Genomic DNA, 115,343 nt, shown 5'->3' on the forward strand with positions numbered 1-115,343 from the left:
TATCATTCAAAAAAATAATCAGAACGTATTGCTGAAAACCAAAACTTCCCGTTTTAGCGGCTGCAAATATAATCACCTTTTTATAACTTCCTAATACTTTTTTAAGCCTTTTTTTAATACTAATTCTAACAGCTTATTCACTAGGCATTTAGAAGGGAAAGTTTTTTTGATTTTTGCCGAAGTTCCAAACTTAAATTAACCATCCTTACAGAATTTATTGGCGCGCGAATTCAAGTTGATTGAAGCCCCAAACTTCAACTAGCAAATTGGAAACACAAGCAGTCCAAGTTATAAACTTGAACTGGTCATGTCGAAGTTGCAAACTTCGAATAGCAATTGAAAACTTCGAATAGCGTGGGTTTATGAGAAGAAATTCCAGACGAGTCCGAAACGGATGATGAAATCGCGATACGGTTGGTTTGGTGCTGAGAAGAATTCGTAGCCTGTAAACGATGAATTTAAATGCTCTAACTTGAAATAGATGCGTGTACGCCGTACTTTGGCATTGATGAAGACATCAAAACGTGGGAAGCCTCCAATTTTTTGCTGGTTTTGACTATAAAATTCCCCCAGTAATGGACTGTATGCATCTCCGAAGTATTCCGTGAAATAGTTGAATGTGATTCCCGTTTGAATGAATAATGCTTTTTTAAACCATTTGTCCGTGTAGTATATGGTGTTTCTAGTGACCAATTCTGGGACATTGAATACATCGCCTGTTTGCCCAACTTGCTGATACATTATGGTATTGTTGAGCGCAAATTTCCCATAACGGAATTCGCGTCCTACTTTTACTTTTAAGTATGTTATTGCATCTTGACTTTGTTGTGGTGATATTTGCGCTCCATCAGTGAGTCCTGAAAAGTATGTAAAGTTGTCTAGCGATGTAAAACTCACATCGGCATTCAACCACTTTTTGGATTTTAAACTGAAATTGATACTTTGCGTGCGTTCATTTTCAAAACTGTTTCGCCAATTGTAGGCAATGTAATCACTTTGATTTACCAAAAAGTTAAAGTTTGGTGCTTTGGAATTTATGACAATTGAAGCTCCAAGATCTATGTCTTCATTTAGTTTGTAGCGCGCACTTCCTGTGAAGTAGTTTCCACCAAGTTCTCCCGAGATATTTGCTAGTAAATCTGCTTTCAGTCGGATTCCTGCAATGGTGTGTTGCCATTGCCCTCCAATAGCGATGACATCGCCTTCTAGTTGGTTTGGAACTACATTACCATCTGCTGTGTACAAGATTTTATCAAAGAAGTAATTGTATTTTGTATGATTGGCTTTGAATTTTACGTCTCCAAATGTTTTTGTGGTGTAACTTAGACTTGCTTGATTGAATAGTTTTCGCAACTGCGTACGATCTCTTAATGATGATGACACAAAAGCATCTCCAAACAGTTCATTTTCTGAGTCTTGATTGAAAATGTAATATTTTGTTTCGTAATTGAATGTGTGCCCAATGCGCAAGTTATTGTCTCGTAAAGAATCTTTTTGTCGAACGATTTTGTAGTCATGCTCTAAATAATAGCGTTTTCCAACGAGAATGTTTTCTGCATTTTGAAATTGAACTGCCAAGCGCGAACGATCGGTGAATTCTTCTACGCCCGTTACAAAGTCCGTAACTGCTTCTGCCGTTAATCCTCCGTTTTCGTTGTTCAGCACATCTTGTGAATAGAAATGTGCCCGCAATCCGTAGCGATCATTTTTGGTTCGGTAGTTTGCAGTAAGTTTGAAGTTTCCTGTACTACTAAGTACGTTTTGATATTTCCCCAAAGAACGCATTCCTTTGTAAGCGATGGAAAAATTCATTCGTTTTGACGTATTCATGGTAATAAACGCTTCTAAGAGTTGCCCTTGCTCCATGGCGGTTTTAAAGAATAACTCCGTAGTAGGTGTTGGCACGTTGAAATATTTTACATCTTCTACTTCATCATAGTTGAAGTGTTTTGCGCGCATTCCAATATCCGGAAACGCTTGTGTTCTATCAAATGAATATGTCAAACTGTTGTAGGTTTGTCCTAAATTCGCAAAAGGAATCAGTCCAAAATCATCTTTTCGAAGGTAATTGTATTTGTAATCTTTTTCAATGGTGAGCGTGGTATCTACTGCAGTGGTATCGCGTTGGTGAGAAATGATTTTGTAGAGATTGATATCATATTCTTTTCGTTCGCCTGTTTTGTCTTTTTCAGAATCGCTGTTAGCGTTACCATCAGCACGTTGCTGATTGAGTTGCTGTTTGTCTTTTGGTATGGGTTGTAACTTTTTCTGCGCTTGTACGGCAGAAATTGTAATACATGTTATGATAACGAAAAGGATGTACTTCACTTTTTTGACTTTTTTAGCGTATTCTTCACAATTCATCAAGCATTTTACGCTAGCTATGCAACAAAAGTATACTTTTTGATCGAAATAAAAAGCTAAGTTTTGTTATTGAAATCATAAATTGTAGTTTTTGAGTCTTCTTATTTTATTTTTCAATTTTGATTTGACTTGCAGAACAGATAGATTTGTCTATTAAGATTTTAGACATGTTAGCATTACAATTATTGGATGTACTGGAAGCAGGAACGGATGAAGCTGGACGCGGATGTCTTGCAGGACCTGTAACCGCAGCGGCCGTGATTTTACCTAAAGATTTTTCAAATGAGGTGTTAAACGACTCAAAACAGTTGAGCGAACGCAAACGTGAACTATTGCGCCCTGTTATTGAATTGGAAGCCCTAACGTTTGGCGTAGCACATATTTTTCCTATTGAGATTGACCAAATTAATATTTTGAATGCTTCTATTTTAGGAATGCACAAAGCGATGGATCAACTTTCGGTAACTCCAAAACACATTATTGTAGATGGTAATAAATTTAAACCCTATAAAGATATTCCGCATCAAACTATTATTAAAGGCGATGGAAAGTATTTGAATATTGCTGCTGCTTCTGTATTAGCAAAAACCTATCGTGATGCGTATATGGAAAAGATTCACGAAGAGTTTCCGATGTATAATTGGAAAAAAAATAAAGGCTATCCTACCGTAGAACATCGTGAAGCAATTAAAAAATACGGAACTACCAAATATCACCGTATGTCGTTCCGATTGCTTCCTGAACAGTATACGTTGGATTTGTAATATATTACAAATCACTATTTTTATTTTTTAGTATGTGGGAAAAACAACTTGAAATTTTTGATGCTATTGTGGCAAAATGTCCTGACTTTGCCCTAAAAGGCAAGAGTATGATTTATACTTCGGCAAACGGACACATGTTTGGTTTACTGAACAAAGCTGGCGAAATTGGCTTTCGATATTCGAAAGAAGTACAGGAAAAATATATCCAAGAATTTAACTCCGATTATTACAAATCGTATGGTGCTACGATGAAAGGATATGTGTTAATTCCTGAAAACATGCTGACGGATTTGGACAGATTAGCAGATTTGCTAAACGAAAGTTATGCGTATGTGATGTCGCTGGAGCCAAAATAGCATTTTTGTTAATAACAACTGTAATTCTATTACCGCGAACCTAATTGGGAAATTGGTAAGTTTTATATTTTTGTAAAGATATAAAAGGGCAACGACACCAGATGGTGTTTTAAATAGAAATTACATGCAAAGAATTTTCATTCTTCTTCTCATTATACTAAGTATTGGTTGTGAAACCGAAATTCCTAAAAGGTCTTCACTTTTGGCATACGCGCCACTACATGCTTCGGCTATTATTCAGATTCAGAATTTTGAAAGTTTCCGCAGTGAATTAAAAAATAATCAGTTGCTAAAATCATTTCGAAAACCTGCGTTTAAAACAGATTTTAATGCCTTTGTGGAATATTTGCAATATGTAAAACCAATGTCAAAATCGTTGTTGTGTTTTAATGAATTGGGAAAGAATAGTTTTGAATATACGTTTATTACTAAAATGCATCCTGATTTGATTGCGCTCGATTCGTTGGCGAAAGTTTCTACCGAAAAAATTACCTATGAAGGCAACACAATCACGAAAACAACACTGAACAATCGTGTGAATTATACCTTTATTGCAGATAGTATTTTTGTAAATTCGTCTTCGGAATTGTTGATTGAAAATTGCATTCGTTCGTACAAAAAGGCAACAGTATCAGAAGCGATGAAAAAAGTGTACGCTACGATTGACGAAACGAAATCGGCGACTATTTTGGCGAATCCGAAGTATCTGCAGCCTTTGTTGAAGAAGTTATTCCCAAATGCAACTACAAATATCGTTTCAAATTTTGGTGCGCAAGCCGCATTGGATGTAAGTATTTTGCCTGATGAGTTGTCTTTTACCGGAATTATCACTGCGAACGATTCGCTTGATCATTCGCTGAGTTCTTTGAAAAATACAATTCCAAGAGCTTCGAAAATCGCAAAAGTGATTCCGCCATTTTTTGAACATTTTACGGCGGTTACGTTTGATGCCTACGAGAAGTTTCACCCAGCAACTAAAAATTCACTGTTAGATGCATTGGAAGAAGTTGCCACGTTTTCTTTTAACGGAACTACTTTTACAGGATTTCGATTTATTTCTTCCAGCAATGAAGCCTTCACACAGTTACAAACCAAACCTGAAATAAGCACCGTTCGAAACAGTAAGATTCACAAAAACGAAGATGATACACTTTTTAAGGATCATTTTACGCCGTTTATCAATCAGTTTGACAATCGTCATTTTGTGATTTTAGACGAATATATGGTGTTTTGTGAACCTGATGGTTTGCGCAGTTTGGCAATGTTGATTGGCATGTACAAAGACAAACAAACACTGTTTTACAAAGAGAATTATATAGAAACGATCAAAAATTTAAGCGATGAATCTTCGTTGCTGATGATGGTGAATACGGAAAAGTTTAAGAAAACATTCGCGGAAAGTGCTCCAAAGAAATATCAAAAAGAAATTGCTAGTATGAATCTGGAAGAATATCCGTTTGCCACCTTGCAATTTACCAACGAAAAAGGAAGTAATTATGCACATGTACACGGAATTTTGAAGCGAAATACTGTCAAACCTTCCGAGAATACCATTTCGCAATTGTTGAATGTTGTGTTGGATAATCCTGCCGTTTCCAATCCGCAGTTTGTAAAAAATCATGTGACAAAACGAAAGGAAATTATCGTTCAAGATGATCAAAACATGTTGTATTTGATTTCTACCGCAGGAAAAGTATTGTGGAAAAAGGAAGTTGACGGACGTATTTTAGGAAAGATTTCACAAGTAGATTTGTATAAAAATGGACGTTTGCAATTGGCATTTACGACACCGCAATCTTTTTATGTGTTGGATAGAAACGGAAATGACGTACAACCGTATCCGAGAAAAGCAAAGAAAAGCTACACGCAACCTGTTGCAATTTTTGATTATGACAAATCGAGAAATTACCGTTTTGTATTTACCGAAGGCAACAAAGTGGACATGCGCGACAAGAAACTAAACAAAGTCGCTGGATTTAAGTTTTCTGGCTCGGAGAACGATTTTATCAATCCGCCGCAGCATTTTAGAGTACAAACGAAAGATTATATTACGTTTCAGGAAAGCAACGGGAAATTGCACATTTTGTCGCGCACTGGAAAACCGAGAATTACGCCTAAGAAAAACATTCAGTTTTCGGACAATACGATGTACATTCACAACAATCTTTTTACGACGTCTGATCGCGATGGAAATTTGATTCAGATTGATAGCAAAGGACAGTTTCAAACGACAAAATTGCCTGTAGAAGCCAATCACGATGTCGTAATGACAACCAAAACTTTGGTGAGTTTCTTTGAGAATAAATTGCGCATCAAAGACAAAACCGTGGAACTCGATTTTGGTTCGTATAGCAAACCGAAGCTCTTTTTAATTCGCAATAAAATTTACGTAAGTATTACTGATAAAGACGCGCGAAAAGTGTACTTATTTGACAGCAACGCCAAACCGATTGCAGGTTTTCCAGTGTTTGGAAGTTCTGCAATAGATCTTGACAATTTTGACAAAGACACTCAATTGGAAGCTGTAACCAAAGGAGAAAACAATACGATTTTGGTGTATAAGTTGAATTAGGGTTTTGGGTGTTAGGTGTTAGGTGTTAGGTGTTAGGTGTTAGGTGTTAGAAAAATACTTTTTCATTTTTCATTTTTCATTTAGCGTTTTATATTTTTTTTGATTGTTGCGTGTTTAAACTAATAAACTTCTTTTTTAACCACGAATTCACAAATGATTTTAGACTAACTTTTATGATGATTTACTCGAATTTTTAAGCCTAACTTCAATTTAAAATTTAGCATTCAACATTTGAAACTTCTCACTACTCATAACTCACTACTTCTTGTCACGAATGCACAAATTGTCTTTTTTGGTTTGCAGTTAGATTTTCACGAATTATTTCCTTTGAAACTTCTCAATACTCAATACTCAATACTCACTACTCACTACTTCTTATCACGAATGCACAAAATTGTCTTTTTTGGTTTGCAGTTAGATTTTCACGAATTATTTCCTTTGAAACTTCTCAATACTCAATACTAACAACTCAATACTAATTCAAGATTCCGAAACTCCAATCGTATCAATTTCATCACGAAGAAAAACATCTTTTTCATATTGTCGGATGCGTTTTTTTAAAATACCTGTTTCAATGAGACTCCCAATTGCATATGCAAAAATGAAAAGTGTAATAAGGTAAAAAACAAATGCTTCGCTGTTTTTTATATCCATAAAACCAAAAATACCGCCTGCTAGAAATGTAGTACTGATCAGAAGAAAATATATGTGAGATAAGATGGCACACACCAAAAAATAGGCAGGTACTTTTTTCATTCTTCGCATACGGTTGGTTTTTCGGTAATAACGGAAACTGATGAAATGATACGAAAGTGCCATGATTCCCAAAAAAATACCAAGTCCAATAGACACTAACATAATGGCAAAGAACTTTTTAGTTTTTGGATCAGTAGCATCTTCCGTTGCACCAAAAAACATAAAGGTCATAAAGGTTACTAAAACCCCCAAAAAGACCATCAATATTATTTTTAAAACACGCATTAGTAGTCTACTTCTTTTCCAATATTGTCTATTTCATCCATGGTATTGTTTTCGCTACGCAAGCGTCGCATACGTTTTTTTAAGATCGAAGCTTCTAAAAAACCTAAACAACCTCCGATGATAAATAAAAAAATTACCAACAGTTGCTGCCCATTGTATCCATATTCGATAAGTAGTATTAAAGAATATAAGGTAACGCCTCCTACATATATTAAGAATGCAGCGAAGCAAATAGCGCCAACCCACAAGATTTTATGTATTTTTTTATGCAATCGTACGTTTTCTTTGCGTTTGTAATATTGAAAGCTTCTCACATGAAAAATAATATTGATTGCTGCTGAAATAAAGGCAAAACTCATATGGAAGTATAAAGACAGCGGAAGTTGACTTAAATTGTAACGTGAAAGTTCATACATCACAATGTATATCGCTACACCCATTACAATTAAGGAACTAATAATTAAAAGTATTTTAATAAAACGCATGTAGTGATCCTAGTTTACGGCTCCAATATCGTCAATTTCGCTTTTAATTTCACGGTTTTCCTTCAATTTTTTGATCCGTCTTTGCAACAAAGAAGTTTCTAAAAATTCTGTAATCCCAACAACAAGAAAGACAAGCATCACAACAATTTCTTCTGATTTGACATAACCATCTGCAAAACGACCTGCAGTATTATACAATGCCATGGATAGTAAAATAAACAGAAAACCTGGAAGTAGAAAACCTGCCATCCAGAATATTTTGTGTAGTTTTTTATCCAATCGTTGTTTCTGCTTGCGCCTGTAAAAACGGAAACTTTTGATGTGATATATAATATTGAAGAATGAAAATACGATCAAAAGACCAAAAACAATATATAACACATTGGGAACACCTTCTTCTCCCGCCAACATCGAAAATTGATACATGGTTAGAAGCGACATGCCAATGATTGCAAATGAAATGATGATGAATAGTATTTTTAAAACGCGCATGAATAAATGAGTATCAATGTGAATTACCTATGTCGTCAATTTCGGATGTAAACGAAGTTTTTACTAATAGGTTTATTTTTTTTCTAAGATATACAACTTCTACTATATTTAAAACTCCGTATATAAAAACACCAACCAGCACAAGAAGTATTTCCATTTGAATATCAGCCCTAAAAGCCTTTACAAATTCAACTACAGCTACATACATTGCAAATAATGAACAACCGATAGCAGCGATCCACAATAATTTTCCAATATCAGTACTTGGTTTATTTTTTCTGTAATATTTTAGACTTACAATATGATATCCTGCACACAAAAAGCTAAACAAAATGGTTAACGAAATCATTATCAAATCATACAATGGCATGTATTGTAGACCTGTTTTTAATCTCATAGGGAATTCAGTAGCAAACAACAATGCAATTCCAAAAGTAATGGTTAAGAGTATGATTTTAAGTATTTTCATAAACGTGGTAAAATATGAAATAAACCAGAACACACAAAAACTTTCACGATTTATGATTCGTCTGTAGTACCTTTGATGTTGTCTATTTCTTCACGACGTTCCAGACGTTGTTTGTGAGAAACTATAAATTTATTCAAAAAATATGTATCTAACAATGTCCAAATAGCCAAAAGCGTGACAAAGATAGGAATTGCAATTAGGTCAACTTCTTTTGGATTTTTCAACCAAGAAATAGTAGCATAAATTCCTAGAATCAACAGTGTACATCCAAAGGAAACATGCAACGCCCAGTATTTTTTGGATAATTCTTCTAATTTGCTATCAAATTCGGCAAAAGGATAAATTTCTTTCGTTTTAAAATGAAAATATACACTAAAAGCTCCTGTAACTCCTAAAAAGAAAATGGCAGTTGACGGCGTTTCTTTGTCTAAATTGCCGATATAATTAATAATTCCAACGAAGAGCAAAATAGCTGTGATTGCCGCTGTAATCATCAATAATAACAGTTTCTGAACTCTCATTCCACCATTTGATATACAAGTTCCGCCTCAAACAATGTTTCAAAATGACGCAATAGTTTTTCTTTCACTTCTGCTTCGTCAACGTGCATTTTCCCTAATTCTACATTTAAAGAAGTAACCGCTTTTCCACGAATTCCACACGGAATAATGTTGTCAAAATAGCCCAAATCCGCATTGACATTCAACGCAAAACCATGCATGGTTACCCAACGACTCGCCCGAACGCCCATAGCACAAATTTTTCGTGCAAATGGTGTACCAACATCGAGCCAAACGCCTGTTTCGCCTTCACTTCTTGTGGCTTTCAAACCGTATTCTGCTAGTGTCAGAATGATCATTTCTTCCAATAATCGCAAGTATTTGTGAATGTCGGTGAAGAAATTTTCCAAATCCAAAATTGGATATCCTACAATTTGTCCAGGTCCGTGATACGTAATATCGCCACCACGATTTATTTTGTAAAACGTAGCGCCTTTGGCCGCCAACTGCGTTTCATCTAACAATAAATTAGACATATCGCCACTTTTTCCTAAAGTATACACATGTGGATGTGCTACAAAAAGAAAATGATTTTTTGTGTCCAAACCTGCATTTTCACGACGATTTTTAATCTTCGTATCTACAATTTCCTTGAATAATTCCTCTTGAAAATCCCAGGTTTCTTTATAATCTTTTGTACCTAAATCTTGTACTTGTATGATCTTGTTCAATGTCTGCATGCTTTATAAAGCACAAAAATACGATAATTATATTCGTTTTACGTTACGATTCTTTTTCGGGCATTTCTTTTATAAAAATTTTAGGAAAATCATCTTTATAATTTCTCTGTAAAATATAAAAGAGGAACTGCGTAGTTGCAATTCCTCTTATATTATATTGTAAATATGATTTTTATTTCTCCAATTCCACTTCTAAATTGAGCATTTCTGGATTGTTTACAAATTCCAACGCATTCACTTTTACCGAAAAACTCTTTCCATCTTCTGCCATCACGGCATTTTCATCAGAAACTGATTTAATTTTTCTAGGGAAATGATAATTCAGCTTGTACGTTGAGGCAGCTAATAACATTTCGGCTTGCCCAAGATTTTCTTTAAGTTTATCCATCAACCCTTTATCCATGATGTTTAATGCGCGTTTGAACGTTTTCGTATCATACGAATAATTCATCTTGGTCAACTTGTCAATATTTGTATTAGTTAAAGGATTTCCGCTTCCCATTGCATTGCTGTTTTTTGCAATTTTAGCAAGTGAATTTACAGCACCAAACATTTCTTGGATGTCATTGACACTCTTAAAATCTGTAAAAAGATCCACATTAAATTTATTCTTTTTGGTGTCCAAAACCATGTGTGCATTCAAGTTTTCAAGACTTTTGATCATTTTTCGATCAGTATCAGATATTTCAGAAATAAACTTGCTATTTCCTTTAAACATATCTTTAAATGATATCATAGAGTCAATAGATTGTTCTTGTCCGCCTGTCATTTGTGTGCCCATCATTGGCATTAATTCAGATCCGTCTAAATACATAGATAATTTTCCACTTCCATCGTCGTTGATGTAAATAGTTTCAGAGAATTCGCAACTTGTGCAAAAAGTGAGCAATACCACAAGTACTGCGAAATACATTTTTTTCATATAAATTTTATTAAATTAATTTTATTGATTCGGATTATTTACAATGACCAATGCAGCTATCGTGCCAGGAACCCATCCGCAAAGCCACAAAATAAAGACAATTATTACAGAACCACAACCTTTATCGACAACAGATAAGGGCGGAAATATAATTGCCAGCAATACTCTCCATATACTCATGTTAATTTTTGTTTGATGATTGATGATACTTGTAAGACTTAAAAACACCCAAAAAGTTACAGCAACCGACCATTTCAGAAGTAAAACTACTTCAAATATTTCCAAATCAATACATTGGTATACTAATGAAATGTATTTATCTTTGCAAACTTAAATTTACACATAATACTATGCAATTATCAGAGCAAGAAATCGTTCGCAGGGAAAAACTTTCAAAGTTACGCGAACTCGGCATCAATCCGTATCCAGCAAATCTATATCCTGTAAATCACACTTCGAAACAGGTAAAAGACACATTTGCAGCAGGTAAACAGGTGATCATTGCAGGTAGATTAATGTCGCGTCGTATTCAAGGTTCTGCTTCTTTTGCCGAATTGCAAGATGCGGACGGACGAATTCAAGTGTATTTTAACAGAGACGAAATTTGTCCTGGAGAAGATAAATCACACTACAATGACGTCTATAAAAAATTATTAGATATTGGCGATTTTATTGGGATAGAAGGCGAGTTGTTTACAACGAAAGTTGGCGAGCAAACCGTCATGGTGAAAAACTTTACCGTGTTGAGCAAAGCGTTGCGTCCGTTGCCATTACCAAAAGAAAAAGACGGCGTTGTGTATGACAAGTTTGACGATCCTGAACAACGATATCGTCAGCGTTATGCAGATTTAGTCGTGAATCCGCACGTAAAAGAAGTGTTTGTAAAGCGTACAAAATTGTTCAACGCAATGCGTAACTTCTTTAATGAAGCAGGTTATTTTGAAGTAGAAACACCAATTTTACAACCAATTCCAGGTGGTGCAGCAGCACGTCCGTTTGTCACACATCACAACTCATTAAATATTCCGTTGTATATGCGAATTGCCAATGAATTGTATTTGAAGCGCTTGATTGTGGGCGGATTTGACGGTGTGTACGAATTCTCTAAAAACTTCCGAAACGAAGGAATGGATCGTACGCACAATCCAGAATTTACTGCGATGGAAATTTATGTCGCGTATAAAGACTACAATTGGATGATGGAATTCACAGAAAGTTTATTGGAACACTGTGCCATTGCCGTAAACGGAACGACAGAAGCTACTTTTGGCGAACACCAAATTGATTTTAAAGCGCCGTACAAACGTGTCACCATGACGCAATCAATCATAGATTTTACAGGATTTGACATTACTGGAAAATCGGAAGAGGAATTGCGCGAAGCTGCGAAAGACATGGGAATCGACGTGGATGAAACGATGGGAAAAGGAAAATTGATCGATGAAATTTTCGGTGAAAAGTGTGAAGGAAATTATATTGAACCTACTTTCATTACCGATTATCCAAAAGAAATGAGTCCGTTGTGTAAAGAACACCGCGAAAATCCAGAATTAACAGAACGCTTTGAATTGATGGTCTGTGGAAAAGAAATTGCGAACGCATATTCAGAGCTGAACGATCCTATTGATCAACGCGAACGCTTTGAAGCACAATTAAAACTTTCCGAAAAAGGAGATGACGAAGCCATGTTTATTGATGATGATTTTATTCGCGCACTCGAATATGGAATGCCACCAACTTCTGGTTTAGGTATTGGAATGGATCGTTTGATTATGTATTTGACAAACAATCCGTCGATTCAAGAAGTATTGTTCTTCCCGCAAATGCGTCCTGAGAAAAAGCAAATTCCACTAACTGACGAAGCAAAAGCAGTCTTAGAATTGTTGAAAAAAGCTGAAAAATTACCATTAGCGGATTTGAAAGCACAAGCAGGACTGTCTAACAAAAAGTGGGACAAATCTATCAAAGAACTCACCAAAAACAGTTTGGCAAAAGTGGAGAAAACAGACGATGGGCTTTTTGTTGAAATTGCCTAACTTCAATTCACTCAACTACAATTTACATTTGGTATAAAAAAACAAAATCCTGTCTTTCGGCAGGATTTTGAATATAATATATTTTGTGTTTTTCTAGTTAAAGAATCAACATGGCATCACCATACGAATAGAATTGGTATCCTTCTTTGATCGCTTCTTCATACGCTTTTAAGATAAAATCGTGACCTGCAAAGGCAGAAACCATCATTAAAAGTGTCGATTTTGGTGTGTGAAAGTTGGTAATCATACAGTTTGCAATGCTAAACTCGTACGGAGGAAAGATAAATTTGTTGGTCCAACCTTCATATTCATTCAACGTTAAATCTGATGACACTGAACTTTCCAATGCACGCATTACCGTTGTTCCAACCGCACAAACTTTGCGCTTGTTTTTCTTGGCACTGTTTACGGTTTCTACAGCATCTGGAAGAATTTTTAATTCCTCAGAGTCCATTTTATGCTTCGACAAATCTTCAACTTCTACAGGATTAAACGTTCCTAAACCTACGTGCAACGTGATTTCAGAAAAGTCTATTCCTTTAATTTCCAAACGCTTTAACAAGTGCTTTGAGAAGTGCAATCCAGCCGTTGGTGCCGCTACAGCTCCTTCTTCCTTAGCATAAATAGTTTGGTAACGTTCTTCATCTTCTGGCTCTACATCTCTTTTGATGTATTTTGGAAGTGGTGTTTGTCCAAGTTCCCCTAATTTTGTTCTGAATTCTTCATACGAACCGTCATATAAGAAACGCAACGTACGACCTCTCGAAGTCGTGTTGTCAATAACCTCTGCAACTAAACTTTCGTCTTCACCAAAATACAATTTGTTTCCGATTCTGATTTTTCGTGCCGGATCAACCAAAACGTCCCACAAACGCTGATCTTCGTTCAACTCTCTTAATAAAAAGACTTCAATACGCGCGCCTGTTTTTTCTTTGTTTCCAAACAATCTTGCTGGAAATACTTTCGTATTGTTCAACACCATTACATCTCCTTCATCAAAATAGTCCACTAAATCTTTGAATTGTTTGTGTTCTATGGTTTGTTTTTCGCGATTTAACACCATTAAACGTGCTTCATCTCTGTGTTCAGAAGGGTATTCAGCTAATAAATCTTCAGGAAGATCAAAATTAAAATGCGATAGCTTTTTTGCCATAAGTCTTTTAAGTTATTTTTTAAGAATGGCAAATATACAATCTCAACATAGGGGTTGTCAAGTATTTAGTGAGTTTTTTTAAATTTCTGTGAGTTCTATGCCTATATTTTGCAAATCTGTCCAAAAATCTGGGAAAGATTTCGACACTACATCCGCTTTTTCAATACAAATTGGTACGCGTAACGCCAACGGTGCAAATGCCATTGCCATTCGATGATCTTTGTACGTTTCTATGGAAATGTTTTCGTGAATTTTTGATGCTTTGTGCAAATGTAAAGAAGCGTCAGTAATATCGACAGAAGCGCCTAATTTTTCAAGTTCCACTTTGAGTGCTACCAACCGATCTGTTTCTTTTATTTTTAGAGTGTGCAATCCGACCATTTCACAAGACAATTGCAATCCGAACGCCGTTACAGCAATAGTTTGCGCAATATCTGGTGCATTTTTTAAGTCGAGCTTGATGGTTTCCTGAGTTGCTTCACGCGTTTTGGTCAATGTAATGGTATTCGTATCAAATTTCGTTTCAACCCCAAATTTTGTGTAAATTTCTGCCAAGCATGAATCTCCTTGCAAGCTGTTTTGCTTGTAAGCTGAAAGTGTAATGGTTGTGCCAATGTCGCTAAGCGCGATTAAACTGTAAAAATACGACGCCGAACTCCAGTCAGATTCTACTGTAAACACTTTTGCTTCTTGCGCAGCTTCAAATCGTGCTACAGTGATGGTGTTTCCTTTAAAATTGGTAGCAACTCCAAGTTCGTTCAACAACGAAAGCGTCATTTTTATGTACGGAACTGACGTAATGTTTCCATCCAGCGTAAGCGATACTCCATTTTCCAAGGTTGGCGCAATTAAGAGTAAGGCAGAAATGTACTGACTACTTACGTTGGCGGCTAATGTTACTTGATTTCCTTGTAATTTTTTTCCTTTGATATGTAATGGTGGATAGCCTTCGTTATTTGCATATTGAATATCTGCGCCCAATTGTTGCAAGGCTTCTACCAATATTTTAATAGGACGTTCTTGCATGCGTGACGAACCTGTTAAGGTAATTTCTTGTCCTTCTTTGGTGGCGTAATATGCTGTGAGAAATCGCATGGCGGTTCCTGCGTGATGAATGTCTTTTATGGTATTTGTAGACTGCAACGCTTTTTGCATCAACGCAGCATCGTCTGAATTGGAAATATTGTTGATGTCAATGTTTGGATATAAAGCTTGTAGTAATAACAATCGGTTGGATTCACTTTTGGAACCTGTTATCGCAATGTTTGATTGTTGTTGAAGCGTTGATTTTTGAAGCTTTACGTTCATGATATTGAATTGATAGGTTGTAAAAAAAATTGGTTACTTTACTTCGTTTTTTAATATTTGATTTTTTTCGAAAGCCTGTATGTTTTCTAGTGTTGTCAGTGTGATTTCGCGCATGGCTTCTTTGGTAAAATACGCTTGATGCGAAGTAATCAATACGTTTGGAAAGCTCATCAAACGCAAAATATATTCGTCTTGAATGATACTTTCGGACAAATCTTCAAAGAACAAATCTTCTTCTTGTTCGTACACGTCAATACCTAGATAGCCAATTTTTTCATTGATCAGTCCTTCTATGGCATCAGCAGTGTTGATTAATGCGCCACGACTTGTGTTGATAATCATGACACCTTTTTTCATCAATGCAATTGCATTTTTGTTGATGACGTGTTTGGTATATTGGTTCAACGGACAATGCAACGACAGAATGTCTGCTTGAGCAAATACTTCTTCTAGCGGAAGATATGTAACACCCAAATCGACCAATTCTTTGTTTTCTGCGATGTCGAATGCAATAATTTCACAACCAAATCCTATGATGGTTTTACAAAATGTAGCTCCGATTTGTCCCGTTCCGATCACACCAACTTTTTTACCGTGAATGTTGAAACCAATCAAGTTTTTTAAGGAAAAGTTTCCTTCACGAACCCGATTGTATGCTTTGTGTGTTTTTCGGTTGAGTGTCAAAATTAACGCAATCGCATGTTCCGCAACCGCTTCTGGCGAATATGCTGGCACACGTACAATTTTGATATTGTATTTTTTGGCAGCTTCTATGTTCACATTATTGTAACCTGCGCAACGCAGCGCGATTAATTGTACTCCTTTTTTTGAAAGTATTGCAATCGTTTCTTCGTCGACCGTATCATTTACAAATACACAAACAGCATCAAATCCTTTGGCGAGACTTGCCGTTGAAGAATCTAAAGAGGTTTCAAAAAAAGAGAACTCGTATTGATTATTATATTTTTCAAAGTATTCTTGATCGTACGATTTGGTACTAAATACGGCAATTTTCATAGTTTTTTATGTATGCTGATTGAGAGTTGAACAGTCGTTATTTCAATTTTTCATTGTTGTGATGACGATCGTGATCGCGTTTGGTTTTCTTGTCCATTTTTTGATCAAAAGCTGCTTGTAAGTCAATTCCGGTTTGATTTGCCAAACACAGTACTACAAAAACCACATCTGCCAATTCTTCACCAAGATCTTTGTCTTTGTCACTTTCTTTTTCACTTTGTTCGCCGTAGCGTCTGGCAATAATCCGCGCAACTTCGCCAACTTCTTCGGTAAGCTGCGCCATGTTGGTTAATTCATTGAAGTAACGAACGCCGTGTTCTTTGATCCAAGTATCTACGTCTAGTTGTGCTGCTTTCAAGTTCATAAGGCTAAGTTTGTTTTAATGTAAAAGTGACTTTATAAACGCGTTATAAAGTCACTTGTAAAAATATAGTTTTTCAATGAATTAGTTCATGCGTTTTTGCAGAAACATTTTCACTTTTAAGTGTGTTTTAAATCTTCTTCAATACTACTTTTTCTTTTTCCTTTTCTACCAACATTTTGTAAAATTCGCGCAAAGCGCCGTATTTGTCTGGCGTAATCACAGACGATTTGATTTCTTTTGACATTACCACACTGATTCCCGTCGGCGTTTTGGAAATATTGAACGAATATTCACCCAAACCTTCTGGCATTTTTACAGCGCTTGCATCTGGCAATGACTCAACTTCGTACCCTTCTGGCAACTTGATATTCAACATAATTTTTCGCTTCCAAGGATAGCCAAAGTCAACAGGATATACGCGCTCTTCTGCTTTGAACATGTTTTCATCGGTTGCTAAGAAAAACAGTGGCGAAAAATACATTTTATCTCCAATGATTTCTGCTTGCGACTCTTTTTCAAACGCATACGATTCCATTACTGGTTTTCCAACGCTGGTTACATTTTTTACAGCATGCTCTGAAATTTCAATGTCTTCAATGCTATTTTCCAGTTTTTCTAAATAATCTTCTTTGTCTGCTTGAATGTAATTTTCGCGAAATGTCAATGCATTGTGAGAGGTAAATTGTGTACGTTGTTTTCCTGTTAAGTCACCTTCTTCATCTAAGGTAACATTTATCATTGTAGCACGCAAGGCAGATTGTTTTGGCATCAAACTGATTTGACTCCAACTTCCGTCTCTACGTATCAGTCGTCCTGACCAGTTTAAAGCGCGCATTGGCAGTACATTTGGCTCTCCATAGTAATTGGTAGCATCTAACAGAATAACAGCATTTTCAACTTCAATAGCTGTAATGACATAGTTGAATCCTTCTAACGTTGGAAACAAGGTAATTCCGTGTGAACGTGTGCTTAAAATGACAGGATTGGCACTAATACCTGCATGACGCAGCATGGCTGTTAGCATCAAATTCATATCCGCAACATTTCCTGTTTTTTCTTTGTAGGCTTTCCGAACGCCTTTATCCGTGTATTTTCCATAGTTTCCATTCCATTTGATTCTGTCGCGCACATAGGTATAAATCTTCGCTGCTTTTCGCATATCATCAGATTCGCCTGCAATTAGGTTATCTATGTCACTTTTAAAATAGGATGCTTTTTCCAATTCGCCGCCAAAACTTTGACTTTTGTAAATCGTTTTTACGACATTATCCCACGATTTTGCGTAGTATTCTGGTATTTGATTTGGCATTTGCACTTGTGCCAATTCAAATTTTACAGCACTGCGATAGTTTTCAATATTGCTAACAAAATTTTCCGCTTTCAATGCTGGTACATTTTTGAGTTCGTATTTAGTAGTTTTAAAAGAAAAGTCAATTTCATCACGACTGAAATTAGTTTTTCCTCCAAAGTTACTTTTAGACTTTGAATTTATACTAATTTTCCCTGGACGACTGCCTTCTTTTGGATTTAATCTAAAATACCCTTTGTAATGTTTTTTATAAGTGAAATATTCGTGTGCTTCGAAAGAAACTTCAATGTGATTTACAGGAATTGAGTATTGAAAGTAGACTTCATTGATATTTCCATAATAGGGAGAAATCATTTTGTAACGATATTCAATGACAGAACCTTCTTTTACATTGGGCATCGTAATTTTTTGAATGTCTACATATTCATTTCGTTTTTCTTTAAAAATTCCATCTTTGCGCAGTTTTGTATCTTCAATTTTTCCACCGACTAAATTATAGGTGTACGCTTTCAAATTGGACACTTTTTCACGATTTCCTCCGCTGCTTTTGTATAACGGAACGGAGTGATTTGCCCAATCAAAACCGTCTTTGTTATATATTTTGATACGTTTGTGAATGTTGGTTTCTATTTGAAATCCTTCACCCTGAATGTAACGCATCGTGATATAGTTTCTTTCATAAAGAATTGCAGCACTTGCTTCGGGATCTGTTGGGTGTTTTGCTTCTTCTAATTCGGCTTTGGATACTTCTCCAAACTCGAAATCTTGAGCTTGCAATGTGACAAAACATAATAGCGCAAGCACGAATAGTGTGTGTTTTTTCATTTGTGAATTGTTATTATTATGGACGTAAGGGAAATAGGTTATTTTTTGATTAATACGATTTTTGAACCATCGTAACGAACGATTTTTTTAATAAATTTTCGATAGTTTTTATATTCTTCTTTTGGATACAAACCATCGTTTATTTTGAAGGTTCTTTTGTATTGTAATGTTTGATCGTCTTTTTGTGTGATGGAATACGAATAGGTTCCAAATTTGGTTTCGTACAACACATCTTCAGGAATGGCTTCAATCGTGTAATCGCTTGGCAAGGTGATTTCATACGCATCTTGATCGTAATAGCCTCTTTGAATTTCTAGTGGGAATTTACGATTTCGATAGCGATCAGGAATGCTTGTCAATCTGTTAAAAGCATTGGGCGCAAACAACATTCTATCGCCTGTAGCAACACCGTACGCATCTGCATTGAATGCTATTTTTTCTGTAAAAGCGATGTCCTTTTTGTCGTTTTTGAGTTCAATGTTGTCAATATTGACATTGTTAACGGTTTGAAAGTATCTTTTATAATATTTGTCTTTATCTACATCCGAACGATCTTCTAAATAATAACGATTGTCATACTGAATTCCCTGCGTTTTTATTGTCGCTTGCGCTTTTATATTTCCGTTTGCATCTAAGGTATACATACCCGTGGTTTCTTGAAGATTTTCTTCTGTTGTATACTTTTTGGTGTGTTTTAGTTTTCCGCCTTCTGGTGTAATCACCAACACATTTCGATCATCCGTAAATTTTCCAATATGACCAAAAGGTACTTTTTGACTCGTACATTCCAGCCAAATATCATCACCATTGTTAGGAATGTTTAAGATGACATGATTTCCTTGCGCTAACGAGGCAAAATCATCATAAAAACCTACAATTTCATCACCAGCTTCCACATGCGTGTAATACGATTCAATACCTGCAATTTTTAGCAAAGCCATCATATAATTAGACAATCCTTTGCAATCGCCATAGCCCACAGTATCAACTTCTTCGGCAGGAATTGGCTGAAAACCTCCAATACCCACTTGCACACTGATGTAGCGTGTTTTATTTTGCATGTATTCGTATATGATTTTGGCTTTTTCGCGATCGGTGGTTGCGTCTAAAATTAGGCTGCGTATTTTTGCTTTCGTAGCTTCATCAACCGTTGCACGTCCATTGAGTAAGTTTTGATACATCCATTTGCCAAATTCATCCCAATTGTTAATTTCGGCGGTAACGCCATCATAATTAAATTTATTGAGCGCGAGAAATACACTTGGTTTTAAGTCAGCTTCTGACGGACTGTACGCTTCTGGTTTGATTCCAGAAACATTTTCAATACTGTACACAAGTTTTCCTTCTTTTTCATCTTTGATGACACCAAATTCCTCCAAATTGAGTTCTTTTTTGTGTACCGTAAATGATAACGGATAGTAAATTTTGTAACTGCTTTTTTGCACACCAACATAATAGCCTAGCGGACGAAATCCACGAACGTTTGCCGTATTTTTTGTTTGAATTGCACTTGTAAATTCAGCTGTAAACGGATACGATATCGGTGTGTAATCTAAATATTTTACACGGGAATCTGTATACATCGTTGCGCCATCTACAGCACTGACATCTTGGAAGTCGCGCTCTCGAATTTTCTTTATTTGCCTTCCAGCTTGATCGTAAATTCGAACTTCTACATTTTTAACTTTTATATCGTTATCGTACCAAACTACGGCGCCAATTTGCTTCAGGCCATTTTCATTTAATACGGTTACAATTCGTTTTTGGGTAACTTCCATATCATTGATGGCTTTTACATCAACAACGGTTTCACTAAGCCGAATAACGGCATTGGCATTTTTTGCAAGTTCCTGTGGAAGTGTGAGATAACTTTTTAGATCGTCTTGCGCTTTTACGAAGTTTGAAATAACTAAAAGCACAGCAATCATTGATAATTTTATGCGCATACGTATTATAATATTTTCTATTCAGGAGAACAGTTCACAATATAAGAAAAGTATTTAATTTTTCATCGGAAAGTTTATAAGCGTCACAAAATGTTTATAAACGTGATATTATTCTTTATTTTTTGTGTCAATACTAATGGTAACAGGTCCATCATTGAGCAATGCTACTTTCATATCGGCACCAAAGATTCCTGTTTGTACTTTTTTGTTCAAATCTTTTTCCAATTGCGCCACAAATTCTTCGTACATCGGAATGGAAATATCAGGTTTTGCAGCTTTGATGTAACTCGGACGGTTGCCTTTTTTCGTACTTGCATGTAAGGTAAATTGACTAACGACAATTGCTTCGCCATCAACATCTAACAAGGAAGTATTCATCACACCATTTTCATCGTTGAAAATACGCAAGCGCGCTATTTTATTGGAAAGCCATGTGATATCTTCCTGTGTATCTTCGTTTTCAATCCCTAGTAAAATGAGCAATCCGCAACCAATATTGGCTACTTTTTTTTGATTAACGGTAACGCTGGCTTCTGTAACTCTTTGTATAACTGCTTTCATTTTTAATGCTTTTTTAGATCAACTTTCGAATGATAAAACTATCTATTATAATTGGCAAAGTTATAGATCCTACTATCATAATTAATGACGGAATGATGTCTATATTTTTTTTAGGTATTGCTGAAATTTCAGGCCTTCTTTTGAAAATCCAATCGTATGGAATTTGGATTATTTTGTACAACAATAAATAGGTAAATGTAATTTGAGAACCAAAATACACAAGTGACGTCTTAGATTTGCCGATGTAATTTTCATAAACAATTCCGAAAATCAAAATTATTATTGAAATCAACACAAATTTCAGAAACACCTTTTTTTTGTTCGAAATCTCTTCATCTAAGAACAAAAACCAAACTAAAGGAATAAACTGTAAAGAAAAAATTATTTCATCTATATACATTTTGAAAAGAAAGATTATTGCTCTTTAAATTCGTCTACGCGATAGTTATTTTCGTCGCCTTCTATCATTTGCATGTAGCTTTTGTAGCGCGACCAAGCGATGTAACCTTCTTCAACTGCTGCTTTTATGGCACATTTTGGTTCTTCAATGTGAATGCAGTTATTGAATTTACATTCGTTTTTAAGCGCGAAGAATTCTGGAAAGTAATCGCCAATTTCTTCTTTTTCCATGTCTACAATTCCAAACCCTTTGATGCCTGGTGTATCAATTATTTTGGCTCCAAATTCCAAATCGAACATCTCTGCAAAGGTTGTGGTGTGTTGACCTTGCTTATGTTGCTCGGAAATTTCTTTGGTTTTTAAGTTGAGTTCAGGAGAAATCGCATTCACCAAGGTAGATTTCCCAACACCTGAATGTCCCGCAAACATGCTTACAGTTCCTTTCATGCGTTCTTTAATGGCGTCTATATTTTTTTGCTCTTTGGCAGATATTTCCAAACATTCATAGCCAATGTTTTCATAAATATCTTTGAGATACATGACCTCAGCGCGGCGTTCAATTTCTGTGTAAGAATCTATTTTATTGAAAACCAATACGCACGGAATGGAATAGGCTTCTGCGGTGACCAAGAAACGATCTATAAAACTTGGAAATGTTGGCGGATTGTCTATGGTAATTAATAAAAATACCTGATCAATATTTGCAGCAATGATATGTGTTTGTTTGGAAAGGTTGACCGATTTTCGAATGATGTAGTTTTTACGATCAAAAATTTCGTCGATAATTCCTGTTTCGGTGTTGTTTTTTGTTTCAAGTGTAAAATTCACTTTGTCACCAACCGCAATAGGATTCGTGCTTTTAATGCCTTTAAGTCTAAATTTTCCTTTAATTCTACACTCGTACTCCGCACCACTTTCGGTTTTCACCAAATACCAACTTCCCGTAGATTTATAAACAGTTCCTATCATTACGGCAAAGATCAAGATTATTCTTAAAAATAACAAAGCTTTACTGCTTGCTTTTCAAAGAAATAGCTATTTTAAGATTTGCGCATATTTTTAGAGCTTTTATAATTGAATTATAATTTTCAATTATGTTAGAATCTTGTTAAGTAAGGCGTTACCGTAGCAAATAAAAAATAGTTTTTAGTACTATAAAAGATTGTTAACCTTAAAATATAAATCATGTTAAAAAACATTTTAAAATTAGAAGGTGTAAATACACTTACAAAGTCAACACAAAAAAGTATTATTGGAATGCGTGGCAGAATTTGCTGTGAGTGGTGTCCTGATGGCACTTGTCTCGATTGGACAACGCCTGGCGTTACGTGCCCTTTTTCGGCTGGATGCTAGCAATACCAATTATACTATAATCTGCAATGTATAGAATTGGTATAATACCAATTTACATTTAAAATGGTGTTTTGGATACGAAGTAACTTTGGCAGTATAGGATGCTGTGAATGATTTGCATAGCCGTAGCTACGAAAAGTATTCGCAAAGAACTAGACTACCAAATGAACGAGTTTATAAACATCATTTTATGTGTAAATTGGTATAATATACTAAAAGAGGCTGTCTTAATATTGAGACAGCCTCTTTAATTTCCTAATGTATTTTTAAGAAAATTACTGATTCATAATCTTCTCTTGATGATTGATTGATTCTTGGTGAATGGCTTTAAAAATACGCAATACAAATTCTTCACTCAATTTATTTTGCTCGCCTTCGAGAATCATTTTTCCTAAAATTTCATTCCAACGTCTGGTTTGTAAAATGGCAACATTTTTGTCTTTTTTGAGTTCTCCAATTTTGTCCGCCACTTTCATACGTTTCCCTAAGGTTTCAATCAACTGATGGTCAATGACATCAATTTGCGTACGCAATGTGTTTAATGCATTTCGGTAGTTTGCTTCCGTATCTGTTGCTTTTCTGATTTTTAAATCGTCCATCACTTCTACCAAACGGTTTGGTGTGATTTGCTGTTTGGCATCACTCCACGCATTATCTGGATCGAAATGTGTTTCTACCATCAATCCGTCATAATTTAAATCTAAAGCCGTTTGACACAAATCGAAAATAATATCTCTACGACCTGCAATGTGCGATGGATCTAGAATTAATGGTAAATCTGGGAAACGATTTTGCAATTCGATCGGAATTTGCCATTCCGGATTGTTTCGGTAACGTGTTTTTTCATAGGTTGAAAATCCTCTGTGAATCACACCCAATTTATCAATATTGGCCGAATGTAACCGTTCAATTGCACCTAACCACAAGGCTAAATCTGGATTTACAGGATTTTTTACCAAGACAATTTTGTCCGTTCCGTTTAACGCATCTGCAATTTCTTGTACAATAAACGGACTCACCGTTGAGCGTGCGCCAATCCACAATACATCAATATCGTGTTCTAATGCCAAACGTACGTGTGTTGCATTGGCAACTTCCGTAGCTGTTAACATTCCCGTTTCTTCTTTGGCTTTTTGCAACCATTTTAATCCTAATGCGCCTACACCTTCAAAGTTTCCAGGACGTGTACGTGGTTTCCAAATTCCTGCACGCAATACAGTTGCATCCGTATCTTTAAGTTGATGTGCAATGTTCAATACTTGATCTTCCGTTTCGGCGCTGCATGGTCCTGCAATTACAATCGGATGTTCCAATCCGAAGTTATTTAACCAGCTTCTGAGTTCTTTTTTATTTTCCATGATTATTTTTTTATTGTCTTTTGTCTATTTTTCTATTTGTTGATTTGTCTATTTGTTGATTCGTCAATTTTTTTTTGAGTTTCCCTTTGATTCATTATCGTTTCTTTGAGATTTCCACTTTCGTTGGAAGTTCCGCGTTAGGGATTGAGGCGGTATCCTTTTGCAAAAAGATATAGCCGAAAGCCCGTTAAAACGCCCAAATTGTCATTCCAATCCTTTTAGTATTTTTTTAATGTGATTTGTGTTTTCCATTTCTTTATAAATTCCTTCAAAATTGTCTTGCACCATCAGGCTTTTAAATTCCTGCAAGTTTTGTATATATTCGTCCAAGGTTTCAATGACATTGGCTTTGTTTTGTTCAAAAATCGGCGTCCACATGGCTGGTGAACTTTTTGCCAAACGCACGGTGGAAGCAAATCCACTACCTGCCAAATCGAAAATATCGCGTTCGTTTTTTTCTTTTTCAATGACCGTTTTTCCTAGCATGAACGAACTAATGTGCGATAAATGCGAAACGTACGCAATGTGCTTATCGTGCGATTTTGGATCCATATAGCGAATGCGCATGCCTAGATTTTTAAATAATTCCAGTGCTTTTTCTTGCAGACTGAACGCCGTTTTTTCCACTTCGCAAATGATGTTGGTTTTGCCATCAAACAACCGTTGAATTGCTGCTGACGGTCCTGAAAATTCCGTTCCCGCAATGGGATGCGCTGCCAAAAAGTTGCGCCGTTTTGGATGCTTTGCAATGCTTTGACAAATTTTTTCTTTGGTAGAACCTGCATCGATCACCAACGTGTTGTCGTTAATTTCATCTAACACTTCCGTGATAATTCCGATGGACGCATGTACAGGAATGGTGATGATGACAATATCTGCATTTTGCACATGTTGAAGCGTCGCTTTTTCATGAATTAGCTGTCTTTGCAGTGCTTCTTCTAAATGCGCGTCGTTTACATCAATTCCATAGATGCTTGCTTCGGGATATGCTGATTGAATATCCAGCGACATGCTTCCGCCAATGAGTCCGATTCCGATGATGTATACGTTCATATTAACTTTTGTCTACTATTTTATTTATTTTTTCATCAGAGAAGTAAAAAATACTTTTCCCTTCAAGTGTAATTTTAGTTCCTTTTTTTAGCGTTTCCGTCATGTTAACTGCAAAAATCCCCTGATATGTTATTGACACTTCAATAGTGTTTTCTGCTTCGTTTTTTAGTATTCCTTTTATTTGTTGGTTTCGCATTGAAAATAGCGTTGCTGCTTTTTTAGCTTGCGTTTCAAATTCTTCAATTCCTTTTGTAGAAAGCGTTAATTCTTCAGCATCATAGTTTTCAAAAATGATATCAGACTGCATGTTTTGTATCATTCCTGAGATATCATAGTTATTGTATGCATCAATGTATGCGTGTATGATTGCTAGTTGCTTTTCCATGTCAGATTCGTTGAATGACTTCTTTTATTTTTTCTTCTGTAACACAGAGTGAAAAACGCACATAGCCTTCACCTTGTGTTCCAAAGATGCTTCCTGGCGTAATGAATACGTCTTTTTCGTATAATAGCTTGTCTACAAACGCTTCTGACGACAACTGATTGTTTTCTGGTAATTTTGCCCACACAAACATTCCTGCGGTTTCTTTGTCAAACTCACATTGTAATTTGGTCGCTAATTCCCAAATGAGTTTACGGCGTTTTTCGTAAATTTTGTTCAATTCTATAAACCAATCTTTGGAACTTGCCAACGCTTGAATGGCACCTTTTTGAATTCCGTAAAACATGCCCGAATCCATGTTGCTTTTTACTTTTAATACATGTTGAATGTGTTCCGCTTTTCCCATGACCATGCCTGTGCGCCAACCAGCCATATTGAACGATTTGCTCAGTGAATTTAACTCTAACGCTACTTCTTTTGCGCCATTAATTGACAGAATGCTTAACGGCTCTTCATTGAGAATAAAGCTGTACGGATTGTCGTTGATGAGCAGAATTTGATGCTTTTTGGCAAATGCAATTAGTTTTTCAAAGAATGCTTTCGGTGCTTTGGCACCTGTGGGCATGTGTGGATAGTTGATCCACATGAGTTTTACTTTGCTCAAATCTTGTGCTTCTAGCGCTTCTAAATTTGGCAACCAATCATTGTCTGCACTGAGATTGTAATATTTTGGAATCGCGCCTAACAGTTTCGTCACGGAAGTGTACGTTGGATAACTTGGATTCGCGATTAATACTTCGTCGCCTTCATCCAAATACGCCATAGAAATGTGCATGATGCCTTCTTTACTTCCCATTAATGGCAATACTTCCGTATCTGCATTGAGCGAAACCTTGTAGTTTTTTTGATAGAAATCTGCAATCGCATTTCGCAACGCAGGAATTCCTTGATAGCTTTGATATTTGTGTGCTGTTTCGTCGTGCAGACTCGCTTCTAAAGCAGTTACTACAACTGTTGGTGGTTGCAAATCGGGACTTCCGATACCGAGATTGATGATCGATTTGCCAGCCGTTACCAAGCCGCGTACTTCTCGTAGTTTTCGAGAGAAATAGTATTCTTCAACCGTATGTATGCGTTTTGCAGGAATCATGCGTTTCGTTGGTTTTTGTAGGTTCCTAAGATTTTGAGACTTGTGGACATTATTTCTAAGATGGAAATTGCTTTTTTATAATCTTCGTACGCTTCAAACGTAACATCGACAAAAAAGGCGTATTTCCAAGGTGTTTCAATAATGGGTAAGGATTGTATTTTTGTGAGATTCAGTTTGCAATCGCTCATGACATTGAGAATGGTTGCCAAACTTCCTCTTTTGTGATCTAAGACGAATCGCAAGGAAGCTTTGTCTATTTGATCAATGCCGTTTGTTGGTGGTTGCTTTTGCAGAATCACAAAACGTGTCGCATTGGTTTTGATCGTTTGAATTTCCGCTGAAAGCACTTGCAGCTCAAATAATTCTGCTGCGGTTTTGGTAGCAATTGCGGCAATTCCTTTTTGTTGTTGTTCTTGAATTCTTCTGGCAACAGCCGCCGTATCTACATCTTCTACCAGTTTTATGTGTGGATATTGCTTGAAGAATTCTTTGCATTGCAACAACGCCATTGGATGCGAGCAAACTTCCGTAATGTCTTGAATGGTTTGATTTGGCAACGCCATTAAGTGATGATGAATGTTTAGGTAATATTCGCCGTTAATGTGAATGTTGTGTTCATCAATGAGTGCGTAATTTGGAATGATAGAACCTGCAATCGTGTTCTCTAATGCCATAATAGCGTAGTTACTTTTCTCATGAATCAAGCTATCTACGAGCGCATCAAAAGATAAGCATTCGTCCAACTGTATTTCGTTTCCAAAATATAGCTGTGCTACTTTGTGATGGTTAGATCCTAATATTCCTTGTATGGCGATGGTATGTGACATTCGTTTTTACTCAAAAAAAAAAGTTCCGAATATATTTCGGAACTTTTTTATATGTTATTTGTTTTACACTAAACTATACAACAATGAGCTCCGACTTCTTTCCATAAAAGAAGTAAAAATACCCTTGCCAAAAATAGTTTGTATGAAACATGTTGTTTTTCATTTTGTTACAGCTAAAGTATAGATTAATTTTTAGATTCAAAATCGTTTGCCAATATTTTTTGCAGAAAAACGTTTTTATCAACAAACCGCAGTTTTTTTTGTTTTTATTTAATTCAAACTAAAGAAATACTGATAAAAATTTATGTAATTTTGATTTTCAAATTGGTATAATATGTCTATTGTAGTAGAAAATGTCACGAAAGTGTATGGCGAGCAGAAAGCCTTGAATTCAGTTTCTTTCCAAGTAACGAAAGGAGAAATTGTTGGCTTTTTGGGACCAAACGGCGCAGGAAAGTCTACCATGATGAAGATTTTGACCACATATTTGAAAGCGACTTCCGGAACGGCTTCTGTGAATGCCTTTGACACAACAACCGAAGCTCGCAATGTACAGAAGAGTGTTGGCTATTTGCCAGAGCATAATCCGTTGTATTTAGATATGCATGTGCGCGAGTATTTAGCGTTTAACGCAAATGTGTATAAAACACCAAAATCGCGCATTAACGAGGTGATAGAAATGACAGGATTGACACCAGAAGCGAAAAAGAAGATTGGTGAATTGTCGAAAGGATATCGCCAGCGTGTAGGTTTGGCGAATGCGCTATTGCACGATCCAGAAGTATTGATTTTGGATGAACCGACGACTGGATTGGACCCGAATCAGTTGACGGAAATTCGGAATTTGATTACTTCGATTGGAAAGGAGAAAACCATTTTTCTTTCTACACATATTATGCAAGAGGTAGAAGCCATTTGCGATCGTGTGATTATTATTAATAAAGGCGAAATTGTGGCAGATACAACGTTGGCAAAACTTCAGAAGAATCAAGATCAAGTGATTGAGGTAGAGTTTGATTACCGCATTGAAGATGTGTTGATTGAACAGCTTCCACATGTCGTTCAAGTAGTCAACACACATGGTTTGGTATATGAAATTACCTTTAGCACCACCAAAGATATGCGTCCTGCTGTGTTTGATTTTGCACATGATCATAGCTTGAAAACCTTGCAGATTAATCAGAAGAATAAGAATTTGGAGAGTTTGTTTCGGGAGTTGACGGCTTCTTGAATGTTAGATTTTAAATTGTTTCGTTTTAAAATTGGTGCTTCTTATTGAGTATTATTTTCTTTGAAAAAACTCAATACTCAATTCTCAATACTCATTTCTCAATACTCAATACTTTCCTTAATTAAATACAAGCTGACCTGTGTAGTGCGCTATGAATTCCACAATTGGCGGACGATTGACGGCAATAACATCGCCTGTTCCGTAAATATCGCCTCGTAATTCTCGTTGCGGATTGATGATGATATCGTTACTTCCACGAGAAGATATAATTACTTTGCTTGCCATAAAATCAGCCGCTTCTATTCTTGAATTTCCACCAGGAAAACTGATGATAAAATCATCTGTACTTCCCAAAATAAATAGATTTGATAGGTTATTGAACACAATCTGCAATTCCTGATTTTGCACTTGCAATATAAAGTTTCCAGAAGCAGCGCTGTCGTTGGTAAAATTTTCGGAGATGAGTTTGAGTATTGGAAATGTGAGTATTCCGTCTGAACGTACTTCAAATTGTGTTTTGCTAACAATTTCTATAATGTTTGGTGCCGTTACATGAATGATTGTTACTCCGTAATCGCGGAAGTAGTTGCAATTGTTAGTATCTCTCAAAAACAAGGTCTCTCCTACTACATTGATATCCACATCATTTAAAAGATTGCTCCCTGTTTCTACCGTAACTTGATGTCTTTCGCCTTCTTTTATAACCAACGTAATGTTTTCTCCCACTTCAATTTTAGAAAAACTTGTCACGCTGATTTCTTCTGAAATTATGTTTCCAGAAGTTTGAAAACAATCGTTGGCATCTTCTGAATTACAAGAAATACATAGTATAAGTAGTATGAAATATAGTTTTTTCATTATTATTTTATGAGATTTAGTTGTTCACCTTCACAACCTTACCTTCTTTGCTTTTCTATTAAAGTTTATAAAGTAAATTCCAGACACCATGTGCTTACTTACATTTCGCATGTCTTTATTGGTTATTGCCATATTAAAAGCATAGGTCAATTTAAAATTTCCTGAACCTATTCCAATTTCTGGACGTATTCTGAAACTATTATTTTTTTCCATGTCAAAATACCATACTGTCGCTGCTCCCATATTTATGCCCCATATATTTGAAAACCCTGCTATTTTTGGAGCAATTATATAGTTATGGTTGATGTAATGTTCCGTGGATATGGAATATCCCATTCCTATATCTCCATAACCCACATAGTCCCATTTGTAATTAAAATACCCAAGTTCGAACATGGTTTCACGTGCGCCATGCACTCCAAAAAGTATTCCTCTTGATGCAGGATATTTTTCACTGTCCTCTTTAATTCCAAGCTTGTTTGGAACTTTGGTTTCTTCTGGTGCTAGTTGCGCCATTCCAAATTGACATATCATGAATAGTATGAACGTACAGTATGCGACTCTTTTTTTCATCTTTTTGTTTTTTTGATTGTTATGTAAAGAGTCCATTATTTTTAAATTGTTACAATCTAATTCCGACACCAAATTCTACCGCTTCCGCTTTGGCTGCATGTGATTTGAGTGTAATTGCTGCAAACCATTTTTTGCCAAAATAGCGTTTCATTCCAATACGAATATAGGTTCTTCCTTCAAAATCTACTGGATAATATGCGTAATACCCTAATTGGGTAACCACCGATAGTTTGTTGATGAATAATTCATGTCCCACAAAAACACCTACGCGTTTGTAATCTTCATCGCCTTGCACTTCTCCATCTGGGAAAGCGATGGAACGATAGCGAATCCATTCTTTTAAAAAGTTAGCAAAAAATACTTCGGTTCCGAGTTGCACAGCACTTTTTCGCCCCAAACGTTTGTCTGCATACGCAGAAAGGATTGTAAAACCGTATTGACCGCTACCAATCGCATCACTTTCGTTGACTCCAGCACGCAAGACAAAGTTAAACTTGATCGGTTCTTTATAATTTTGCGTGATTTCATTTTTTTGATAGTGCACCAAAGAAGTATCGTCTAAGTTATAGTTGACACCAACATTGAAAGCTAATGTGTTGATACTTGTATTTGGCGCTTTTACATTGGCGTTGGAATAGTGTATAAACGATAATCCTGCTTGGATTCCAAAACGCTTGAATAGGTTTTCTTTTTTGTAGTTGAGCATCAAATACGTGCTACTCATCAAGCGTGAACCGAATGCTATGTTTCGAAAGTTAGTTACTTTGTCGTACGGATTTGTGGTATATGCAATTCCTTGTCCAATGCGCAATACGATGTTTCGCTTTAAAAAGTAAAAATTATAGTGTGCATACAACGCTACGTTTTCTCCTAAGAATTCATTTTGTAAGTTTTGATAACTCAGCGAAAACCCATAATCTGGATAGTTGTAAAACTGCGACCAATCGTCATAGCCAAACGTTTTTTGATTATAGCTGACAATAAATCCTTCTGGATGCCCTGTAATCAAGTGTAAAATATCGTCGTTATGACGTGCAATGCTTCCGCTAAAATAATTCACATCAATCGTAGCCGCTTTGGGCGATTGTTGTTTTTTAGCGGTGTTTTCTTGAGCAATACAGAAACACGAATATAGAAATATGAGGAATACTACTTTTTTCATTGCGTTGACAAATGTAGTTTATATTTTAAAAATGGTTCTATTTCTGATACTTTTCTACGCAAAATCGTTTCTAATGTTAACTACAGCATCCACATACTTCTTGTATTGGAAAACCGCTACTAATAACTGTTTTGTTTCCATACATTTGTTAAAACCTAAAAACCCTCTATCATGAAAAAAAAATCCATCCAGAAATTAAGATTCAAAAAAGCGGCTGTTTCAAACTTGAGTGTCAATGCTACAAAAGGAGGTGATGCACAAACTAATTTCCCTTGTTTTTCCAGAAATTTCTGCGAAACCATCGACTACACAGCATGTAATGGAGAATTTATCTGTCAGATTTATACAGAGCCACAACGCTAATTTTTAATAAAAAAAATGTACTAAAAAGGCGACTTTATTGAGTCGTGACGTATGTTTATTTTTTGACTTACAGCAATCACGTAGTGAAAGTACTGTAAAACCTGCATGATAACATTCTGCTTTTTAGTAGATTTACACCAACCAAATAATACAAATATAAAACATACCTATTGCGAGTAAGAAAGTTTTCGATTGCTTTTTTATTGTTTATGATTCATTAAATTTTAGTTGCTTTACAGTTTCTAACTTTAATGCACCAATAGACTATTTGCGATGCTATGATATATTGCTTTTCGAAGCAATTGACAAAACTGATTTCTAAAATAATCGATTTTATGTTTAGTTAAAAAGAGGAATTTAAGGCATTCCTCTTTTTTTATGCGCAAATGTTAAATACAGCGAACACGTACTTCTGGTAATGTAAAACCAACACTGTTTTACTGACGATTTTTCTACCTTCGTCACGTTAAAGTAAAAGTCATGAAGAAAAAATCAATCAAACAATTAAAATTAAAAAAATCGTCAATTTCTACACTTAACGGAAATGCAATTAGTGGAGGAAACGACACTGGTACTCTTTTTTGTCCGTCAAACAACTTTTGTGAAACCATTGATTATTCGGCGTGTAGAGGCGAATATCAATGTCAAATTTACAAAATTCCAACAGATCAAAATTTTTAAAAAACACACCACTTTTTAGTGATGTAAAAAACCCTCAATTGTGAAAAAAAATCAATTCAAAAGCTATCCTTACACAAAGCTTCTGTATCTAAGTTAAATACAAGCGCTGTAAAAGGTGGAACAGATCCAACATCTCAATTTATTTGTCGATCGCAAGAAATTTGTGAAACTATTGACTTTACTAGATGTAGAGGAGAATTAAATTGTCAAATCTATCCTTTTCCAACAGATCAAGGAGGAAGTTTCTAAAAAAATAACACCATGAAGAAAAAATCAATCAAACAATTAAAATTAAAAAAATCGTCTGTTTCTACGCTGAATGCCTACAGCATGAAAGGTGGATTAGGCGATTCCATTTATATATGTGAGTCTGTAAATAATTTTTGCGAAACTATCAATGTAACCAGATGTAATGGCAACTTAAATTGCGGTTTGTTTGATCCGAGAACCAATTTATGTTAACAGTCATCTAAGAATTACAACCATGAAAAAAAGTCAATTCTTATGTTGAAATTAAAAAATTTCTGTGTCTGCTTTGAACGCGTTTCACATCAAGCAGATTTAGAGACTCAATTTACATAAGCGAATGCGTAAGTAGTTGGGAAACCAATTATTTGCAAAAGTTATGGAAGCAGAATTTTGGTTTGTTTGATCCGAGAACCGACTCATATGTAACCTAACTATTCAATTATGTAATAAAAGAGAGGAGCTAAAGTTCCTCTCTTTTCTTTTTATCCTTTTAAATACAGAGATCACATACTTTTAGTACTGTGAAAATATACTAAATTATTTTTGCGATTGCTTACCTTCCCAACAAACCAAAAACTATACTCATGAAAAAAAAATCTATCAAGAAATTAAGTTTAAAAAAAGCACCCGTTTCTAATTTAAGTGCAACTAATTTAAAAGGAGGAAACGATCCTTGGCAATCTGTGTATTTATGCGAATCTGACAACTGGTGTTTAACCGTGGATTATTCGATGTGCTACGGAAATAGAAACTGCGGAATTTTTGATCCGTCAGGAAATTTATAGAAAATAGCAAAAAAAAGCTGTCTGAAATGTTTGGAAACGTCAGACAGCTTTTTGTATACTTTAATTTTATTAAAATACCTCTTTCGCAATCGCGTTGATATTGCTCGATCTTCCCATAGAATAATAATGCAAAATCGGCACGCCAGCCGCTACCAATTCTTTACTTTGCTGAGTACACCATTCAATTCCTACCTTACGCACTGCTTTGTTATCTTTACAATGCACAACTTCCATAATCAAATCGTCTGGTAAATCTACGTGAAAACGATGTGGAATCATATTCAACTGTTTTCGGGTCGCAATTGGTTTTAATCCTGGAATAATTGGCACTGTAATTCCTGCGGTTCTGCATTTTTCTTCAAACTCAAAAAACTTCTGATTGTCAAAAAACATCTGTGTCACAATGTATTCGGCACCTGCTTTTATTTTTTTCTTCAAAAAGTGAATGTCCGAATCCAAACTCGGCGCTTCCATGTGCTTTTCAGGATATCCCGCAACACCAATACAAAAGTCTGTTTTGGACGAATTTTGCAATTCTTCATCCAAGTATTTTCCGTTGTTTAAGTCTTGTATCTGACTTACCAATTCAGACGCATAGCGATGTCCTTCCTTTTCCGCTTTAAAATAAATTTCGCTTTTTACAGCATCGCCACGAAGCGCGACCACATTGTCTATTCCTAAGAAATCCAAATCGATCAAAAAGTTTTCCGTGTCTTCTTTCGTAAATCCACCACACAAAATATGCGGAATGGCATCAACCTGATATTTATTCTGAATCGCGGCGCAAATTCCAACCGTTCCAGGGCGTTTTTTTACCACTTGCTTCTTCAATAAGCCGTTTTCCAACTCTTTAAACGTGTATTCTTCTCGATGATACGTGACGTCAATAAACGGCGGCTTGTATTCCATCAACGGATCAATATTGTCAAAAATTGATTGAATATCTTGTCCTTTCAACGGTGGCAAAATTTCAAAGGTAAACAAGGTTTTCCCTTCCGATTGCGCTATATGTTCTGTTACTTTCATGTTTTGTTAGATGTTAGTACTGAGACTTGGGTACTCGGTTCTTATGTTTTTTTTATTTGTTGATTTGTCAGTTTGTATGTTTGTCAATTTGGTTCTTGATTCGATATTTAACATTTAGCATTTAAAATTCATCGAGGGCGTTCCCGTCGGTCGTGCTATCCGCTATATCTTTTTAAAACAGTTTGTATGTACTAGCAACTTTCAAAAAATTTGTTCAACCAGTTTTTCAACACACAGATTGCTTCGTCGTTCCTCCTCGCAATAACGATTCATAGCTTTAAAAAGGATGCCACTCCTATCACTAACGCCAAGTTCACACGAAAGTGAGAAACTCAAACTCACATCACAAAATCAACATCATTTATGAAACGGCTCGCATCAAGCACAATCGAAATAAAATCAATCCGCCAATACCGGATGCAACCATTTTTGTGCTTTTTCTACCGTAATTCCTTTTCTATTCGCAAAATCTTCCACTTGATCGTTCTTTATCTTTCCGAGTCCAAAGTATTTAGCTTCTTCATTCCCAAAATAATACCCCGAAACTGCTGCGGCTGGCCACATCGCTAAACTTTCCGTTAAGGTAACTCCAATGACGTTTTCTACCTCCAACAATTCCCAAATGGTTTCCTTTTCCAAATGATCGGGACAGGCTGGATATCCTGGCGCAGGACGAATTCCTTTATACGTTTCTTTGATCAATTCTTCATTTGATAAATCTTCCGCGGCAGCGTATCCCCAATGTTTCGTTCGGACTTGTTTGTGCAAATATTCTGCAAACGCTTCTGCAAAACGATCGGCAATGGCTTGCGCCATAATTGCATTGTAATCGTCGTGCTGTTTTTTGTAACTGTTTGCCAATTCGTCTGCACCAAAAATCGCCGTACAAAACGCGCCCATATAATCTTGCTTGCCCGTTTCTTTCGGTGCAATAAAATCTGCCAATGCGATATTTGGAACTTCCGCGCGCTTGTCTTGTTGCTGACGAAGCGTTCTAAACACCGCAATTTCTTTTCCTTTTTTCTGAATAGAAATATCATCATCATTTACCGAATTCGCTTCAAACAGTCCAAAAATGGCTTTGGCTTTTAGCGATTGTTTCGCAATGATTTCTTCAATCATTTTTGTGGCATCTTCATATAATTGTGTCGCTTGTTCGCCCACAACTTCATCCGTTAGAATGTTAGGAAAACGCCCGTGCAAATCCCACGAACGGAAAAACGGACTCCAATCTATATACGGAACGAGTTCTTTTAAACTTAACTGTGTTAACTTCTGAATACCCAATTCTCTTGGTTTTACAATATTGCTCGTTTCCCAGTCAATCGGATATTTTTTTGCTCTCGCCGCTTCCAACGAGATGTATGATTTTTTCTCTTTTCGTTTTAAAAACTTTTCACGGAATTCGTCGTAATCTTGCTTTAACTTATCGCGATAGTCTTTCGATTTTTTCTTGTTTAGCAAATCGCCCACAACCGTCACCGCTCTTGATGCATCGTTGACGTGTACGACTGCGTTTTTGTATTCTGGATCAATCTTTACTGCTGTGTGTGCTTTGGACGTTGTTGCGCCACCAATTAATAACGGAATGTTCAGATTTTGACGTTCCATTTCTTTTGCCAAATACACCATTTCATCTAGCGAAGGCGTAATCAATCCTGACAAACCAATGATATCTACATTTTCCACTTTGGCAGTTTCTATGATTTTTTCTGGTGGCACCATTACACCTAAATCGACAATTTCGTAGTTATTACAACCGAGAACGACACTTACAATGTTTTTTCCAATGTCATGTACATCTCCTTTTACGGTTGCCATCAATACTTTTCCAATGGCTTGCTGTTGCTCTCCTTTTTCGGCTTCTATAAAAGGATTTAGATAGGCAACGGCTTTTTTCATGACACGTGCCGATTTTACGACTTGCGGCAAGAACATTTTCCCAGAGCCAAATAAATCTCCTACGACATTCATTCCGATCATGAGGTTTCCTTCAATCACTTCAATCGGTTTTTCGGCTTGTTGGCGTGCTTCCTCTACATCTTCAACAATGTATTTGTCAATTCCTTTAACGAGCGAATGTGTGATACGCTCTTGCAATTCGTAACTACGCCATTCTTGAACCGCTGCGGTATCTGCTTTTTTAACTCCTTTGAAGGTTTCTGCCAAGTCTAACAAACGTTCCGTAGCATCATCGCGACGATCGAGAATGACATCTTCTACATGTTCTAGTAAATCTTTTGGAATGTCGTCATAGACTTCCAACATGGTAGGATTTACGATTCCCATGTTCATTCCAGCTTGAATGGCATGATATAAAAATACCGAATGCATGGCTTCACGTACGGCATTGTTTCCACGAAATGAGAATGACACGTTACTCACACCGCCACTCACACTTACGTTTGGATAGGTTTCGCGCGTCCAACGTGTCGCTTCTATAAAGTCGATGGCGTTTTTGCGGTGTTCTTCCATTCCAGTAGCAACTGGAAATATATTTAAATCGAAAATGATGTCTTCTTCTGGAAATCCTACTTTGTTCACCAATACATCATACGAGCGTTTTACAATTTCCAATCGGCGTTCGTAGTTATCTGCTTGTCCAACCTCATCGAAAGCCATCACAATGACCGCTGCTCCATACCGTTTGATTTGCGTCGCTTCTCTAATAAAATTTTCTTCTCCTTCTTTGAGCGAAATGGAATTCACCACACTTTTTCCTTGTACGACTTGCAATCCAGCTTCAATGATGTCCCATTTGGAACTGTCAATCATAATCGGCACACGACAAATATCAGGTTCGGCAGCGATGAGATTTAGAAACTTTACCATTGCTTCTTTTCCATCAATTAAACCATCGTCCATATTGATGTCGATGATTTGTGCGCCACCATCTACTTGATGACGTGCAATTGCCAAGGCTTCGTCAAATTTCTCCTCTTTGATGAGTCGCAAAAACTTCCGCGAACCTGCCACATTGGTACGTTCTCCAACATTGACAAAGTTGCTATTTTCATTTAGGACTAAAGGTTCTAAACCTGAAAGGCGCATGAATTTGGTTTGGTTGCGCTTCGCTTGGTTGTTGGGTGTTGGTTGTTCGTTGTTGGTCGTTTGCTCAAAATCTCGCATTATCTTTTCTCTTTTTATTTAGTTGTTAGTTGCTGGTTGCTCATTGTTAGAGCTTTTATCTTTTTTTATAATAATTGATAAATCCATTTAACAACTTTTTACAAGCTATTACTTGCTGTTGAATTTTTTCTAATTCTTCTTGTGTTATATATTTTTGATCGTTTGATAGATATAATTGCGTCTCTAATTCATACAGAGAACCTCTAGCTATGAACAAAAAATGTATCGTTTCTTTTGTACTACTCCTTCCGCAACCTTCTGCAATATCAGAAGGTATTGAAATTGCACTTCTTCTTATTTGACTTGTGATTCCAAAAACTTCCTCTTTAGGAAACTTTTTTGTGAGTTCATATACAGCATTCACTAGAACTCTCGCTTGCATCCACACCTCTAATTCTGTATATGATTTCATCTGATTCTTATTTTATCCCTAACAACAAATAACTAACAACTAGCAACCATTTCACGTGGTTTGTACTTCGCAGCGACTTCCGCGATGGCGTTTATATGACTTGGTGTGGTACCGCAACAACCACCAATGATGTTGATAAGGTTCTTTTTTAGGTATTCTTCAATTTGAAGTGCCATTTCAGCTGGTGATTCGTCATATTCTCCGAAAGCGTTTGGCAATCCTGCATTTGGATGCGCAGATACTGCAAAGTCCGTTTTGTTGGCAATGGCTTCTAAGTGTGGTTGTAATAGGTTGGCTCCTAAGGCACAGTTGAATCCTACTGAGAGTAACGGAATGTGTGAAACGGAGATCAAAAACGCTTCTGCGGTTTGTCCCGAAAGTGTTCGCCCACTCGCATCTGTAATGGTGCCGCTAAGCATTATTGGAATTTTGATGTTTCTTTCTGCTTTTACTTCTTCGATAGCGAATAAAGCAGCTTTTGCGTTGAGTGTATCAAAAACTGTTTCTACGAGTAATATATCTACGCCACCATCTATTAATGCTTCTACTTGTTGTTTGTAGGCGATGCGTAATTCGTCGAAAGTAACCGCACGATATCCTGGATCGTTTACATCGGGGGACATGCTTGCCGTTTTGTTGGTGGGGCCGATAGAACCTGCAACAAATCGTGGTTTGTGAGGTTCTTTTTCGGTGAATTCGTCCGCAACTTCTTTGGCAATTTTTGCCGATTCGTAGTTGAGTTCGTATACGATGTCTTCCATTTCATAGTCTGCCATGGCAATGGTAGTCCCAGAGAATGTATTGGTTTCTACGATGTCGGCACCTGCCGCAAAGTATTTTGCATGTACTTCTTTGATGGCATGTGGTTGCGTGATGGAGAGCAAATCGTTGTTTCCTTGTAGCGGCACTTTGAAGTCTTTGAAGCGTTCGCCACGAAAGTCTTTTTCTGTGAATTTGTAGGCTTGCAACATGGTTCCCATGGCACCGTCAAGGACAAGGATGCGTTTTTCTATTTCGTTCCAGATATTTTTCATTTTTGTTTTTGCTTCGGCTTTGCTCAGCGGGCTTTGTTTGTTGTTTTTTTATAGATTCCTAATTTTCGTTAGATCTCCGTTTTGTTAGATTCCCATTGTCATGGGACTTTGGCGTTAAGGATAGCAGCGACATCCTTTTTAAAGCTTTGAATCGTCATTACGAGGAGGAATCGACGAAGTAATCTGTTTTTTTAATACACAGATTTCCACGAATTTTTAAAAAAATTCTCGCAATGACGTTTCTCTTTAAAAAGATATAGCGGATAGCCTGACCCTTTAGGGTAACGCCCTAGTTAGTGTTATCAAAAAAGATTGAGAAATTGATGCGAATTTCGCAGGGTTATCTATCTGCTTTTGCAGTAGAACGTAGCACCTTCTTTAAGTGTAAAGGGTTGCTAAGGCTTCAACGGGTCTATTCCCTCAGCCTTTCTTGATAACGTCAATACATATATGAACTATTTGTTACAAAGAAACGGCATCCAAGGAGAAGATGCAAGTATTTTTTAGTGATTTTTGAACGATAACGTTTTCGAGTTGCATTTCGACTGCGCTCAATGTGGCAGTGTTGGGTTTTGGATGTTGGGTAAATTAAGAAACCCAAGACCGAACACCTAATACCCGAATTAGGTTTAGTTTTGCAGTTTTAATTCTACAGATGGTTTGAGTTGATAGTATAATGTTACTTTTGGTGCTTCTAGTGGATATTGAATTTCCATTTCGAGCGGAATGCTGAGTGACGATTCGTTTCTGTACAACCAAATGTCTTTGTAGATGTGTACTTTGGTGTCGATAATCATGGTGTAATATTGCTGATCATCTGCCAAATTGATGGTTGTGGGTGCAAATGTTTGTGGAAGTTCTTGGTTTCCGCCATTTGCTTTTACGGCTTCACGTACGTCAATGATTGTGGCTGCTTCTTTTTCTTTGCGTGTGTCTTCATTTTCTTTTTGAGGAAAGGTGAGACTTGCTTGCACGATGACATTGTTGGGAATGACCGAACAGTTTTCTGAGAGTTGTGGCAACATGTTCCAAAGTATTGGCACATAGGATTCTCTGTACAGCAACGCATCGAGTGTTTCGCTGAAGAGAATGTGGTATTTTTTGGCATTTGGAATTTGAAAGGTAACGGCATCTGACGTATGGAATTCTGTTATATAGTCTGTCAGTTCCAATGCTTTCACCAATTTTTCTGCTGCGTTTATGGAAGCCGCGTTGATTTCGAGCAAGGTAAATTGCACTTCCGAAGCATCAAATAAAGGTGCAACTAAAGTTACAAAAGGCGCGTATGGTCCGCAACCTGCATAGAATATATTAATAGTTTCGTTAGGAAATTGTTGTTGTTTTTCGCGAATGAGCGCTACCATTCCATCTAAGAATTTTGCGGTTCTGCGATAATCGAGTAAGCAGGCTGCGGCGTGATTGAGCGATAGTGCCATTCCACTTGCTGTTGGAACCGCTGCCATGTGTTGCATTCCTTCTCCTAAATCGCCAATATTGGTTGTTTCTAGATAGTGTTTATGAATTTCGTCAATCGAATTTTTGATGGTGTCAAAGTTAGATTGATTGTTGAGAATGGTCGTGGAAAGTGTTTTGATGGTGCTGCGTAACATGCTTGTTTTTATTTTGCATAAAAGTAAGCCATGCTTTTGTATTTAGCAACCCGTATTTTCATGTGTTTTGGATTTTGGATATTTTCTGACACTTTTTGATACGTTGAATGTTGGTATTAAAACCGAAGCATTGCAGTGTGTTTATTTTGAACGATTTACGGTGTTCCCTTACTAAAATACGCTTCTACATTTGTAATTTACTACATTATTAATCTTTAAAAATTTTATTATGAAAAAAAGAAGTTTAAAATCGTTACGACTGAACAAGAAGATCATTTCAGATTTACGCGAAGATGTGATTAAAGGTGGAATTTCGTCTCCACAAGGATGCAGCGGCTCACAGAACGATTCGCAATGTGGATTGTCGTGTACTATTTGTCCTAAAAAGGATCAAGAAAGCTAGCATTGTTTTAGTTTCGTTTTTAGCATATAAAAATCCTCTTCATGAAATGTTATGAAGAGGATTTTTTTGGAGCGTTCATACTTTTAATAGATGACTTTTTGAATTTTTTGTTTCCCATTTTCTAATACAACTTTTACAATGAGTGTACTGTTTGTTGGTTTTAGATTGGTAATGTCATATACTTCGGTTCTGATATTGCTTCGATGTATTAAACGCTTTCCAAGAATGTTATGTATCGTTATTTCTTCTATTTGACTATTGTATGCATGTACTTTTATTTGATTTTCGCCTGTTGTGATGACAATTCCAGTATTTGTATTGAATTCGTCAACACCTAAAGTAGTATTGCTTACAGCTACATATTTTAGGATGAAACGATCCTCAAATTCGCCATTTTCTGAATAGAAAGTGTACGGCGTAAGTCGCAAATTGTGTTCCGTATTTGTATAGGTATCTTCTAGGTAGATTTCTTGATTTGTATTTTCAAAAAGTCCGTCTACCGCATTGATAGCAATGGTGTAATTTCCACTTTGCGCAATTTTTACACCGAGCGGCACTTGATCAGTATCATTGAAAGGTACCGATCTTCCTTGAATGGACATTTGTTCGTTACCAATGAGCGAGTAAATGTTTGTTGCTGCAGCACTGAAATTGTTTCCGTCAAATAAACGATCATGTGCGTCAGAAGCTCCTGTAATGTATCCAATTAAGGTAGACGAAGCTGTGTTGTTTGGCGAAATGATGTCTAACCAAATTCTGTTTTTTTCAATCGTATTTGTCGTTGAAGTTGAAGTTTCGCTGCTATTTTCAAATTGCACTGCTACTTCATCATCTGATCTGTAAAATTGATCATTGGTGTATGCCACGCCACGCATAGAGTTGTTGAACTGAATCGTAGATGTTGTTGGTGCAGCATCATCCATTAAGACAAAAAAGGCTTGTCCGGATGCAATATTTCCATTAAATCCTGCTGGGTTTGATCCTGTACTGTTGTACTGAATGTAATCGTCTTCATTATAGTTATACGCATATCCTGAATAGAAAGGATCATCATAGGCATCACTTGGCGAACTTAGATGCCTCCATAAGTATACGGTTCCTGTAATGGTTGAAGGATTGGTATCATCGGTAATGACAGAAGCATTTGCCGCAATGAAAGCATCTGCTGATATGGCGGAAGGATATGGGTTTCCGACTAGATTCCAATTGTCGTCTAATGCAGTTGCAATTGTGCTTCCACCACCTGGATAATCGGCTCCTGTGTAGGTTCCTCTGGTTACTGTGGTATTGATGATTCCATTGTTTGGTCGTCCCACAAATTCTGCTGTGTTGGCAACACTTGTTCCCGAAATACCTTGTATGATGTATCCATTTCCGATGCCCATGTTTCCTGAAGCACTTTGCCATTCTCCATAACCTCCAACGCCATTTCCACTTACAGTGGGTTGCCATTGGTAGATATAAAATGGTTGCGTTCCTGGAGAAACATCTGCTACATCAAAACCTTCTACTGCGGAAGACCAATATATATAGTCAAACGGATTGACGCTTGAAGGCGTACGATCCATGTTTATTTCTCCTGTATTGTTGTTGGAGGTTACATCTGTAACTTGTATTAAATTTGCTCCATTTCTTACATGAAACGTTCCTCCAGCTTCAACATTGATCCAGTCTGTAACTGTGATTGAAGAACCTGTTGCCATTTCCAAATAAGCTCCATTTTTTACAGTGATATTTTTGGCGAGTCCAATTCCTGAAGCTCTCGTATCTACAGTAAGACCATTATCTTTGATGATCACACAATCGTCAGATGTTGGCACTACATTTTGCGCCCAGTTGGCAGCATTTCCCCATGCATCAACTGTACTATCAAATATTCGGGTTTTATTCGTCACATTAAAGTTTGAACTTACAGCACCACAACCATTCGCTAGATTCGCGTCAATGGTGAATGAGTAATCTGCTTCTTCAAGCTGTGCTAAGGTTGGCATTGCATACACAGTTTCATAACTTCCAGAAACATAAGGTGTATCTCCGATGTTATCATTGTCTGTATCAATGTATAGATCAATGATGCCAGAAGGAGTAGTTGTCCAATCTACCGCAGTGACATCTTTATCGCCAAATAGTTGTATGTTGTCTACAGCCATTCCATCAACCCAAATACCAAAAAATCGAATACGAATACTTACCGTTGGTTCATTGATATATGCTGATAAATCATACGATAGATTGTCAAATCTGGTTCCTATTCCTACATCGGCAACAATATCGGCAGTTACTGCTGTCCAATTGGTTCCGTCGGTAGATACTTCTACGGTAAAGTAATCGTTTGTTGCTCCGTTTCCATCTTCTAGATAATGTGAGTAGTAACAATCGAAACTTAACGAAAGATTGACAAAATTGGTGGTATCATACGAAGTAGTAGATTGCAGTGCATTGTGTGTTGTATAGGAAGTACCCGAGCCGTCAGCTCCTACATCGGAATTACAAATTACGAATTGGTCACTTCCAAATCCTGAAGAAATTGCTGGAAACCACACTTGTTCCGCTGGAACAAACGTACTGGTTTGGGCTTGCCAAGCTGTTTTAGCATTTATGGTGGCGCCATTGTCCACAATAAAAACATTTGTAAAATCTCCCAAAGTACCAGATTCAAAGTCTTCATCAATTAAGAACACATCTTCCACGTCACCAGAAACCGAAATTTCGAGCATGTCATTTTCACCACAAACTACCCTGTTATTGATATCCGGTGTAATATTTACGGTTGGTACTGGATTGAATTTAGCAACAATTGGCTCGCGCACCCACGATTCACAAGTTCCGTTGTATGCGGTTACATAATACGTTGTGGTCGTTGAAATAGAAGGTGTTGTCCAGTTTCCGTTGTTTGTTTCTGCTAACATCGTTCCACCAGTTTCTGCATCGTACCATCTAAATCGTTTAAAACCACTAAAAGATGCGGTTACTGATAAATCTACCGTTCCTGTTCCACAAGTTTCCCCTTCTGTAATCGTATCAATGAGCGCATCACAGAACGGCTCAACCGTAAAGAGATAATCTTCTGCTTCTCCAAACTGATCAATTGTAAATCCTGTATTGACAAAGTTTTCACATGGGTTAAAATCATACGAATTGTTATAATTTCCTATTGAGTAATCATATCCTGTATAGTTTCGTATCCGTATTTTGTAATCGCCAGCAGCAGTTCCTAACGGAATTACAAAACCAAACGTAGTTGTGGTTGTTGAAATGAAGTTGGAATTGTATACTTCTTCCGTGGCTTCATCAAATATATCGTCTTGATTCCAATCGACCCAAGCTTTCCATGTACATCTAAATGGTGCTTCTACAAATACATTAATTCCTTCACCTTCTACTTGTCTTGCTAATGTTGACAAGCCTGTATGATCTTGGTATCCTGTACTGAAACCTGAAGCAGTATTGGTAACATCTTCAAGTGTTCCTAAAAAAGATACTTCTTCAATGTACATGCGACTTGGCGTATCTGTCGTTGGTTGACAGTTGATTAGTGAAGGTGTCGTTATACAAATATCAAATGTTCCATCACCAAATCCGCCATAGCTGTATACGCGGACATAATACGTATTTCCAATGGTTAATCCAGTTGCACTTATTCTCTCCGTGCTACTACCAGTTGAAGCATCTGCACAATCAATATTGGTACCATTACACGCACCTGATCGTAAATCAATAACTGCATCTGAAAGTGTCCCTGGAGTTACCGTAATATCGAGATCTGTGGCAGTTGCCACAAAACTAAACCATACATCATCATCTGCATTTCCTGAAAAGCCATTACAGCTAATTGCTCCAATACTTTGTGTTGCATATAAAGTCGTAGCTGTGGTACTTGTAGTACATGTAGGTCCATTTACGGTAAGTGGTATAGCATTTGCGCAATTATCATTTGTTGGTGCAGAAGCTCCGTTGGAAAGTAAAGTGACTACGATATCTCCATTTAACGCATTGGTAGTTGCAAAGTTGTATCTATTTAAGTGGATTCTGTAATCCCCTGTAGTTGCTGGCACAAAATCTATAGAAGCTGCTGTTCCATTACAAGCGGGACCGTTATCGTCATTGAATGCTACGAAATTCCCCGCAGCATCTCTGATGGTCATTTGCGTATCAAAACCAGAACCACAGTTAGAAATTCTGTAAGTTGCTCCAGCAATCATATTGGTGACTCTGAAGTTTCGTCTTCCTCCTTGGGTTGATGGTGGCGTACATGTAATACTACTTCCAATTACTGTTGGCGCAGCTGTGGTACATGCATTTGAACTTATTCCAGGACACTGTGCTTGTAAATTCACAGAAATTAAGCAAAATAGAATAAGAGTCAATGGTAGTTTTCCTCTCATAGACTTTAGATTTAGGGGTTTGTTAATCTGGGCTATTAATCTTTGTGAAGTTATAAAATATATCTTTTCATTGATCTACCCTTTAGTACATTTCAACGGGTTTTTATGACGTTTCGCCGAAACCAAAGTCGTATCAAGTCCAAAAACACGCTTTCGCTATGTCCTTATTTTTAAGGTGTTTACGGTTTTTCCCACACTAAAAACACAGTCTTGAGAAGATTTTGTTAAAAGCGGATAAAAAAAGTATTCATTTTTATATAATTCACTGAAAATAAAATTATTACCAACTATTTACAGGTATATTTTAACGTTTGTTTTTGACAAAAAAATAAGCGAACCGAAGTTCGCTTATTTTTCATATATGTGATAGCTATATATTATACCAATTCTACTGTAAAATTAGCATTATGCACAATCTCTACAGGTTGGAGTTTCTGTTTGTGTGATACAATCAATAAATATACTATTACATTCTTCTTTGGTCACGGGTATACAATTATCCGTTTGATAACATTCTACAGTTACCAAACAAGTAGTAGGAGCAAAAAGTGATAGTGGACATTGCACTGAAATAGGTGCGTTTCCTCCAAAACTTTGAGATGTTTTTAGGTTAGAAATCGTTTTTCTGTTTAATGCTAAATTTTTAAGATTCTTTTTTTTCATGAGTTTTCTCTTTAATAAATTAATACTATCCTCAAATTAGTAATATTTTATGATCATGAATTACGGGAATACCGTACTTAACATTTTGAGTGCTTTGCTCTTGCTCTTTTGTGAATTTGTTTTTTGTTTGTTTGCCTGCGCTAAGCTTGTCGAAGTGTTGATTATTCAAAATATAATTCAGCAACAAAACATCAATTTAAGTGTTTTGTAATCTATGATGCGTCGTTAAGGTTTTAGGAAAAATTCGTGGCAATCTGCTTGTTTCAAATACAGATTTTAGTCCACTACTAACAGATTGTTCCTCAAAGACGTATCACAGAATCTAAAAACTACGCAAAACGCTTCAACGTCTCCTTCGTAAAGTCAGAAAGTACTAAACGCCCAGAGATTGCCGCGCGTTCTGCTAGTAAGGTATCCCAGTCTTCAGTGCCTTTCCAAAATGCTTTTTTCATTTCCGCCATCGCTTCTGGATTGTAGGTACATAAATGATTGGCAAAAGCGGTTACAGCCTCATCGAGTTCTTCGTTAGAGTTGTAGACATTCATGTACAATCCTTTGCTTCTTGCCCATTCTGCATCGTAAAAACTGTTGGCATCAATGGCTATTTGCGACATGCCACTCAACCCTAATTTACGTTCTACGGCTGGCCCAACCACAAACGGTCCGATTCCGACATTGAGTTCACTTAATTTGATCGATGCAAATTTTGAAGCCATGCAATAATCTACCGCAGAAGCCAATCCTACTCCGCCGCCAACGGTTTTTCCTTGTACACGACCAATGATGAATTTTGGACATTTGCGCATCGCATTGATAACGTTTGCAAATCCTGAAAAGAAGATTCTTCCTGTTTCTGCATCGTTGATATTGATCAGTTCTTTAAAGCTTGCACCTGCACAGAACGTTCTATCACGTCCACTTTTGAGCACAATAACTTTGATATCATCATTCGTTCCTGCATCTGTAATCGTTTGTGCTAATTTGGCTAAAATATCACCTGGCAACGAGTTGTGTGCTGGATGAAAAAATTCGATGGTAGCGACACCGTTTTCTATGTTTTGTTTTACATATGGATCTGTCATATTCTTAGGTATTAGTAGTGAGCCGTTGGTATTGAGACTCGCTACTTTTGTTGATTTTTTTACTTTTTTATGATACGTCTTTGCGAGAATTTTAAAAATTCGTGGCAATCTGTTTATTTCATAGGCTATTCGTTCTATGATTTTGGCAGATTACTTCGTCATACTTTCTCGTAATGATGTTTCAAAATTTCTCACTACTCAATTCTCAAAGCTCAGTACTAGTTACTATAAAAGTCCAAATTGTTCAAAATGGTGACAGAAGTGCTTCGTATTCATCAAACTCCATTCAAATTTATCCAAATGCCCGAAGACTGCATTTTTCGTTGTTGCTTCTGGATTTTCTTTGAAATAAGCTTCAAATTCGTCGTAGGCTTCTAGTAATTTTGTTTTGGCTTCCGCCAGATGTTCGTAACGTGCTTGCGACATCACTTTTTCTAGCAACTTTGGTGCATCGTAGTTTTTTGGCATTGGAGTGTGATTGTACAAGGTTTCCTGTACTTTCTCCAAAATCTTTTCAGGTGTTTCGATGTCAAAATCTTGGATTTCCCCAGAAGCAACTCGTAACGAATATTCTAAATGTTCTACCATTTGCTGCGGCGACATAGTTCCCCAAGCGGGTTTTGTGTCTTCTGTAAGTTTGCTTAGATAGTTTTGAACCGTCTTTTTGTTGATCGTTTTGAATGGATTTTTCTTTTGAACCATTGTCAAAATCGTCGCAATCGCAACCAATTCATCTTCTTGATCAAACACCTCAACAAACCATTTTACGATGCCGCTTGGCAATTCTTTTCCGCGTGAATCACGATCTATTTTTTCTTTACAGGTCAATCGTACATATACCGTATCATTGTGGTAAATTGGACGTAAGAAACGACATTCTTCCAATCCGTAATTTGCCGCTACTGGACCTTTGTTTGGATAGACAAATAATCCTGCTGCTGCAGAAATGATAAAGTATCCGTGCGCCGTTCGCTTTTCAAAAATACTTCCATCTAACGAAGTAATGTCTGTATGTGCGTAAAAATGATCCCAAGTCAAATTCCCAAAGTTGATAATATCGGTATCTGTAATGGTGCGTTTGTGTGTTTTGAGCGACATTCCTGCTTCGATATCTTCCCAGTGGTATGCGAATGGATGTTTGTCAGTTTCTTTATAGTTGGCATTTGCCTGATAGATTCCTGTGACTTCCGTAAGTGTAGTTGGTGAACCTTGAATGGCACAACGTTGCATGTAATGTTTAATGCCTCGTATTCCTCCCATTTCTTCGCCGCCGCCAGCACGTCCTGGACCTCCATGCACCAATAAAGGTAAGGGTGAACCGTGACCTGTACTTTGTTTTGCCATATCGCGATTTCCTACTAAGATTCTTCCGTGATGCGACGCTGCTCCCACTACATATTCTTTGGCTTTTTTATCGTCATTTGTGAAGATGGAAGATACTAGTGAGCCTTTCCCCATTTGAGCCAATTCGATAGCTTCGTCCATGTTTTTGTAGGGCATGATCGTACTTACAGGTCCGAAAGCTTCAATTTCATGGACTGCTGTGTTTTTGAATGGATTGTTTTCTCTGAGTAAGATGGGACTGAGGAATGCACCTTTTTCGCCATCAGCACCCACAGCATCAATCGTATCTAAAGTTCCGTAGACGATATCGGCAGTTTGGGCTAGTTTAGACACTTGATCTTTTACCGTTTGTACTTGCGTTTTGTTGATCAATGCGCCCATGCGAACCTCTTTCAGTCTTGGATCGCCAATGGTTACTTTACTCAATTGTTTTCCAAGCGCGATTTGTACATCTTCCACTAGATTTCCTGGAACGATGATTCTTCGAATTGCGGTACATTTTTGACCTGTTTTTACGGTCATTTCTTTTCGAACTTCTTTGATGAATAGCTCAAATTCTGGTGTTCCTGGCACGGCATCTTCTCCTAAGACAGAACAGTTTAAGGAATCGGCTTCCATGGTGAATGGAACTGCTTCTTGTGTGAGTCGCGGATGTGCTTTTAAGATGCGACCTGTATGCGCAGAACCTGTAAAGGTTACCACATCTTGCGATTCAACCGTGTCTAAGATAGATTTTGTCATTCCGCTCAATAACTGCAATGCACCTTCTGGCAAGATTCCGGAATCTACAATGATTCTTACTACGGCTTCAGTAAGGTATGCTGTTTGTGGTGCTGGTAATACGACTGCAGCCATTCCTGCCATCCAATTGACGGCACATTTTTCTAGCATTCCCCAAACTGGGAAGTTGAAGGCGTTGATATGCACGGCTACTCCGCGTTTTGGCACGAGAATGTGATGTGCCATGAATCGTCCACCACGAGAAAGATCGATTGGGTCGCCTTCTACGTGAAAGGGTTGATTTGGAAAGAGTTTTCGTAACGAAGCATTCGCAAACAGGTTTCCGAATCCGCCTTCGATATCGATCCAACTGTCTACACGTGTGGCACCTGTTTTGTAACTGATTTCGTAGAATTGTTCTTTTCGTTTGTTGAGATATAACGCTAGTTTTTTGAGCATGTTTCCACGCTCTTGAAAGGTCATTTTACGAAGTTTTTCACCGCCTTTGGTTCTTCCGTATTGCAAGGCTGACGGAATATCGAGTCCTTCCGTAGTTGCAAACCCAATGGTTTCTCCTGTGACGGCATCAAACATTGGAGAACCTTCTCCTGTTCCTTGCGTCCATTGTCCGTTGATATAGCTTTGTAGAATCATTTTGTTGTTTTTTGTTGTTGGTTGTCGGTTTTTGGTTGTGTGTTGGTCGCTACGCTCTTGTTTTTTTTTGTTGATTCGTTTATTTTAAATTGACTCGAATTGCACTTTGAAACTTCTCAATACGCAATACTAAACTCTCAATTCTAGTTTCCAATTTTCGTTGGAAGTTCCGCGTTAGCGATTGAGGCGGCATCCTTTTTTGCTTTGAGCAGATTGCCAAAACAATTTACAAATTTGTCTCACAATGACCGAATTTTAAAAAAGATATAGCCGAAAGCGCGACCGCAAAAGTTCACTTCGAGTGCCTCAGTGAACTTTTGGGGGAACGCCCAAATTATTTTACCTATTTACATTTTCAATGATGGCTGCATAGCCTTGTCCGACACCGATACACATGGTGATGAGCGCATAACGCTTGCCCGTTTCCTGCAATTGCAATGCCGCAGAATACGCAATACGCGTTCCTGTAACGCCGAGTGGATGTCCGATCGCAATAGCGCCACCATTTGGATTGATTCGCGCGTCGTCGTCTGCCAATCCCCATGCGCGAATGCAAGCTAAACTTTGTGCTGCAAAGGCTTCATTGAGTTCTATAATGTCCATATCGTTCATGGTTAATCCCGCTTTTTCAAGTGCTTTGTTGGACGCATTTACAGGGCCAATTCCCATGATACGCGGTTCCACACCTACAACCGCCGAACTCACGATGCGCGCCATCGGTTTGAGATTGTATCTTTTGACAGCCGCTTCGGAAGCAATGATCGTTGCAGCCGCGCCGTCGTTGAGTCCAGAAGCATTTCCTGCGGTAACGCTTCCACCTTCTTTTTTGAATGCAGCTCTTAGTTTGGCTAAGATTTCTGGTGTTGTGGTTGGTTTTATGAATTCATCTTGATTGAAAATGATCGGATCTTTTTTACGTTGTGGGATTTCCACAGCGACAATTTCTTTGGCTAAGCGTCCAGATGTTTGCGCTTTGGTTGCTTTCATTTGACTTCTGTACGCAAATGCATCTTGATCTTCGCGTGAGATGTTGTATTTTTCTACGAGATTTTCTGCTGTGACGCCCATTCCGTCCGTACCATACGCAGCGTGCATTTTTGGATTGATGAATCGCCATCCAAAACTTGTGTCGTACATTTTAGCATCGGTTCCGAAAGCGCTAGATGGTTTTGCAATTGCGTACGGTCCGCGTGTCATGTTTTCCACGCCGCCTGCAATGAATAGATCGCCGTCACCAGCTTTGATCGCGCGATTTGCGTGAATGATGGCAGAGAGTCCAGAACTACACAATCTGTTGACTGTTTCGCCAGGAACTGTGTGTGGCAATCCTGCTAATAGTGACGACATGCGTGCTACATTCCGATTGTCTTCACCTGCTTGATTGGCACAACCGATGATGACATCGTCATACGCGTCTTTTGGAATGTTTGGATTGCGATCCGTCACTTCTTTGATGACCAATGCGCCTAAATCGTCTACACGTGTGGTTGCCAATGATCCTTTGAATTTTCCTATGGGAGTTCTGACTCCGTCTATGATGTATGATTCCATGCTTGAAATGCTAAATTTTAAATGCTAAATTTTAAATATAAAAGTGGTTGGTATTGCTTCTATTTAAAATTTTTGCTCTTTGTTTCTTGTTTAATGTAAAATGTAAAACTCTAAATATAAAATGTTAAAGTGTCGTTTGGATTATTAAATCCTATTTAGTGTTTTCTTATTTATATATTAGTTTTTGTTTGATGTTTTTATACTTGTTGTAAAGATAGCTACTAATTCGCTGCACTCTTTTTGATTTTTTTCAAACTCAATCTTGTTATTTACTAAGTTTGCTTCTACCATAATTTCCATATTCACTTGAGATTCTCGTAATTCTTTTAGACATATTTTCATTTTATGAATGAAATCTCTCTTTGACTCAGCCGATTGAGCTTCTCCATAGTTTAACGCTGCTGAAGTTGACGAACGAATCAATTGTTTTATTAAATGCTCAGATGCATATTCTTTTTTTAAAGCAGAAGAATTGACGATAACATTTGCTGAAAATTTCACCAAACGTTTTTGTAAGTCATATTGTTTCTTTTTTTCCACTTTTACATTTTTTATTTTAAATTTTACATTTAGAGTTTATGTCCAATCTTTTTGAGTTCGATACACAACGCCTTTGAATAATGCAATGAGTTCGTCGCCACGTTTGACTTCGATGATGTTGAAACCGAGTTTGTTTTTTACTTTTTCTATGACTGATTCTGCTACTATATAATCTCCTTCTTCTAGCGCTTCTATATGATTGATCGACGTTTCAATAGAAACCGCATATTTTCCATGTGTGTTTGCAGCAAAACCAAATGCTGTGTCTGCCAACGAATAACTGATGCCGCCATGTGCTTTACCCATACTGTTGAGCATGTCTTTTTTGACCGTTAACCCAACTTTACATCTTCCTATTTCACATTCTAAAATTTCAATTCCGAGCCATGTACTGAATGGATCGAGACTGAGCATTTTGTGGGGTATTTTTTCTCCTTGCATGTTTTGAATTATAAATGTTGAATGCTAAATTTTAAATTATAGTCATCTTACATTTTATTTTTTATTGTTATAAATTGTTGTTGTCTGTCTTATTGATTTTGTCTCTAATATTTTATTTAATTCATCTTCATTATCACATTCAATTAGCAATCCTACATTTCTAGTTTTTATTTCAATATAACCAGTAGACATTGGAAGAGTAAAGTAATCAACAGCAATAACTTTTCTGATCAACGTTTCACCTTCAATTTCAAATTCTATATAATTTCCAGTTTCTAATTCTCCATAATATTTTACATCAATAATTCCTGTTAATACAAGTCCTTTTGCTACTTTAAACTTATCTTCTATTTGTACATTTAAAAGCTTTTCCATTAAAAAAAAGTCTTCCCATTTCTTAGCATTTTCCTAAGCAATGAAGAACAACGATAACGATCTTCATGGTATTCGTCGTATAAAGCATCTAAAGTTTGCACACACCAATCGATTCCTTTTTCATCTGCCCAAGCTAATAGTCCTTTTGGATAGTTTACTCCTTTAGTCATGGCGTTGTCTATGTCTTCTGCGGAAGCGATATTTAAGAATAAAGCGTCTGCTGCTTCGTTGATGAGCATGACTAAAACGCGGTTGAATATTTGTTGTGATAATTCACTATTATGAGATTCTGCATTTCGACTCCGCTCAATGTCAGCGCTCAACGTGATACGTTTTCCGTTTTCATCGTAGTCGTAATAGCCTTTTCCTGTTTTTCTTCCGAGATATCCTGCTTCTGATAAGCGTTTTTGAGTGAATGATGGTTTGTATCTTGAGTCAAAATAGAATGCTGTAAATACGGTTTCGGTTACGGTGTAGTTTACGTCGTTTCCTATGAAATCCATGAGTTCAAAAGGTCCCATACGGAATTTACCGAGTGTTTTTAAAGCATTGTCAATGGTTTCAAAGTCTGCAATTCCTTCTTCATAGATTCGTAAAGATTCTCCGTAAAAAGGTCGTGCCACTCTGTTTACAATGAATCCTGGGGTGTCTTTTGCTACAGCAACTACTTTTTTCCAATCGGCAATGGTTTTAGTTGCTTTGTCTACTACTTCTTTTGAGGTTTGAATGGCAGGAATCACCTCAACTAGTTTCATTAATGGTGCTGGATTGAAGAAGTGAATTCCGATGCAGCGTTCAGGCTTTTGCAATGCTGAAGCGATAGAGGCAATAGACAATGACGACGTATTGGAAGCAATGATTGCTTCTTCAGAAAGATAGGTTTCTAGTTCTGAAAATACTTTTTGTTTGATGTCTAGATTTTCAACAATGGCTTCAATGGTTATATCAGAATCTCCCAACTCTTTGAGTGTATTGACATAGGAAATGTTTTCTTGAATACGTTCTTTTTCAGCTTCGTCAATACGTCCTTTTTGAATGAGACGATTTAGTATTTTTTCTAAAGCGGCTTTACTTTTGTCTAAAGCGGTTTGTTTGGTGTCGTATAGTTTGACCATGCATCCTGCGGTTGATGCGACTTGTGCAATTCCACTTCCCATGGTTCCTGAGCCTATTATTCCTACGTTTTTAATCATAAATTATAAATGTTAAATTATAAATGTTAAATGTCTATATATTCACCTTTTACATTTACTATTTAAACTTTTAGATTTTGCGGTTTGATATTTTATTTCCCTTTAAAATTAGGTAGACGTTTTTCAACAAATGAAGCAACACCTTCGCGGTAGTCTTCTGATTCGCTCGCTTCTATTTGATGTTTTGATTCTAACGCAAGTTGTGATTCTAAATCGTTACTTAATGATTGATTCAGTACTTTTTTAGTTAACCCAAGAGCTTTTGTGGGCATTTTTGCGAGTTTTTCCGCCAAAGCGGTTACATCGTCTTTGAACGTTTCTAGCGGCAATATTTTGTATAACATTCCTAAGCGTTCTGCTTCTACTGCGCCAATTTTGTCACCTAACATCATTAAGGCGGATGCTTTTTGGAATCCGATGAGTCGTGGTAAGAAGAATGTTCCTGCGCTGTCTGGAATGAGTCCGATTTTACTAAATGCTTGAATGAAACTCACTTTTTCATGTGCTACTACAATGTCACATGCCAGCGCAATGTTTGCTCCAGCTCCAGCTGCCACACCGTTTATTGCTCCAATAATTGGTTTTTCAATGTTTCGAATTCGCTGAATGATAGGATTGTAGTGTTCTTCTAGTATTTTTTTGAATCCCGGGTTGAGTTCTGGATGTGTAACTTCTTTTAAGTCTTGTCCTGCGCAAAATGCTTTTCCTTCTCCCGTTAATACGATTGCGCGCACTTCGTCATTTTGTTCGCATTGATCTAGTGTATCTTGTAAACGCAATGCCATTTCACGATTGAAACTATTGAATACTTCAGGACGATTGAGCGTAATGTACGCTACGTTATTTTGAATGGTTATTTTGATTGATTGGTCACTCATAAGTAATGTAAAATATAAAATAATAAAGTCTAAATGTAAAAGTCTAGTTCATAATAAAGTATCAGATTTACATTTACTATTTAAAATTTTGCGGTTTATTGTTTATTTAAGGCATTTAAAATAGTCAAAAGGTTCTAAGCAGTCTTCACATTTGAATAATGCTTTGCAAGCTGTAGAACCAAATTGACTGACTAGTTTTGTATTGGTTGAATTACAGTTGGTACATTTTACAATGCGTTTATCACCTAACAATGCTTCTTTGTCTGCATCAGGATTTAATGGTGGCGCAATTCCATATTCACGTAATGCTTTGCGTCCGCGTTCGGTAATCCAATCGGTTGTCCATGCTGGCACTAAAATTAGTTTTACGTTGGATTCATATCCGTTTTCTTTTAGTGCTTTGGCAATATCATCACCGATCACATCCATTGCGGGACAGCCAGAATACGTTGGTGTGATACTAACTTCTACAATTCCATTGATCAATGTAGCCGAACGTACCACGCCCATATCCATGATAGAAAGTACAGGAATTTCAGGATCCGATACTTTCTCTAAGATGGGAATGAGTTCCTCGTCTATATGTTGATTGGTTGCGAGCATCTATTGATTTTTCGGTTTTGGGTTTTAAGTGTTTGGTTTTTATTCTTGCTTTTTAGTTTATTTGGATTCCTGCCTTCACTTCCATAAACTCAGCAACCACGCAGGAATGACAGACGAAAGCTTCTCTACCATTTCATGTTTGGATACGCTCTTTGCATATATTGCATGTCTGCGAGTAAGTATCCCATATGTTCTGTATGAATTCCTGCTTTTCCGCCTTTTTGAAAATAGTTACTTTCCGGAACAGTAAGTGTTGCTTCTTCTAGTAATGATGTTACTTTTTCGTAATACGCATCTTTAAGTGTAGATACGTCTATAGCAATTCCTTCTTCTGCTAATACTTTTGCATCTTCAGTAACTTCAAATAATTCGTTGGTGTACGTCCAAAGTCCGTCAATAGCGGCTTGCATTTTCGCATAACTTTCTTCAGTTCCATCACCTAAACGTTTGATCCAATCGCCAGTGAAACGTACGTGATACGATACTTCTTTGATTGATTTTTTTGCAATGGCACTTAACGTCATGTCTTGACTGAATTGTAATTTCTCTAACAATAGCAAGTGAAAGACATCAAATAAATATTGTCTTGCTACTGTATATGCAAAATCACGATTTGGCTGTTCTACTAATAATACGTTTTTGTATTCACGTTCGTAACGTAGGAATGCAATGCTGTCTTCTGTAGCGCCTTCACCTTTGATATCTGCTGCGTATTGGAAATAACTACGTGTTTGTCCAAATAAATCCAAAGAGATGTTAGTACACGCAATATCGGTTTCCAAACTTGGTCCGTGACCACATAATTCTCCCAAACGCTGCCCTGCGATTAAGCAATTATCTGCTAGTTCGAGAATGTAATTGTATAGGGTTGTTTTCATATTTATTTCCCGTGAAAACGAGAATCTTTTTATTATTAAACTTCATAGTACACTTCGACTCCGCTCAGTGTACGAATTACAGATTCCCGCCTTCGCGGGAATGGCACTTTGTGTCACATATGCTTAATCTCATCCGGCAACGTATAAAACGTTGGATGACGATAGACTTTGTCTTGTGCAGGTTCAAATAATTCTCCGTTGTTTTCGGGATTGGATGCTGTGATATTTTTGGATTCCACTACCCAAATGCTTACACCTTCGCTTCTACGCGTGTATACATCTCTTGCATTTTCTAATGCCATTTCTGCATCAGCGGCGTGAAGACTTCCAAAGTGTCTGTGTTCCAATCCGTTTTTACTTCTGACGAATATTTCCCAAAGAGGCCAATTTTTTTCCATTTTTATAGTATTGAGTATTGAGATTGTAGAATTGAGATTACTATCTATACTACCTTTTCAATAGTTTTTTATACAGCTTTCGCTGAATTTTCTTTTTTAATTTGTTGCTTTTCTGCATACGCCATTGCTGCATCGCGAACCCACGTTCCTTCTTCCCATGCACCTACTCTCGCATTCATACGTTCTTTGTTGCACGGTCCGTGTCCTTTGACTACTTGCCAAAATTCATCCCAGTCAATTTCTCCAAAATCGTAATGACCTGTTTCTTCATTCCATTTTAAGTCTGGATCAGGAACTGTTAATCCTAAGATGTCTGCTTGTGGAACCGTTTGGTCGATGAATTGTTGACGTAATTCGTCATTCGTTTTACGCTTGAGTTTCCATTTCATGGATTGTGCCGTGTGAACCGATTCAGCATCTGTTGGACCTAACATCATTAATGATGGCCACCACCAACGGTTTAGTGCGTCTTGTGCCATTTGCTTTTGCACTTCTGTTCCATTGCAAAGTGTCATCATGATTTCGAACCCTTGACGTTGGTGAAAACTTTCTTCTTTACATACACGAATCATCGCTCTTGCATACGGTCCGTATGAAGTGTTACATAATGGTACTTGATTGATGATGGCGGCTCCATCTACCAACCAACCAATAGCTCCCATGTCTGCCCAAGTTACCGTTGGATAGTTGAAGATACTTGAGTATTTTGCTTTTCCAGAATGTAATTGCTCGTAGAGTTCGTTACGAGAGATGCCTAAGGTTTCGCATGCGCTGTATAAATATAATCCGTGACCAGCTTCGTCTTGCACTTTGGCTAGTAAAGCTACTTTTCTTCGCAATGAAGGCGCTCTGGTAATCCAGTTACCTTCTGGCAACATTCCAACGATTTCAGAGTGTGCATGTTGCGATATTTGTCTGATATGTGTTTTCCTATATTTTTCAGGCATCCAGTCTTTTGGTTCTATTTTTTGGTCATTTGCAATGCGCTGCTCAAAGATTTCCTCTAAGCTTCGACTACGCTCTGCTCCTAAGTTTTTTAATTGTGCTTCACTCATAGTTCTGAATTTTAATGTTGTTTTTGTAATCGTTCTGTATATACCATTGGATTACTATTCTTTTTCTTTTTTGTTACTCGCTCGCTTCGAGTGTCTCAACGAGCTTTGTTTTCGCGTTAGGGATTGAGGCGGCATCCTTTTTTCTTTGTTACGTCATTACGAGGAGTAAGCGACGAAGTAATCTGCTTCTTTTTGGCAGATTGCCACAACAAATTAAAACTTTGTCTCGCAATAACGATATCTAAAAAAGATATAGCCGAAAGCCCGACCACAAAAGTTCACTGAGGCACTCGAAGTGAACTTTTGTGGGAACGCTCAAATTATTTATCTACACGTCAAAATCGACTACGACTTTTTCTGTGGTTGGAACAGCTTGACACGAAAGTACCAATCCGCTCGCAAGTTCTTCTTCTATTAATGCATAGTTGACTTTCATTTCAACCGAACCTTCCACGACTCTACATTTACAAGTACTACAAACGCCGCCTTTACAAGCAAATGGCAAATCGGCTCCAGCGGCTAATGCGCCATCAAGAATGTTATCGTATTCGTTTTCCATGATGAAATGGAGCTCTTTTCCGCCATCAATGATCGTGACATCCGTTCCATCAACTTTTTGTTCTAATATTTCTGCAATGTGTGCGTTTGATTCTTTTTTATCTCCTGAAAAGAACAGTTCGTAATGAATGTTTTCTTTTGGCAATCCCGCAGCTTCCAATTCGTCTCTGATGAGAAAGATCATTTCTTCTGGACCACAAATAAAACAATCGGCTGTGTCCTTAATATCAATGAACATGTTGGTGAGCAGTTGAATTTTTTCTGGTGTGAAACGTCCGTTTAAAAATTCAATATCTCGTTGCTCTTTTGTTAAGAAATAGAAGACGTTGAAACGCTCTAAGTATTTGTTTTTCAGCTGTTCTATCTCTTCTTTAAAGATAATAGATTTTACCGTGCGATTCAAGTAAAAAAGCTTGAATGTACTTTCTGGCTCTAATTCTAAATGTGTTTTGATGATGGAGAGCATCGGTGTAATTCCGCTTCCTGCGGCAAAAGCAATGTAATTTTTCTTCCCTTTTGGATCAACTTCTACGAAAAACCGACCTGCTGGCGCCATTAATTCGAGTGTGTCGCCTGCTTTTAATTCTGTGTTGGCATAGGTAGAAAATTTTCCGCCTGGAATTTGCTTTACCGCTACTTTCCATTCGCTATCCACAGGACTTGAACATAAGGAATACGATCTGCGCACATCTTCATCATTGATCATTTTTCGGAGTGTTAGGTATTGTCCTTGCGTATAATGGAATTCTTCCTGAAGATTCTCAGGAATGTCGAATGTGATTACGGTACAGTCTGAAGTTTCTTTGTATACTTCCGCGACTTTAATTTCATGAAACTTTGCCATGCAATAGTTAGTTGTTTTTTACAAAACTAACAATTGTTAGTTTGACTTACAACTAATTTTTTGTTAAATAGTATCAATCAAGAGTTTATACCCGTTTCACCTTATAATTATTTAATAAAAAGAGCGCAAATTGCGCTCTTTTCTGTATTTATACCAATTATACATCATTTTATGTGTAAATTGGTATTAGTCTAGTACTCTACGTACATGTCCGGTCACATGTTTGTTGATTACAGGAATGCCCTTCGCAGGTTAAACAGGTTTGTTCTTGTATACATGAGTTACTTCCTGGCGGTGGTGGCGGTCCGCCAGCAACAATAGCATTCAGATTTGAGATACTGTATTTTTTAAATCTCAAATCACTGGTAGGTTTTTTTTTCATTACGGTAGATTTAAAAAATTTGCATTGCAAATATAAGTAAGTAAAAACTTATTAAATTATGGGTTTTCGCTATTTCTTTTAGTGTTAAAGTGTAGTTTCTTTTTACTTTGCTATTCCAGTAAGCAATACTTTACCGAGTGCATGAAGTAAATCCTCTTGGCGAATTTCTTCTTTTTTTGGAATCCACAAGTAGAGTGAGCGCAGTGTGGAAAGTATAGAAAATAAGATGATTTCTGGGTTTACTGCTTTTAGTTCTTGTTTTTCGATGCCTTGTTTTAAGATTTGTCGGAAGCTTTCTTCATAGTTTCTTCGCAGTTGTAAGTAGTAGTCAATTTTTTCTTCTAAATGCATCCAATCATTGTTCATTGTTGCCATTCTGGAAGGATTTTTCATGGTAATTTTAACATGCAACCCGATGATTTTTTCGAGTTTTTCAATGCTGCTGAGTTCTGCATTCACAATTTCTGCCATTCCTTCTGTAAAATCTTCTCCGATTTTGATAATAATTTCGGAAAGAATTTGTTGTTTGGATTGAATATGATTGTACAAACTTGCTGCTTTGATGCCCATTGCTTGGGCAATATCACGCATGGTCACTGCACTATAGCCTTTCTTTTTGAATAAGATTTCGGCTGTTTGTACGATTTCTTCTTTTCGCGTTATTGGTTTCTTCGTCATGAACTCTTTTTTTGTGTATCAAGATACATATTTTATAAATTACGTTGAATTTTTATATTTTATTGCTTTGCTATTTTATGATTTAATAGCTTTGTGAAAACTTGCCTCATGAACGAGAATATTGAAACCAACCCGCTTTTAGAGAGACTTCCTCCGCATTTACAACAGTATATGAAACCGCAAAATTATGAGGAGTATACACCTATTAATCAAGCTGTTTGGCGCTATGTGATGCGAAAGAGTGTTTCGTATTTGAGTTCAGTAGCACACGAATCCTATTTGGATGGTTTGCAGAAAACGGGAATTTCCATTGATGAAATTCCAAGCATGTATGGCATGAACCGTATTTTGAAAGAGATTGGTTGGGCAGCTGTTGCTGTTGATGGTTTTATTCCGCCAAACGCATTTATGGAGTTTCAAGCATATAAAGTGTTGGTCATTGCCAGTGATATTCGTCAGTTGGAACATATTTCATATACACCTGCTCCCGATATTATTCACGAAGCGGCTGGGCACGCACCTATTATTGCCAATCCAGATTATGCAGAATATTTACGTCGTTTTGGTGAAATTGGTGCGAAAGCTATTTTGTCTGCACATGATAATGACATGTATGAAGCGGTTCGAAAATTATCTATTTTGAAAGAAGCACCAGATACGTCAGAAACAATACTTGAAGCTGCCGAAGAACGCGTGAACGAATTGCAAGCCAAGAAAGTAGAATTGTCGGAAATGGCAATGATTCGAAATTTACATTGGTGGACGGTTGAATATGGTTTGATTGGCGATGTAGAAAATCCGAAAATCTATGGCGCAGGTTTGTTATCGTCTATCGGGGAAAGCAAATGGTGCATGTCTGATGAAGTGAAAAAGATTCCGTATTCGGTTGATGCTGCATATCAAGAGTTTGACATTACCAAACCACAACCGCAATTGTATGTAACACCCGATTTTTCATACTTGATGCAAGTGTTGGAAGAGTTTGCGGAAACCATGGCATTGCGAAAAGGTGGTTTTCGTGGGTTGCGAAAATTAATAGCCTCAAAGAAGATTGGAACAATTGAGTTGAGCACAGGTTTGCAAGTTTCTGGTGTTTTCACGGAAATGATCAAGAATGAAGATAATGAAGTCGTCTTTTTTAGAACGGAAGGTCCAACGGCATTGTCCAATCGTGAGAAAGAGTTGATTGGTCATGGTGTGACGATGCATGCGCATGGTTTTAGTTCGCCTTTAGGCAAATTGAAAGGCATTAATTTAGCGATTGAAGATATGAGTCCACGCGATTTGAAAGCGTATAATTTTTACGATGGCGAACGTATTTCTTTTGAATATGAAAGCGGCATTAAAGTCGATGGCTTAAACGTTACAGGAATTCGAAATATCTATGGAAAGTTGATTTTGATTCAGTTTACCGATTGCACGGTTACCTACGGAGATCGCATATTGTTTCAACCTGAATATGGTACGTTTGATTTGGCGTTGGGGAAAAACATTGTGTCCGCCTTTGCGGGTGCTGCCGATTACCGTTCGTTTGATATGTTGCATTTTAAATCGGAAACCTTAACGGTGAAAGTTCCGAAATCGAAAGATGATGAAGCTTTGGAGCAATTGTACGCACAAGTTCGAGATGTGAGAACTGGAAAAGACATGACAACTTCATTGAAAAGTATTTTCAAAAAACTCACTAAAAAGCATCCCAAAGATTGGCTGTTGTTGATTGAATTGTATGAATTGACCATTGATCAACCGGAGTTACAACGCGCTATTTTACTCCGTTTACAAACCATTCAAACAGAACGCCCAGAAACGACACAATTGATTCGTGATGGTGTGGATTTGGTGAATTCAAATGCCTAGATTGTTAGCTACGCTTAGGTCAGAATTATACCAAACAGCAAAGGTCAGAATGACTTCCGACCTTTTTAATTTAGCACTACAGCAGTTGTAAATATGCAAAGTGTTTTTTGAAATTTAGCGAACTACAGTATGTGTATTGTCAATCAATTTAACATAAACAATCTGTAAATTTAGTATTACAAGTGTTTCCAGCAGTTTGACAATCTGAACCTTCTGTGTCTGGTCCTGGACAAATAAGTCTACTGTCGTATGGATTTCCACCTTTTACAGAGAAATTGCGCAAGTTAGAAATTGATTTTTTTCTTAGTTGCAAATTTTTTAAATTCTGTTTTTTCATAACTTTAATTTTTTAGTTTCTTTTTCATCATAAAAATAATTTAACTAAAAAATAGTCATTTACGGTATTCCCTTACTTAACTATAAATTAAGAAGTTACAATAAAATTGTTAAAATTTCATAAAAGGAAACTGTTGTTGCAGTTTTTCAATTTTAGCGTGAAGATGTGCTAAAAATTGTTGGTGTTGTGTCGATTCAGGGTTGAACGGTTTGTGCGCCAATCCTTTTTGAATAGTATCCACTGTTTTCATCGTTTGTTCACTTTCGTGCGAAATCCAAGCGTGCTGAAATTTCTCCCAAATGTAATCAATAGCAATTTTGTTAGGATGAATCATGTCGTCCGCGTAAAAACGATAATCGCGCAATTCGTCCATCATCAATTCATAGGAAGGAAAGTAATGCACCAAATGTCGTTTGGATATATGTTGATGAATTCCCGTTAGTAAATGTGCTTTGCTCCGTTGATTTTCCACAAAACCATCTTTTATGTGTCGCACAGGCGAAACTGTAAAAAGTACAGTTATTTTCGGATTGATGCTTTTGAGCAATACCACACAATTTTCAACACTTTCTGAAACCTCATCTACCGTTAAAAGTTCTTTTAAAAATTGTTTTTGCGGGACTTTGTGGCAATTCGCGACACGCATATCCGTTTCAATATGACGATACGTCCACGCAGTTCCTAAAGTAATAATGATGTGTGAAGCAGTGAGGATATATTTGTACGTTTCCGCTACAACGGTATTTAAATTGTGCAACAATATATTTTTGTCTGCGTGACTCAATTCAGAATGTGCTTCAAAACAATGCCAACGTTCGTTTACATAGAAAATATCAGCTTTTGTAAACACTTCATGGTTGATTGCTTTCAGAATGACATTTTCGATCGCTTTAGGGTGAAATAAGATTCCCAACGGATTTTGAAACGTTTTAAATTTAAAGTACGACAACTTCTCACCTATATGTTCCGAAAAACAAGAACCCAATAAACATATATTGGATTCGTAGTTTATTGGGTTGTGTGGTTCTTTTACAAACGGAATGTTGGTTTGCAACAACATATATTATTGCTTTTCTTTTGCTTCCGCAGCGCGCTTTGCAGTGTGATACATTAAATTGAGTCTGTTTTTCATTCCTTGTGTAAAACCGACCAATTCCTGACTGTCATAGGTAACACCTTTTATTTTTTCCATTTTCAAAATGGCATCGCTCGTAGCACGATCTAGCTTTCCTTTTTCTACAATATCGTACGGATTTAAAATTTCGAGATAGATTAATTTCTCTTGAAAATCCGTCACAACTTTAGGTGTTGGTTTCTCCAATTTATACCATTTCCCTTTTTGTCTTGGCATCTCACACCAAACATACACGTCTTCTTTTTTGTTTTTTTCTTCTTTTTGAGAGGTTTCTTGCGCACACAATGGAAGGGCAAACAGTACTGCAAAAAGTGCGATATACATTTTTTTCATAAGGCTATTATATAATGTTACTATTTAATTGTTTATAATTATAATTCAATTTTTTATGAATTGATTTTATTTTACATATTCACGAACGCGTTCGATGGCCTTTGGAATTCCGCCAGGATTTTTCCCTCCAGCAGTTGCAAAAAAGGCTTGTCCGCCGCCGCCGCCGTGAATGAGCTTTCCAAGTTCACGCACTACTTTTCCTGCATCATAACCGCGAGCTGCGACCAATTCTTTCGAAATATAACACGTCAACATTACTTTGTTTTCTGTTGCGGTTGCGAAGAATAAAAATAGGTTTTTTAGTTCACCGCCCAACTCAAATGCTAGATTTTTGATTCCGTTTTGATCTAAATCTACTTTTTTCGCTAAAAACTGCACGCCGTTGATGTCTTCCAATTCATTTTTCAGATCGGTTTTTAAGTTTTTCGCTTTGTCTTTGAGTAAACTTTCAATCTGTTTTTTCAGTTTTGCATTTTCATCTTTCAAGTCAGCAACTGCTTTTACCGCATCTTTCGGGTTGTTTAACGCATCTTTGATTTCGTAATACGCTCTGTTATTTTCAAAATAAAATTCTTTCGTCGCATCATACGTAATTCCTTCAATTCTTCGAATTCCTGCAGCAACAGCACCTTCCGATTTGATTTTAAAATGCCAAATATCAGCCGTGTTTTCTACATGTGTTCCGCCGCACAATTCTATAGATTGTCCAAAACGTATGGAACGAACGGTGTCGCCATATTTTTCACCAAACAAACCAATGGCACCTTCTGCTTTTGCAGCTGCCAACGGTTGATTTCGTTTTTCAATTAACGGCAATTTCCCTTCAATTCGTGCATTTACGAAGCTTTCAACATCTCGCAATTCTTCTTTGGTCATTTTGGAAAAATGTGAGAAATCGAAACGCAAGTATTTTGAATGTACTGCCGAGCCTTTTTGTTCTACATGCGTTCCCAATACTTCGCGCAATGCTTGATGTAATAAGTGTGTCGCCGTGTGATTTGCCGCCGTACGATTGCGTTGTTTCTCGTCTACCACAGCTTTAAATGTCGCTTCGAGTTTTTTAGGCAATGTTTTGGCAATATGAACAATTAGGTTGTTTTCTTTTTTGGTATCGATGATGTATACAATATCATTATCCTGTGTTTGCAAATAGCCTTTATCGCCTACTTGTCCTCCGCCTTCTGGATAAAAAGGAGTCAAATTGAATACCAATTGATACTGAATACCTTCTTTTTTGGTCTCTATTTTACGATACTTTACTAGTTTTACATCCACTTCTAGCGTGTCGTAGCCTACAAATTCTTCGTCTTCATCTTCAATAATCGTAACCCAGTCGTCCGTTTGAATTGCAGTTGCTTCACGTCCTTTTCCTTTTTGTTCTTCAAGAAGTTTGTTGAATTCATCATGATTGTAAGTCAAGTCATTTTCTTTCAGAATCAACTTGGTTAAATCTTCTGGAAAACCATACGTATCTTTTAATTCGAATACTTTCTTCCCTGAAACTTCTGTGCCTTTAACATTTTTCATGACACGATCCAACAACACCAAACCTTGATCTAGTGTACGCAAAAACGAAGCTTCTTCTTCTTTGATTACATTTTGAATGAGTTGTTTTTGCTCTTTCAATTCAGGAAACGCGTTCCCCATTTTTTTGTCTAAAACTTCTACAAGGCGATAGATGAATGGTTCTTTTTTGTGTAAGAATGTAAATCCGTAACGCACGGCTCTACGCAGAATTCTACGAATTACATATCCTGCCGTATTGTTACTTGGCAATTGTCCATCTGCAATAGAGAAAGACACTGCACGCACATGATCGGCAATGACGCGAATCGCGACATCCACTTTTTCATCGTTTCCGTATTCCGTATGTGTGATGGTTTCAATTTCTCGAATAATTGGTGTAAAAACATCTGTATCATAGTTCGATGTTACATTTTGTAACACCATACACAAACGCTCAAAACCCATTCCAGTGTCTACGTGTTGCGCAGGCAATTTTTCTAACGATTTATCTGCTTTACGATTGTATTGCATGAACACCAAGTTCCATATTTCTACTACTTGCGGATGGTCCATATTGACCAATTGCGCACCTGGAACTTTCGCTTTTTCTTCTGCGGAACGAATATCGACGTGAATTTCAGAACAAGGTCCACACGGTCCTTGACTTCCCATTTCCCAGAAGTTATCTGCTTTATTTCCCATCAAAATACGTTCTTCGGGAATAATTTCTTTCCACAAATCGTATGCTTCTTGATCGAGTTTCAAACTATCTTCATCGCTTCCTTCAAATACGGTTACATATAAAATATCTTTGTCTATACCGTACACTTCGGTCAACAATTCCCACGCCCAAGCGATAGCTTCTTTCTTAAAATAATCGCCAAAACTCCAATTTCCTAACATTTCAAACATGGTGTGATGATAGGTATCGTATCCTACTTCTTCCAAATCATTGTGCTTTCCGCTGACGCGCAAACATTTTTGAGTATCAGCAATACGATTGTTTTTTGGCGTTCCATTTCCTAAGAAATATTCTTTAAAAGGTGCCATTCCAGAGTTAATAAACATCAACGTTGGATCATTTTTCATAACCATTGGTGCAGACGGCACAATTTGATGTGTTTTAGACCTAAAAAACTCTAAAAACTTCGCTCTTATATCTTGAGATTTCATGCGTTGGATTTGTAAATTATCTATGTTTAAAATTGTCCATTTAGACTATTAAAATTATCATAAGCTTTTGTAATCTTTCTAAAAACTGTAAAACTATGACTATATTTGTTCGTTTTATGAGCTTCTCTTGTTATATTTTTCACGAAAAGCTGTACAAAAATAGAATAATTTAAGAAATGAGTAAGGTAAAATACTATTACGATTCAGAAACATTGTCATATCGGAAGATTGAATCCAAGCGCGGGCGCAAAATTGGTTTCATTCTTTTGTTCTTTGCTGCGGTGCTTTTGTGTTCTTTTTTATTCGTCACATTGATCTTTAATACGGCACTAGAAACACCGAAAGAAAAGGTCTTGAAACGTGAAATAGCACAATTGCAATTGCAATATAAATTGTTGAATAAAAAAATGACCCAAGCGCAAGCTGTGTTAGAAAATTTAGAGGAACGCGACAATAATATTTATCGCTTGTATTTTGAAGCCAATCCAATTCCGGAAGAGCAACGCAAAGCTGGTTTTGGTGGTGTCAATCGGTATGAAGCGTTATACAATTATGAAAATGCAGATTTGTTAGTGACTACCACACGAGAATTTGAAAAGCTACAAAAACGCATGATTGTACATTCCAAGTCATTGGATGAAATTGCAAAACTCGCCGAAGATAAAGAGAAATTTTTAGCCTCTATTCCTGCAATACAACCAGTTAATAATGAAGATTTAACGCGTATGGCTTCTGGATATGGTTTTCGAAGCGATCCGTTTACCAAAGTACGTAAAATGCACTGGGGAATGGATTTTACTGCGCCAAGAGGAACTCCTGTATATGCTTCTGGTGATGGTGTTGTAGTACGTGCCGATAATTCGGCTTCTGGTTTTGGAAAGCACATTCGTATTGATCACGGTTATGGATATGTTTCGTTGTACGCGCATTTGAGTAAATACAATGTTCGCAAAGGAAAAAAAGTAAAACGTGGCGACTTGATTGGTTTTGTGGGAAGCACAGGACGATCGCAAGCACCGCATTTGCACTATGAAATTCGAAAAAATGGCGATAAAATAAATCCGATTAATTTCTACTACGGAAATTTAACTGCCAAAGAATTTGAAGAATTACTGAAAAACGCTGCAAAGCAGAATCAATCGCTTGACTAATGCATATTGATTTACCCGATAAATTATATTACAGCATTGGCGAAGTAGCCAACGCTTTTGGTGTCAACGCTTCTTTGATTCGTTTTTGGGAGAAAGAATTTGATGAAATTCAACCGAAAAAAAACGCCAAAGGAAATCGCAAGTTTACACCAGAAGACATCAAACACATTGAACTTATCTATCATTTGGTCAAAGAGCGTGGCTTTACGCTAGAAGGTGCCAAAGTTCATTTGAAAGAAGAAAAGAAAAAAACACTTTCCAATTTTGAGATTATTCGTAAATTACAACATATACGAGCAGAGCTTGTAAAAATTAAAGACAATCTGTAACACATACACCTAACTCAATACAAACAATTAGATAAACCCGAATAATTATGAATAAAAAATCGATTATCATTACAGTCGTTCTTGTAGTGATTATTATTTTCTCGTACACCAAATACAACGGAATGGTCGTTAAAAGCGAAGATGCAAAAACCGCTTGGTCCAATGTTGAAAGTGAATATCAACGAAGAAGTGATCTCATAAAAAATTTAGTAAACACTGTAAAAGGTGCTGCCGATTTTGAAAAATCCACGTTAGAAGCTGTGATTAACGCACGAGCCAAAGCGACTTCAACACAAATTAATGTAGATGATTTAACGCCTGAAAACATGGCGAAGTTTCAACAAGCACAAGATGGTTTATCAGGTGCTTTATCGCGACTTTTAGTAACGGTAGAACGCTATCCTGATTTAAAAGCCAATCAAAATTTCTTAAAGTTACAAGACGAACTGGCAAGCACGGAAAACTCAGTTCGTACGTCAAGAAACCGTTTTAATACCGCAGTAAACAATTTCAACAAAACCATTAAACTGTTTCCAAACAATGTTTTCGCAGGTCTTTTTGGATTTGATGACATGGCACGATTTAAATCAGCACCAGGTTCTGAAGATGCGCCAGATGTTGAATTTGATTTTAATAAATAACGAAACTAATTTGAAAACATATTATGTCTAAAGTAGAAGATTTCCTTTCCGCTGAGGAAGAACAAGAAATCATTGCTGCCATCCGAACGGCAGAACGAAATACTTCTGGAGAAATCAGAATCCACATCGAAGATCATGCAGATATTGATCCTTTTGATCGTGCACTGGAAGTATTTCATCTACTGAAAATGGACAATACCAAACTTCGAAATGGCGTGCTGATTTATGTCGCCGTTCGCGATCGAAAATTTGTAATCTATGGCGATGAAGGCATTAACAATGTAGTTCCAAAAGATTTTTGGGACAGTACACGCGATGCCATGCGCGAACAATTTCAACATGGAAATTTTGCGCAAGGAATGATTCAAGGAATATTGGAAGCTGGGAAAGAATTGCAAGCACATTTTCCTTGGGATGTGGATACTGAAAATGAACTCTCCAACGAAATTTCTAAAGGCTGATGCAACCAACACTACATAGCAACTATTTACGCTACTTTTTCTGTTTGATGGGACTGCTATTTTTGAACCTTTCGTATGGTCAATATGACATTCCGCCCAAACCCACAAAAGCCAATCCTGATGCTGTATACGACTATGCTAATTTGCTTGCAAGCCAAGAAAAAGCAGCACTTGAAAATAAACTCATAAAGTATTCGGATACGACTTCTACACAAATTATCATAGTAGTTATTGAAAGCTTGAAAGGAGAAAGTATTGGCATGCTTACGCCAGAATGGGGACAAAAATGGGGCGTTGGACAAGATGGAAAAGATAACGGAGTGGTGATCCTTTTGGCTAAGAAAGAACATAAAATTTGGATTTCTCCTGGCTACGGTGCAGAAAATGAATTAACCGCAGGAATTGTGGGACAAATAACCCGAAATCGGATCATACCATACTTTAAACGCGGTGATTATTACGGCGGATTAAACGCTGGTGTTGATAGTATTTTTGAAGTCCTAGCCGGTGAATTTACAGGCGAGCGGCGAAGATCTTCAGAAGGAACGCATTTTAGTGTTATTTTCTTTTTAATTGTATTTTTTATAGTCCTAGTTTCTATTTTAGGAAATAATAAACGTAACGGTGGCGGTAATAATCGCGGTGGCAGAAGACGAACTACTGGAAATGACTTACTCGATATTATTATTTTGAGTAACCTTGGAAAAGGCTCCTTTGGCAGCGGAAGCGGCGGTGGCGGTGGATTTGGTGGCGGCTTCGGCGGCGGCGGATTTAGCGGTGGTGGTGCTGGTGGAAGTTGGTAGCTTCGACAAGCTCAGCTACCATATAGGCTCAGCTACCATGCAGATTCAGCTATCGCAGGCTCTGCCACCATGATAAACTTCGCTACCTTTGTTTAGATATTTGATTTAGACTTCTTAGACTAGTTATCACTTTTAGACTAGCTTAGATTTGCTGCGCAAATTAGATCGTTTTTTTTAATGTTACATGCTGAATTTTGAATTAGTTCTAACACTAAACCGTTAAACTTATAAACGCATAAACTTTAAGCCTAAAACGTCACTTCGAATGAAATTTCGAAGAAATTTAGTATCGAGAAGTACTTGGAAACTAAAAATATTATAGGTAATCAAACGACTGAAATACATACGAGAAACAGATTGCCACAAGTTTTTGCAAAACTTTCGCAATGACGTATCAGAGTAAGCTTTGAAACTTCTCAATTCTCAATTCTAAAAACTAAAGAAAAGCGATCTAACATCTGAAAACGCATAGCGCGCATCCAACAGATTCTGCCTTCGCAGGAATGACAAAATAACGAGTTAAAAACTTACCGTTTCAACGTAAAATGCCCTGTAAAGCTGCGACCGTCTTGTAGTTGTACGGAAAACCAATAATCGCTTGAAGGCATTCTGGTGCCGTTGATGGTTCCGTTCCAAGCGTCTTCGGAATTGATTAAAACTCGTAAAAATTTTCCGTAACGATCATAAATGTAAACTTTTGTATTGGCTTGAAATATGCTTGAAATTCCTTTGAGTTGCCATGTATCATTCACTCCATCGTTGTTTGGTGTAAAGAATCGTGGATAGCCAATCACAGCAATTTCTTCTGAGACTGTTCCACAATTATTTTTGATGTCTTTTATGTATACTGTATGAAATCCAGCAGGAACATTTTGAAAGACATTTGATTCTTGATAGACACCATTCGGATTGTTTAATGCATACGTGTATTCGCCTTCTCCTGAAACTAAAACTGTAACAACATTAGTATCTGAAATATCATCAATTTGAATGTTTGCAATAGTTGCAATATCTGATGGTTGTACCAAAATAGTTTTTGTTTTGGTGCAACCACCAATTTGTGTCACTTCCACAGTATACGTTCCGAGTTCGTTCACTTGAATTTCTGGTGTGGTTTCTCCCGTGGACCAAAGAAATGTATAATTGCTAAAATTGCCATTTATTCCGCTGTAGAGTGTAATTAATTGCGGTGAAAAGTTTAAACAGTAATACGCTATTTCTTCTGTTGCTACTTGAGGTAGATTTATAACATTCAGTACTACTTCTCCAATTCCATAACAAGCTCCATTTTGTTCCAAACGCGCGTAAATCGTCTGTGAATTTGGTGTGGTATTTGTAAATTGATTTCCTAACGGATTGGATAATAATAATGCATCCTCCAGCGTTTCATAATAAGCAATCGTAATATCTGTAGGCAATCCGTTGAGAAGTTGTGTTTCAGCTTGAGATAGGTCAAATTGTGTGAGTCCAAGTTCTTCATTCGTATCACATTCACTTATCATAGCATTATTGACTGCATTTGAACTTACTTCTAAGGTAACTTCCGCAGTATTTTGGCATCCAGAAATTAAATCTATGACTCTCGCATACACAATTTGTGGATTGGAAGTATTGGTATATGCGCTTGTCGCGATTTCATCTGTGAAACCTGCATCTGTATAATATCGCACTTGCCGATTTGCCAAGACACCCGCAGCCACTTCTTGATTGTATTCAAATAGATTAAAAATAGTTTCGCCACTTGTAGAGCCGCATTGTACAATGGAGATATCTTCCGTGTCTGGCAAGCCAAAAATAGTTCCTGTAATAGGGATTCTAGCACCAGCTGTACAACCTGTAAATGCAGGAAGTATCCAAAATGTAGTGGTTTCTGTGAGGGTAACTGTATAACTTGTTCCTGTATGAATTGGGGTTATTGCGGTTTGAGATTCGTACCAAAGTACCGTGTCTGTATTGGTTTCTACAGTTAAAGTTAACTCGGCTGCTCCACAACTTCCGCTTCCGGTAAGTGTTGATTTTGGCGTTTCAATGCGCGTACTTGCCGATAAATTGACATCTGGATCTCCAGGCATTCCGCCAAATTCAACAATATAGCCTTGCGGATGATATGGACTCGTTATATCGGTTGAACCTGTATTTGGCAAATCGTTCCAGGAACCTAATATTCCAATACTTGGATCGGTAATGTGTGCATAGTGTTCGCCTCCAAAATTATTGGGTTCACCTGTATTCCAAAAAGTATATAATCCATTTTGAGGAAATCCGCCCACTTCTCCAATCCAAAAAACAGTGCCTGCTTCAGGTCCTGTTACCCATTGCCAAGTTCCTTCTTGATCAATATCTGTGGCGCCAATCCAGCCAGTTCCTAAACTCTGCGATCCTGCTAAATCTGCTTCTTCTTCCGTGGTTAAGGTTGCCAAATATCCTTGCAGTCCAAAGTAGGTTTGTGTTGCCGCAATATTGCGTGCTTGCGTCCATGTAACTCCTGTGTTTTGCACATAAAAGTAATAGTGTCCTGTGGAAGGCAAATAGTTTGCATCGCCTAAGTTAATTGAGAAAAATTTATCTTCTGTGAAGTTGACTTGTGTGGTTTCAAATACAACCGCTTCAATTGCAGCTTCATATTCGGCAAAAGTTGCAGGTCCAACGAGTGCTAAACGTCCCAATGCAGGCGTCCAAAAAGCAGTGATATTTGGATGTATTCCTGTTAAACTCAGTTGATCTTCTCCCTCGCTATATCCTTCAGCAATTTGAATATACACGACTGGCAAGCTTGTATCTGCAGGATCAGGATCGGTGATGGATACGTTGAATGCAATTGGCATTGGTGCGTCTCCACAATATTTTTGATCGCCATCTGCTGTAATGGTTGGTGGCGTTTGCGCATACAGTATTGCTGTTGTTGTAAACAACAATAAACAAAGGATATTTTTTGAAAAAGCACGCATCATACCAAAATATATATTCTTTTAAAAATACGTATTTTTTTAGTGAATTTTATCTCGATATGACATATTTAACAACTACAACGTTGTAGTTGTAACACTAACATTTTTTATAATTGTTTTTGAATGAAATCCAACCACTTTTTTTGGTATTCGCTTCCACCTTTTTCTCCTACGTTGAAGTGTCCTGCACCTTGAACCAAGACAAATTTCTTTTCCGCAGAAGCAGTATTTTTGAAGAGTTTTTCTCCATACGTATAGTGAATATTTTCATCTTGATCGCCGTGCGCAAATAATATTGGTTGTTGGATGTTTTGCACAGAACGAATCGGTTTTACAGCATCTGGATTGAAATTCGCAAGGTTTCCAGCTTCTTGCAACGCTGCGTCCGAGATGAAGCGCAATCCGAAGCCGCCTAACATCTTTTTTTTGTAATCGTATACAATTTGATCTAATTCTGCGAACGTGCTTTCTATGATGCCAAATTCGATACGTTTGTCAAATTCTAAGGCTTGAATGGCAATGGCACCACCGAGCGAGTTTCCCCAAATTCCAACTTTTAGTAAAGGATTTCGCTTTTTGATTTCATCTACAATGGCTGCTATATCTTTTTTTTCATGGAAACCATAGCTGCAATATTTTCCGCCACTTTCGCCATGCGCTCTTCCGTCAAAAACGACCGAAGCAATTCCGTGATTTGCTAAGTTTCCCGCAAGGTTTAAAAAGTGTTCTTTACAACCGCCAATGCCGTGAATAAGAATCATGATTCCATTGGTATTTTCCGTTTCAGACTGAATCCAATAGCCTTTTAAGGAAATGCTATCTTTTGTTGTAATGGTTAATTTTTCACTTTGTAAACCAAGTAGTTTTGGTGTAATGGCTAGATTTATTTTTTGTGGTTGAATGATGGCGTACGGCGCTACATGAATGGTAAGAATGTAGCCTGCAATTCCGATGAGAATTAGCAATATAATGCTGATTTTGAGTAGTTTTTTCTTCATCCTTATTGCGCGCGCTTACACGATGATTTGTTGAATTTTGTAATTACTTTTGATTCGCTGCGTTGTACTTATCTATCAATGAAAATGTTAGGTATTTGTAAAAATCATGATTGAAATCTTCTGCAGTAAAGATTTCTAGCATTTTACCTGTGATTTCGGTAATTTTTGGATTGTTCCCAGAAGTGGACATCGCAACAATTTTGCTAAGTTTTGAGTCTTTAAAATTTTCGCTCGTCATCATGGTCTTCATACACGCGGAATATTTTTTAGCGTTTTTACTTTCCAAAAGTGACTTGATCACATAATCACTGATTCCGAAGCTGGCAACTCTGCCGTCAATTGCTGTGCGGATGTTTTTGTATAATACTAGGTAACTTTCACCTCTAGTACCTGACAATACTTCCGCAGCTAATAAGCTTTGTTCTGCTTTTTTGATGAGTGATTTTAATTCGTCGCCATTGTCGTCAAATAAACTGTACATACAGTTCATATACGCAGTTTCTTGTTCAAATTTGTTTTGTGCGACTGCTTGAAATGATATGAATACCACAAAAGCACAGAGTATTGATTTCGTTATTTTATTCATGTGTAACTATGTCTTTTACGTTTAACGGATACATGTTTATAAATTCTTCTTGTTGTTTTTCTGATAATTCGTTGAATGGACGTTTATATTTTTTCTTTGCCATGTGATTTCGTACCATATTGGCTCCTGCTGTTATTTGATTGTGAACCTCTGTGAAGAGCGTATCATTCACCAAGTGTTCTGTTTGGACTAAAAATATACTTTTTGATGTATTATTTTTTAGATGATTGACAACTTTCATTCGCAATTCATTGAATGCTATTTTTTCGTCATTCACAACTACATAGTCTTTTGAAAGTACTACTATTTTTAAGGCATATTTTTGCTCTTCTTCCGATAACGGATTTTCAGTTTTGTGCGCTGAGGATTCAAGACTGTCATCATGATGTGGTATGTTCATGGATTCAATCATGGTAAATGTGGTCATTTTGTAATAATCATGTGTAAAATCTGCGGGATCTAAAATTTCCAATAGCTTTTCAGTGGGATTTTGCTGTTCGCCTTCTTCTTGCTCTAATGCTATCATTATTGCCATCATTTTTGAAAGCTTTGACGTTTTGTAAATGTCCGATGCAAATACAGCTTTCATACAATTTTCACTCTGCAAAACCTTGATTTTATTAGATACTTTCATCATATATTGGACAACACCCAAGTCTTGAAGATCGGTATTGAACATGTTTTTTATATTCTGATAGAGCGCCACATAACTTTCGCCACTTCCGTCTTTTAGATAGTTTAAATCAATGAGTTTTTGCTCAGCTTTGTTAAGAATATTTTTAAATTCTTCACCTTGATCTGGCAGTGCTTGATAAAAGCATTGCATGAAGTCTGTTTCCGTTTTTAGCTGTTCTTTTTGACCAAAAACTGTTATCGAACTTGACCAAACGATAAGGCAACTAAGTAATTTTAAGATGTTTTTCATACACAATTTTTCTGTTTGACGGTGTTTTACAAGCATTCGTTACAATAGTATGCTCAAAATACAAAATTACGCGTATAAAAAAAGCTTCTACAAATTTTGAGAAGCTTTTTTGTATGTTTTTGTGCAGATTAAAATACTTCAAAGTTATTTTTCTTTCCACCTACTTTACTGAGTTTGTATGTAAATCCTAGCATGAAATAGCGTTGTAGCACGGTACTTTGTGAATCTTGAATGAAATCGGCAGTTACGGTTCTTCGTGTGTTTATGTTTTGATCCAAAATGTCATACGCTGTCAACTTGATCGTGCCTTTATCGTTTAATATTTTGAGTCCTAAACTCATGTTCCAAAATAAGGAACTTCGCTCAAATCCTGGGGCTACATTGGTTTGATAGGTATAGCGTAAATCGTTCCCAAAGACTACTTTTTTAGGCCAAAACGTGGTAGTTTTTAATCCTACTGTATGCGCTTGAAACGTTTCGTTTTCTAAGTTATCCAAGCTGTAACGTGTCGTGTTAAATCTTACGCTGTATTGCGGCTCTATTTCTAGTAGCTCTTTGTAGTTGTAATTTAATCGTATGTTCGGTGTAAATCCACTTCGCGTTGTAGAGAACTTGACGCCGTTGCTAAAATTGAAATTTTTATTATAGTTTCCGTACATTCCAATGCTATAACGCAGCGATGTACTGTCTTTTTTTACCGTTTTACTGAATGATCCGCCACCATTGGTTCTCACAATTCCGTCTACGTTTGTATACGTTGTTGTTCGAATTCTATTTTCATCCGTAACCGATACTGGAACTACTTGATCGTTGGTAAAACCTGCCGAAAGATAAAAGAAGAAACCTGATCGCGTTTTAAAATCGTAGTTGTTAAAGTTTGCATACATGTTGTGACTAAATTCTCGGTTCAAGTTTGGATTCCCCACCGTAATGTTTAGCGGATTACTCACATTTGCCACAGGTTGTAATTGCTGCGCACTTGGCGCTTGCGTTCGCGTGTTGTAGTTAAAGTAAATACTCATTCCCTGCTTGATGCGATAGTTCATATAACTATTGATGTTGATATCTGAAAATGTAGAACGAAACGATGTATTTTGAATGAATTCTTCGTTTTCTAGTTCTGAAAAGAACAATCCTGTGTTGAAACTTAGGTATAGTTTTTCGGTTTCATAATTGATGCCGATTCTTGGCAAATGCGTTTGGAAGTTTACTTCTAAGTCAGAGCTTAAACTTTCGTTGAAATCGTCATATTCGTTGGTCGTATTGTCAAAATCAAAGACGCGTCTATCATTGCGTTCGCGTCTGTTGGAATAGCGATATTCAATATCTAAAAACAGCTTTTCTTTGAGTGGAATTCGATATTCAATATCTGCGGAAATGTTGTTTTGTTTGGATTCGGTATCCGTCAATTGGTCTCTGGTTTCCACGAAAGGTGTGGTGCCAAATATTTCGTTGGTTGTGTTTAGGAAATTTTCAGAAGTATTGTTGATAAAGTTTCCATTGGTTCCTACACGTAAAAATGCACCTTTGCTTCCAAATTTCTTAATGATGTCAATATCGCCCCTAAAGTTTCTACGTTCCGATTCCGTCAAATCTTGTGAAACTCCTGTGTTTATTAAGTTGCCATCTTCATCAAGTGATTCTTCCGTTCGTGAAGAAAAGTTTTCTCCTTCTGTAAATTGATAGTTTGGTCGCACAATAATCTTAAAGGTAGAATCAATTTCAAATTGCAATTCTGCATTGGCTCTGTGATTGTCATTTCTATTTAAAAATGTACTTGACGAATTGGTGAAGAAACGTCCGTCTGGCAGAATGTTTTCACGGTTAACTCTACTTTCATTTTCCGAATCGGCTCGCGAATAGAAATAATCAGCTACGACTTCCGTTTTGTCTTTGTATTCGTCTACAAAACTCATTCCGCCGTTGGTTGTGGTGGTAATTCCTTCTCCGCCGCCAAAACTTTGACCGTTTATGGAAAATTGACCATTACTATTTCTAGAAATACTGTTCGCAGTGCTTCCCATCATATCATAGATTTCGTCAAAACTAAATCCAGAACTGTTGATATTGTTTTTACTGGCAAGCACACTGACGCGTTGTTTGTCGTTAAAATAGTTACCAATTCCACTAATGGCGTACCGTTCGTCCGTTCCGCCACTCACGGTGGCTCGCCCAAAGAATCCTTTGTTTTGATCTTCTTTGAGTTCTATATTGATGGTTTGTTCTTCTCCAGTTCCTTTTTTTCCTGTAAATTCTTCCGCTTCACTTTTAGTAGTTGTTACTTGAATTTTATCAACAATTTCTTTCGTTAAGTTTTTCGTAGCGATGTTAGGATCGTCTCCGAAAAATGGTTTTCCATTGACTAAGATTTTGTTGACTTCTTTTCCATTGACTCTTATTTTTCCGTCACTATCCACCTCAACGCCTGGCAATTGTTTGATGAGATCTTCCACCGTAGCATCTGGTCGTGTTTTGAAGGAATCTGCATTAAATTCTAAGGTATCTTTTTTGACTGTAATCGGCGCTCTCACCGCGACTAATTGCACTGCATCTAATTCGTCTGAAGCTAATTCCATTCCGATTTGCGGCAACATGATCACGGATTTGTCTAAGGTAATTTTTTGTTGATACAGTTTAAATCCTGTATAGGTGATAAAGAGATTGGCTTCTTTTTGTTTCGTGCGTCCTGCCAATTCAAATTTTCCATTTCTGTCACTAATGGTGTACGTAATTAATGTAGAATCTTTGAGTGTTTGTAAATAGACGGTTGCAGATTCTAAAGGAGTTTTATCAGTCTTATCTACAACGCTTCCTTTGATTTCAAATTCTTGTGCAAATAGATTTGTTGATAGTAAACTGCACAGCACTATCAACGCGGTAATAAATGGTTTATTCATGGTTTGTTTTGATTGATGATCGGTTTTAATAACAAACAAACAGAAAAATTCTTCATTTATTATTAAAATAATCTTAAAACAGAGGAGAGATTTCTTAAAATTAAAAGCGTTTACAAACTTATAAAATTACTTCACGATTTCAAACTCATTTAAAACGTGCCACTTACCGCCATTTTTTTGTGCAATGAGACTGATTTTGGTAAATGTGAGTAATCTTGGCAATTGCCTATTTTGTATTGCTGCAAATGTGGCATCTGTACAGGTAGCATTTCGCGGATGCATCAACGTAATGTGTGGAATTTGCGCTTTTTTTAGTTCCGATTGCCCTAAAACAGCTTTTCGCAATGCTATAAATTCAGAATAGTTTTCTGAACAGGGCATGAATACACCTTTTCCATTGGCAAATCGTTGTACTTTTTCAAATTCTATTCGAAGTGGTTTTTCTATGAAAACAGTTTGCAAACGCTTGATTGTTGTTGCAATTGGTTCAATTTCGTCTTCGCGGCAAAGCGTTACATGTGCAGGAATTAATCCGTATTGTTTCGGGTTGAATTCTGCACGAATGTTTTCTATTGGTATCGCTTCAAACGTATTGACGAATAGTGTGAGTTGTTTTCGGAATGAAGTTTTGTGAGCCATTTTTTTATGTTTAAAAATTACTCATTTCTTAACACAGCCATTAGTACCTCTTTTTGTTTTGTTTTTATAGCGTCTTCAAGTAGTTTTAATTTTGCATACGAAGCAATCGCAGGAAAATCTTTAAAATTATAATCCAGCCAGTTTTGCCCGCCTGTATAGGCTTCCCGAACTTCCGCTTGTACGTTTTGAAGTTGTGAATACTTTTGTTTTAGCATACGAATGGCATTTTCAAAAGCATCTAATTTTGCTAAGAATTGTGTTGCTGTTTCTGTATAGTTATTTTTTTGTGTAAAGAAAACCGCGTTGTTTTCCTGTATTTCAGGAGATTCTCCGATATCATGTTTGTCAAGTCCGCCAGGAAATAGTGTTTGTTGTATGTCTTGTATTTGTGTGATGAGTTTTTCAGAAAGTTCACTGAATTTCTTTAGTTCCGTAAATTCTTTTGATTGTATGACTGATTTGAGCGAGTCTAAACGTTGTTTCACATTGTAATCTTCGTTTAGATTGATCGTTCTCATAGTACCAAAAGCATCTAATTTTGAATCCTCCTTTGGTTTTGTAGCTTCTTGAGAATTTTCACGTTCAAGCGTTTCGATTGCTTCTTTTGGTGTGGAAGTTTTCGTGATCGGACTTTTTTCTAAAACCGTGTTGTTTCTTCCATCTACTACCAAAAACATTATTCCAATCAATAATAGACTTACTACTAAAAACGCAATGAGAATTCCTTTGGGTGACATGTTATTTTTTTCTAAAGTAGATCTGAACTGGAACGCCTGTAAAGTCAAATTGTTCTCTGAGTTTGTTTTCTACAAAACGTCGGTATGGATCGCGAATGTATTGTGGTAAATTAGCAAAAAATGCAAATTGAGGATACTGTGTTGGCAATTGTGTACAGAATTTAATTTTGATGTATTTTCCTTTGTACGCTGGCGGCGGTGTATGTTCTATAATCGGCAACATGACATCGTTGAGCTTGCTTGTAGCAATTCTTTTAGCGCGATTTTTATAAACTTGTACCGCAGTTTCAATCGCTTTGAAAATACGTTGTTTTGTCAATACAGAAATAAATACGATCGGTACGTCTGTAAACGGTTCAATTTGTTGGCGAATGTGTTTTTCAAATTCTTTTACGGTTGAGGTGTTTTTTTCGACCAAATCCCACTTGTTCACCAAAATGACAATTCCTTTGTGGTTTTTTTCCGCTAACCAGAAAATATTTTGCACTTGTGAGTCAAATCCTCTTGTCGCATCTACAACAAGTAAACATACATCACTGTGTTCAATAGCGCGAATAGAACGCATGACAGAGTAAAATTCTAAGTCTTCTTTTACTTTTGCTTTTCGGCGAATTCCGGCAGTATCTACCAAGTTGAATTCAAACCCAAAACGATTGTATTTGGTATCAATAGCATCACGCGTAGTTCCTGCGATGTCAGTAACAATGTACCGATCTTCTCCAATTAAGGCATTGATTAAAGATGATTTTCCAGCATTTGGTCTTCCGACCACGGCAAAACGCGGCAAGTTTTCTTCTTCTACTTCTGCTACATCTGGCAAAGCTTCTACGAGTGCGTCTAACAGTTCGCCTGTTCCACTTCCGTTGATGCTGGCAATTGGATAGTATTCACCCAAACCTAACGAATAGAATTCTGTAGCATCGTGCAACCGATTTGCGGCATCTACTTTATTTACCACAAGTAATACAGGTTTGTTGACTCTGCGAAGCAAGTTTGCTACTTCTTCGTCCATTCCTGTGACGCCCGTTTCTACATCTACTACAAAAAGAATCGCGTCTGCTTCATCAATTGCCAATTCTACTTGCTTGTCAATTTCTTGTTCAAAAATATCGTCGCTTCCTACTACATATCCGCCCGTGTCAATGAGCGAAAATTCTTTTCCGTTCCAATCTGATTTCCCGTAATGGCGATCTCGGGTGACACCACTTACGGAATCAACAATCGCTTCTCTACGTTTAATCATACGATTAAACAACGTTGATTTCCCTACATTTGGACGTCCTACGATGGCTACTATATTACTCATACCAATTTTACTTTAAAATACAACATATAAACTCGTTCATTTGGCATCTTAATGCCTTGCGAATAATTTCCATAGCTACGGCTATGCAAATTATTCACAGCGTTTTATGACACCAAAGCAACTTCGCTTCTAAAGTCGCATTTTAAAGCAGAATTGGTATCATTTCGTTCTTTTTGTGCCTGCAAAGGTATATTTTATGTTGGTGATTAAAAAGTAAAATGAAGTAAGTCTTTGGAGTTTATGTTTTTTAGTCTAATTATGGACTGTATGACATTTATCAGATTTTATTTTGATGGAATGCAGTATTTTTAAAATCATCAAAACGTCTGTCATGAGTTTAGGAGAAGAAATTGTATTGCGGCCGCGGTTTCAACTAGAGCTTTCAGAAGCATCTGAAACTGTATTAGATCGTTTGGAAGCTACGAAAAATAGTCAAAAAGCGTTTGTCGTTTCTCGGGTTGATCAGCATGTGTTTATCCGCATTCCAAAAGCAAAGCAACATTTTTGGTCGCCACAATTGCATGTAGAAGTAGATGAGATTGATGCACATTCCTGTTTACTTCACGGATTGTTTGGACCGAGTCCGACCGTTTGGACGTTTTTTATGTTTCTGCACTTTTTGGTCGCGTGTTTGTTTATCGGATTTGGTGTGTGGGCGTACACAAATGCCACTTTAGGGAATTCGTATGCGATACAAGTCGCGCTGATGTTTTTCATGGTCATGATATGGTTTGTGTTGTATTTTGGTGGGCGCTGGGGAAAAGCTACGGGAAAACCAGAAATGTTGGCGTTGTATGGTTTTTTGAAGGAAACCCTTTTATTGAAATAGTATTGAGTATTGAGTATTGAGTATTGAGTATTGAGTATTGAGTATTGAGTATTGAGTATTGAGTATTGAGAAGTTGCAAAGAACAATTCAATATTTAAAATAAAAGCCAAGAAAATATTCAAAAACTGCAACTAAGAACTAGCAACACACAACAATCGAAGCAGAAATGTAAAATGAAAAACTCAAAATATAAAAATACTTTATCCAGCAACCAACAACTACTTATTATTATACCCAAAACGCTTTAACTGCTTTGCATTGCTTCGCCAGTTTTTGTTGACTTTTACGTAGAGTTCGATGTGAATTTGCTTCCCGAAGAATTTTTCCAAGTCCTTTCGCGCTTGAATTCCCACGGTTTTGATGGCGCTTCCTTTGTGCCCGATGATGATTCCTTTTTGCGTTTCGCGTTCAACCATGATGACTGAACGAATGCGAATGATGTCTTCTTCTTCAAAGAATTCTTCGGTTTCTACTTCAACCGCGTATGGAATTTCTTTTTTGTAGTTGACTAAGATTTTCTCGCGAATGGTTTCGTTGACAAAGAAACGCTCTGGTTTGTCAGTCAATTGATCTTTTGGATAAAACGCTGGCGACATCGGAAGCAATTCAATAATTCTTGAGAATACTTGTGGTACATTGAAGTTTTCTAAAGCGGAAATCGGATAAATTTCTGCGGTTGGCACTTTTTCGCGCCATACTTCCATTTGTTCTTCTAATTCTTCTTGCGAAGACTTGTCAATTTTATTCAACAATAATAATACAGGAATTTCACTATTGACAATTTTTTTAAAAAACGCTTCATCTTTTAAGCTTTTTTCACCAATTTCTACCATATAAATTAGCACATCAGCATCTTCAAAGGCAGATTTTACAAAATCCATCATGGACGATTGCAATTCGTATGCAGGTTTTATAATGCCTGGAGTATCTGATAAAATCACTTGGAAATCTTCCCCGTTTACAATTCCTAAGATTCGGTGACGTGTCGTTTGTGCTTTTGAGGTGATGATGGATAGTTTTTCACCAACAAATGCGTTCATTAAGGTTGATTTTCCAACATTCGGGTTTCCAATGATATTGACAAATCCTGCTTTGTGTGCCATAGACATTTATAGATTTCTGCTGTAAATTTAGGCTACAAAAGTACGTATATTTCTCAAGAAATAATGACTTTACTGTGTTTTTCATAAAACTGATTTTCAATTTATTACCACTTATTTTAAAGATTTGATTTAGTAACAATTTTCCTTTTTTCAAAAAAAACAGTTAAACTTTTAGTTTTTAATAGTAATACTATTATATTTGTGAAACTAGTATGGAAAATTTACAAGTACATATCGTTATCAGCCAAGAATTATACACAAAAAATCCTGAGTCTTCTGCGTTGGGAAAAAAGATTGTGTCGCGAAGTATTGAAATGATTGATGAACTCGGTTTTGAAGCGTTTACGTTTAAAAAGCTTGGACAATCAATTGGTTCTAACGAAAGTTCCATTTACCGTTATTTTGAAAGCAAACACATGCTTTTGGTCTATTTGATTTGCTGGTATTGGAGTTGGGTTGAGTACAAATTAGTGTTTGCTACCAACAATATTCCTTCTGGAAAAGACAAATTGAATGCTGCTGTAGAAATTTTAACACGTAAAGTTGATGTTGATAATTCATTTTCTTATATTGACGAAATAATTTTGAATAGGATTATCATTGCTGAGTCCTCAAAAGCGTATCATACCAAAGATATTGATACCGAGAACGAGAAAGGATATTACAAAGTGTACAAACGTGTGGTACAACGCGTAAGTAATATGGTGACAGACATCAATCCAACTTTTGAATATCCAAATATGCTCATTTCAACAGTAATTGAAGGTGCACATCAGCAACGGTATTTTTCCAAACATTTGCCATCGCTAACCGATGTAAAGCAAGGAAAAGATTCCATTGTAAAATTTTATACAGATTTAGTTTTTAAAGTTATTAATTGACATGCACAACACGCGCAAATACATAGTTAGTTTCATCAGGCAATTTTCCTTTTTGCTTGTGCTTTGCGCTTTGTTTTTACAGCCAATTATTAAAACATATACGCTTTTTGCGGATGCATCGTATGAGCTAGTTGATTACGATTTTGACGACGATTCTGAAAAGGAATTCGAAGACACTTCTGAAAAAGACGAAAAAGTAACCCACAATTCTATCCATTTCATGCTTGCAAGTATGGACCTGTCGTTGTACAATTCTCACTTTTATGTACATCCGTCAGACATGTCATACAGCATTGAAATATTGATTCCGCCTCCAGAAATGGCATAGTACACTTCTATGTACACGCATGTGCAATTTTGAGCTTTCTCTGCATTCTCACACACCTTATAGAGCATTGTTCAATCCCAAATTTAAAATATTAAGCTAACTACGAATTGAGCGCAAGTCCAACATGTACTGCGTATTCAATTCAAAAAAAAACATCATTTACTATCATGCATAGTTCAAATCCATTTAAAAATTTAAAAGCGGATTTCCCCGCTAGTATTGTCGTTTTCTTCGTGGCACTTCCGCTCTGTTTAGGAATTGCATTAGCCAGTGGAGCTCCTTTATTTTCAGGTATTATTGCGGGTATTGTTGGTGGTATCGTTGTTGGTATCATTAGCGGTTCTCAAATTGGAGTCAGTGGTCCTGCGGCTGGTTTGGCTGCCATCGTTTTTATTGCTATTGGTTCACTCGGTTTTAAAGATTTTCTAGTTGCCGTTGTCATTGCAGGTGTCATTCAAATTCTATTTGGAGTACTTAAAGCCGGAATTATTGGATACTTTTTTCCTTCTTCTGTCATTAAAGGAATGCTAACGGGAATCGGTATTATTATCATTTTAAAAGAAATTCCATACTTTTTCGGGTACATTCCTGTAAAAGGAGAAGGCACATTTGCTGCCATCGCTTCTACATTTCCCAAAATTAGTTTAGGAAATACGATGATTGCAGTTATAGGATTGGGAATTCTTTTGTTATGGCAAAACTTCTTGATGAAGAAAGCTAAAATATTTCAATTGATACAAGGACCTTTAGTAGCGGTAGTTGTTGGGATTATATTTTATGTAATTCTTGGCGATTCTGAAGCTTTTGCAATTGCCGATAAAAACTTAGTAAATGTTCCTGTACCAGAAACAATGAGTTCCTTTTTTGGTCAGTTTCAATTTCCAAACTGGGGTGCAATTACCAATCCTGAAGTATTGATTACAGGGTTTACCATTGCATTGGTGGCAAGTTTAGAAACTTTATTATGTGTGGAAGCAACGGATAAGTTAGATCCGCTAAAGCGTGTGACTCCAACAAATAGAGAGTTGATAGCACAAGGTGTTGGAAACATGTTTTCTGGATTGATTGGTGGATTGCCAATTACACAAGTAATTGTGAGAAGTTCTGCCAACATTCAATCAGGTGGACGTACAAAAATGTCTGCGATTATTCACGGTTTCTTTTTAATTGTTTCTGTGATTTTAATTCCAACAATATTAAATAAAATTCCACTTTCTGTATTGGCAGCCATCTTATTATTAGTTGGATATAAGTTAGCAAAACCATCTACCTTTAAAAGCATGTGGAATGCTGGATGGATGCAGTTTGTGCCGTTTATCGTCACCATTGCTGGAATTGTGTTTATCGACTTGTTATGGGGAATTGGACTCGGACTTGCGGTAGGTATCGTCGTTATTTTATACAAGAGTTTTCAAAATTCTCACTTTTTACATATTGAAGATAAGAGTAATGGAAAACACAAAATTAAGATGACCTTGGCGGAAGAAGTAACCTTCTTTAACAAAGGTGCTATTTTAAAAGAACTAGACAGTTTGCCAAGAGATACGTTTTTAGAGATTGACGTTCGTAAAACACATTTCTTAGATAATGATATTATTGAAATTTTAGAAGATTTTTCAGAAAAAGCACGCAACAGAAATATTGATATTAAGTTGATTTCACAGCGTGGCGTTGTGGAAAATCCACCAAGTTTTATAGAATTCTTCCAACTTGAAAAAAGCGCCTAAGCCAAATTTTCATCTAAAAAAAGATATCGTATGAATACGTCAAAATATAAATTATTAGTATTGACCGATCTTTCTAAAGCTAGTAATATTGCTTTGGAAAACGCCGTAAATCTCTCTAAGATTATTGGTGGAAGTATTGATGTTTTTCATGTATTGAAACCATCTAATGTTGCTGAATATGAAAATCAACATGCAACCATACGTTCTATTGATGAAGCGCGAATTCGCTCAAAATCAAAGTTAAAAAGTATCGCAAAGTCAATTGCTAAGAAATACAATGTTTCTATCCGCACACGCTGTGTTTTAGGAAATTTGAAAGACGAAACTCAAACACATATTACACAAACGCAACCGGATATTATTGTATTAGGAAAGCGCAAACCTAAATTTGTCGATTTTTTTGGCGATAGTTTTACAAAGTTCATTATCAACTCGTTTGAAGGTTCGGTATTAATTTCTGGAAAAGATAAAGCGTTGAGTTCTGCTGAAATTTCATCGCTAGGAATGCTCAATACAACGGCGGACGAATTACCACTTGAAATGGCTAATGATTTGCGCAAACATCTTAAAAACCCAATCAAACGGTTTTATGTATACACAGATGGTGTCGCTGCAAAATCATCAGAAAAAACAGCCGAAAACGTCGTTACATTTGAGTTTCAAAACGGAAGCAATACCATGAATCATATTGCAAAATACGTGGCTAAAAATAATATTGAACTGCTTTGTATCAATCCGCATAATACCAACAAAAATAGCAGACGTTTGCGCAGTTTAACCTCTAACATTAAAGAAGCGATTCATAAAATCAATGTGCCAATTTTAATCGTAAACCACAAATCAACTATTCAATTACAATAACACTAATTAATTATATATGAAAGCACAAACAAAAGAAACACAAGCTGTCATGACTCCAGATTCGTCAATCCAAGCTTTGAAAGATGGAAACAAACGTTTTATGGACAATACGCAGGTTTCTCGCGACTTACTCGATCAAGTTTCTGATACAAGTACAGGGCAATATCCATTTGCAACGGTTTTAAGTTGTATTGATTCGCGTGTTTCCTCTGAACTGATTTTTGATCAAGGAATTGGAGATATTTTTAGTGTCCGAATTGCAGGAAACTTTGTCAACCAAGATATTTTGGGAAGTATGGAATTTGCGTGTAAACTTGCAGGCACCAAAGTCATTGTAGTATTAGGTCATACTGCTTGTGGTGCGGTAAAAGGCGCTTGTGATCATGCCAGACTTGGAAACTTAACGGCTTTGATCAACAAAATTGAGCCTGCGGTAGATGCTGTCAAAGAACCAACAGATGAAAGTTTGCGAAATTCTAAGAACATAGAATTTGTCAATAATGTTGCGGTTAAAAATGTAGAAATGACCATTGAAAATATTCGCAAACAAAGCCCTGTATTAGCAGATATGGAACGTGATGAAGACATCAAAATTGTAGGCGGAATGTATGATATTAGCAATGGAAAAGTTACTTTTTTCTAGTCATTAAGCTCATACATCAATTCCTAAAACATACATACAATAAAAAAGCCAAAGTATTCTTAAAGAAACTTTGGCTTTTCTATATTAGCTATATAAGTCGTATCTTTACAGTGCTAAAAAAAGAAAATTATGTTCGGATTATTCAAAAAGAAATCAGAAAAAGACAAACTCTACGAAAAGTACAACAAACTTACACAAGAAGCTTTTAACTTATCGACTAGCAATAGAAAATTGAGCGATCAGAAAACTGCGGAAGCAGAAGAAATCATGAAGCAAATAGAAGCTTTATAGGATTTTTAAAAACATCTTTTCATACAAATATCACATATTCGTTTTTTCCAATAAAGCTGGAAAAGAAACGATTGGTTTCCCGCGTTTTGGTTTTACAGAAGAAGCTGCCTCGGAATCAATCACGCATGCAAATAACATTCAGAAATTGACAAAAGTAGTGTTTGAAATTGCTGATACAACTTCAAAAAGTGCATTCGTGAAAACAATAAAACGCATATTCAACTGTATTTCAAGGCTTCTCACAAAAATTATCTTTTCCCAAAATTCGATCAAAATAAACAAGAAAAACTACAAGAATTTCCTGAATTGCAATAAACCATCTTATATTGACAAATTTTCATATATTTATGTAAGAAAAGATAATCCCAAAAATTATGGCACATTTATATTTTGATGATGAAGATGATTTCCCCGGTTTTACAAAGACTCCACCCACAGAAACTTTACGGGAAGTAGAACATCCGTTACCACCAAGTCCGAAAACATCTGAAGATTTAGACGATCGCATATAATATAAGCTTATTGGCATTGCCTGCTTAGATGGTAAAAAATGCAATAATCAAGTAAATTGGCATCAAGACAATAATGGTGTACATTGTCATTTTGAGCTTGCTTCTTCTGAGTGCGTTTTTTCGTAGATTAAAATCTATTTTGTGTTGTGAATTTTCAATTTCTTGGATAATAAATGCTAAATAATTTTGTTTATCTGTCAATTTTGGAGTGATCAAAACGTTTTTTAATGCTAATTCTTTGGGCATTCTTCCTTTTACAATCATCTTTTTTGGAAAAATAATGATCGACAAATAGATGACAAGCATCACGATCGTGAAAATAAAAAAGAAGTTAATATAGATAATATTGCTTAATTCACCTTCTACAACTTTACTATAGGTATATCCTATGATTGCTGACAACAAAGTAACTAACACAAGTACTAGCGAATATGATCGACTGGTTATACTTTCAGATTCTTTTAACGTGTAATCAATATAATCTTTACTTTCATTCAAGATAAATAAAGCGGAATCAATGGAAATTGACTTCCAATTTTCCTTAGGAATTTTGAACTCACTCATGATATAATTTAGATGGTTCCCATAAAAATAGAGAATTTTGTTTTAAATGGTATTTCTTACAAAATAATAATGTAACCTTTGTTACAGCACAAAAACTTAAAAAAACTAATTTTGATACTCAAATACTTTTAGTACTTTTAAAAGAAAACTAAAACACCAAATCGCACTCATGATTCAAGAACTTAAAGACAATTACGGACAGCTGTTTGAAGAAGAACTTCTGAATGAAATTGCACAAGTTGGCACGTTTAAAGAAGTTCCTGCAGGTTTTACGATGTTAGCGATTGGCGATTATATTCGCGGTGTTCCTTTGTTAATTTCGGGAGCTATGAAAGTCATGCGAGAAGACAAAGAAGGCGACGAACTTCTACTCTACTATTTAGAAAGTGGCGAAACCTGTTCTATGACGATGAATTGCTGTATGGGACACACGAAAAGCGAAATTAAAGCTGTAGCAGAACAAGACACAAAATTGATCATGGTTCCTGTGCAAAAAATGGAAGAATGGACTGCCAAATACAAATCGTGGCGCGATTTTGTGTTTCAAAGCTATCACACGCGACTCAACGAAGTATTGCACATTTTGGACAGCGTTGCATTTGAAAAAATGGACCAACGCTTACTCAATTATCTTAAAGAAAAAGTCCGCATCAACAAAACCAATACCATTCACAACACACATCAAGAAATTGCCTACGATTTGCACAGTTCCAGAGTTGTAATATCACGACTTTTAAAGAAATTAGAACAAATGGGACGCATTGAATTGCATAGAAATCATATTAAAATCATAAATTTAGACTAATTATGTAACTTTTGTTACTGCAAAATGCGCATACGATTCTGTTCTTTGCACTGACAAACACCCAACAATTATGGAAATACTTGGCTATGTTAGTGCCTTGATTATTGGAATTTCTCTAGGTCTTATTGGCGGTGGCGGCTCTATATTAGCAGTTCCCGTGCTTGCGTATCTATTTGCTGTGAACGAAAAAGTAGCCACTGCATATTCACTATTTATTGTAGGAACCAGCGCACTTGTTGGTGGACTGAAACAGCATATGAAAGGCTTTGTTGACTGGCGAACCGCAATCGTTTTTGGTATTCCTTCCATTATTGGAGTCACAATCGTACGCTATTATGTAATTCCTGCATTGCCAGATATTTTATGTACCATTGGAAATTTTGAATTTACGCGCAGAATGGGCATGTTCGGTTTGTTTGCCGCACTCATGTTTCCCGCAGCTATTTCCATGCTGAAAGAACGCAAAGAAAAAGAAAATGCAGGCACCATTTCATACAATTATCCATTAATCATCCTAGAAGGTTTAGTTGTAGGCTCCATTACAGGAATGATTGGTGCTGGCGGTGGTTTTTTAATCATCCCTGCGTTGGTTTTATTGGCAAATGTTGAAATGAAAGTCGCTGTTGGAACTTCTTTAGTAATTATTGCGTTTAAATCCTTACTAGGCTTCTTTTTGGGAGATGCATTAACGATGGAAATTGATTGGCAATTCTTAGCTATTTTCACAACCATTTCACTCATCGGAATCTTTATTGGGAGTTATCTAGGGAATTTCGTCGATGGAAAAAAACTCAAAAAAGGATTTGGCTATTTCATTTTTGTCATGGCTATTTTCATCTTCTACATGGAGTTTTTCGTGAAGCAATAAAAATTCACAAAAGGCAATTCTGTAACATAAGTTACTGTGTATAAATGTTTCGCGATGTACTTTTATCTCAAAAATTAGACCTCATGAACATAGAACAAATATACACAGGGTGCTTGGCACAAGGCGCATATTACATAGAAAGTAATGGCGAAGTGGCAATTATTGATCCATTACGTGAAGTACAACCCTATATTGACAAAGCAGCACAACAAAACGCGACTGTAAAATACATTTTTGAAACACATTTTCATGCCGATTTTGTTAGCGGACATGTAACACTTGCCGAAAAAACAGGTGCGCCAATTATCTACGGTCCTAATGCAAATCCTACGTTTAAAGCACTTATTGCCGAAGATCAGCAGGAATTTACACTTGGAAACATCACTATTATTGCATTACACACACCAGGACATACCATGGAAAGTACGTCCTATCTTTTGCGTGATGAAAACGGAAAAGATCATGCATTGTTTAGTGGCGACACATTATTTTTAGGCGATGTTGGAAGACCCGATTTAGCACAAAAAACAGGTGCGATTACGGTAGAAGATTTAGCAAGTCATTTATACGATAGCTTGCGCGAAAAAATCATGCCGTTAGCTGACGAAGTAATAGTGTATCCTGCGCATGGAGCTGGTTCTGCCTGCGGAAAAAACATGATGAAAGAAACCATGGATACGCTAGGCAATCAGAAGAAAGTGAATTATGCCTTACGTGCAGATATGACCAAAGCAGAATTTATTAAAGAAGTGACAGATGGTTTGTTGCCGCCACCAAGTTATTTCCCCGAAAATGTAAAACTTAACAAAGAAGGCTACGACGACATTTCAGAAGTACTAAAACGTGGAACCACGGCATTATCACCCACAGAATTTGAAGTGATTGCCAATGAAACCAACGCGATTGTTTTAGACGTGCGTCCTCAACATGAATTTGTCAAAGGACACATTCCGCGATCTATCTTTATTGGCTTGGACGGAAGTTTTGCACCTTGGGTTGGCGCGTTGATTGCGGATACAAAACAACCAATTCTTTTGGTAACTCCCGAAAATCGTGAAGAAGAAGCCGTGACACGTTTGTCGAGAGTTGGTTTTGATCATACATTAGGATATTTGCAAGGCGGATTTAACGCTTGGAAAAAAGCCGCTAAAGAATATGATACAATCAGCTCAATTTCAACGGAAACCTTTCAAGAAGCTTTTCAAAATGAACTCGCTGTTTTTGATGTTCGTCGCGAAAGTGAGTTTGCTTCAGAACACGTAATCGAAGCCAAAAACACACCATTACATTATATCAATTCGCACTTAGCGGAATTTCCACAAGAAGAAACTTTCTTTGTCCATTGCGCTGGCGGATACCGAAGTGTCATTGCAGCTTCTATCTTAAAAAGTAGAGGCATTCACAACCTGGTTAATATAGAAGGTGGATTTAAAGCGATTAAAGAAACAGACATTCCTGTGTCGGAATATGTATGTCCGTCAAGTTTATAAAATCACTATCGAGTGCAATTGAAAATACAACTGTTTATGAAATTTGGTATGATAAAAAACCGATCAACTGTGCTCGATATGCTACAAAAAATCATCTTTTATTTCTTAAAAATTAGTTAAAAATAGATTGCAACACGAACTTTGTAACTTTGGTTACTGTCCTAGAAACAGAATTGTGCTAATATTGCATCTAAGAAATCCCCCTAAACCCCAATCTAATGTCTTTTATTAACTCCTTATTTGGCGACAAAACATCTTCGGCAGATGCTATAAAAATTTTGGATGCAACAACATTCAAAGACGCTATTGCTGCTGGAGATGTTCAATTAGTTGACGTACGCACCAAGCTAGAATTCAACGCTGGACATATTGAAAATGCTGTGAATATTGACTTTTTCGATCGTGCTAACTTTAATGAAAATTTTGCTGGTTTTAATCGTGAAAAACCTGTGTATCTCTATTGTCGATCTGGGCTTAGAAGTCAACGCGCTGCCAAAAAACTTCTGAAAATAGGTTTCAAAAAAATATACGATTTGAAAGGTGGCTACAAAGCTTGGAAGTAACTATTTTGACAATACCAATGTCGTCATACTTCGCAAGTCGTGCACGTTGGTGCTTTTTACAGGTTCTAATAGCGAAAGTTGATGTGTTTTTAAGATTTCATTCAATACTGTACGCGTCAGCAGAAAACGCTCAGATGCATCTGGTAAAAAATACACGCCATTTTGCAAATGCGTAGGTTTGCCTTCAATACCAATATCTGAAGTCATTCGTATAAATAAACTTCCTTCTTTTTTCAACACACGTACCAATTCAAAAAACATTTCTTTAAAATGTGCTTCACTTTTGGCAAAATGCAACACCGCATTGCACAACACATGATCAAAAGTTTGATCAGGAAAAGGCAACTCTTCTACAGTGGCGACTTTACAATTGGCAGCAGATTTTGGATAGCGTTGTTGTAAATTTTCAACGTGTTCTGCATTGGAATCTATCGCAAAAAAATCAAAACCACTTTCGTGAAAATACTGCAAATTTCGTCCGCTTCCACAACCTGCATCTAAGAGTACATCATGCGGTTTGTAACGTCCTTTTAGAATTTGATCGAGCAGATAAATATCTGTATTTCCTACAATTTCAGCTAAAATTTGTTGTTTCATACCGATAAAAATAGTGAATTCGGTCAATTTTCGCGATTTTGTAACCTAAGTTACTTTTTACATCGTATAATTTTATTTCTTTTGTTAAAAATTTTGGTATGAATTGGATATACGAACCTTGGCCTTGGTACGTTTCAGGTTTTATGATTGCTTTGATTATGTTTTTGCTGATCCTCGTTGGAAAAAACTTTGGAATGTCGAGCAACTTGCGTACGATGTGTAGTATGTGCGGCGCTGGAAATAAGGCTGATTTTTTTCGTTTTGATTGGAAAGCACAGCGTTGGAATTTAACAGTAGTTGTAGGAGCGATTATTGGTGGATTTATTGCTCATGAATTCCTAACAGTAAGTGATGCGGTGGCGATCAATCCAAAAACGGTTGCAGATTTACAAGCGTTGGGATTTGAAAGTGCAGGAACAGCTTATTTACCCGAAACGTTATTTTCTTTGGATGTTTTTGCTGATGTAAAAAACCTTTCATTATTGATTATTGGCGGATTTTTAGTCGGTTTTGGCGCACGGTATGCGGGCGGATGCACTTCTGGACATGCCATTTCAGGATTGAGTAATTTACAATTGCCTTCACTCCTTGCTGTCATTGGCTTCTTTATTGGCGGTTTACTTATGATTCACTTTATTTTCCCTTTACTTTTTTAATTATGAGAACACTTACATATTTATTAATCGGAATTGTATTCGGAATTACCATGTTTAAGTCGGAAGCTGCTTCGTGGTTTCGCATTTATGAAATGTTCAAGTTTGAATCGTTTCACATGTACGGAATTATTGGTGTTGCTGTCGTTTTGGGCGTTATAGGTACATTTGTAATTAAACGCTTTGATATCAAATCATTTTACGGAGAGAGAATTCACTTCTTCCCGAAACAAAGAAAGTTTAAGCGCTATATCTTTGGTGGAATTTTATTCGGATTCGGTTGGGCATTGGCTGGTGCATGTCCTGGACCAATGTTTACCTTGTTAGGCGCAGGATTTTTGCCAATTTTAGTGGTGATTGTTGCAGCATTGTTGGGAACGTTTGTGTATGGTTTGTTGAAAGATAAGTTGCCGCATTAGTTTGGTGTTTTAAAAATACTTTTTCATTTTATATTTAGCGGTTCACATTTTTTTATTATTGTGAGTTGGTCGCTTTGCTCCTGTTATGAGTTATTTTCAATTTAAAATTTAAAATTCTAAACTTCTTCTGCTTTTTCGCGACAAGTTACACTTATAAATAATATATTTTAAAAGCTTTCGTTTCGTATGTTAGACACTTACAAACTAATTATGAAACAAACTTTACTACTACTCTTTTTCATTACAAGCTCCATTGGGTATACACAAAATGAAACTACTTTTGAGGTAAAGATTGATGCCAATATGGAGAATGCAAACGATCCTGAAGAGAAAGAAATTATAGCACTTTGGACAAACTATTTACAATCTGGAGAGTATCAAAATGTAGCAACTACTTTTTGGGACACAAGTCAATACCGAATTCCTGATTATTTTTTATGGATGGTGGATCTTAGATCGCTTCGTACAAGAACGCCAAAAGTACAATGCACGATACTAGGCATCTTTGCCGTTGAAAATGGTCATTACGCCGTTAAAACCTCTTTAGCGCATCTTACCGAAGATAATACCGTTGTTTTAGAAGCTATCCTTTCGGTGTATGCTAAAAAAGTGAATGGACAATATTTGCTTGTCAACAGCTCGCAATATCACAAAGATATTTGGCAAAAAAAGCAGGTTGGCAACATTACATATTACATTCATCCCATGCATCAATTTGAGGAGAAAGATGCTGTACGCATGAACGTCTTTAATGAGGAAATTGCAAAAAAACTTAGGACTTCTCCTATTTCGTTTGATTATTTTGTGAGCAGTTATTCTAGAGAAATTGTGCGTTTGTTAGGCTATGAGTATATGTCTAAAATTTACATTCCTGGACAAACTGGCGGTGTTGCTGATGTTCAAAATCGAATTGTGTATGCTGGAAATAATTCTACTTATTATGCGCACGAATTGGTTCATAATTATACGTATGAGCTTTATCCTAACGCTAATCATTTTTGGTTGAACGAAGGTTTTGCAACATATATGGGCGGAAGTAGCGGCTATGATTTGGAATGGCATATACAAAAATTAAAAGCGTATGTTTTAGAAAATCCAGATTTTGAAATTTCTTTATCCGAATTGCGTGGTTATATTCCCAATGGACAACACAATACAGAATTTCGTTATGTGATTGGTGGAATTATTTGTAAGAAGGTATTTGAAGAACACGGAATGGACGGCGTTATTGAAGGATTGCGAACTGTAGATACCGATGAAGATTTCTTTAAGTTTATCAAAGAGAAATTAAACATAAAAGAAGAAGATTTTTCCTCATATATTAAAGAAATTGTTGTAAAATAACTATTTTGAGTATCCAAATGAAGTAGCTGTGAAATCACAAATTAAGTATATCGAATTGAAAAGTAGTTACAACGATAACGGTCCGGCGTGGATTGGAATGGTTTCGTTTTCCAAAAGTGGAAAAACACTTTATTTTAATAATACTGCTTTTCAGAGTTTGGGCGGCAGTGGAATTGCTGGAAATTATTTTGATGTGGAAACAGATGATGAATATTGGATTTCAAACCCAAAGAAAAATTTAACTGATAGACATCGTTTTGGCGGCGGAACAATTGCGGTTGAGAAACGAATTTTGCCTGAATATCTTAAAATTATTGGAAGAACTGAATTGCCGAAAAAGGGTTATGAACTCGTTGATGTGGATGTAAATATTCCGAAAGAACGTATTACCGCATTAGAGAATGAGCGTTTGGAACCCATTGAATTTGATGCGCGACTTCACTTTAAAAAACCGAATGAACTTACAATTGAGGAACTTCAATTTTTGATTGAAGACTTGAATAGTAATGAGGAAAATTCGATCTATAAAAAATCACGAAAAAGCATCAAAAAAAGACGTTTTGAGTTGGAACAAGAATTGGAAAAACGTTGATCACTCCACAACAACAACTCAATACTAACATCTCAATACTTATTAAAAACTTTTTACGAATTCACGAATTATTCTCGAATCAAAATATATGATTATATAGAAAATAGTTACTTTGAAGATATCTCAATACTAACATCTCAATACTCAATACTAACTTAAATAAGCTTTTGCGATTTTGCTTTTTGTACGGCTTCCATTTTGTTGTGTACTTGTAGTTTTCGGTATATGTTTTCTATGTGTTTGCGGATGGTTCCGGAAGAGATGAATAGGTTTTCTGCGATTTCGTTGTAATTCAATCCTTTGCTTAATTGCAACAACACATCGGTTTCGCGTTTGGTGAGTTTTACTTTTTCAATTTCTTCATCATTCTCTGTGATTTGAAGCGGATTTCGTAATAAATTCAACGCTTTCAACGCAATACTTGGCGACATGGGCGCACCATCGTTCACGACTTCCAGAATGGATTTGTGAATGTTTTCCGCGTTGATTTCTTTCAATAAATATCCATCTGCACCCGCTTGAATCGCCTTGAAAATATGTTCTTCATCGTCAAAAACGGTTAACATGATAATTTTGATCTGCGGATGCTTTTCTTTGATGATTTCCGTTGCTTTGATGCCGTCCATTTCTGGCATTTGAATGTCCATCAGAATGACATCAATATTGTGATTTGCCTCAAGTTTTCCCACCATTTCCGCACCATTTGCAGCTTTAAACTTAAATACAAAATCGTCAAAGAAAGATAATTTTTCTATCACAGCTTTGGCTAAAAAATGGTTGTCTTCCGCAATGGCAATTTTGAGTTTCATGTTTTTTTTGGTTTATAGATTTGTTTGTTGTTTGTTTAGAAACTTCCTAATACCTGAGACCTAATTCCTTTATTACTGATTCGTTTTACTTCTTTTAAACGCTGAACTTTGCAACTTCTCAATACTCAATACTAACATCTCAATACTAACTAAATACTATATTTCACTACAATCTCCGTTCCGTTTCCTGGTTTTGAATTGATGTCAATATACGCATTGATTTCGTCCATGCGTTTTTGCATGTTGTACAATCCGTTTCCGAGTTGCACCGTTTCTTTTTCAAATCCGTCACCATCGTCTTTTACAGAAATTACAAGTTGTGTATTCGCTTCTTGAAAGTTGACCGAAACCAATTTCGCATTGGCATATTTGAGCGAATTGTTGATCGCTTCTTGAATGACTCTGAACAAGTGCATGCCTTCTATTGCCGTAAATTGAATATTCGAATTCACTTCATTGGTAAAGGTAAATTTTACAGCTTGCTTTGCAACTTTCGCTTTTTCAATAAAAGCCAAGGTTCTGCTTTGTAAATCAGTTAGTGAAATTTCGTCTTTGTTCATTGCCCAAATCGTATCGCGCAATTGATCAATGGTGGCAGATGTGAATTCACTGATGTAACTCAACTTGTCTTTGAACTCCGTTGAAGTATCTTTGGAAGCGTATTTTAAGTTGTCAATCGACGAAATGATGAACGACAATTGCGCGCCAATATTATCGTGTAAATCGCGCGAAATTCGCAAACGCTGTTCCTGCAATTTGTTTTGGGTTTCTATTTCTTTTAGCGCAACTTTTAGTTTGTTTTCTTTGATTAATTGTCGGTTTTTTAATTTCTGCTGATTGTACACTACATATCCTAAAATTAAAATCAACAATGCCAACGCCAACGCTCCGTATATTTGATATTGCCGTTTTTGGAGCAATAAGCCTTTTTCAGCGATGTCTGCGCGTTGTTCTAAGATTTCACGTTCTTTTTCGGCGGTTTTGTACTTGGTTTCCATTTCTGAAATTCCATCCGCAAAGCGTTCGTTGTAGTTTTGTATGGTGAGATTGTAAATTGAATCGCCCAATTTGCTGGCAGCTTCATAGTTTTCTTCCAACATTAACAGGCGCTTTTTTTCTAAAAAACCATATAACAATCCCGAATTGTCTTTTGCCTTTTTATAGTTTTTTATGGCTTTGTCAAACATGTTGCGCGCTTCCACATATTGCTTTTTATCCGAAAATAATTTGCCTTTTTTGATGAGTGCAAATCCTTCTTGTGCCGTATTTTGATCTTTTTGAGAAAAATAGATGGCGCTGTCTAATAGTTTGAGTGCTTGTGTTGGTTCTTTTAATTGGTTGTAACTTTCGGCTAATAAGCTATAATTAGACGCCAATTTGGTATACTTTTTTTGGGTGCGATTGATGGAAATTGCTTTGCTCAATTTAGAAATAGCATCGTACAAAAGTTCCTTGTTTTTCTGCTGCATGCCCAATTCAATATTAACCGCGCCAATATTTGCCAACGCGCTTGTGGCAACATCTTCACCAACGAATTGTTTGTTTTCAAAGACTTCCAACATGATGTTTTTGGTTTCTTCACGGCGATTGACGTAGTAATAACAAATGCCAATTTTATAGCGACCGCGGTAATAGTTTTTGTAGTCTTTTTGCCGTTTGAAAAATTCGGTTGCTTTTAACAAGATATTCATGGCTTTGTCTGATTCTGTATTGCGAATAAACAGCGAACCGCGAATCAAATCGGTTCTGTAATGGTACGATGAATCTTGTAGTTTTGGGAGTAATTTGTCTAATTTTTCAGCGTAGATTTGCAATGAATCAAATTCTCTTTTTTGGTTGAAATCTTCACTTTGTTGTTCGTATTTTTCAAATAGCACAATTGCTTCCTCAGAAGATACTTCCCCATTTTGTGCCACGAGTAGCGTAGAAAGTAATAGAAAGAATGTGAGTATGCGTAGTTTCATCTTTATAAAGATAGAAAAGTTTTGGTTGATTTCGTTTTGCGTGATGATTCACACTAACAATATTCTTCTTTTTTTACTGAATTTCCTATACGTAGAGTTGCGTATTTTTGGATTGAAAAGTTTAAGAATTAGTTTTTATATTTTTCCAATTTATATGTGATGAAAAAAAGTATCGATGGAAATACAATAATAGAAGCTATGAAATCATTGGAAAAGCTTTTAATAATCATAAATATAATGATGACAATACAGCTGCAACCTATTGCAATGAAAAAGTTCTTTATCGCTTCTAAATGTATCATACAAATATGTGATTAATTTGGATAAAAAGTTACAATTAAACTGCTATATAATCTGAATCCTAAAATATTGATCTCCAATAATGATCATCCAACTTATGATGATAATAATGATAATTGTAAAAAGTTGAAACTTCCAATTCAGTTTGTATTTTTTACTGATAAGATATACCAACGTAAATAGAAAAATACTGATGATGAGCGACAATGTATGCGTTCCGATTCCTAAGTATTCCCCAAAACGCGCTTCGTCATTTGGATTTAAAAAGTTCATGATTCCTGCCATAAAGCGCATGTAAAATGCTGTAAATAGAAACGGATATAGATATTTGTTCCAACCTTTAGATTTCAATATAAAGTAAAAGAAAACACCTTGCAAAATGGTAATGATTGGTGCTGAAATAGAAATAATGGCTTGGTGATCTTCTGTGGGAATGACACCTTTTTTGGGTCCAACACCGTTCAAACGCATGATGGCTTCATAACCTAACATTTCACTCGTAAGCCAATGTGTAAATTCGTGAATGAACCAAGTAAAGAACACAGAAAGTATGGTAATGAGAATGTACATTGAAGTAACTTTTTGGTTGTTCATTCGTGAATTTTTGATTGATTGGAATGTAAGATAAGTTAGATATAAGGTTTAATCAAATAAAACTTCATTTCACTAAAAAAAGAGGCTGCAAAATCATGCACTTGCAACCTCTTTTAACGACTAACGGGATTTATTGTAAGTATTTAAAAGTATTCCATACTGTGGAAATGGCTAGTTTGTCTTTAAAATCTTCATAGGTTACTGCATTTTGATCGTCGCGAGCAGCCATTAACATAATAATGTGTGTGTTTCCGTGCGGATTTGGTTTTACCACCGCGTTGAATAAATAGTTGCCCACAAATTCTGGTGTTTTGCCTTCTTCCATGGTTGCAGTTGCCTGAAACGACACGTATTTTTCGCCATCAAACGGTAACATGCCAATTTCATGTTTGTCAACTTTATAACCGCCTCTTTTGAGCATATCGCGAATTTGCACCATAAACGAACGCGCATTTTTTTCAAACTCCATTCCGTCTAAAGAAATGTATCCGAACGAATACATTTCTGTGACAACACCATCATCATTTTTTTCTTGAATCATTCCGTATGAAGATGTTTTTTTGCCTTCCACAGGTTTGTCAAATTGTAAATTTTTAGGAATGTCAACTTTGAAATGCACTTCAGGTTTGTCTATTTTTTCCGCATATTCTGGCGTCATTTCAAAGGTTTCTACAGCAACTTTAGTTTTTTCTTTACAGTGTGTAAAACATAGCAATACGCAACATAGCAACGTAATTTTAGTTATTTTTTTCATGTGTTTTTATTCGTGTTTTGTTAGTAATCTTTCACTTTTGCGCCTTTGTTATTGAAAACGCCTCTAACCGTGTTACCAGATGTGTTGTATTTCATCATGCCGAGTCCGTTAATACGATCGTCAACAAATATTCCTTTAAATACCGAACGATCTACGTAGGTGTACATTCCGTAGCCATTTCGTTTTCCATCGGCAGTGTACGCGCCTGTGTAGGCACTTTTGTTACTCCATAAATACGTACCAACTCCGAAGCGCTTTCCGGCTTTGAAAAATCCCCAGTACGTATCGCCATTGGTGTATTCATATTTCCCAAATCCGTTGACACAATCGCCTGTACATTTGCCTGTTTTTTTTCCGTCTTTGTAGTTTTGTGCCGATTTTTCTATGAGTTTTCCATTTTCAAAAAGTCCTGCACTTGTTATTTTGTTTTTACTGTTCATCGTATAGCCCAAACCGTGTTGTTTGCCATCTTTCCAACCACCAACATAGATGTTTCCATTGGACCATTTGTAATATCCCATTCCATGACGACGGTTGTTTTGGTATTGTCCGTGGTAATATGCATTGTTAGGATATGTAATGTACGCCACACCTTCAATGGCACTATTTTTAAACGTTGCTTCTGTAAGAATATCGCCTACTTTTACTTTTCCCCAACCTTCTTTGCAATCGCCATCAACACAGTTTAAACCGTCTGTATTTTTGGTTGTATTTGAAGTGGAAGTTGTTGTATTTTGCTTGTTGTCTAATTCGCCATTGTACACGCGTCCGTGCAAAATTTGATTGTTTTGAGCCGTTCGAAAACCTGTGAGAATGTACAACGGTTCGTCATCAATAAAAATTACAGGATCGCCATTGGTTAGGTATTCAAAACGTGCTTTTTTATAATCAATGTGTTTTCCTTTGACAACGATGAAGAAGTTATCTTTTTCCAATTCACGCAAGTATAAAATAGAAGCTTCATCAGTAGTAGATAGCTCCATTTTTTTTACTGCCTGACTTTTTTTGTTTTGGTAATCGCGAACTACGTACGTTCTTCCCAGCGTTTTATCTACACGATAATCTACCATGTGCGGTCCTAAAAATGCAAAGTCGCGCGATTTCACTTTGTTTTGTCCGTATACGTAATTGATGAATTTCCCATCATGCGCATAACTCAACATCGTTTCACCTTTGGAAAGTACGTTGGTTGCCGTAACGCGTTTGTCAATCGTGTCTGTATCAGGATTTACATTTGGAATGGCGTAGTACGTTTTTGTCAATCCATCATACAGTATTTTTTCATTTGCCTTTACACCTTTGCTGATGATAATATCTTGTGAGCGTTCGCCATTGATGTATGCTGTTGTAAGTTTTTTGCCCGTTTTTTTATCGCCAGGAATGTAATATCCATATTCCAATTCCATTGGTTTGTTGGCGTCACTGAAGTAGCGATTGAACGTTTTATAGTGTTTTGCTTTGGGATCATTTGCGGTGTAAAAATTAATTTTATTGCCTTTCGTATCTACATCTACTGTATATTCATAGGTTCCAGAAGCCAATTCCTCTTTGATTAAAAACCCGTTTTTGTAATAGTATTTTCCTTTGAATCCAGCTTGTCCATTTGCTTTGGTGTATTGTAACGAAACGATCACATTTTTTCCTTTTTTACTGTATGAATAATCGCGTTGTTGGAAGAAAACCCCTTTTTTATTTACCACTGTTTTGATCAATCTGTCTTTTGAATCGTAAGTATATATTTTTTCTTCACCGTACGTGTTTTTCTCATACGTTAATAAATTTTTATTATTGAACCTGTAATTACTCACACTTCCGCTTTTGTATTTGAACAACACAATGTTTCCTTTTGAATCATATTCGAAGGTATCATCATAATTGTTGCCTATAATTTTTCCGTTTGTATCGTAATAATAACGCGTTCCGTAGTTGTAAACTAAGTTCCCTTGTCTGTCAAATATTTTTCCACTAGAAGTGTAGATGTCTCCTCGCAAGAAAAAATGTTCTTTTTTGTGTTTGAAACCTATCGGATTTCGCGGTGCATTTTCCATGTCTATTTTTTGCGCCATCGTGAATTGACAGACAAAACAGAAAAGTAAAATTGTGATGATATTCTTCATTTGTACTAAATTGTAATAGTTATTTTATATTTCTTTGAATGTATTCATGAATTCGTCACATGCGTGAATTTTTACTGGCAAGCGACTGAATACGTCTGTTGATAATTTATTTTTGAGTAATGTGAGATAACTGAGAATCGTTTGATTTTCTACACTTCTTTTGTTCAAAACAAGTTTAAAAATGTAGGTCATATTTTCTCTGTCCAGTTCTACAGTTTTTTCGTTTGTATTGTCTGAGAACCCATACTCAATCAAGAAATCTCGAAGTTTTTCTGCATCTTCTTTCATGACTTTTTTTGTATACCGAATTTCTGTGGCTTTTGCCATGATGGATTTTGTAGCATCTTTGAGTTTGTAGACACGCAAAGTGTTGAATTGATTGTCGCATACGTGAAAATCAACAGGCAATTCCATATAATTTGAGAGTTCTCTTGGCATGTATTGAAACGATTTTTCTAAAGAAGCATCGTTTAAAAATTCATCTTTTATTACCATTTTAAATACATACGTATTTCCTTCTTTTATAAATTGAACCGATTTCGTTTCGCCCGTTGCAAATTCTGATTCAATGAGACTTTTACCTAATTTTTCTACTTGCGCATCTGTAATTCCATCTTTGTAATAGACTTCCGTACCATTAAAAGTTTTCATTTCGCCAAAGTTTGTACAAGAAACCGCGAGTACGGTCACAAGAAGCAACATTCCTAATTTTCTCATTATTTTTGTGTTATTGGTATTAGTGCTGTTCAAAATTCCTTTTTTTTAACAGCTTGCACAATACGATACATTGCGTATTTTTTGATATCGTATCAATGTATTGCATTTCATATTTTACCCATACAGCGTTAGCTTCTTACAATATTCAATTCTAAGACAGATTATTTTACAATTGTTTAATGATTAAATTAAAAAATTAAACAGAAAGAAACCTCTAAAAACACAAACAGGTATTACTACGCGCAAACTGGAAACTGAATATTCCTACTTTTAATGATTATTAATCTTTAAAAATAAAACTATGATTCAATCCAATTCAAAACTATTGAATTACATTCATTTGTTGATGACAGATGACGCTGCATTGCATCAATTCTTGGTCGATCCTATTCAAGCAGAGGAAAACCACGGAATCACCAAAGCAGAGCGTGCTGTATTACGAAGAACTGTAGCACATTTAAGTAATAATTCTAAAAACGGATACAGCGTTGCAAGACATTCAGGTTCGTACAGACGTTCTTTACGTTTATTGCAAAATGTATTGCATCATGTTGGTTCAAAAATGGTGCAGGATTCGTTAAAACATCCTGAAACTTCAGAGAGTACGTATTCATTTTCGATGATTTTCAACTTTCCAAACAATACTGCTTCTGGTCCAGTAGACTATACGTTTAATACAAATGCCGATATTGATAAAATTGGTGGTCCGTATGCGTGGGCAACTCCAGTATATACTGTATCGCTTGACAATCCTAATCCTACGGTACAAGAAGTATATGATGCTGTAAATGACAAATATTTTGCAACTCCTGTAATGCCTTATGAAACAGTTACTATAGATGGCGCTGAGTATGTAAAAGCGATTGTTCCTTTAGGCGTATATCCGCTTACAGCAGATTTATCTAAATACACAACTAGTGATGATTATGTATTTTGGTTCTATTCTATCAACGGAAGAGCAGACGGAAATATCTCTGGAAATAGTGGAAATATCGGAGAATCTTTTGCAACAAAGACCTTAAACGCTGGTGATACCGTATTTTGGCAATTAATTGCGCCAGATGCACAATACCACTTTTTACCATGTAACTAAACCGATACAAGTACAAGACATTACTACCTATCTTAAAAGTCAAAGTGCAAGCTTTGGCTTTTTTATTTTTTTAAAAATCAACGTTCCACGCTGGTATTTACAAATAGCTGCTACGTTAGCAAGTTGTTTGTATTTTTTGATGACATCTTCGTGAATTTCTTCTGCAAGTAACGGATGATGCACTCGGTAATTTTCACCAATAAAATCAACAATGTGTAAATTGTTGACTTCACATAATTCCAAATAATACAAATATGACAAGCGATTCGTGTACGCAATGTCGTTTCCTGCCCAAAAATTCCACGTTTTATCAGAATATTTTAAAAAGTTAAACTCTGAAATGTTTGTATCTTGAAAAAATCCTGGATTGGCAAAATGATCTATAAAATTAATCGTGTGTACAGCGCAACCATCTTCAGTCAACCAATGCTTCATTTTGGAGAATAATTTTTCTAGGAATTCGGGCGGAATGTGCTCAAAAACAACTTGTGAACAAATGTAATCAAACGCAGTATCTACCTTTTCAATAGCTTGTAAGGTATATTTTGGAATGTAAGTAATGTGGCAATATTCTGTTACTTTTTCAAGTGTTTGAAACGACTCAATTTCCACTAATTTTTGTTGAATGTCTGATAAGCTACGTTTCCCCTTTTCTGCTAGGAGTTGAAGCAATGTTTCATCATTTAAATACTGAACTTGTTTTTGAAACGTTTTGATAGAAACATCTTTGGAAATATCAACCGTAACAATTTTGTCAAATCCTAATAAAAACAACACTACAGGCGCAATGAAAGAATATCCTGTGCCAATTTCTAACACTGATGTTTCGCGGTTAGCATTGAATTGAATTTCAGAAGCTTCAAACTTTCGAATGCATTCATAAAATTGATACAAACACACATTTTTGTGATACGCTTTACGAAGTGTCGCTGGAATATGGTTCAGTTGATCGCCAATTTTTGTAAAATGCAATACTTTCTGCAAACTCGCCTTTATTTTCCAATGCATACGATACTGATGTTAAGCTTCGTTTTCTTGTTTAGTTTTTTTTTACTTTGAATGAACAAAATTGGATTTTTTTCCTAAAATTGCGTGTGTAAGTTAAATTTTTTAACTAATTTTAACATATCTCTAACAAAAATTGTGGATTCTAGAAACCTATGCAATACTAAATAGTTCCACAAAACGTTGTGAATTTATAACCAAATTGATCAAAAATCGAAATTACTAAAAACTATTTTCTATTTTGAAAGAAGTACATAAAAATCTGCATCTCTCGCTCTCTACGGCTGCCATTTTAGTAGTTGGTGTCACATACGGACTCTATCCAAGTACTTTTTTGCCGCTTTTTTTCGATTTTAGCGTTGAAGGCACAGATCTCAATCACGTTTTTAGAGCCATGATGGGTTGCTATTTTGCATTGGGAATTTATTGGGGCTACAGCATTCTTTTTCAAAAACATTGGCGCAGTGCTACCTATTCTGTCGTCTTTTTTATGGGCGGATTGGCTGCAGGACGCTTGTTAAGCATGTTGGTTGATGGCATTCCTTCTACAGCATTCACTGTGGGTACCTTTTTAGAAATTCTATTTGTAATTTGGGGAGTTTATAATTTAAAAGTCTACGGGAAAGAATAATTTCACCTCTCTTTTTTAGCACAAACTTTGCGCAAAAATATGCGCGTTTTATCGTATTTTTACCTAGATTTTAGAATTTATTTTCATGAAAAAAGAAGCGTACAAAATTTATATTGTAGGTGCAGGAATTAGCGGATTGATCGCTGCAAAAGTGTTGGAAGCAAACGGATATCATCCTGAAATTATAGAAGCAACCGATCGTGTTGGCGGACGTGTAAAGACAGATATTGTCGATGATTATCAGCTAGATCACGGTTTTCAAGTATTGTTGACTTCCTATCCTGCGGCTCAGAAATATTTGGATTATGAAGCGCTCAATTTACAAAAGTTTCTACCTGGTGCCACAATTTTCACTCAAGGAACACAAAAAACCATTGGCGATCCGTTGCGAAATTTTTCGTTGCTGTTTCCTACGCTTCTCTCTGGCATTGGAAATTTCTCAGATAAACTGAAAGTACTCAAATTGAATTCAAACTTAAAAAAGAAATCATTAGACGATATTTTCGCGCAGCCAGAAACGACAACGTTGGCACATTTGCAAAAACTAGGTTTTTCGGACGAAATGATTTCAAAATTTTTCAAACCGTTCTTTAGTGGAATTTTCCTAGAGCCAAATTTAGAAACATCCAACCGAATGTTTGAGTTTGTGTATAAAATGTTTGGCGACGGTTTTGCTGCGCTACCAAAAGCAGGAATTGAAGCGATTCCCAAACAGCTAAAATCAACCTTACAACACACAAAATTTCACTTTAATACTCGTGTACAAGCGATTGAAGATGGAAAAATTACCTTAGAAAATGGCACCGTTTTAGAAAGTCATTTTACCATTGTTGCCACAGAAGCGAGTTCGTTAATTTCAAATTTAAAGTCGCAAGAAACTGCTTGGAAATCCTGTGAAGCTTTGTATTTTGAGACTTCCAAACGCACGATTTCAAAACCGTTGATCGGTTTGGCTGCTGATGAAACATTGCTTATCAATAATATCTTTTTTCATCACAGTTTGCCAACAGCTTCTATAGGAACTAAAGAATTGTTGTCTGTAACTGTTGTGAAAGCTCATAATTTATCTGAAGAATTTTTAATTAAAAAAGTACAAGAAGAATTGCAACAATATTGCGGCATTACCAATTGTACGTTTTTAAAACGATATACCATTCCGAAAGCCTTGCCCAATTTGCAACAATTACAATACAGCATGTCGCCATCGGAAACACGTTTGACAACACAAGTTTTCCTTGCGGGAGATGTACAACTAAACGGTTCGCTCAATGCTGCGATGCTTGCGGGTGAAGCTGCCGCTTTGGGCGTGATTGAAGCCTTAGGGAATTTGGTAAATCCTGATCATTTAAAATCTGAATATTTATGAAACTAGCGGAACAAATTGCAAAACATTTTAAGGAAGTGCATGTTGGTGGAAACTGGACAGCTTCCAACGTAAAAGCTGTTTTAGAAGGAATTACATACGAACAAGCAACGACGAAAGTGAAAAATTTGAATACGATTGTAACCTTAACCTATCACATTCATTATTATGTGGCTGCGGTGTTAAAAGTATTTCAAGGCGAAGCATTACAAGCGAAAGACGCACATAGTTTTGATCATCCAGAAATTAATTCACAAGCAGAATGGGAAGCTTTTGTGGCAAACGTTTTGAAAACTGCAGAAGATTTTACAACACATTTGGAAAAGTTACCCGAAGACTGTTTCGATCAACCTTTTACCGATGAAAAATACGGAAGCTACTACCGAAACATGCACGGCATTATTGAACATACACATTATCATTTAGGACAAATTGCGGTATTGAAGAAGCTTGTATAGGTTCAATGTAATAGGTTTTGGAACGTTTTTCTTTTGGGTGTTCGGTATTTGTAAGTTACTTAGGTAGAACACTGAGCCTGTAGAAGTGTGATTTAGAATATTACAGCCACTTTTTTCTACGGAAGTACAATAATAAAACTAAGAAGAGTACAACCATAATTCCCCAAAGGATAAAATATCCGTATTTATACTGGAGTTCGGGCATGTTGTCAAAGTTCATTCCGTAAACACCGACAATAAAAGTTAATGGAATAAAAATGGTGGAAATGATGGTTAAGACTTTCATGATGCCATTCATTTTGTTGCTAATAGTGGTCATGTGCATGTCCATTAATCCCCAAACCATTTCGCGATACAAATCTATGTTGTCGTTGATTTGTAAAATATGATCTTGCAAATCTTTTAAGTAATCGTGCGTTTTGATGGTGATGAGTTTGGACTCCGATTTTACAATTCGACTGATCACTTCCCGCGAAGGCAAGATATTTCTGCGCAAGCGTAATAATTCATGTTTTAGGTATTGAATGTCTCTCGAAATTCCATCGCGCGAACTTTCTAAGAACAATTCGTCTTCGGTGATTTCTACTTTAGAACCAAACGATTCAATCACTACAGCATAGTTATCAATAATGGCATCCATCAAAGAAAACGCCAAATAATCGGCGCCAGAACTCCGCAATCGGCTTGCTTGATTTTTGAAACGCTGACGAATCGGTTGAAAGATATCTTCTTCCGTTTCTTGAAATGTTAGCACATAATCGGTTCCAATAATAAACGAAATATGTTCCGTAAGCAGTTCGTTTTGTTTGTTATGATAGAGCATTTTTAACACCACAAAAATATAGTTTTCAAACTCGTCAATTTTTGGTCGCTGATTCGTATTCACGATGTCTTCCAAAATTAACGGATGAATTTTAAAGTATTCGCCAATTTTAGTAATGTCCGTAGCATTGTTTAATCCGTTGATATTAATCCACGTTACGCGATTGTTTCCTTTGGTATTGAGTATGTTTTTTATTTGCTTGCTGTCGTACGTGTTGTAGGTTTCTGCCGTGTATTCATGAACTTCGAGTAAGGTTTCTAAATTTTCCTTATCGCCCATGTACACAACTTCACCAGGAGCTTTTCCCAAACTTTTGGAAGCAGTTACTTTTTTAGGCTTTTTGGCTTTTTTAAACGGCGGTCGCAAATTTTATTTTTTTAGGCTTAATGACTTAAATATACAGAATAAATTGACACTGTTTACGATTCGTCTTCGTTTGCTGGTTTCGGCTCGTCTTGCAAAGGTGTTTCTACAATTTCTTCTGGAGCTTGTTTTTCTTCTAAAATTTCAATCCCTTTTTGCATGACAAGCGAGTTTGGCAATGAAATATTTTGTCCTGCATCTGTTTTGATGAAAAAGTAAAATGCCGTAATATTCTTTACCTCGCCTGTCCAATCGTAGTCTTTATCAATGATTTGTATGCGATGTCCAATACGAACCGGATGGTAAAAGAAGAGAATGAAACAGGAAGTTAGGTTGGACAAAATAGACCATTGCGCAAAGAATCCGACACCTAAAACTGCCAATACGGAAGAAATAAATACCGTAAAATCTCGGAATTGAATTCCCCAAATAATCGCGAGAATGATTCCTGCAATTACGTAAATTATAAAGAAACAAAGATTGAAAATTACTTTTCTGCGATTGACTTCAATGGCTTTGACAAAGCTAAATTTTCGTATGGCTTTTTTAATCGTAATCAAGGTCAAAATTACGATGACCAAAAGAATGAAGGTGAATAGGAATTCGGTTTGCGGAAAGGTCATAACGAATTGTTTTATATGTATTTTTAGGTAAATTTTGTTTCAGTAAATTTTCAAATATCAGTTTAATAGTATGAATTTCAATGTACGTTGATTTTAACTATTTGAAAAATCACAAATTCAAATGTACTTAAAAAAAGTACAGCTAACGATAAAATCTAACTGTACTTTTAGGGTGTTTTTTGGGTGTTATTTTTAAGCTTCTTCTAAGGATTTTTCCACATTTGAAACATTTAAGGTTTCATCCTCAAATTTCAACGTACGAATTGGGAATGGAATGTTAATGTCTTCTTCTACAAAAGCCTGTTTTATCTTTTTGATTGCCGTACTTTTTGCTCTTAGTTTTTCTAAGGCATTTTCAGCATCAATCCAAAATCTACACAAGAAATTAATGGAGCTTCCGCCAAATTCGGTAAAGTAAAATTCTACATCTTCTGCCTCATCTATTTGTTCAAACGAATCGGCAATGACACCTTTGGTAATGTGTTCAACTTTCTCTAAATCAGATTCGTACCCAATACCACATTCGATCGTGACACGCATTCGCGTTGTTAAAGAATAGTTTTTTATAGGGTTGTCTAAAATGGTTTTATTAGGAATTACTACAATGTTATTATCGGCTTCTTTCAAGACTAAATAATTCAACGCAATATCAATTACTTCACCTGCATAGCCTGTAGTTTCTACCCAGTTTCCGAGTCGTATGTTTTTTCTAAACGATAACACAACTCCCGAAATGGTATTGGAAAGTGTGCTTTGCATCGCCAAACCAATTACAATACCTGAAATTCCTGCTCCAGCTAATAAGCCCGTAATAGATTCTCCTAAATTCATAACACTAAGTGCTAAAAACAATCCGAGCAATACCGTAAAAGCTGAAATAACTCTTGATATTAATTTAGCAACAGCTTTTTGTCGTATGCGTCCTTGAATTAGTTTTAAGGTAATATTATACACAAAACGTGATATAAAGTAACTAATAAATAAAACTAAAATTGCTACCGCTATGTTGGGTAAGTTTTCTATGAATAGCACCCACCAATTTTCCAGTTTTTCAGTGAGTATTTTTGTTGATGATTTTATTCCTTCCTGCATGTTCTTTTCTTTTTTTTATGTGATGATTTATTTCGTGTTGGGGACTTCAATTTTCTTTTTCGTAAAAAACCTTTTTCTATTAAATGATGTGCATTTTTTGATTTTTATACTCTAGTTCGTCCTGTTACCAATGAAACGACAAACAGTACCATAAACACAAAGAATAAAATTTTTGCTATTCCTGCGGCTGCTCCAGCAATTCCACCGAAACCTAAAATTCCAGCGATTAATGCGATAATAATAAAGGTAATTGACCAACGTAACATAGTATATAGTTTTTTAAAGATTAATAATTTGATTTTGTTTGATACAAATGTACGCTGAGGAGTGTTTTCTGTTTTGCTAGATCAATTTTTATGTTGACGCATTTGTGAAGCGTTTTTGGTCTGAATTTGCTCTTTTTTTGCTCAAAATTGCCCTTTTTTATGTCAAATATGATTCATTTTCTATCAAATGCGTTAAAATGAATTTTGAAAGAGTTAAGCTATATATAGAGTAAATTTTACTTTTGGATGAATTGAAAAATGAACGCTGATGAATTGCTTTCACAGAGCAATTTGAAGAAAAAAGAAACTCAAACATGAATTATTATTTATCAAATACTGCTAGTAGAACACATATCGAATTAACATTTGGATTGCCTTTAAAGTTTCCAAATATATACAAACCACGTTTGGTCATTAAAGGACACAAAGAACAGTCGATTCCTATGATAACGATGGAAGAACCACATGTGATCTCAGAAGGTATTTGGGGAATTTTACCGCAAAATTTTGAAGGCGACTGGAAAAAATTTCAACAAATCAAAACTACATTACATACCAATAAAGAAGAAATACAAAAAAGTGTGTTGTATAAGGAAGCATTGTCAAAACGTCGTTGTCTTATTTTGGTAACCGGATTTTATATACATCATATTATTGACAACAGTATTGAAACTTTTTTAGTGGAAAAAGAACCACCAAAACCGTTAGCGCTTGCAGGTGTTTATAATATTTTAGAAGACGGATTTTTAACTTGCACCGTGATTAATACGGACATTAATGATACTTTGTCTTCGGAAACAAACTTATACAATTTCATGCCATTAGAAATTCCTTCGTTGTTTAAAAATATGTGGCTGAATTCAAAAACAGATTTGGAAGATATCGAGAAAATTATTGAAAAACCGTATATCACCAAATTCAAAATTCAAAAAATAGCTTCCTAAGATCAAGCTGAAATTCTGGCTTTTTGTTTGTTCTTTAAAAATTCACTTGGACTGATACCATATTTACGCTTGAATATTTTAGAAAAGTAACTGCGACTGCTCAATCCAATTGTATATACAATTTGTGAAATGTTTAGATTTTGATCTTTATCATTAATTAAATCTCTTGCTTTTTCCAAGCGCACATGACGAATGTATTCTGTCACCGTTCGTGCATACAAATGTTTAAAACCCTGTTGCAACTTTGCTTGCGTCAACATTGTTTCTTCTGCCAACTGTTCCAACGTATATTCTTTGGAAACATCATTTGAAATTTGTTCTGCTACTTGGCGAATCATATCCAATTCAGCAAGTGCCAACGGCGCCTTATTTTTTCTCGCTTTGATGTCTTTGGTATGTTGAATCATGTGTAATGACAAAATTTGATACACAATCCCTTCAATCATCATAATGCGAATCATGCCTTTTTGTTCAATGTTGTTTAAAGAATCTATCAATTCTGCCAACTTTAAATTGTACGTTCCTTGATATACAAAACGATTTTCATGATACGAATCGTGAAACACTTCATACAATTGCTGATTCAAAATAGAAGCATCATTCAAACGTTTTCGGATAAACTTCACGCGACTTATTTGCACGACATTGATATGCAAGTATATATCTTTTGGGAAAAATCCGTGATTGAATCCGCCGCTTTTTGAAGTAATGATGCTCGGTTGTAATTCTTCTAACTTTCTACGCTTTTTTTCGTCGTGAAAACGATGTTCACAATAACCTTTCAAACAATACGTAAAGTGAATAGGATTGTATTCGGAAGCATCCATGATCAATTCTATTTCCTCAAAAAAAGTAATATTATATTCCAACAGACTTCCGCCCCATTCAAACGTAATAAAGTGAATGGCACCTTTGGCAATGTTATTATCTATTTTCAAGATATGCTCGCCCCATCTTTCTATAATAGTTCCGCCAATTGCTTCTTGGATTTGTTGCACCGTTTCTGCGGTATCAGATGCGGTAATGCGAATTATTTTCATAAATACGTAAAGTTGATCAAGAGTTTTTAACCGAGTTTCAAAGTTACTAAAAGTATTAGCTATATCATCAAATAATTGCAAATGAATATGCGTTAATGATTGTAGGAAATGAGCAAAGACAGTATCTTTATGTAAATTAATTTTGTATAACAATCATAAAATCAGAAATAATGAAAAAAATCAAAACACTTTTTACGATTGCCTTTTTAACGATTGCAACTTCAGTAAGTGCACAACAAATTTCAGAAAATGCTATCGGATTACGAATTGGTGACAATGACGGTTTGGGAGCAGAAATTTCATATCAAAGACATATTGGCGGTAATAATCGTTTGGAGTTCGATTTGGGATTTAGAGATAGCAATAATGTAGAAGCTTTTAAGTTGGTAGGATTGTACCAATGGGTGCGCCCGATTGACGGAAATTTTAACTGGTTTTTAGGCGCTGGTGCGGGAATTGGCTCGTATGACACACCTGTGAGTGATGGAACTTTTGCGTTGGCCGCAGGGAATGTAGGAATTGAATATAATTTTGACTTTCCACTCTTAATCTCACTTGATATGCGTCCAGAATTATCTTTTGACGATACATACAGCGATGATCTCGATTTTGATATTGCGCTGAGTATTCGATATCAGTTTTAAACATTTTGATAATTTATAACATACAATGAAAGCGATATTTAATAGAATATCGCTTTCCCCAATTTTTCGGAAAAACGTATGAAAATAAGTCATATTCATTTGAAACGTTTATCTTTCACCAAAAAAATACAAACACACATACATGTCAAATACCTTTCGAGTTTTACTCTGCTTGCTCATCTTCTGTTGCTCAGAAGTACAGGCGCAGTTAAGCGATTTGGCACGTATTGATTACACGCTTATTCCCAACGCAAAATCGAATGTAGAATACTCCAGATTTAGAGCTTTGTTCAATTATCCAATCAAATTAAAAGACGATAATACCTATTTATTTTTAGGATTGGATTACAGCAATATTCACTTGCGATCGGAAATTGATTTTCCTTTTAATACTAGAGATTTAAATGATTTTCAACTGCTCGATTTTAGTATTGGATACACAACTCCATTGCGAAATAATTGGCGATTAGGAGTCCGATTTCAACCTGGATTTAGTACCAATTTAGTCGCAGATGCGTTGAGCATTAAAGATGTGGTCCTTTCGGGAACAATCGCTTTTATAAAACAAGGAAAAAAATACAATGACAAATCTACACGATTGATTTTAGGTGTAACGTATGGAGGAAATTCAGGATTTAATTTTCCGTTGCCTTTTGTCAGTTATTATAAAAAATTTCGCCCAAATTGGTCTTATAATTTAGGAATTCCGAAGACAAATTTGCAATACTATTTTTCACCAAAACACCGATTGAAAGCCTATGCGCAGTTGGATGGTTTTACGTCTAATTTACAACGAGAAGTTCCTATTATTGACGGAGAAGCCGCAGAAAGCATCAATTTATCGCTGATTTTGACAGGATTGCAATATGAATATCATTTTACCAAACAACTACAATTTTACGCACGCGCAGCATACATTCTTGCCATTAACAACGAATTGCGTAGTGACAACAGAGATCCTATTTTTTCGTTAGATAACGAAGCGAAAATCTACTTGCGATCAGGAATTAAGTTTAAGATTTAAACTCTAATATATCATTTTTGGCATTTGTGTCAATCATAATAGCATATCCGTTAATCGAAACGGCACACAACCCATATCTTTACAGTAAATAAATTATTAATAAAAAAACTCTATATATTATGAAACAAGGAAAAGAAGATTTTAAATTCATTAAAAACCCTGAAAACACAGAACAACGTAATTATATTTTTCAAAAAAATAAGAAGACCAAGACTGCATTTTATTTTGTAGCTACCGTTTTAGTATTTTTAATTGCCGCATTGTTCGTTTCTGCATTTGCCCTATAAAATAACACCAATTAAGGTTGTTTTTCGCTCAGATATCTCCAATACCGTTTCGGAACATGCCGTACATGTAATAGCATATTTTTTCTCGATTCAATATTGGTACTTTTAAAATAGTTTTGCCACAATTCTTGAAACGCCAATTCTTCTTCGGCAAAGAAATCGCCAGACGTTTTTGT

General features: G+C 36.4%; 115 protein-coding genes and 1 riboswitch (1 of these 116 cut by a window edge). Of the genes, 41 read left to right on the forward strand and 74 right to left on the reverse strand.

Features of this window, described 5'->3' with window-relative positions; all coding sequences use genetic code 11:
• Window positions 1-360: 360 nt before the first annotated feature.
• Window positions 361-2,328 (reverse strand): putative porin, encoded by a 1,968-nt coding sequence (locus KORDIASMS9_RS01120; RefSeq protein ID WP_240321110.1) that lies wholly within the window; start codon window positions 2,326-2,328, stop codon window positions 361-363.
• 203 nt (window positions 2,329-2,531) lie between these two features.
• Here KORDIASMS9_RS01120 and KORDIASMS9_RS01125 point away from each other — a divergent pair, with 203 nt between their 5' ends.
• The 3 genes from KORDIASMS9_RS01125 (at window position 2,532) to KORDIASMS9_RS01135 (ending at window position 6,056) form a co-directional block, all read left to right on the forward strand.
• Window positions 2,532-3,128 (forward strand): ribonuclease HII, encoded by a 597-nt coding sequence (locus KORDIASMS9_RS01125; protein ID WP_114901077.1) that lies wholly within the window; start codon window positions 2,532-2,534, stop codon window positions 3,126-3,128.
• Between the two features lie 32 nt (window positions 3,129-3,160).
• On the forward strand, window positions 3,161-3,484 hold the full coding sequence (locus KORDIASMS9_RS01130; RefSeq protein ID WP_114901078.1) for a hypothetical protein: 324 nt from the start codon (window positions 3,161-3,163) through the stop codon (window positions 3,482-3,484).
• A 124-nt stretch (window positions 3,485-3,608) separates the two neighbouring features.
• Entirely contained in the window at window positions 3,609-6,056 is a 2,448-nt protein-coding gene (locus tag KORDIASMS9_RS01135; protein WP_114901079.1) for a hypothetical protein, read from the forward strand.
• A 480-nt stretch (window positions 6,057-6,536) separates the two neighbouring features.
• Here the strand turns inward: KORDIASMS9_RS01135 and KORDIASMS9_RS01140 are convergent, their stop codons facing one another.
• From KORDIASMS9_RS01140 to KORDIASMS9_RS01175, 8 genes are all read right to left on the reverse strand, one after another.
• On the reverse strand, window positions 6,537-6,983 hold the full coding sequence (locus KORDIASMS9_RS01140) for a hypothetical protein (RefSeq protein ID WP_162819708.1): 447 nt from the start codon (window positions 6,981-6,983) through the stop codon (window positions 6,537-6,539).
• A gap of 53 nt (window positions 6,984-7,036) precedes the next feature.
• Complete coding sequence (locus tag KORDIASMS9_RS01145; RefSeq protein WP_162819709.1) at window positions 7,037-7,522, reverse strand: hypothetical protein; 486 nt, start codon at window positions 7,520-7,522, stop codon at window positions 7,037-7,039.
• Window positions 7,523-7,531: 9 nt separating this feature from the next.
• Window positions 7,532-8,014 (reverse strand): DUF4149 domain-containing protein, encoded by a 483-nt coding sequence (locus KORDIASMS9_RS01150; protein WP_114901082.1) that lies wholly within the window; start codon window positions 8,012-8,014, stop codon window positions 7,532-7,534.
• 13 nt (window positions 8,015-8,027) lie between these two features.
• Window positions 8,028-8,483 (reverse strand): hypothetical protein, encoded by a 456-nt coding sequence (locus tag KORDIASMS9_RS01155; RefSeq protein ID WP_114901083.1) that lies wholly within the window; start codon window positions 8,481-8,483, stop codon window positions 8,028-8,030.
• Between the two features lie 50 nt (window positions 8,484-8,533).
• Window positions 8,534-9,004 (reverse strand): hypothetical protein, encoded by a 471-nt coding sequence (locus KORDIASMS9_RS01160; RefSeq protein WP_114901084.1) that lies wholly within the window; start codon window positions 9,002-9,004, stop codon window positions 8,534-8,536.
• Window positions 9,001-9,714, reverse strand: coding sequence for a lipoyl(octanoyl) transferase LipB (lipB, locus tag KORDIASMS9_RS01165; RefSeq protein WP_114905109.1), 714 nt, complete (start codon window positions 9,712-9,714; stop codon window positions 9,001-9,003). Before lipB ends, KORDIASMS9_RS01160 begins: the two co-directional genes overlap by 4 nt.
• 181 nt (window positions 9,715-9,895) lie before the next feature.
• Window positions 9,896-10,645 carry a hypothetical protein gene (locus KORDIASMS9_RS01170; RefSeq protein ID WP_114901085.1) on the reverse strand — a complete coding sequence of 250 codons (750 nt, stop codon included), beginning with the start codon at window positions 10,643-10,645 and terminating at the stop codon, window positions 9,896-9,898.
• A gap of 21 nt (window positions 10,646-10,666) precedes the next feature.
• Window positions 10,667-10,825 carry a YqaE/Pmp3 family membrane protein gene (locus tag KORDIASMS9_RS01175; protein WP_114905110.1) on the reverse strand — a complete coding sequence of 53 codons (159 nt, stop codon included), beginning with the start codon at window positions 10,823-10,825 and terminating at the stop codon, window positions 10,667-10,669.
• Window positions 10,826-10,995: 170 nt separating this feature from the next.
• On the opposite strand from KORDIASMS9_RS01175, the gene lysS reads away from it, so the two are divergent.
• Window positions 10,996-12,681: a lysine--tRNA ligase gene (lysS, locus tag KORDIASMS9_RS01180; RefSeq protein WP_114901086.1), complete on the forward strand. Its 1,686-nt coding sequence runs from the start codon at window positions 10,996-10,998 to the stop codon at window positions 12,679-12,681.
• 97 nt (window positions 12,682-12,778) lie between these two features.
• Here lysS and queA read toward each other — a convergent pair whose 3' ends face one another.
• From queA to rsgA, 8 genes are all read right to left on the reverse strand, one after another.
• Complete coding sequence (queA, locus tag KORDIASMS9_RS01185; protein WP_114901087.1) at window positions 12,779-13,834, reverse strand: tRNA preQ1(34) S-adenosylmethionine ribosyltransferase-isomerase QueA; 1,056 nt, start codon at window positions 13,832-13,834, stop codon at window positions 12,779-12,781.
• Between the two features lie 78 nt (window positions 13,835-13,912).
• On the reverse strand, window positions 13,913-15,142 hold the full coding sequence (locus KORDIASMS9_RS01190) for a 3-phosphoshikimate 1-carboxyvinyltransferase (protein ID WP_114901088.1): 1,230 nt from the start codon (window positions 15,140-15,142) through the stop codon (window positions 13,913-13,915).
• A gap of 33 nt (window positions 15,143-15,175) precedes the next feature.
• Window positions 15,176-16,159: a 2-hydroxyacid dehydrogenase gene (locus KORDIASMS9_RS01195; protein WP_114901089.1), complete on the reverse strand. Its 984-nt coding sequence runs from the start codon at window positions 16,157-16,159 to the stop codon at window positions 15,176-15,178.
• Window positions 16,160-16,196: 37 nt separating this feature from the next.
• Entirely contained in the window at window positions 16,197-16,523 is a 327-nt protein-coding gene (locus KORDIASMS9_RS01200) for a nucleotide pyrophosphohydrolase (RefSeq protein ID WP_114901090.1), read from the reverse strand.
• A 127-nt stretch (window positions 16,524-16,650) separates the two neighbouring features.
• Window positions 16,651-18,657 (reverse strand): transglutaminase domain-containing protein, encoded by a 2,007-nt coding sequence (locus KORDIASMS9_RS01205; RefSeq protein ID WP_114901091.1) that lies wholly within the window; start codon window positions 18,655-18,657, stop codon window positions 16,651-16,653.
• A 38-nt stretch (window positions 18,658-18,695) separates the two neighbouring features.
• Window positions 18,696-20,603: a DUF3857 domain-containing protein gene (locus KORDIASMS9_RS01210; RefSeq protein WP_114901092.1), complete on the reverse strand. Its 1,908-nt coding sequence runs from the start codon at window positions 20,601-20,603 to the stop codon at window positions 18,696-18,698.
• A gap of 108 nt (window positions 20,604-20,711) precedes the next feature.
• Window positions 20,712-21,164, reverse strand: a complete 453-nt coding sequence (gene dtd, locus KORDIASMS9_RS01215; RefSeq protein WP_114901093.1) for a D-aminoacyl-tRNA deacylase — start codon at window positions 21,162-21,164, stop codon at window positions 20,712-20,714.
• A 414-nt stretch (window positions 21,165-21,578) separates the two neighbouring features.
• Window positions 21,579-22,532 carry a ribosome small subunit-dependent GTPase A gene (gene rsgA / locus KORDIASMS9_RS01225; protein WP_114901095.1) on the reverse strand — a complete coding sequence of 318 codons (954 nt, stop codon included), beginning with the start codon at window positions 22,530-22,532 and terminating at the stop codon, window positions 21,579-21,581.
• A 216-nt stretch (window positions 22,533-22,748) separates the two neighbouring features.
• On the opposite strand from rsgA, the gene KORDIASMS9_RS22985 reads away from it, so the two are divergent.
• A complete protein-coding gene (locus tag KORDIASMS9_RS22985; protein WP_162819710.1) occupies window positions 22,749-22,916 on the forward strand; it encodes a hypothetical protein in 168 nt (55 codons plus the stop codon).
• Between the two features lie 275 nt (window positions 22,917-23,191).
• On the opposite strand, the gene KORDIASMS9_RS01230 is transcribed toward KORDIASMS9_RS22985, so the two are convergent.
• The 5 genes from KORDIASMS9_RS01230 to KORDIASMS9_RS01250 all read right to left on the reverse strand — a co-directional run bounded on the left by KORDIASMS9_RS01230 (window position 23,192) and on the right by KORDIASMS9_RS01250 (window position 27,686).
• Window positions 23,192-24,274, reverse strand: coding sequence for a bifunctional 3-deoxy-7-phosphoheptulonate synthase/chorismate mutase type II (locus KORDIASMS9_RS01230; RefSeq protein WP_114901096.1), 1,083 nt, complete (start codon window positions 24,272-24,274; stop codon window positions 23,192-23,194).
• A gap of 204 nt (window positions 24,275-24,478) precedes the next feature.
• On the reverse strand, window positions 24,479-25,327 hold the full coding sequence (locus tag KORDIASMS9_RS01235; protein ID WP_114901097.1) for a prephenate dehydrogenase: 849 nt from the start codon (window positions 25,325-25,327) through the stop codon (window positions 24,479-24,481).
• Between the two features lies 1 nt (window position 25,328).
• Window positions 25,329-25,712: a nuclear transport factor 2 family protein gene (locus KORDIASMS9_RS01240; protein WP_114901098.1), complete on the reverse strand. Its 384-nt coding sequence runs from the start codon at window positions 25,710-25,712 to the stop codon at window positions 25,329-25,331.
• A gap of 1 nt (window position 25,713) precedes the next feature.
• Entirely contained in the window at window positions 25,714-26,859 is a 1,146-nt protein-coding gene (locus KORDIASMS9_RS01245; protein ID WP_114901099.1) for a pyridoxal phosphate-dependent aminotransferase, read from the reverse strand.
• A complete protein-coding gene (locus KORDIASMS9_RS01250; protein WP_114901100.1) occupies window positions 26,856-27,686 on the reverse strand; it encodes a prephenate dehydratase in 831 nt (276 codons plus the stop codon). Before KORDIASMS9_RS01250 ends, KORDIASMS9_RS01245 begins: the two co-directional genes overlap by 4 nt.
• A 334-nt stretch (window positions 27,687-28,020) precedes the next feature.
• Here KORDIASMS9_RS01250 and gldA point away from each other — a divergent pair, with 334 nt between their 5' ends.
• Window positions 28,021-28,917 (forward strand): gliding motility-associated ABC transporter ATP-binding subunit GldA, encoded by an 897-nt coding sequence (gene gldA, locus KORDIASMS9_RS01255; RefSeq protein ID WP_114901101.1) that lies wholly within the window; start codon window positions 28,021-28,023, stop codon window positions 28,915-28,917.
• 117 nt (window positions 28,918-29,034) lie between these two features.
• Here the strand turns inward: gldA and KORDIASMS9_RS01260 are convergent, their stop codons facing one another.
• The 3 genes from KORDIASMS9_RS01260 to KORDIASMS9_RS01270 are packed head-to-tail and all read right to left on the reverse strand — an operon-like array spanning window position 29,035 to window position 31,510.
• Complete coding sequence (locus tag KORDIASMS9_RS01260; RefSeq protein WP_114901102.1) at window positions 29,035-29,775, reverse strand: head GIN domain-containing protein; 741 nt, start codon at window positions 29,773-29,775, stop codon at window positions 29,035-29,037.
• 30 nt (window positions 29,776-29,805) lie between these two features.
• Window positions 29,806-30,348 carry a hypothetical protein gene (locus KORDIASMS9_RS01265; RefSeq protein WP_162819711.1) on the reverse strand — a complete coding sequence of 181 codons (543 nt, stop codon included), beginning with the start codon at window positions 30,346-30,348 and terminating at the stop codon, window positions 29,806-29,808.
• Between the two features lie 49 nt (window positions 30,349-30,397).
• The gene (locus tag KORDIASMS9_RS01270) at window positions 30,398-31,510 is read right to left on the reverse strand and encodes an acyloxyacyl hydrolase (RefSeq protein WP_114901104.1); all 1,113 of its coding nucleotides are present in this window, start codon (window positions 31,508-31,510) and stop codon (window positions 30,398-30,400) included.
• Between the two features lie 171 nt (window positions 31,511-31,681).
• Between KORDIASMS9_RS01270 and KORDIASMS9_RS01275 the strand changes: the two genes are divergently transcribed.
• From KORDIASMS9_RS01275 to KORDIASMS9_RS01295, 4 genes are all read left to right on the forward strand, one after another.
• Window positions 31,682-31,873: a hypothetical protein gene (locus KORDIASMS9_RS01275; RefSeq protein WP_114901105.1), complete on the forward strand. Its 192-nt coding sequence runs from the start codon at window positions 31,682-31,684 to the stop codon at window positions 31,871-31,873.
• A 480-nt stretch (window positions 31,874-32,353) separates the two neighbouring features.
• Window positions 32,354-32,554, forward strand: coding sequence for a hypothetical protein (locus tag KORDIASMS9_RS01280; RefSeq protein ID WP_114901106.1), 201 nt, complete (start codon window positions 32,354-32,356; stop codon window positions 32,552-32,554).
• Window positions 32,555-32,815: 261 nt separating this feature from the next.
• A complete protein-coding gene (locus tag KORDIASMS9_RS01290) occupies window positions 32,816-33,016 on the forward strand; it encodes a hypothetical protein (RefSeq protein WP_114901107.1) in 201 nt (66 codons plus the stop codon).
• 371 nt (window positions 33,017-33,387) lie between these two features.
• Complete coding sequence (locus tag KORDIASMS9_RS01295) at window positions 33,388-33,588, forward strand: class I lanthipeptide (RefSeq protein WP_114901108.1); 201 nt, start codon at window positions 33,388-33,390, stop codon at window positions 33,586-33,588.
• 69 nt (window positions 33,589-33,657) lie between these two features.
• On the opposite strand, the gene metF is transcribed toward KORDIASMS9_RS01295, so the two are convergent.
• The 5 genes from metF to KORDIASMS9_RS01320 all read right to left on the reverse strand — a co-directional run bounded on the left by metF (window position 33,658) and on the right by KORDIASMS9_RS01320 (window position 40,799).
• A complete protein-coding gene (gene metF, locus KORDIASMS9_RS01300; RefSeq protein WP_114901109.1) occupies window positions 33,658-34,614 on the reverse strand; it encodes a methylenetetrahydrofolate reductase [NAD(P)H] in 957 nt (318 codons plus the stop codon).
• Window positions 34,615-35,013: 399 nt separating this feature from the next.
• Window positions 35,014-37,743 (reverse strand): methionine synthase, encoded by a 2,730-nt coding sequence (metH, locus tag KORDIASMS9_RS01305; RefSeq protein WP_114901110.1) that lies wholly within the window; start codon window positions 37,741-37,743, stop codon window positions 35,014-35,016.
• Between the two features lie 55 nt (window positions 37,744-37,798).
• Window positions 37,799-38,155 (reverse strand): four helix bundle protein, encoded by a 357-nt coding sequence (locus tag KORDIASMS9_RS01310; RefSeq protein ID WP_114901111.1) that lies wholly within the window; start codon window positions 38,153-38,155, stop codon window positions 37,799-37,801.
• A gap of 32 nt (window positions 38,156-38,187) precedes the next feature.
• Window positions 38,188-39,189 (reverse strand): homocysteine S-methyltransferase family protein, encoded by a 1,002-nt coding sequence (locus KORDIASMS9_RS01315; RefSeq protein ID WP_114901112.1) that lies wholly within the window; start codon window positions 39,187-39,189, stop codon window positions 38,188-38,190.
• Between the two features lie 337 nt (window positions 39,190-39,526).
• Window positions 39,527-39,629: riboswitch (SAM riboswitch) on the reverse strand.
• Window positions 39,630-39,818: 189 nt separating this feature from the next.
• Window positions 39,819-40,799, reverse strand: a complete 981-nt coding sequence (locus KORDIASMS9_RS01320) for a phytanoyl-CoA dioxygenase (RefSeq protein WP_114901113.1) — start codon at window positions 40,797-40,799, stop codon at window positions 39,819-39,821.
• 229 nt (window positions 40,800-41,028) lie between these two features.
• Here KORDIASMS9_RS01320 and KORDIASMS9_RS22990 point away from each other — a divergent pair, with 229 nt between their 5' ends.
• Window positions 41,029-41,202: a hypothetical protein gene (locus tag KORDIASMS9_RS22990; RefSeq protein WP_162819712.1), complete on the forward strand. Its 174-nt coding sequence runs from the start codon at window positions 41,029-41,031 to the stop codon at window positions 41,200-41,202.
• Between the two features lie 83 nt (window positions 41,203-41,285).
• Here KORDIASMS9_RS22990 and KORDIASMS9_RS01325 read toward each other — a convergent pair whose 3' ends face one another.
• The 16 genes from KORDIASMS9_RS01325 to KORDIASMS9_RS01400 form a co-directional block, all read right to left on the reverse strand.
• The gene (locus KORDIASMS9_RS01325) at window positions 41,286-45,587 is read right to left on the reverse strand and encodes a GEVED domain-containing protein (RefSeq protein WP_162819713.1); all 4,302 of its coding nucleotides are present in this window, start codon (window positions 45,585-45,587) and stop codon (window positions 41,286-41,288) included.
• 405 nt (window positions 45,588-45,992) lie between these two features.
• A complete protein-coding gene (locus tag KORDIASMS9_RS01330) occupies window positions 45,993-46,250 on the reverse strand; it encodes a hypothetical protein (RefSeq protein ID WP_114901115.1) in 258 nt (85 codons plus the stop codon).
• Between the two features lie 329 nt (window positions 46,251-46,579).
• Window positions 46,580-47,332 (reverse strand): enoyl-CoA hydratase/isomerase family protein, encoded by a 753-nt coding sequence (locus KORDIASMS9_RS01335; RefSeq protein WP_114901116.1) that lies wholly within the window; start codon window positions 47,330-47,332, stop codon window positions 46,580-46,582.
• Between the two features lie 225 nt (window positions 47,333-47,557).
• The gene (gene paaZ, locus KORDIASMS9_RS01340) at window positions 47,558-50,050 is read right to left on the reverse strand and encodes a phenylacetic acid degradation bifunctional protein PaaZ (RefSeq protein WP_114901117.1); all 2,493 of its coding nucleotides are present in this window, start codon (window positions 50,048-50,050) and stop codon (window positions 47,558-47,560) included.
• 339 nt (window positions 50,051-50,389) lie between these two features.
• On the reverse strand, window positions 50,390-51,601 hold the full coding sequence (gene pcaF, locus KORDIASMS9_RS01345; RefSeq protein WP_114901118.1) for a 3-oxoadipyl-CoA thiolase: 1,212 nt from the start codon (window positions 51,599-51,601) through the stop codon (window positions 50,390-50,392).
• A gap of 177 nt (window positions 51,602-51,778) precedes the next feature.
• On the reverse strand, window positions 51,779-52,141 hold the full coding sequence (locus KORDIASMS9_RS01350) for a four helix bundle protein (protein WP_114901119.1): 363 nt from the start codon (window positions 52,139-52,141) through the stop codon (window positions 51,779-51,781).
• Window positions 52,142-52,177: 36 nt separating this feature from the next.
• Window positions 52,178-52,582: a PaaI family thioesterase gene (locus tag KORDIASMS9_RS01355; protein WP_114901120.1), complete on the reverse strand. Its 405-nt coding sequence runs from the start codon at window positions 52,580-52,582 to the stop codon at window positions 52,178-52,180.
• Between the two features lie 54 nt (window positions 52,583-52,636).
• Entirely contained in the window at window positions 52,637-52,957 is a 321-nt protein-coding gene (locus KORDIASMS9_RS01360; RefSeq protein ID WP_114901121.1) for a hypothetical protein, read from the reverse strand.
• Window positions 52,957-54,150, reverse strand: coding sequence for a 3-hydroxyacyl-CoA dehydrogenase NAD-binding domain-containing protein (locus tag KORDIASMS9_RS01365; RefSeq protein WP_114901122.1), 1,194 nt, complete (start codon window positions 54,148-54,150; stop codon window positions 52,957-52,959). The genes KORDIASMS9_RS01360 and KORDIASMS9_RS01365 overlap by 1 nt, the downstream gene beginning before the upstream one ends.
• A gap of 92 nt (window positions 54,151-54,242) precedes the next feature.
• Window positions 54,243-55,028, reverse strand: coding sequence for an enoyl-CoA hydratase-related protein (locus KORDIASMS9_RS01370; protein ID WP_114901123.1), 786 nt, complete (start codon window positions 55,026-55,028; stop codon window positions 54,243-54,245).
• Window positions 55,029-55,130: 102 nt separating this feature from the next.
• Window positions 55,131-55,631: a 1,2-phenylacetyl-CoA epoxidase subunit PaaD gene (gene paaD / locus KORDIASMS9_RS01375; RefSeq protein WP_114901124.1), complete on the reverse strand. Its 501-nt coding sequence runs from the start codon at window positions 55,629-55,631 to the stop codon at window positions 55,131-55,133.
• Window positions 55,632-55,756: 125 nt separating this feature from the next.
• Window positions 55,757-56,509 carry a 1,2-phenylacetyl-CoA epoxidase subunit PaaC gene (gene paaC, locus KORDIASMS9_RS01380; protein WP_114901125.1) on the reverse strand — a complete coding sequence of 251 codons (753 nt, stop codon included), beginning with the start codon at window positions 56,507-56,509 and terminating at the stop codon, window positions 55,757-55,759.
• A 113-nt stretch (window positions 56,510-56,622) separates the two neighbouring features.
• Entirely contained in the window at window positions 56,623-56,907 is a 285-nt protein-coding gene (gene paaB, locus KORDIASMS9_RS01385; protein ID WP_114901126.1) for a 1,2-phenylacetyl-CoA epoxidase subunit PaaB, read from the reverse strand.
• Between the two features lie 68 nt (window positions 56,908-56,975).
• Complete coding sequence (gene paaA, locus KORDIASMS9_RS01390) at window positions 56,976-57,962, reverse strand: 1,2-phenylacetyl-CoA epoxidase subunit PaaA (protein WP_114901127.1); 987 nt, start codon at window positions 57,960-57,962, stop codon at window positions 56,976-56,978.
• Between the two features lie 328 nt (window positions 57,963-58,290).
• Window positions 58,291-59,364, reverse strand: a complete 1,074-nt coding sequence (gene paaE, locus KORDIASMS9_RS01395; protein WP_114901128.1) for a 1,2-phenylacetyl-CoA epoxidase subunit PaaE — start codon at window positions 59,362-59,364, stop codon at window positions 58,291-58,293.
• Window positions 59,365-59,848: 484 nt separating this feature from the next.
• Complete coding sequence (locus tag KORDIASMS9_RS01400) at window positions 59,849-60,424, reverse strand: TetR/AcrR family transcriptional regulator (protein ID WP_114901129.1); 576 nt, start codon at window positions 60,422-60,424, stop codon at window positions 59,849-59,851.
• A gap of 108 nt (window positions 60,425-60,532) precedes the next feature.
• Between KORDIASMS9_RS01400 and KORDIASMS9_RS01405 the strand changes: the two genes are divergently transcribed.
• The gene (locus KORDIASMS9_RS01405; protein WP_114901130.1) at window positions 60,533-62,281 is read left to right on the forward strand and encodes an aromatic amino acid hydroxylase; all 1,749 of its coding nucleotides are present in this window, start codon (window positions 60,533-60,535) and stop codon (window positions 62,279-62,281) included.
• Between the two features lie 148 nt (window positions 62,282-62,429).
• Here KORDIASMS9_RS01405 and KORDIASMS9_RS01410 read toward each other — a convergent pair whose 3' ends face one another.
• From KORDIASMS9_RS01410 to alaS, 4 genes are all read right to left on the reverse strand, one after another.
• Window positions 62,430-62,618: a hypothetical protein gene (locus KORDIASMS9_RS01410; protein ID WP_114901131.1), complete on the reverse strand. Its 189-nt coding sequence runs from the start codon at window positions 62,616-62,618 to the stop codon at window positions 62,430-62,432.
• Window positions 62,619-62,727: 109 nt separating this feature from the next.
• Window positions 62,728-63,678, reverse strand: a complete 951-nt coding sequence (locus KORDIASMS9_RS01415; protein ID WP_114901132.1) for a GSCFA domain-containing protein — start codon at window positions 63,676-63,678, stop codon at window positions 62,728-62,730.
• A gap of 3 nt (window positions 63,679-63,681) precedes the next feature.
• Window positions 63,682-64,086 carry a hypothetical protein gene (locus KORDIASMS9_RS01420; protein ID WP_114901133.1) on the reverse strand — a complete coding sequence of 135 codons (405 nt, stop codon included), beginning with the start codon at window positions 64,084-64,086 and terminating at the stop codon, window positions 63,682-63,684.
• 66 nt (window positions 64,087-64,152) lie between these two features.
• Window positions 64,153-66,765: an alanine--tRNA ligase gene (gene alaS / locus KORDIASMS9_RS01425; RefSeq protein WP_114901134.1), complete on the reverse strand. Its 2,613-nt coding sequence runs from the start codon at window positions 66,763-66,765 to the stop codon at window positions 64,153-64,155.
• A gap of 176 nt (window positions 66,766-66,941) precedes the next feature.
• Here alaS and KORDIASMS9_RS01430 point away from each other — a divergent pair, with 176 nt between their 5' ends.
• From KORDIASMS9_RS01430 to KORDIASMS9_RS01450, 5 genes are read left to right on the forward strand one after another with little or no spacing between them, the layout of a single operon-like run.
• Complete coding sequence (locus KORDIASMS9_RS01430) at window positions 66,942-67,916, forward strand: M23 family metallopeptidase (protein ID WP_114901135.1); 975 nt, start codon at window positions 66,942-66,944, stop codon at window positions 67,914-67,916.
• The gene (locus KORDIASMS9_RS01435) at window positions 67,916-68,245 is read left to right on the forward strand and encodes a MerR family transcriptional regulator (RefSeq protein ID WP_114901136.1); all 330 of its coding nucleotides are present in this window, start codon (window positions 67,916-67,918) and stop codon (window positions 68,243-68,245) included. The genes KORDIASMS9_RS01430 and KORDIASMS9_RS01435 overlap by 1 nt, the downstream gene beginning before the upstream one ends.
• A 47-nt stretch (window positions 68,246-68,292) precedes the next feature.
• Window positions 68,293-68,886, forward strand: a complete 594-nt coding sequence (locus tag KORDIASMS9_RS01440; protein WP_114901137.1) for a LemA family protein — start codon at window positions 68,293-68,295, stop codon at window positions 68,884-68,886.
• A gap of 23 nt (window positions 68,887-68,909) precedes the next feature.
• Window positions 68,910-69,347 (forward strand): TPM domain-containing protein, encoded by a 438-nt coding sequence (locus KORDIASMS9_RS01445; protein WP_114901138.1) that lies wholly within the window; start codon window positions 68,910-68,912, stop codon window positions 69,345-69,347.
• Entirely contained in the window at window positions 69,347-70,150 is an 804-nt protein-coding gene (locus KORDIASMS9_RS01450) for a YgcG family protein (RefSeq protein ID WP_114901139.1), read from the forward strand. Before KORDIASMS9_RS01445 ends, KORDIASMS9_RS01450 begins: the two co-directional genes overlap by 1 nt.
• Before the next feature lie 527 nt (window positions 70,151-70,677).
• On the opposite strand, the gene KORDIASMS9_RS01455 is transcribed toward KORDIASMS9_RS01450, so the two are convergent.
• The 8 genes from KORDIASMS9_RS01455 to der all read right to left on the reverse strand — a co-directional run bounded on the left by KORDIASMS9_RS01455 (window position 70,678) and on the right by der (window position 81,186).
• Window positions 70,678-73,101, reverse strand: a complete 2,424-nt coding sequence (locus KORDIASMS9_RS01455; RefSeq protein WP_240321111.1) for a T9SS type B sorting domain-containing protein — start codon at window positions 73,099-73,101, stop codon at window positions 70,678-70,680.
• A gap of 104 nt (window positions 73,102-73,205) precedes the next feature.
• Window positions 73,206-74,096 carry an alpha/beta hydrolase gene (locus KORDIASMS9_RS01460; RefSeq protein WP_114901140.1) on the reverse strand — a complete coding sequence of 297 codons (891 nt, stop codon included), beginning with the start codon at window positions 74,094-74,096 and terminating at the stop codon, window positions 73,206-73,208.
• Window positions 74,097-74,139: 43 nt separating this feature from the next.
• Window positions 74,140-74,682, reverse strand: a complete 543-nt coding sequence (locus KORDIASMS9_RS01465; RefSeq protein ID WP_114901141.1) for a hypothetical protein — start codon at window positions 74,680-74,682, stop codon at window positions 74,140-74,142.
• Complete coding sequence (locus KORDIASMS9_RS01470; RefSeq protein WP_114901142.1) at window positions 74,675-75,607, reverse strand: hypothetical protein; 933 nt, start codon at window positions 75,605-75,607, stop codon at window positions 74,675-74,677. Before KORDIASMS9_RS01470 ends, KORDIASMS9_RS01465 begins: the two co-directional genes overlap by 8 nt.
• Window positions 75,608-75,735: 128 nt before the next feature.
• A complete protein-coding gene (locus KORDIASMS9_RS01480) occupies window positions 75,736-78,504 on the reverse strand; it encodes an outer membrane beta-barrel protein (protein WP_114905113.1) in 2,769 nt (922 codons plus the stop codon).
• Window positions 78,505-78,630: 126 nt separating this feature from the next.
• Entirely contained in the window at window positions 78,631-79,143 is a 513-nt protein-coding gene (locus tag KORDIASMS9_RS01485) for a 2'-5' RNA ligase family protein (protein ID WP_114901144.1), read from the reverse strand.
• A gap of 17 nt (window positions 79,144-79,160) precedes the next feature.
• Window positions 79,161-79,880, reverse strand: a complete 720-nt coding sequence (locus KORDIASMS9_RS01490) for a hypothetical protein (protein WP_114901145.1) — start codon at window positions 79,878-79,880, stop codon at window positions 79,161-79,163.
• 1 nt (window position 79,881) lies between these two features.
• A complete protein-coding gene (gene der / locus KORDIASMS9_RS01495; RefSeq protein WP_114901146.1) occupies window positions 79,882-81,186 on the reverse strand; it encodes a ribosome biogenesis GTPase Der in 1,305 nt (434 codons plus the stop codon).
• Window positions 81,187-81,517: 331 nt separating this feature from the next.
• Between der and KORDIASMS9_RS01500 the strand changes: the two genes are divergently transcribed.
• Window positions 81,518-82,015, forward strand: coding sequence for a GTP-binding protein (locus KORDIASMS9_RS01500; RefSeq protein WP_114905114.1), 498 nt, complete (start codon window positions 81,518-81,520; stop codon window positions 82,013-82,015).
• A gap of 218 nt (window positions 82,016-82,233) precedes the next feature.
• On the opposite strand, the gene era is transcribed toward KORDIASMS9_RS01500, so the two are convergent.
• Window positions 82,234-83,118, reverse strand: coding sequence for a GTPase Era (gene era, locus KORDIASMS9_RS01505; RefSeq protein WP_114901147.1), 885 nt, complete (start codon window positions 83,116-83,118; stop codon window positions 82,234-82,236).
• Window positions 83,119-83,330: 212 nt separating this feature from the next.
• On the opposite strand from era, the gene KORDIASMS9_RS01510 reads away from it, so the two are divergent.
• The 7 genes from KORDIASMS9_RS01510 to KORDIASMS9_RS22995 all read left to right on the forward strand — a co-directional run bounded on the left by KORDIASMS9_RS01510 (window position 83,331) and on the right by KORDIASMS9_RS22995 (window position 88,361).
• Window positions 83,331-83,999, forward strand: coding sequence for a TetR/AcrR family transcriptional regulator (locus KORDIASMS9_RS01510; protein ID WP_114901148.1), 669 nt, complete (start codon window positions 83,331-83,333; stop codon window positions 83,997-83,999).
• Between the two features lie 52 nt (window positions 84,000-84,051).
• Window positions 84,052-84,327, forward strand: coding sequence for a hypothetical protein (locus KORDIASMS9_RS01515; RefSeq protein WP_162819714.1), 276 nt, complete (start codon window positions 84,052-84,054; stop codon window positions 84,325-84,327).
• A 167-nt stretch (window positions 84,328-84,494) separates the two neighbouring features.
• Window positions 84,495-86,054, forward strand: a complete 1,560-nt coding sequence (locus tag KORDIASMS9_RS01520; protein WP_114905115.1) for a SulP family inorganic anion transporter — start codon at window positions 84,495-84,497, stop codon at window positions 86,052-86,054.
• A gap of 30 nt (window positions 86,055-86,084) precedes the next feature.
• Window positions 86,085-86,915, forward strand: coding sequence for a universal stress protein (locus KORDIASMS9_RS01525; RefSeq protein WP_114901150.1), 831 nt, complete (start codon window positions 86,085-86,087; stop codon window positions 86,913-86,915).
• 16 nt (window positions 86,916-86,931) lie between these two features.
• Complete coding sequence (locus KORDIASMS9_RS01530; protein WP_114901151.1) at window positions 86,932-87,558, forward strand: carbonic anhydrase family protein; 627 nt, start codon at window positions 86,932-86,934, stop codon at window positions 87,556-87,558.
• Window positions 87,559-87,687: 129 nt separating this feature from the next.
• Window positions 87,688-87,849 (forward strand): Lacal_2735 family protein, encoded by a 162-nt coding sequence (locus KORDIASMS9_RS01535; RefSeq protein WP_114901152.1) that lies wholly within the window; start codon window positions 87,688-87,690, stop codon window positions 87,847-87,849.
• Window positions 87,850-88,223: 374 nt separating this feature from the next.
• On the forward strand, window positions 88,224-88,361 hold the full coding sequence (locus KORDIASMS9_RS22995; protein WP_162819715.1) for a hypothetical protein: 138 nt from the start codon (window positions 88,224-88,226) through the stop codon (window positions 88,359-88,361).
• 24 nt (window positions 88,362-88,385) lie between these two features.
• On the opposite strand, the gene KORDIASMS9_RS01540 is transcribed toward KORDIASMS9_RS22995, so the two are convergent.
• On the reverse strand, window positions 88,386-88,925 hold the full coding sequence (locus tag KORDIASMS9_RS01540) for a hypothetical protein (protein ID WP_114901153.1): 540 nt from the start codon (window positions 88,923-88,925) through the stop codon (window positions 88,386-88,388).
• Between the two features lie 169 nt (window positions 88,926-89,094).
• Here KORDIASMS9_RS01540 and KORDIASMS9_RS01545 point away from each other — a divergent pair, with 169 nt between their 5' ends.
• The 4 genes from KORDIASMS9_RS01545 to KORDIASMS9_RS01560 all read left to right on the forward strand — a co-directional run bounded on the left by KORDIASMS9_RS01545 (window position 89,095) and on the right by KORDIASMS9_RS01560 (window position 92,651).
• Window positions 89,095-89,730 carry a Crp/Fnr family transcriptional regulator gene (locus KORDIASMS9_RS01545; protein WP_114901154.1) on the forward strand — a complete coding sequence of 212 codons (636 nt, stop codon included), beginning with the start codon at window positions 89,095-89,097 and terminating at the stop codon, window positions 89,728-89,730.
• Window positions 89,731-89,800: 70 nt separating this feature from the next.
• Window positions 89,801-90,598: a sulfite exporter TauE/SafE family protein gene (locus tag KORDIASMS9_RS01550; protein ID WP_114901155.1), complete on the forward strand. Its 798-nt coding sequence runs from the start codon at window positions 89,801-89,803 to the stop codon at window positions 90,596-90,598.
• An 83-nt stretch (window positions 90,599-90,681) separates the two neighbouring features.
• A complete protein-coding gene (locus tag KORDIASMS9_RS01555) occupies window positions 90,682-92,088 on the forward strand; it encodes a rhodanese-like domain-containing protein (RefSeq protein ID WP_114905116.1) in 1,407 nt (468 codons plus the stop codon).
• Between the two features lie 218 nt (window positions 92,089-92,306).
• Entirely contained in the window at window positions 92,307-92,651 is a 345-nt protein-coding gene (locus KORDIASMS9_RS01560) for a rhodanese-like domain-containing protein (RefSeq protein WP_114901156.1), read from the forward strand.
• On the opposite strand, the gene KORDIASMS9_RS01565 is transcribed toward KORDIASMS9_RS01560, so the two are convergent.
• The gene (locus KORDIASMS9_RS01565; RefSeq protein WP_114901157.1) at window positions 92,652-93,248 is read right to left on the reverse strand and encodes a bifunctional 2-polyprenyl-6-hydroxyphenol methylase/3-demethylubiquinol 3-O-methyltransferase UbiG; all 597 of its coding nucleotides are present in this window, start codon (window positions 93,246-93,248) and stop codon (window positions 92,652-92,654) included.
• 98 nt (window positions 93,249-93,346) lie between these two features.
• Here KORDIASMS9_RS01565 and KORDIASMS9_RS01570 point away from each other — a divergent pair, with 98 nt between their 5' ends.
• The 4 genes from KORDIASMS9_RS01570 (at window position 93,347) to KORDIASMS9_RS01585 (ending at window position 96,256) form a co-directional block, all read left to right on the forward strand.
• On the forward strand, window positions 93,347-93,904 hold the full coding sequence (locus KORDIASMS9_RS01570) for a YeeE/YedE family protein (protein ID WP_114901158.1): 558 nt from the start codon (window positions 93,347-93,349) through the stop codon (window positions 93,902-93,904).
• 2 nt (window positions 93,905-93,906) lie between these two features.
• Complete coding sequence (locus KORDIASMS9_RS01575) at window positions 93,907-94,320, forward strand: YeeE/YedE family protein (protein WP_114901159.1); 414 nt, start codon at window positions 93,907-93,909, stop codon at window positions 94,318-94,320.
• Window positions 94,321-94,530: 210 nt separating this feature from the next.
• On the forward strand, window positions 94,531-95,664 hold the full coding sequence (locus KORDIASMS9_RS01580; RefSeq protein WP_114901160.1) for a hypothetical protein: 1,134 nt from the start codon (window positions 94,531-94,533) through the stop codon (window positions 95,662-95,664).
• A 28-nt stretch (window positions 95,665-95,692) separates the two neighbouring features.
• Window positions 95,693-96,256, forward strand: a complete 564-nt coding sequence (locus KORDIASMS9_RS01585) for a hypothetical protein (RefSeq protein ID WP_205318024.1) — start codon at window positions 95,693-95,695, stop codon at window positions 96,254-96,256.
• Between the two features lie 155 nt (window positions 96,257-96,411).
• On the opposite strand, the gene KORDIASMS9_RS01590 is transcribed toward KORDIASMS9_RS01585, so the two are convergent.
• The 6 genes from KORDIASMS9_RS01590 to KORDIASMS9_RS01615 form a co-directional block, all read right to left on the reverse strand.
• Entirely contained in the window at window positions 96,412-97,065 is a 654-nt protein-coding gene (locus KORDIASMS9_RS01590) for a response regulator transcription factor (RefSeq protein ID WP_114901161.1), read from the reverse strand.
• A gap of 149 nt (window positions 97,066-97,214) precedes the next feature.
• Window positions 97,215-99,029: a tetratricopeptide repeat-containing sensor histidine kinase gene (locus KORDIASMS9_RS01595; RefSeq protein WP_114901162.1), complete on the reverse strand. Its 1,815-nt coding sequence runs from the start codon at window positions 99,027-99,029 to the stop codon at window positions 97,215-97,217.
• Window positions 99,030-99,374: 345 nt separating this feature from the next.
• The gene (locus tag KORDIASMS9_RS01600) at window positions 99,375-99,923 is read right to left on the reverse strand and encodes a hypothetical protein (RefSeq protein ID WP_114901163.1); all 549 of its coding nucleotides are present in this window, start codon (window positions 99,921-99,923) and stop codon (window positions 99,375-99,377) included.
• 130 nt (window positions 99,924-100,053) lie between these two features.
• Entirely contained in the window at window positions 100,054-100,677 is a 624-nt protein-coding gene (locus KORDIASMS9_RS01605) for a hypothetical protein (protein WP_114901164.1), read from the reverse strand.
• Between the two features lie 20 nt (window positions 100,678-100,697).
• A complete protein-coding gene (locus KORDIASMS9_RS01610; RefSeq protein ID WP_114901165.1) occupies window positions 100,698-102,794 on the reverse strand; it encodes an MORN repeat-containing protein in 2,097 nt (698 codons plus the stop codon).
• 24 nt (window positions 102,795-102,818) lie between these two features.
• Window positions 102,819-103,511 (reverse strand): hypothetical protein, encoded by a 693-nt coding sequence (locus KORDIASMS9_RS01615; protein ID WP_114901166.1) that lies wholly within the window; start codon window positions 103,509-103,511, stop codon window positions 102,819-102,821.
• A gap of 301 nt (window positions 103,512-103,812) precedes the next feature.
• On the opposite strand from KORDIASMS9_RS01615, the gene KORDIASMS9_RS01620 reads away from it, so the two are divergent.
• A complete protein-coding gene (locus KORDIASMS9_RS01620) occupies window positions 103,813-104,604 on the forward strand; it encodes a hypothetical protein (protein WP_114901167.1) in 792 nt (263 codons plus the stop codon).
• Window positions 104,605-104,643: 39 nt separating this feature from the next.
• Here the strand turns inward: KORDIASMS9_RS01620 and KORDIASMS9_RS01625 are convergent, their stop codons facing one another.
• Window positions 104,644-105,612, reverse strand: a complete 969-nt coding sequence (locus KORDIASMS9_RS01625) for a class I SAM-dependent methyltransferase (RefSeq protein ID WP_114901168.1) — start codon at window positions 105,610-105,612, stop codon at window positions 104,644-104,646.
• Window positions 105,613-105,850: 238 nt separating this feature from the next.
• Here KORDIASMS9_RS01625 and KORDIASMS9_RS01630 point away from each other — a divergent pair, with 238 nt between their 5' ends.
• From KORDIASMS9_RS01630 to KORDIASMS9_RS01640, 3 genes are all read left to right on the forward strand, one after another.
• Window positions 105,851-106,240, forward strand: coding sequence for a DUF4345 domain-containing protein (locus KORDIASMS9_RS01630; RefSeq protein ID WP_162819716.1), 390 nt, complete (start codon window positions 105,851-105,853; stop codon window positions 106,238-106,240).
• 85 nt (window positions 106,241-106,325) lie between these two features.
• Complete coding sequence (locus tag KORDIASMS9_RS01635; protein ID WP_114901170.1) at window positions 106,326-107,606, forward strand: FAD-dependent oxidoreductase; 1,281 nt, start codon at window positions 106,326-106,328, stop codon at window positions 107,604-107,606.
• Window positions 107,603-108,061 carry a DinB family protein gene (locus KORDIASMS9_RS01640; protein WP_114901171.1) on the forward strand — a complete coding sequence of 153 codons (459 nt, stop codon included), beginning with the start codon at window positions 107,603-107,605 and terminating at the stop codon, window positions 108,059-108,061. The genes KORDIASMS9_RS01635 and KORDIASMS9_RS01640 overlap by 4 nt, the downstream gene beginning before the upstream one ends.
• A 100-nt stretch (window positions 108,062-108,161) precedes the next feature.
• On the opposite strand, the gene corA is transcribed toward KORDIASMS9_RS01640, so the two are convergent.
• The 4 genes from corA to KORDIASMS9_RS01660 all read right to left on the reverse strand — a co-directional run bounded on the left by corA (window position 108,162) and on the right by KORDIASMS9_RS01660 (window position 111,228).
• Window positions 108,162-109,250: a magnesium/cobalt transporter CorA gene (gene corA / locus KORDIASMS9_RS01645; RefSeq protein WP_114901172.1), complete on the reverse strand. Its 1,089-nt coding sequence runs from the start codon at window positions 109,248-109,250 to the stop codon at window positions 108,162-108,164.
• A gap of 53 nt (window positions 109,251-109,303) precedes the next feature.
• Window positions 109,304-109,870 (reverse strand): mechanosensitive ion channel family protein, encoded by a 567-nt coding sequence (locus tag KORDIASMS9_RS01650; RefSeq protein WP_114901173.1) that lies wholly within the window; start codon window positions 109,868-109,870, stop codon window positions 109,304-109,306.
• 192 nt (window positions 109,871-110,062) lie between these two features.
• Entirely contained in the window at window positions 110,063-110,962 is a 900-nt protein-coding gene (locus tag KORDIASMS9_RS01655; RefSeq protein WP_114901174.1) for a mechanosensitive ion channel family protein, read from the reverse strand.
• 104 nt (window positions 110,963-111,066) lie between these two features.
• Window positions 111,067-111,228: a DUF1328 family protein gene (locus tag KORDIASMS9_RS01660; protein ID WP_114901175.1), complete on the reverse strand. Its 162-nt coding sequence runs from the start codon at window positions 111,226-111,228 to the stop codon at window positions 111,067-111,069.
• A gap of 314 nt (window positions 111,229-111,542) precedes the next feature.
• Here KORDIASMS9_RS01660 and KORDIASMS9_RS01665 point away from each other — a divergent pair, with 314 nt between their 5' ends.
• Complete coding sequence (locus KORDIASMS9_RS01665) at window positions 111,543-112,172, forward strand: SOS response-associated peptidase family protein (protein WP_114901176.1); 630 nt, start codon at window positions 111,543-111,545, stop codon at window positions 112,170-112,172.
• A 2-nt stretch (window positions 112,173-112,174) separates the two neighbouring features.
• Here KORDIASMS9_RS01665 and KORDIASMS9_RS01670 read toward each other — a convergent pair whose 3' ends face one another.
• On the reverse strand, window positions 112,175-113,212 hold the full coding sequence (locus KORDIASMS9_RS01670) for a helix-turn-helix transcriptional regulator (RefSeq protein ID WP_114901177.1): 1,038 nt from the start codon (window positions 113,210-113,212) through the stop codon (window positions 112,175-112,177).
• 170 nt (window positions 113,213-113,382) lie between these two features.
• Between KORDIASMS9_RS01670 and KORDIASMS9_RS01675 the strand changes: the two genes are divergently transcribed.
• From KORDIASMS9_RS01675 to KORDIASMS9_RS23000, 3 genes are all read left to right on the forward strand, one after another.
• Entirely contained in the window at window positions 113,383-113,856 is a 474-nt protein-coding gene (locus KORDIASMS9_RS01675) for a hypothetical protein (RefSeq protein ID WP_114901178.1), read from the forward strand.
• 142 nt (window positions 113,857-113,998) lie between these two features.
• Entirely contained in the window at window positions 113,999-114,880 is an 882-nt protein-coding gene (locus KORDIASMS9_RS01680) for a DUF6268 family outer membrane beta-barrel protein (protein ID WP_114901179.1), read from the forward strand.
• 119 nt (window positions 114,881-114,999) lie between these two features.
• Window positions 115,000-115,167: a hypothetical protein gene (locus KORDIASMS9_RS23000; RefSeq protein WP_162819717.1), complete on the forward strand. Its 168-nt coding sequence runs from the start codon at window positions 115,000-115,002 to the stop codon at window positions 115,165-115,167.
• An 11-nt stretch (window positions 115,168-115,178) separates the two neighbouring features.
• Here KORDIASMS9_RS23000 and KORDIASMS9_RS01685 read toward each other — a convergent pair whose 3' ends face one another.
• Window positions 115,179-115,343, reverse strand: the end of a protein-coding gene (locus tag KORDIASMS9_RS01685; protein WP_371412751.1) for a TIGR03915 family putative DNA repair protein. 606 nt of this gene lie beyond the right edge of the window; only the last 165 of its 771 coding nucleotides appear in the window; the start codon falls outside the window, past its right edge; its stop codon occupies window positions 115,179-115,181.

Source organism: Kordia sp. SMS9 (genome assembly GCF_003352465.1).
Lineage (GTDB): Bacteria > Bacteroidota > Bacteroidia > Flavobacteriales > Flavobacteriaceae > Kordia.

Excerpts from the sequence above, each read along its gene's own strand:
- KORDIASMS9_RS01510 (WP_114901148.1), top strand. The coding sequence starts at position 83,331 with ATGGAAAATTTACAAGTACATATCGTTATCAGCCAAGAATTATACACA.
- KORDIASMS9_RS01635 (WP_114901170.1), top strand. The coding sequence starts at position 106,326 with ATGAAAAAAGAAGCGTACAAAATTTATATTGTAGGTGCAGGAATTAGC.
- KORDIASMS9_RS01360 (WP_114901121.1), bottom strand. The coding sequence starts at position 52,957 with ATGGAAAAGCTTTTAAATGTACAAATAGAAGATAAGTTTAAAGTAGCA.
- KORDIASMS9_RS01335 (WP_114901116.1), bottom strand. The coding sequence starts at position 47,332 with ATGACAGATCCATATGTAAAACAAAACATAGAAAACGGTGTCGCTACC.
- gldA (WP_114901101.1), top strand. The coding sequence starts at position 28,021 with ATGTCTATTGTAGTAGAAAATGTCACGAAAGTGTATGGCGAGCAGAAA.
- KORDIASMS9_RS01470 (WP_114901142.1), bottom strand. The coding sequence starts at position 75,607 with ATGAAAAACATCTTAAAATTACTTAGTTGCCTTATCGTTTGGTCAAGT.
- KORDIASMS9_RS01330 (WP_114901115.1), bottom strand. The coding sequence starts at position 46,250 with ATGAAAAAAAAGAATCTTAAAAATTTAGCATTAAACAGAAAAACGATT.
- KORDIASMS9_RS01485 (WP_114901144.1), bottom strand. The coding sequence starts at position 79,143 with ATGGCTCACAAAACTTCATTCCGAAAACAACTCACACTATTCGTCAAT.
- KORDIASMS9_RS01325 (WP_162819713.1), bottom strand. The coding sequence starts at position 45,587 with ATGAGAGGAAAACTACCATTGACTCTTATTCTATTTTGCTTAATTTCT.
- paaD (WP_114901124.1), bottom strand. The coding sequence starts at position 55,631 with ATGCTCGCAACCAATCAACATATAGACGAGGAACTCATTCCCATCTTA.
- KORDIASMS9_RS01210 (WP_114901092.1), bottom strand. The coding sequence starts at position 20,603 with ATGCGCATAAAATTATCAATGATTGCTGTGCTTTTAGTTATTTCAAAC.
- KORDIASMS9_RS01280 (WP_114901106.1), top strand. The coding sequence starts at position 32,354 with ATGAAGAAAAAATCAATCAAACAATTAAAATTAAAAAAATCGTCAATT.
- lysS (WP_114901086.1), top strand. The coding sequence starts at position 10,996 with ATGCAATTATCAGAGCAAGAAATCGTTCGCAGGGAAAAACTTTCAAAG.
- KORDIASMS9_RS01150 (WP_114901082.1), bottom strand. The coding sequence starts at position 8,014 with ATGCGCGTTTTAAAAATACTATTCATCATCATTTCATTTGCAATCATT.
- KORDIASMS9_RS01620 (WP_114901167.1), top strand. The coding sequence starts at position 103,813 with ATGATTCAATCCAATTCAAAACTATTGAATTACATTCATTTGTTGATG.
- KORDIASMS9_RS01660 (WP_114901175.1), bottom strand. The coding sequence starts at position 111,228 with ATGTTACGTTGGTCAATTACCTTTATTATTATCGCATTAATCGCTGGA.
- KORDIASMS9_RS01550 (WP_114901155.1), top strand. The coding sequence starts at position 89,801 with ATGGAAATACTTGGCTATGTTAGTGCCTTGATTATTGGAATTTCTCTA.
- KORDIASMS9_RS01555 (WP_114905116.1), top strand. The coding sequence starts at position 90,682 with ATGAACATAGAACAAATATACACAGGGTGCTTGGCACAAGGCGCATAT.
- KORDIASMS9_RS01230 (WP_114901096.1), bottom strand. The coding sequence starts at position 24,274 with ATGGAAAATAAAAAAGAACTCAGAAGCTGGTTAAATAACTTCGGATTG.
- KORDIASMS9_RS01420 (WP_114901133.1), bottom strand. The coding sequence starts at position 64,086 with ATGAAAAAAATGTATATCGCACTTTTTGCAGTACTGTTTGCCCTTCCA.
- KORDIASMS9_RS01260 (WP_114901102.1), bottom strand. The coding sequence starts at position 29,775 with ATGAAAAAACTATATTTCATACTACTTATACTATGTATTTCTTGTAAT.
- KORDIASMS9_RS01290 (WP_114901107.1), top strand. The coding sequence starts at position 32,816 with ATGAAGAAAAAATCAATCAAACAATTAAAATTAAAAAAATCGTCTGTT.
- KORDIASMS9_RS01405 (WP_114901130.1), top strand. The coding sequence starts at position 60,533 with ATGAACGAGAATATTGAAACCAACCCGCTTTTAGAGAGACTTCCTCCG.
- KORDIASMS9_RS01145 (WP_162819709.1), bottom strand. The coding sequence starts at position 7,522 with ATGCGTTTTATTAAAATACTTTTAATTATTAGTTCCTTAATTGTAATG.
- KORDIASMS9_RS01235 (WP_114901097.1), bottom strand. The coding sequence starts at position 25,327 with ATGAACGTATACATCATCGGAATCGGACTCATTGGCGGAAGCATGTCG.
- paaC (WP_114901125.1), bottom strand. The coding sequence starts at position 56,509 with ATGAAAACAACCCTATACAATTACATTCTCGAACTAGCAGATAATTGC.
- metH (WP_114901110.1), bottom strand. The coding sequence starts at position 37,743 with ATGCGAGATTTTGAGCAAACGACCAACAACGAACAACCAACACCCAAC.
- KORDIASMS9_RS01400 (WP_114901129.1), bottom strand. The coding sequence starts at position 60,424 with ATGACGAAGAAACCAATAACGCGAAAAGAAGAAATCGTACAAACAGCC.
- KORDIASMS9_RS01540 (WP_114901153.1), bottom strand. The coding sequence starts at position 88,925 with ATGAGTGAGTTCAAAATTCCTAAGGAAAATTGGAAGTCAATTTCCATT.
- KORDIASMS9_RS01370 (WP_114901123.1), bottom strand. The coding sequence starts at position 55,028 with ATGAGTGACCAATCAATCAAAATAACCATTCAAAATAACGTAGCGTAC.
- paaZ (WP_114901117.1), bottom strand. The coding sequence starts at position 50,050 with ATGATTCTACAAAGCTATATCAACGGACAATGGACGCAAGGAACAGGA.
- KORDIASMS9_RS01575 (WP_114901159.1), top strand. The coding sequence starts at position 93,907 with ATGAGAACACTTACATATTTATTAATCGGAATTGTATTCGGAATTACC.
- KORDIASMS9_RS01310 (WP_114901111.1), bottom strand. The coding sequence starts at position 38,155 with ATGAAATCATATACAGAATTAGAGGTGTGGATGCAAGCGAGAGTTCTA.
- KORDIASMS9_RS01595 (WP_114901162.1), bottom strand. The coding sequence starts at position 99,029 with ATGAAACTACGCATACTCACATTCTTTCTATTACTTTCTACGCTACTC.
- KORDIASMS9_RS01680 (WP_114901179.1), top strand. The coding sequence starts at position 113,999 with ATGTCAAATACCTTTCGAGTTTTACTCTGCTTGCTCATCTTCTGTTGC.
- rsgA (WP_114901095.1), bottom strand. The coding sequence starts at position 22,532 with ATGATAGGAACTGTTTATAAATCTACGGGAAGTTGGTATTTGGTGAAA.
- KORDIASMS9_RS01135 (WP_114901079.1), top strand. The coding sequence starts at position 3,609 with ATGCAAAGAATTTTCATTCTTCTTCTCATTATACTAAGTATTGGTTGT.
- KORDIASMS9_RS01440 (WP_114901137.1), top strand. The coding sequence starts at position 68,293 with ATGAATAAAAAATCGATTATCATTACAGTCGTTCTTGTAGTGATTATT.
- KORDIASMS9_RS01455 (WP_240321111.1), bottom strand. The coding sequence starts at position 73,101 with ATGATGCGTGCTTTTTCAAAAAATATCCTTTGTTTATTGTTGTTTACA.
- dtd (WP_114901093.1), bottom strand. The coding sequence starts at position 21,164 with ATGAAAGCAGTTATACAAAGAGTTACAGAAGCCAGCGTTACCGTTAAT.
- KORDIASMS9_RS01160 (WP_114901084.1), bottom strand. The coding sequence starts at position 9,004 with ATGAGAGTTCAGAAACTGTTATTATTGATGATTACAGCGGCAATCACA.
- KORDIASMS9_RS01640 (WP_114901171.1), top strand. The coding sequence starts at position 107,603 with ATGAAACTAGCGGAACAAATTGCAAAACATTTTAAGGAAGTGCATGTT.
- KORDIASMS9_RS01590 (WP_114901161.1), bottom strand. The coding sequence starts at position 97,065 with ATGAAACTCAAAATTGCCATTGCGGAAGACAACCATTTTTTAGCCAAA.
- KORDIASMS9_RS01625 (WP_114901168.1), bottom strand. The coding sequence starts at position 105,612 with ATGCATTGGAAAATAAAGGCGAGTTTGCAGAAAGTATTGCATTTTACA.
- KORDIASMS9_RS01205 (WP_114901091.1), bottom strand. The coding sequence starts at position 18,657 with ATGAAAAAACACACACTATTCGTGCTTGCGCTATTATGTTTTGTCACA.
- KORDIASMS9_RS01175 (WP_114905110.1), bottom strand. The coding sequence starts at position 10,825 with ATGAGTATATGGAGAGTATTGCTGGCAATTATATTTCCGCCCTTATCT.
- KORDIASMS9_RS01155 (WP_114901083.1), bottom strand. The coding sequence starts at position 8,483 with ATGAAAATACTTAAAATCATACTCTTAACCATTACTTTTGGAATTGCA.
- KORDIASMS9_RS01125 (WP_114901077.1), top strand. The coding sequence starts at position 2,532 with ATGTTAGCATTACAATTATTGGATGTACTGGAAGCAGGAACGGATGAA.
- KORDIASMS9_RS01545 (WP_114901154.1), top strand. The coding sequence starts at position 89,095 with ATGATTCAAGAACTTAAAGACAATTACGGACAGCTGTTTGAAGAAGAA.
- der (WP_114901146.1), bottom strand. The coding sequence starts at position 81,186 with ATGAGTAATATAGTAGCCATCGTAGGACGTCCAAATGTAGGGAAATCA.
- KORDIASMS9_RS01525 (WP_114901150.1), top strand. The coding sequence starts at position 86,085 with ATGAATACGTCAAAATATAAATTATTAGTATTGACCGATCTTTCTAAA.
- KORDIASMS9_RS01170 (WP_114901085.1), bottom strand. The coding sequence starts at position 10,645 with ATGAAAAAAATGTATTTCGCAGTACTTGTGGTATTGCTCACTTTTTGC.
- KORDIASMS9_RS01445 (WP_114901138.1), top strand. The coding sequence starts at position 68,910 with ATGTCTAAAGTAGAAGATTTCCTTTCCGCTGAGGAAGAACAAGAAATC.
- KORDIASMS9_RS01530 (WP_114901151.1), top strand. The coding sequence starts at position 86,932 with ATGAAAGCACAAACAAAAGAAACACAAGCTGTCATGACTCCAGATTCG.
- KORDIASMS9_RS01610 (WP_114901165.1), bottom strand. The coding sequence starts at position 102,794 with ATGAAGAATATCATCACAATTTTACTTTTCTGTTTTGTCTGTCAATTC.
- KORDIASMS9_RS01435 (WP_114901136.1), top strand. The coding sequence starts at position 67,916 with ATGCATATTGATTTACCCGATAAATTATATTACAGCATTGGCGAAGTA.
- KORDIASMS9_RS01465 (WP_114901141.1), bottom strand. The coding sequence starts at position 74,682 with ATGAATAAAATAACGAAATCAATACTCTGTGCTTTTGTGGTATTCATA.
- paaE (WP_114901128.1), bottom strand. The coding sequence starts at position 59,364 with ATGGCAAAGTTTCATGAAATTAAAGTCGCGGAAGTATACAAAGAAACT.
- KORDIASMS9_RS01650 (WP_114901173.1), bottom strand. The coding sequence starts at position 109,870 with ATGACCTTTCCGCAAACCGAATTCCTATTCACCTTCATTCTTTTGGTC.
- KORDIASMS9_RS01270 (WP_114901104.1), bottom strand. The coding sequence starts at position 31,510 with ATGAAAAAAGTAGTATTCCTCATATTTCTATATTCGTGTTTCTGTATT.
- KORDIASMS9_RS01365 (WP_114901122.1), bottom strand. The coding sequence starts at position 54,150 with ATGATTAAAAACGTAGGAATAATAGGCTCAGGAACCATGGGAAGTGGA.
- KORDIASMS9_RS01560 (WP_114901156.1), top strand. The coding sequence starts at position 92,307 with ATGTCTTTTATTAACTCCTTATTTGGCGACAAAACATCTTCGGCAGAT.
- KORDIASMS9_RS01320 (WP_114901113.1), bottom strand. The coding sequence starts at position 40,799 with ATGTTACGCAGCACCATCAAAACACTTTCCACGACCATTCTCAACAAT.
- KORDIASMS9_RS01460 (WP_114901140.1), bottom strand. The coding sequence starts at position 74,096 with ATGAAGAAAAAACTACTCAAAATCAGCATTATATTGCTAATTCTCATC.
- KORDIASMS9_RS01355 (WP_114901120.1), bottom strand. The coding sequence starts at position 52,582 with ATGCAAGGAGAAAAAATACCCCACAAAATGCTCAGTCTCGATCCATTC.
- paaA (WP_114901127.1), bottom strand. The coding sequence starts at position 57,962 with ATGAGTGAAGCACAATTAAAAAACTTAGGAGCAGAGCGTAGTCGAAGC.
- KORDIASMS9_RS01265 (WP_162819711.1), bottom strand. The coding sequence starts at position 30,348 with ATGAAAAAAAGAGTCGCATACTGTACGTTCATACTATTCATGATATGT.
- pcaF (WP_114901118.1), bottom strand. The coding sequence starts at position 51,601 with ATGGAATCATACATCATAGACGGAGTCAGAACTCCCATAGGAAAATTC.
- KORDIASMS9_RS01450 (WP_114901139.1), top strand. The coding sequence starts at position 69,347 with ATGCAACCAACACTACATAGCAACTATTTACGCTACTTTTTCTGTTTG.
- era (WP_114901147.1), bottom strand. The coding sequence starts at position 83,118 with ATGGCACACAAAGCAGGATTTGTCAATATCATTGGAAACCCGAATGTT.
- KORDIASMS9_RS01535 (WP_114901152.1), top strand. The coding sequence starts at position 87,688 with ATGTTCGGATTATTCAAAAAGAAATCAGAAAAAGACAAACTCTACGAA.
- KORDIASMS9_RS01655 (WP_114901174.1), bottom strand. The coding sequence starts at position 110,962 with ATGCAGGAAGGAATAAAATCATCAACAAAAATACTCACTGAAAAACTG.
- KORDIASMS9_RS01480 (WP_114905113.1), bottom strand. The coding sequence starts at position 78,504 with ATGAATAAACCATTTATTACCGCGTTGATAGTGCTGTGCAGTTTACTA.
- KORDIASMS9_RS22990 (WP_162819712.1), top strand. The coding sequence starts at position 41,029 with ATGAAAAAAAGAAGTTTAAAATCGTTACGACTGAACAAGAAGATCATT.
- KORDIASMS9_RS01615 (WP_114901166.1), bottom strand. The coding sequence starts at position 103,511 with ATGAGAAAATTAGGAATGTTGCTTCTTGTGACCGTACTCGCGGTTTCT.
- KORDIASMS9_RS01570 (WP_114901158.1), top strand. The coding sequence starts at position 93,347 with ATGAATTGGATATACGAACCTTGGCCTTGGTACGTTTCAGGTTTTATG.
- KORDIASMS9_RS01275 (WP_114901105.1), top strand. The coding sequence starts at position 31,682 with ATGAAAAAAAAATCCATCCAGAAATTAAGATTCAAAAAAGCGGCTGTT.
- queA (WP_114901087.1), bottom strand. The coding sequence starts at position 13,834 with ATGGCAAAAAAGCTATCGCATTTTAATTTTGATCTTCCTGAAGATTTA.
- KORDIASMS9_RS01130 (WP_114901078.1), top strand. The coding sequence starts at position 3,161 with ATGTGGGAAAAACAACTTGAAATTTTTGATGCTATTGTGGCAAAATGT.
- KORDIASMS9_RS01200 (WP_114901090.1), bottom strand. The coding sequence starts at position 16,523 with ATGAACTTGAAAGCAGCACAACTAGACGTAGATACTTGGATCAAAGAA.
- KORDIASMS9_RS01295 (WP_114901108.1), top strand. The coding sequence starts at position 33,388 with ATGAAAAAAAAATCTATCAAGAAATTAAGTTTAAAAAAAGCACCCGTT.
- KORDIASMS9_RS01675 (WP_114901178.1), top strand. The coding sequence starts at position 113,383 with ATGAAAAAAATCAAAACACTTTTTACGATTGCCTTTTTAACGATTGCA.
- KORDIASMS9_RS01520 (WP_114905115.1), top strand. The coding sequence starts at position 84,495 with ATGCATAGTTCAAATCCATTTAAAAATTTAAAAGCGGATTTCCCCGCT.
- KORDIASMS9_RS01250 (WP_114901100.1), bottom strand. The coding sequence starts at position 27,686 with ATGTCACATACCATCGCCATACAAGGAATATTAGGATCTAACCATCAC.
- KORDIASMS9_RS01140 (WP_162819708.1), bottom strand. The coding sequence starts at position 6,983 with ATGACCTTTATGTTTTTTGGTGCAACGGAAGATGCTACTGATCCAAAA.
- KORDIASMS9_RS01190 (WP_114901088.1), bottom strand. The coding sequence starts at position 15,142 with ATGAACGTAAAGCTTCAAAAATCAACGCTTCAACAACAATCAAACATT.
- KORDIASMS9_RS01315 (WP_114901112.1), bottom strand. The coding sequence starts at position 39,189 with ATGAAAAATATCTGGAACGAAATAGAAAAACGCATCCTTGTCCTTGAC.
- KORDIASMS9_RS22995 (WP_162819715.1), top strand. The coding sequence starts at position 88,224 with ATGGCACATTTATATTTTGATGATGAAGATGATTTCCCCGGTTTTACA.
- KORDIASMS9_RS01490 (WP_114901145.1), bottom strand. The coding sequence starts at position 79,880 with ATGTCACCCAAAGGAATTCTCATTGCGTTTTTAGTAGTAAGTCTATTA.
- KORDIASMS9_RS01500 (WP_114905114.1), top strand. The coding sequence starts at position 81,518 with ATGAGTTTAGGAGAAGAAATTGTATTGCGGCCGCGGTTTCAACTAGAG.
- metF (WP_114901109.1), bottom strand. The coding sequence starts at position 34,614 with ATGAAAGTAACAGAACATATAGCGCAATCGGAAGGGAAAACCTTGTTT.
- paaB (WP_114901126.1), bottom strand. The coding sequence starts at position 56,907 with ATGGAAAAAAATTGGCCTCTTTGGGAAATATTCGTCAGAAGTAAAAAC.
- KORDIASMS9_RS01665 (WP_114901176.1), top strand. The coding sequence starts at position 111,543 with ATGAATTATTATTTATCAAATACTGCTAGTAGAACACATATCGAATTA.
- KORDIASMS9_RS01430 (WP_114901135.1), top strand. The coding sequence starts at position 66,942 with ATGAGTAAGGTAAAATACTATTACGATTCAGAAACATTGTCATATCGG.
- KORDIASMS9_RS01415 (WP_114901132.1), bottom strand. The coding sequence starts at position 63,678 with ATGTTGTTGCAAACCAACATTCCGTTTGTAAAAGAACCACACAACCCA.
- alaS (WP_114901134.1), bottom strand. The coding sequence starts at position 66,765 with ATGAAATCTCAAGATATAAGAGCGAAGTTTTTAGAGTTTTTTAGGTCT.
- KORDIASMS9_RS01670 (WP_114901177.1), bottom strand. The coding sequence starts at position 113,212 with ATGAAAATAATTCGCATTACCGCATCTGATACCGCAGAAACGGTGCAA.
- KORDIASMS9_RS22985 (WP_162819710.1), top strand. The coding sequence starts at position 22,749 with ATGTTAAAAAACATTTTAAAATTAGAAGGTGTAAATACACTTACAAAG.
- KORDIASMS9_RS23000 (WP_162819717.1), top strand. The coding sequence starts at position 115,000 with ATGAAACAAGGAAAAGAAGATTTTAAATTCATTAAAAACCCTGAAAAC.
- KORDIASMS9_RS01600 (WP_114901163.1), bottom strand. The coding sequence starts at position 99,923 with ATGAACAACCAAAAAGTTACTTCAATGTACATTCTCATTACCATACTT.
- KORDIASMS9_RS01240 (WP_114901098.1), bottom strand. The coding sequence starts at position 25,712 with ATGGAAAAGCAACTAGCAATCATACACGCATACATTGATGCATACAAT.
- KORDIASMS9_RS01195 (WP_114901089.1), bottom strand. The coding sequence starts at position 16,159 with ATGAAAATTGCCGTATTTAGTACCAAATCGTACGATCAAGAATACTTT.
- KORDIASMS9_RS01565 (WP_114901157.1), bottom strand. The coding sequence starts at position 93,248 with ATGAAACAACAAATTTTAGCTGAAATTGTAGGAAATACAGATATTTAT.
- KORDIASMS9_RS01580 (WP_114901160.1), top strand. The coding sequence starts at position 94,531 with ATGAAACAAACTTTACTACTACTCTTTTTCATTACAAGCTCCATTGGG.
- KORDIASMS9_RS01245 (WP_114901099.1), bottom strand. The coding sequence starts at position 26,859 with ATGATTCCTGCAAAACGCATACATACGGTTGAAGAATACTATTTCTCT.
- KORDIASMS9_RS01410 (WP_114901131.1), bottom strand. The coding sequence starts at position 62,618 with ATGAAAAAACAGAATTTAAAAAATTTGCAACTAAGAAAAAAATCAATT.
- KORDIASMS9_RS01605 (WP_114901164.1), bottom strand. The coding sequence starts at position 100,677 with ATGAAAAAAATAACTAAAATTACGTTGCTATGTTGCGTATTGCTATGT.